The sequence below is a fragment of the Ewingella americana genome, assembly GCF_006438725.1.
Lineage (GTDB): Bacteria > Pseudomonadota > Gammaproteobacteria > Enterobacterales > Enterobacteriaceae > Ewingella > Ewingella americana_A.
Window position 1 is genome coordinate 57,672 of sequence record NZ_RCZD01000004.1, and the last position, 113,322, is coordinate 170,993.

Annotated in this window: 120 protein-coding genes, 3 tRNA genes, 3 other RNA genes, 3 pseudogenes and 1 other annotated feature (2 of these 130 running past the window's edge); of the genes and pseudogenes, 46 read left to right on the plus strand and 83 right to left on the minus strand. The window is 50.5% G+C overall.

Annotated elements, in window-relative coordinates; genetic code table 11:
- A protein-coding gene (topA, locus tag EAH77_RS08230; RefSeq protein ID WP_140471580.1) for a type I DNA topoisomerase crosses the window boundary here: on the minus strand, positions 1-866 show its start. It extends 1,732 nt beyond the left edge of the window; 866 of the gene's 2,598 nt are visible here — the first part of the coding sequence; it begins with the start codon at positions 864-866; its stop codon lies off the left edge, out of view.
- Between the two features lie 437 nt (positions 867-1,303).
- Between topA and EAH77_RS08235 the strand changes: the two genes are divergently transcribed.
- Entirely contained in the window at positions 1,304-1,555 is a 252-nt protein-coding gene (locus EAH77_RS08235; RefSeq protein WP_140471582.1) for a YciN family protein, read from the plus strand.
- Positions 1,556-1,816: 261 nt separating this feature from the next.
- Here EAH77_RS08235 and sohB read toward each other — a convergent pair whose 3' ends face one another.
- Entirely contained in the window at positions 1,817-2,860 is a 1,044-nt protein-coding gene (gene sohB / locus EAH77_RS08240; RefSeq protein WP_140471584.1) for a protease SohB, read from the minus strand.
- Between the two features lie 382 nt (positions 2,861-3,242).
- Between sohB and EAH77_RS08245 the strand changes: the two genes are divergently transcribed.
- Positions 3,243-4,004, plus strand: coding sequence for a YciK family oxidoreductase (locus EAH77_RS08245; RefSeq protein WP_140471586.1), 762 nt, complete (start codon positions 3,243-3,245; stop codon positions 4,002-4,004).
- A gap of 10 nt (positions 4,005-4,014) precedes the next feature.
- Positions 4,015-4,620: a cob(I)yrinic acid a,c-diamide adenosyltransferase gene (gene cobO / locus EAH77_RS08250; RefSeq protein ID WP_347237665.1), complete on the plus strand. Its 606-nt coding sequence runs from the start codon at positions 4,015-4,017 to the stop codon at positions 4,618-4,620.
- Between the two features lie 22 nt (positions 4,621-4,642).
- Here cobO and cobT read toward each other — a convergent pair whose 3' ends face one another.
- From cobT to rnm, 7 genes are all read right to left on the minus strand, one after another.
- The gene (gene cobT / locus EAH77_RS08255) at positions 4,643-5,686 is read right to left on the minus strand and encodes a nicotinate-nucleotide--dimethylbenzimidazole phosphoribosyltransferase (protein ID WP_140471588.1); all 1,044 of its coding nucleotides are present in this window, start codon (positions 5,684-5,686) and stop codon (positions 4,643-4,645) included.
- Positions 5,687-5,710: 24 nt separating this feature from the next.
- A complete protein-coding gene (locus tag EAH77_RS08260) occupies positions 5,711-6,310 on the minus strand; it encodes a histidine phosphatase family protein (RefSeq protein WP_140471590.1) in 600 nt (199 codons plus the stop codon).
- A 16-nt stretch (positions 6,311-6,326) separates the two neighbouring features.
- Positions 6,327-7,079: an adenosylcobinamide-GDP ribazoletransferase gene (gene cobS / locus EAH77_RS08265; protein WP_140471592.1), complete on the minus strand. Its 753-nt coding sequence runs from the start codon at positions 7,077-7,079 to the stop codon at positions 6,327-6,329.
- Between the two features lie 19 nt (positions 7,080-7,098).
- Positions 7,099-7,650 carry a bifunctional adenosylcobinamide kinase/adenosylcobinamide-phosphate guanylyltransferase gene (gene cobU / locus EAH77_RS08270; RefSeq protein WP_140471594.1) on the minus strand — a complete coding sequence of 184 codons (552 nt, stop codon included), beginning with the start codon at positions 7,648-7,650 and terminating at the stop codon, positions 7,099-7,101.
- A gap of 117 nt (positions 7,651-7,767) precedes the next feature.
- Positions 7,768-8,634 (minus strand): 23S rRNA pseudouridine(2605) synthase RluB, encoded by an 867-nt coding sequence (rluB, locus tag EAH77_RS25725; RefSeq protein ID WP_347237668.1) that lies wholly within the window; start codon positions 8,632-8,634, stop codon positions 7,768-7,770.
- Positions 8,635-9,427: 793 nt separating this feature from the next.
- Complete coding sequence (locus EAH77_RS08280; protein ID WP_140471598.1) at positions 9,428-10,048, minus strand: L-threonylcarbamoyladenylate synthase; 621 nt, start codon at positions 10,046-10,048, stop codon at positions 9,428-9,430.
- Between the two features lie 15 nt (positions 10,049-10,063).
- On the minus strand, positions 10,064-10,969 hold the full coding sequence (rnm, locus tag EAH77_RS08285) for an RNase RNM (RefSeq protein ID WP_140471600.1): 906 nt from the start codon (positions 10,967-10,969) through the stop codon (positions 10,064-10,066).
- Positions 10,970-11,249: 280 nt separating this feature from the next.
- Positions 11,250-11,350 (plus strand) — a sequence feature (Trp leader region).
- Positions 11,351-11,394: 44 nt separating this feature from the next.
- On the opposite strand from rnm, the gene EAH77_RS08290 reads away from it, so the two are divergent.
- The 6 genes and pseudogenes from EAH77_RS08290 to EAH77_RS08320 all read left to right on the plus strand — a co-directional run bounded on the left by EAH77_RS08290 (position 11,395) and on the right by EAH77_RS08320 (position 18,509).
- Complete coding sequence (locus EAH77_RS08290; protein WP_140471602.1) at positions 11,395-12,957, plus strand: anthranilate synthase component 1; 1,563 nt, start codon at positions 11,395-11,397, stop codon at positions 12,955-12,957.
- A 1-nt stretch (position 12,958) separates the two neighbouring features.
- A pseudogene (trpD, locus tag EAH77_RS25500) lies at positions 12,959-14,566 on the plus strand (bifunctional anthranilate synthase glutamate amidotransferase component TrpG/anthranilate phosphoribosyltransferase TrpD).
- A gap of 3 nt (positions 14,567-14,569) precedes the next feature.
- Positions 14,570-15,934: a bifunctional indole-3-glycerol-phosphate synthase TrpC/phosphoribosylanthranilate isomerase TrpF gene (gene trpCF / locus EAH77_RS08305; RefSeq protein ID WP_140471608.1), complete on the plus strand. Its 1,365-nt coding sequence runs from the start codon at positions 14,570-14,572 to the stop codon at positions 15,932-15,934.
- Between the two features lie 42 nt (positions 15,935-15,976).
- Positions 15,977-17,167 carry a tryptophan synthase subunit beta gene (gene trpB, locus EAH77_RS08310; RefSeq protein ID WP_140471610.1) on the plus strand — a complete coding sequence of 397 codons (1,191 nt, stop codon included), beginning with the start codon at positions 15,977-15,979 and terminating at the stop codon, positions 17,165-17,167.
- Positions 17,167-17,973, plus strand: a complete 807-nt coding sequence (gene trpA / locus EAH77_RS08315) for a tryptophan synthase subunit alpha (protein WP_140471612.1) — start codon at positions 17,167-17,169, stop codon at positions 17,971-17,973. Before trpB ends, trpA begins: the two co-directional genes overlap by 1 nt.
- A gap of 221 nt (positions 17,974-18,194) precedes the next feature.
- Positions 18,195-18,509: a BON domain-containing protein gene (locus EAH77_RS08320; protein WP_140471614.1), complete on the plus strand. Its 315-nt coding sequence runs from the start codon at positions 18,195-18,197 to the stop codon at positions 18,507-18,509.
- 80 nt (positions 18,510-18,589) lie between these two features.
- Here EAH77_RS08320 and ompW read toward each other — a convergent pair whose 3' ends face one another.
- Positions 18,590-19,222 carry an outer membrane protein OmpW gene (ompW, locus tag EAH77_RS08325; protein WP_140471616.1) on the minus strand — a complete coding sequence of 211 codons (633 nt, stop codon included), beginning with the start codon at positions 19,220-19,222 and terminating at the stop codon, positions 18,590-18,592.
- A gap of 283 nt (positions 19,223-19,505) precedes the next feature.
- Here ompW and EAH77_RS08330 point away from each other — a divergent pair, with 283 nt between their 5' ends.
- From EAH77_RS08330 to yciA, 4 genes are all read left to right on the plus strand, one after another.
- Positions 19,506-19,889, plus strand: a complete 384-nt coding sequence (locus EAH77_RS08330) for a YkgJ family cysteine cluster protein (protein WP_140471618.1) — start codon at positions 19,506-19,508, stop codon at positions 19,887-19,889.
- A 98-nt stretch (positions 19,890-19,987) separates the two neighbouring features.
- Positions 19,988-20,740: a YciC family protein gene (locus tag EAH77_RS08335; RefSeq protein WP_140471620.1), complete on the plus strand. Its 753-nt coding sequence runs from the start codon at positions 19,988-19,990 to the stop codon at positions 20,738-20,740.
- A 101-nt stretch (positions 20,741-20,841) separates the two neighbouring features.
- Entirely contained in the window at positions 20,842-21,381 is a 540-nt protein-coding gene (locus EAH77_RS08340; protein ID WP_140471622.1) for a septation protein A, read from the plus strand.
- A 75-nt stretch (positions 21,382-21,456) separates the two neighbouring features.
- A complete protein-coding gene (gene yciA, locus EAH77_RS08345; protein WP_140471624.1) occupies positions 21,457-21,897 on the plus strand; it encodes an acyl-CoA thioester hydrolase YciA in 441 nt (146 codons plus the stop codon).
- A 95-nt stretch (positions 21,898-21,992) separates the two neighbouring features.
- Here yciA and EAH77_RS08350 read toward each other — a convergent pair whose 3' ends face one another.
- On the minus strand, positions 21,993-22,721 hold the full coding sequence (locus EAH77_RS08350) for an energy transducer TonB (protein WP_140471626.1): 729 nt from the start codon (positions 22,719-22,721) through the stop codon (positions 21,993-21,995).
- A gap of 213 nt (positions 22,722-22,934) precedes the next feature.
- Here EAH77_RS08350 and EAH77_RS08355 point away from each other — a divergent pair, with 213 nt between their 5' ends.
- Together EAH77_RS08355 and EAH77_RS25505 are read left to right on the plus strand one after the other, a co-directional pair.
- On the plus strand, positions 22,935-23,231 hold the full coding sequence (locus EAH77_RS08355; RefSeq protein ID WP_140471628.1) for a YciI family protein: 297 nt from the start codon (positions 22,935-22,937) through the stop codon (positions 23,229-23,231).
- Positions 23,232-23,402: 171 nt separating this feature from the next.
- Complete coding sequence (locus EAH77_RS25505) at positions 23,403-23,561, plus strand: YnfU family zinc-binding protein (protein ID WP_241673427.1); 159 nt, start codon at positions 23,403-23,405, stop codon at positions 23,559-23,561.
- Here EAH77_RS25505 and EAH77_RS08360 read toward each other — a convergent pair whose 3' ends face one another.
- The gene (locus EAH77_RS08360; RefSeq protein ID WP_140471630.1) at positions 23,562-23,744 is read right to left on the minus strand and encodes a YciY family protein; all 183 of its coding nucleotides are present in this window, start codon (positions 23,742-23,744) and stop codon (positions 23,562-23,564) included.
- A gap of 273 nt (positions 23,745-24,017) precedes the next feature.
- Between EAH77_RS08360 and cls the strand changes: the two genes are divergently transcribed.
- Both cls and EAH77_RS08370 read left to right on the plus strand, forming a co-directional pair.
- Positions 24,018-25,478: a cardiolipin synthase gene (gene cls, locus EAH77_RS08365; RefSeq protein ID WP_140471632.1), complete on the plus strand. Its 1,461-nt coding sequence runs from the start codon at positions 24,018-24,020 to the stop codon at positions 25,476-25,478.
- A 62-nt stretch (positions 25,479-25,540) separates the two neighbouring features.
- Positions 25,541-25,864: an HI1450 family dsDNA-mimic protein gene (locus EAH77_RS08370; protein WP_140471634.1), complete on the plus strand. Its 324-nt coding sequence runs from the start codon at positions 25,541-25,543 to the stop codon at positions 25,862-25,864.
- 69 nt (positions 25,865-25,933) lie between these two features.
- On the opposite strand, the gene oppF is transcribed toward EAH77_RS08370, so the two are convergent.
- From oppF to EAH77_RS08400, 6 genes are all read right to left on the minus strand, one after another.
- On the minus strand, positions 25,934-26,938 hold the full coding sequence (gene oppF / locus EAH77_RS08375; RefSeq protein ID WP_161985788.1) for a murein tripeptide/oligopeptide ABC transporter ATP binding protein OppF: 1,005 nt from the start codon (positions 26,936-26,938) through the stop codon (positions 25,934-25,936).
- 29 nt (positions 26,939-26,967) lie between these two features.
- Positions 26,968-27,993, minus strand: coding sequence for an ABC transporter ATP-binding protein (locus tag EAH77_RS08380; protein WP_140471638.1), 1,026 nt, complete (start codon positions 27,991-27,993; stop codon positions 26,968-26,970).
- Between the two features lie 11 nt (positions 27,994-28,004).
- Positions 28,005-28,913 carry an oligopeptide ABC transporter permease OppC gene (oppC, locus tag EAH77_RS08385; protein ID WP_140471640.1) on the minus strand — a complete coding sequence of 303 codons (909 nt, stop codon included), beginning with the start codon at positions 28,911-28,913 and terminating at the stop codon, positions 28,005-28,007.
- 15 nt (positions 28,914-28,928) lie between these two features.
- Entirely contained in the window at positions 28,929-29,849 is a 921-nt protein-coding gene (oppB, locus tag EAH77_RS08390; RefSeq protein ID WP_140471642.1) for an oligopeptide ABC transporter permease OppB, read from the minus strand.
- A 184-nt stretch (positions 29,850-30,033) separates the two neighbouring features.
- Positions 30,034-31,674, minus strand: coding sequence for an oligopeptide ABC transporter substrate-binding protein OppA (oppA, locus tag EAH77_RS08395; RefSeq protein ID WP_140471644.1), 1,641 nt, complete (start codon positions 31,672-31,674; stop codon positions 30,034-30,036).
- 1,173 nt (positions 31,675-32,847) lie between these two features.
- On the minus strand, positions 32,848-33,492 hold the full coding sequence (locus EAH77_RS08400) for a YchE family NAAT transporter (protein ID WP_140471646.1): 645 nt from the start codon (positions 33,490-33,492) through the stop codon (positions 32,848-32,850).
- A 532-nt stretch (positions 33,493-34,024) separates the two neighbouring features.
- Here EAH77_RS08400 and adhE point away from each other — a divergent pair.
- Positions 34,025-36,697, plus strand: coding sequence for a bifunctional acetaldehyde-CoA/alcohol dehydrogenase (gene adhE, locus EAH77_RS08405; RefSeq protein ID WP_140471648.1), 2,673 nt, complete (start codon positions 34,025-34,027; stop codon positions 36,695-36,697).
- A gap of 94 nt (positions 36,698-36,791) precedes the next feature.
- Here adhE and EAH77_RS08410 read toward each other — a convergent pair whose 3' ends face one another.
- The gene (locus tag EAH77_RS08410; RefSeq protein ID WP_140471650.1) at positions 36,792-37,397 is read right to left on the minus strand and encodes a thymidine kinase; all 606 of its coding nucleotides are present in this window, start codon (positions 37,395-37,397) and stop codon (positions 36,792-36,794) included.
- A 659-nt stretch (positions 37,398-38,056) separates the two neighbouring features.
- On the opposite strand from EAH77_RS08410, the gene hns reads away from it, so the two are divergent.
- Positions 38,057-38,464, plus strand: coding sequence for a histone-like nucleoid-structuring protein H-NS (gene hns / locus EAH77_RS08415; protein ID WP_140471652.1), 408 nt, complete (start codon positions 38,057-38,059; stop codon positions 38,462-38,464).
- 239 nt (positions 38,465-38,703) lie between these two features.
- Here the strand turns inward: hns and EAH77_RS08420 are convergent, their stop codons facing one another.
- The 4 genes from EAH77_RS08420 to rssA form a co-directional block, all read right to left on the minus strand.
- Positions 38,704-39,711 (minus strand): NAD-dependent epimerase, encoded by a 1,008-nt coding sequence (locus tag EAH77_RS08420; RefSeq protein WP_140471654.1) that lies wholly within the window; start codon positions 39,709-39,711, stop codon positions 38,704-38,706.
- Positions 39,712-39,720: 9 nt separating this feature from the next.
- A complete protein-coding gene (locus EAH77_RS08425) occupies positions 39,721-41,064 on the minus strand; it encodes a UDP-glucose dehydrogenase family protein (protein WP_140471656.1) in 1,344 nt (447 codons plus the stop codon).
- 214 nt (positions 41,065-41,278) lie between these two features.
- The gene (rssB, locus tag EAH77_RS08430; RefSeq protein WP_140471658.1) at positions 41,279-42,304 is read right to left on the minus strand and encodes a two-component system response regulator RssB; all 1,026 of its coding nucleotides are present in this window, start codon (positions 42,302-42,304) and stop codon (positions 41,279-41,281) included.
- 96 nt (positions 42,305-42,400) lie between these two features.
- On the minus strand, positions 42,401-43,330 hold the full coding sequence (gene rssA / locus EAH77_RS08435) for a patatin-like phospholipase RssA (protein WP_140471660.1): 930 nt from the start codon (positions 43,328-43,330) through the stop codon (positions 42,401-42,403).
- 136 nt (positions 43,331-43,466) lie between these two features.
- On the opposite strand from rssA, the gene EAH77_RS08440 reads away from it, so the two are divergent.
- The 6 genes from EAH77_RS08440 (at position 43,467) to EAH77_RS08465 (ending at position 45,664) form a co-directional block, all read left to right on the plus strand.
- The gene (locus tag EAH77_RS08440; RefSeq protein WP_140471662.1) at positions 43,467-43,931 is read left to right on the plus strand and encodes a YchJ family protein; all 465 of its coding nucleotides are present in this window, start codon (positions 43,467-43,469) and stop codon (positions 43,929-43,931) included.
- Positions 43,932-44,006: 75 nt separating this feature from the next.
- Positions 44,007-44,855: a formyltetrahydrofolate deformylase gene (gene purU / locus EAH77_RS08445; protein ID WP_140471664.1), complete on the plus strand. Its 849-nt coding sequence runs from the start codon at positions 44,007-44,009 to the stop codon at positions 44,853-44,855.
- A 196-nt stretch (positions 44,856-45,051) separates the two neighbouring features.
- Positions 45,052-45,136: transfer RNA gene (locus EAH77_RS08450), tRNA-Tyr, on the plus strand.
- 46 nt (positions 45,137-45,182) lie between these two features.
- A non-coding RNA gene (locus EAH77_RS08455) (RtT sRNA) lies at positions 45,183-45,312 on the plus strand.
- Positions 45,313-45,358: 46 nt separating this feature from the next.
- Positions 45,359-45,488, plus strand: a non-coding RNA gene (locus tag EAH77_RS08460) — RtT sRNA.
- Positions 45,489-45,534: 46 nt separating this feature from the next.
- Positions 45,535-45,664: non-coding RNA, RtT sRNA (locus tag EAH77_RS08465), on the plus strand.
- A gap of 58 nt (positions 45,665-45,722) precedes the next feature.
- On the opposite strand, the gene EAH77_RS08470 is transcribed toward EAH77_RS08465, so the two are convergent.
- Positions 45,723-47,822, minus strand: coding sequence for a peptidase domain-containing ABC transporter (locus EAH77_RS08470; protein WP_140471666.1), 2,100 nt, complete (start codon positions 47,820-47,822; stop codon positions 45,723-45,725).
- Complete coding sequence (locus EAH77_RS08475) at positions 47,809-49,095, minus strand: HlyD family secretion protein (RefSeq protein WP_140471668.1); 1,287 nt, start codon at positions 49,093-49,095, stop codon at positions 47,809-47,811. The genes EAH77_RS08470 and EAH77_RS08475 overlap by 14 nt, the downstream gene beginning before the upstream one ends.
- Positions 49,096-49,388: 293 nt before the next feature.
- On the opposite strand from EAH77_RS08475, the gene EAH77_RS08480 reads away from it, so the two are divergent.
- The gene (locus tag EAH77_RS08480; RefSeq protein ID WP_140471671.1) at positions 49,389-49,580 is read left to right on the plus strand and encodes a chemotaxis protein; all 192 of its coding nucleotides are present in this window, start codon (positions 49,389-49,391) and stop codon (positions 49,578-49,580) included.
- Between the two features lie 113 nt (positions 49,581-49,693).
- Here the strand turns inward: EAH77_RS08480 and EAH77_RS08485 are convergent, their stop codons facing one another.
- The 6 genes from EAH77_RS08485 to pspA all read right to left on the minus strand — a co-directional run bounded on the left by EAH77_RS08485 (position 49,694) and on the right by pspA (position 53,851).
- A complete protein-coding gene (locus EAH77_RS08485) occupies positions 49,694-50,764 on the minus strand; it encodes a YcjF family protein (RefSeq protein WP_140471673.1) in 1,071 nt (356 codons plus the stop codon).
- Entirely contained in the window at positions 50,761-52,158 is a 1,398-nt protein-coding gene (locus EAH77_RS08490) for a YcjX family protein (RefSeq protein WP_140471675.1), read from the minus strand. The genes EAH77_RS08485 and EAH77_RS08490 overlap by 4 nt, the downstream gene beginning before the upstream one ends.
- The gene (locus EAH77_RS08495) at positions 52,133-52,381 is read right to left on the minus strand and encodes a phage shock protein PspD (RefSeq protein ID WP_431306757.1); all 249 of its coding nucleotides are present in this window, start codon (positions 52,379-52,381) and stop codon (positions 52,133-52,135) included. Before EAH77_RS08495 ends, EAH77_RS08490 begins: the two co-directional genes overlap by 26 nt.
- A gap of 88 nt (positions 52,382-52,469) precedes the next feature.
- On the minus strand, positions 52,470-52,829 hold the full coding sequence (pspC, locus tag EAH77_RS08500; RefSeq protein ID WP_140471679.1) for an envelope stress response membrane protein PspC: 360 nt from the start codon (positions 52,827-52,829) through the stop codon (positions 52,470-52,472).
- A complete protein-coding gene (gene pspB / locus EAH77_RS08505; protein WP_140471681.1) occupies positions 52,829-53,056 on the minus strand; it encodes an envelope stress response membrane protein PspB in 228 nt (75 codons plus the stop codon). The genes pspC and pspB overlap by 1 nt, the downstream gene beginning before the upstream one ends.
- Positions 53,057-53,179: 123 nt before the next feature.
- A complete protein-coding gene (gene pspA, locus EAH77_RS08510; protein WP_140471683.1) occupies positions 53,180-53,851 on the minus strand; it encodes a phage shock protein PspA in 672 nt (223 codons plus the stop codon).
- Positions 53,852-54,077: 226 nt separating this feature from the next.
- Between pspA and pspF the strand changes: the two genes are divergently transcribed.
- On the plus strand, positions 54,078-55,085 hold the full coding sequence (gene pspF / locus EAH77_RS08515) for a phage shock protein operon transcriptional activator (protein WP_140471685.1): 1,008 nt from the start codon (positions 54,078-54,080) through the stop codon (positions 55,083-55,085).
- On the opposite strand, the pseudogene EAH77_RS08520 reads toward pspF, so the two are convergent.
- Positions 55,075-55,146 (minus strand): annotated as a pseudogene (locus tag EAH77_RS08520) (GTP-binding protein); the annotation flags it as partial. The gene pspF and the pseudogene EAH77_RS08520 sit on opposite strands and share 11 nt — an antisense overlap.
- Positions 55,147-55,357: 211 nt before the next feature.
- Between EAH77_RS08520 and sapA the strand changes: the two are divergent.
- The 5 genes and pseudogenes from sapA to EAH77_RS08545 all read left to right on the plus strand — a co-directional run bounded on the left by sapA (position 55,358) and on the right by EAH77_RS08545 (position 60,580).
- The gene (gene sapA / locus EAH77_RS08525) at positions 55,358-57,034 is read left to right on the plus strand and encodes an ABC transporter substrate-binding protein SapA (RefSeq protein ID WP_140472211.1); all 1,677 of its coding nucleotides are present in this window, start codon (positions 55,358-55,360) and stop codon (positions 57,032-57,034) included.
- Entirely contained in the window at positions 57,031-57,996 is a 966-nt protein-coding gene (gene sapB / locus EAH77_RS08530; protein ID WP_140471687.1) for a putrescine export ABC transporter permease SapB, read from the plus strand. Before sapA ends, sapB begins: the two co-directional genes overlap by 4 nt.
- Before the next feature lie 224 nt (positions 57,997-58,220).
- Positions 58,221-58,571 carry an SH3 domain-containing protein gene (locus EAH77_RS08535; RefSeq protein ID WP_140471689.1) on the plus strand — a complete coding sequence of 117 codons (351 nt, stop codon included), beginning with the start codon at positions 58,221-58,223 and terminating at the stop codon, positions 58,569-58,571.
- A gap of 18 nt (positions 58,572-58,589) precedes the next feature.
- Positions 58,590-58,712: pseudogene (locus EAH77_RS08540) on the plus strand (ISL3 family transposase); the annotation flags it as partial.
- Between the two features lie 329 nt (positions 58,713-59,041).
- Positions 59,042-60,580, plus strand: coding sequence for a methyl-accepting chemotaxis protein (locus EAH77_RS08545; RefSeq protein WP_140471691.1), 1,539 nt, complete (start codon positions 59,042-59,044; stop codon positions 60,578-60,580).
- Positions 60,581-60,993: 413 nt separating this feature from the next.
- On the opposite strand, the gene umuC is transcribed toward EAH77_RS08545, so the two are convergent.
- From umuC to EAH77_RS08685, 27 genes are all read right to left on the minus strand, one after another.
- Complete coding sequence (umuC, locus tag EAH77_RS08550) at positions 60,994-62,259, minus strand: translesion error-prone DNA polymerase V subunit UmuC (RefSeq protein ID WP_140471693.1); 1,266 nt, start codon at positions 62,257-62,259, stop codon at positions 60,994-60,996.
- Positions 62,259-62,681, minus strand: coding sequence for a translesion error-prone DNA polymerase V autoproteolytic subunit (gene umuD / locus EAH77_RS08555; RefSeq protein WP_140471695.1), 423 nt, complete (start codon positions 62,679-62,681; stop codon positions 62,259-62,261). The genes umuC and umuD overlap by 1 nt, the downstream gene beginning before the upstream one ends.
- A gap of 112 nt (positions 62,682-62,793) precedes the next feature.
- The gene (locus EAH77_RS08560) at positions 62,794-62,997 is read right to left on the minus strand and encodes a hypothetical protein (RefSeq protein WP_140471698.1); all 204 of its coding nucleotides are present in this window, start codon (positions 62,995-62,997) and stop codon (positions 62,794-62,796) included.
- A gap of 13 nt (positions 62,998-63,010) precedes the next feature.
- The gene (locus EAH77_RS25730) at positions 63,011-63,985 is read right to left on the minus strand and encodes a hypothetical protein (RefSeq protein ID WP_206664881.1); all 975 of its coding nucleotides are present in this window, start codon (positions 63,983-63,985) and stop codon (positions 63,011-63,013) included.
- Positions 63,986-64,032: 47 nt separating this feature from the next.
- Positions 64,033-64,629, minus strand: coding sequence for a YmfQ family protein (locus tag EAH77_RS08570; RefSeq protein WP_140471700.1), 597 nt, complete (start codon positions 64,627-64,629; stop codon positions 64,033-64,035).
- Positions 64,626-65,771 (minus strand): baseplate J/gp47 family protein, encoded by a 1,146-nt coding sequence (locus tag EAH77_RS08575; protein ID WP_140471702.1) that lies wholly within the window; start codon positions 65,769-65,771, stop codon positions 64,626-64,628. The genes EAH77_RS08570 and EAH77_RS08575 overlap by 4 nt, the downstream gene beginning before the upstream one ends.
- 2 nt (positions 65,772-65,773) lie before the next feature.
- Positions 65,774-66,208 carry a phage GP46 family protein gene (locus EAH77_RS08580; protein ID WP_140471704.1) on the minus strand — a complete coding sequence of 145 codons (435 nt, stop codon included), beginning with the start codon at positions 66,206-66,208 and terminating at the stop codon, positions 65,774-65,776.
- Positions 66,208-66,789: a phage baseplate assembly protein domain-containing protein gene (locus tag EAH77_RS08585; RefSeq protein WP_140471706.1), complete on the minus strand. Its 582-nt coding sequence runs from the start codon at positions 66,787-66,789 to the stop codon at positions 66,208-66,210. Before EAH77_RS08585 ends, EAH77_RS08580 begins: the two co-directional genes overlap by 1 nt.
- On the minus strand, positions 66,786-67,847 hold the full coding sequence (locus tag EAH77_RS08590; RefSeq protein WP_140471708.1) for a phage baseplate assembly protein: 1,062 nt from the start codon (positions 67,845-67,847) through the stop codon (positions 66,786-66,788). The genes EAH77_RS08585 and EAH77_RS08590 overlap by 4 nt, the downstream gene beginning before the upstream one ends.
- Complete coding sequence (locus EAH77_RS08595; protein WP_140471710.1) at positions 67,844-69,250, minus strand: DNA circularization protein; 1,407 nt, start codon at positions 69,248-69,250, stop codon at positions 67,844-67,846. The genes EAH77_RS08590 and EAH77_RS08595 overlap by 4 nt, the downstream gene beginning before the upstream one ends.
- A 49-nt stretch (positions 69,251-69,299) precedes the next feature.
- Complete coding sequence (locus EAH77_RS08600; protein ID WP_140471712.1) at positions 69,300-71,105, minus strand: lytic transglycosylase domain-containing protein; 1,806 nt, start codon at positions 71,103-71,105, stop codon at positions 69,300-69,302.
- A gap of 118 nt (positions 71,106-71,223) precedes the next feature.
- On the minus strand, positions 71,224-71,817 hold the full coding sequence (locus tag EAH77_RS08610) for a phage tail assembly protein (protein ID WP_241673428.1): 594 nt from the start codon (positions 71,815-71,817) through the stop codon (positions 71,224-71,226).
- A 2-nt stretch (positions 71,818-71,819) separates the two neighbouring features.
- Positions 71,820-72,188, minus strand: coding sequence for a phage tail tube protein (locus tag EAH77_RS08615; protein WP_140471714.1), 369 nt, complete (start codon positions 72,186-72,188; stop codon positions 71,820-71,822).
- Positions 72,189-72,197: 9 nt separating this feature from the next.
- Entirely contained in the window at positions 72,198-73,682 is a 1,485-nt protein-coding gene (locus tag EAH77_RS08620; RefSeq protein WP_140471716.1) for a phage tail sheath subtilisin-like domain-containing protein, read from the minus strand.
- On the minus strand, positions 73,682-73,903 hold the full coding sequence (locus EAH77_RS08625; RefSeq protein ID WP_140471718.1) for a DUF2635 domain-containing protein: 222 nt from the start codon (positions 73,901-73,903) through the stop codon (positions 73,682-73,684). The genes EAH77_RS08620 and EAH77_RS08625 overlap by 1 nt, the downstream gene beginning before the upstream one ends.
- Before the next feature lie 16 nt (positions 73,904-73,919).
- A complete protein-coding gene (locus EAH77_RS08630; RefSeq protein ID WP_140471720.1) occupies positions 73,920-74,465 on the minus strand; it encodes an ATP-binding protein in 546 nt (181 codons plus the stop codon).
- A complete protein-coding gene (locus tag EAH77_RS08635) occupies positions 74,462-74,806 on the minus strand; it encodes a head-tail joining protein (protein ID WP_140471722.1) in 345 nt (114 codons plus the stop codon). The genes EAH77_RS08630 and EAH77_RS08635 overlap by 4 nt, the downstream gene beginning before the upstream one ends.
- Before the next feature lie 2 nt (positions 74,807-74,808).
- Entirely contained in the window at positions 74,809-75,111 is a 303-nt protein-coding gene (locus tag EAH77_RS08640) for a hypothetical protein (RefSeq protein WP_140471724.1), read from the minus strand.
- A 2-nt stretch (positions 75,112-75,113) separates the two neighbouring features.
- On the minus strand, positions 75,114-76,163 hold the full coding sequence (locus tag EAH77_RS08645) for a major capsid protein (protein WP_140471726.1): 1,050 nt from the start codon (positions 76,161-76,163) through the stop codon (positions 75,114-75,116).
- 108 nt (positions 76,164-76,271) lie between these two features.
- Positions 76,272-76,685 carry a head decoration protein gene (locus tag EAH77_RS08650; RefSeq protein WP_140471728.1) on the minus strand — a complete coding sequence of 138 codons (414 nt, stop codon included), beginning with the start codon at positions 76,683-76,685 and terminating at the stop codon, positions 76,272-76,274.
- Positions 76,685-77,314, minus strand: a complete 630-nt coding sequence (locus tag EAH77_RS25125) for a DNA primase (RefSeq protein ID WP_161985783.1) — start codon at positions 77,312-77,314, stop codon at positions 76,685-76,687. Before EAH77_RS25125 ends, EAH77_RS08650 begins: the two co-directional genes overlap by 1 nt.
- A 2-nt stretch (positions 77,315-77,316) precedes the next feature.
- A complete protein-coding gene (locus tag EAH77_RS08660; RefSeq protein ID WP_140471730.1) occupies positions 77,317-78,171 on the minus strand; it encodes a S49 family peptidase in 855 nt (284 codons plus the stop codon).
- Positions 78,168-79,805: a phage portal protein gene (locus EAH77_RS08665; RefSeq protein ID WP_206664882.1), complete on the minus strand. Its 1,638-nt coding sequence runs from the start codon at positions 79,803-79,805 to the stop codon at positions 78,168-78,170. The genes EAH77_RS08660 and EAH77_RS08665 overlap by 4 nt, the downstream gene beginning before the upstream one ends.
- Positions 79,805-80,068, minus strand: a complete 264-nt coding sequence (gene gpW, locus EAH77_RS08670; RefSeq protein WP_140471732.1) for a gpW family head-tail joining protein — start codon at positions 80,066-80,068, stop codon at positions 79,805-79,807. Before gpW ends, EAH77_RS08665 begins: the two co-directional genes overlap by 1 nt.
- 11 nt (positions 80,069-80,079) lie before the next feature.
- On the minus strand, positions 80,080-82,188 hold the full coding sequence (locus EAH77_RS08675) for a phage terminase large subunit family protein (protein ID WP_140471734.1): 2,109 nt from the start codon (positions 82,186-82,188) through the stop codon (positions 80,080-80,082).
- A complete protein-coding gene (locus tag EAH77_RS08680) occupies positions 82,130-82,699 on the minus strand; it encodes a hypothetical protein (RefSeq protein ID WP_140471736.1) in 570 nt (189 codons plus the stop codon). The genes EAH77_RS08675 and EAH77_RS08680 overlap by 59 nt, the downstream gene beginning before the upstream one ends.
- A gap of 233 nt (positions 82,700-82,932) precedes the next feature.
- The gene (locus tag EAH77_RS08685) at positions 82,933-83,250 is read right to left on the minus strand and encodes a hypothetical protein (protein ID WP_140471738.1); all 318 of its coding nucleotides are present in this window, start codon (positions 83,248-83,250) and stop codon (positions 82,933-82,935) included.
- Here EAH77_RS08685 and EAH77_RS08690 point away from each other — a divergent pair.
- Positions 83,249-83,527 carry a hypothetical protein gene (locus EAH77_RS08690; protein ID WP_140471740.1) on the plus strand — a complete coding sequence of 93 codons (279 nt, stop codon included), beginning with the start codon at positions 83,249-83,251 and terminating at the stop codon, positions 83,525-83,527. The two genes, EAH77_RS08685 and EAH77_RS08690, sit on opposite strands and share 2 nt — an antisense overlap.
- Before the next feature lie 42 nt (positions 83,528-83,569).
- On the opposite strand, the gene EAH77_RS08695 is transcribed toward EAH77_RS08690, so the two are convergent.
- Together EAH77_RS08695 and EAH77_RS08700 are read right to left on the minus strand one after the other, a co-directional pair.
- Complete coding sequence (locus EAH77_RS08695; protein ID WP_140471742.1) at positions 83,570-84,214, minus strand: hypothetical protein; 645 nt, start codon at positions 84,212-84,214, stop codon at positions 83,570-83,572.
- A gap of 305 nt (positions 84,215-84,519) precedes the next feature.
- On the minus strand, positions 84,520-84,825 hold the full coding sequence (locus tag EAH77_RS08700; RefSeq protein ID WP_140471744.1) for a hypothetical protein: 306 nt from the start codon (positions 84,823-84,825) through the stop codon (positions 84,520-84,522).
- A gap of 136 nt (positions 84,826-84,961) precedes the next feature.
- Between EAH77_RS08700 and EAH77_RS08705 the strand changes: the two genes are divergently transcribed.
- Positions 84,962-85,171, plus strand: a complete 210-nt coding sequence (locus EAH77_RS08705) for a hypothetical protein (protein ID WP_140471746.1) — start codon at positions 84,962-84,964, stop codon at positions 85,169-85,171.
- Between the two features lie 21 nt (positions 85,172-85,192).
- Here the strand turns inward: EAH77_RS08705 and EAH77_RS08710 are convergent, their stop codons facing one another.
- The 4 genes from EAH77_RS08710 to EAH77_RS08725 all read right to left on the minus strand — a co-directional run bounded on the left by EAH77_RS08710 (position 85,193) and on the right by EAH77_RS08725 (position 86,842).
- Entirely contained in the window at positions 85,193-85,693 is a 501-nt protein-coding gene (locus EAH77_RS08710) for a lysis protein (protein ID WP_140471748.1), read from the minus strand.
- Positions 85,683-86,216 carry a lysozyme gene (locus tag EAH77_RS08715; protein ID WP_140471750.1) on the minus strand — a complete coding sequence of 178 codons (534 nt, stop codon included), beginning with the start codon at positions 86,214-86,216 and terminating at the stop codon, positions 85,683-85,685. Before EAH77_RS08715 ends, EAH77_RS08710 begins: the two co-directional genes overlap by 11 nt.
- Positions 86,217-86,218: 2 nt before the next feature.
- The gene (locus tag EAH77_RS08720; protein WP_140471753.1) at positions 86,219-86,437 is read right to left on the minus strand and encodes a phage holin; all 219 of its coding nucleotides are present in this window, start codon (positions 86,435-86,437) and stop codon (positions 86,219-86,221) included.
- 153 nt (positions 86,438-86,590) lie between these two features.
- Positions 86,591-86,842: a hypothetical protein gene (locus EAH77_RS08725; protein ID WP_140471754.1), complete on the minus strand. Its 252-nt coding sequence runs from the start codon at positions 86,840-86,842 to the stop codon at positions 86,591-86,593.
- Between the two features lie 163 nt (positions 86,843-87,005).
- On the opposite strand from EAH77_RS08725, the gene EAH77_RS25780 reads away from it, so the two are divergent.
- Positions 87,006-87,170, plus strand: coding sequence for an ECs_2282 family putative zinc-binding protein (locus tag EAH77_RS25780; protein ID WP_431306759.1), 165 nt, complete (start codon positions 87,006-87,008; stop codon positions 87,168-87,170).
- Between the two features lie 1,048 nt (positions 87,171-88,218).
- On the opposite strand, the gene EAH77_RS08735 is transcribed toward EAH77_RS25780, so the two are convergent.
- The 6 genes from EAH77_RS08735 to EAH77_RS08760 all read right to left on the minus strand — a co-directional run bounded on the left by EAH77_RS08735 (position 88,219) and on the right by EAH77_RS08760 (position 91,656).
- The gene (locus tag EAH77_RS08735; RefSeq protein ID WP_140471756.1) at positions 88,219-89,262 is read right to left on the minus strand and encodes a DNA-methyltransferase; all 1,044 of its coding nucleotides are present in this window, start codon (positions 89,260-89,262) and stop codon (positions 88,219-88,221) included.
- Between the two features lie 221 nt (positions 89,263-89,483).
- A complete protein-coding gene (locus tag EAH77_RS08740; RefSeq protein WP_140471757.1) occupies positions 89,484-89,867 on the minus strand; it encodes a hypothetical protein in 384 nt (127 codons plus the stop codon).
- Between the two features lie 391 nt (positions 89,868-90,258).
- Positions 90,259-90,426, minus strand: a complete 168-nt coding sequence (locus EAH77_RS25130) for a hypothetical protein (protein ID WP_161985784.1) — start codon at positions 90,424-90,426, stop codon at positions 90,259-90,261.
- 545 nt (positions 90,427-90,971) lie between these two features.
- A complete protein-coding gene (locus tag EAH77_RS08750) occupies positions 90,972-91,190 on the minus strand; it encodes a hypothetical protein (RefSeq protein ID WP_140471759.1) in 219 nt (72 codons plus the stop codon).
- A 312-nt stretch (positions 91,191-91,502) separates the two neighbouring features.
- A tRNA-Gly gene (locus EAH77_RS08755) sits at positions 91,503-91,577 on the minus strand.
- Positions 91,578-91,579: 2 nt separating this feature from the next.
- A tRNA-OTHER gene (locus EAH77_RS08760) sits at positions 91,580-91,656 on the minus strand.
- 465 nt (positions 91,657-92,121) lie between these two features.
- Here EAH77_RS08760 and EAH77_RS08765 point away from each other — a divergent pair.
- From EAH77_RS08765 to EAH77_RS08775, 3 genes are all read left to right on the plus strand, one after another.
- Positions 92,122-92,514: a hypothetical protein gene (locus EAH77_RS08765; RefSeq protein ID WP_140471760.1), complete on the plus strand. Its 393-nt coding sequence runs from the start codon at positions 92,122-92,124 to the stop codon at positions 92,512-92,514.
- A 188-nt stretch (positions 92,515-92,702) separates the two neighbouring features.
- Positions 92,703-93,854, plus strand: a complete 1,152-nt coding sequence (locus EAH77_RS08770; RefSeq protein ID WP_140471761.1) for a nucleoid-associated protein — start codon at positions 92,703-92,705, stop codon at positions 93,852-93,854.
- On the plus strand, positions 93,847-95,061 hold the full coding sequence (locus EAH77_RS08775) for a hypothetical protein (protein WP_140471762.1): 1,215 nt from the start codon (positions 93,847-93,849) through the stop codon (positions 95,059-95,061). The genes EAH77_RS08770 and EAH77_RS08775 overlap by 8 nt, the downstream gene beginning before the upstream one ends.
- Here the strand turns inward: EAH77_RS08775 and EAH77_RS08780 are convergent.
- The 8 genes from EAH77_RS08780 to EAH77_RS08815 form a co-directional block, all read right to left on the minus strand.
- Positions 95,044-95,406 carry an antiterminator Q family protein gene (locus EAH77_RS08780; RefSeq protein ID WP_140471763.1) on the minus strand — a complete coding sequence of 121 codons (363 nt, stop codon included), beginning with the start codon at positions 95,404-95,406 and terminating at the stop codon, positions 95,044-95,046. The genes EAH77_RS08775 and EAH77_RS08780 overlap by 18 nt on opposite strands.
- Before the next feature lie 14 nt (positions 95,407-95,420).
- The gene (locus tag EAH77_RS08785; protein ID WP_140471764.1) at positions 95,421-96,443 is read right to left on the minus strand and encodes a DUF968 domain-containing protein; all 1,023 of its coding nucleotides are present in this window, start codon (positions 96,441-96,443) and stop codon (positions 95,421-95,423) included.
- Positions 96,440-96,622 (minus strand): hypothetical protein, encoded by a 183-nt coding sequence (locus EAH77_RS08790; protein WP_140471765.1) that lies wholly within the window; start codon positions 96,620-96,622, stop codon positions 96,440-96,442. Before EAH77_RS08790 ends, EAH77_RS08785 begins: the two co-directional genes overlap by 4 nt.
- A complete protein-coding gene (locus EAH77_RS08795) occupies positions 96,619-97,158 on the minus strand; it encodes a phage N-6-adenine-methyltransferase (protein ID WP_140471766.1) in 540 nt (179 codons plus the stop codon). Before EAH77_RS08795 ends, EAH77_RS08790 begins: the two co-directional genes overlap by 4 nt.
- Entirely contained in the window at positions 97,155-98,165 is a 1,011-nt protein-coding gene (locus EAH77_RS08800) for a conserved phage C-terminal domain-containing protein (RefSeq protein WP_140471767.1), read from the minus strand. Before EAH77_RS08800 ends, EAH77_RS08795 begins: the two co-directional genes overlap by 4 nt.
- A complete protein-coding gene (locus EAH77_RS08805) occupies positions 98,162-98,284 on the minus strand; it encodes a DUF4222 domain-containing protein (protein ID WP_347237666.1) in 123 nt (40 codons plus the stop codon). Before EAH77_RS08805 ends, EAH77_RS08800 begins: the two co-directional genes overlap by 4 nt.
- Positions 98,285-98,521: 237 nt before the next feature.
- Positions 98,522-99,043, minus strand: coding sequence for a YmfL family putative regulatory protein (locus tag EAH77_RS08810; protein WP_140471768.1), 522 nt, complete (start codon positions 99,041-99,043; stop codon positions 98,522-98,524).
- Positions 99,044-99,062: 19 nt separating this feature from the next.
- The gene (locus EAH77_RS08815) at positions 99,063-99,278 is read right to left on the minus strand and encodes a Cro/CI family transcriptional regulator (RefSeq protein ID WP_140471769.1); all 216 of its coding nucleotides are present in this window, start codon (positions 99,276-99,278) and stop codon (positions 99,063-99,065) included.
- Positions 99,279-99,376: 98 nt separating this feature from the next.
- Between EAH77_RS08815 and EAH77_RS08820 the strand changes: the two genes are divergently transcribed.
- The 3 genes from EAH77_RS08820 to EAH77_RS08830 all read left to right on the plus strand — a co-directional run bounded on the left by EAH77_RS08820 (position 99,377) and on the right by EAH77_RS08830 (position 102,027).
- Entirely contained in the window at positions 99,377-100,021 is a 645-nt protein-coding gene (locus EAH77_RS08820; RefSeq protein ID WP_140471770.1) for a LexA family protein, read from the plus strand.
- Positions 100,022-100,174: 153 nt separating this feature from the next.
- Positions 100,175-100,606 carry a hypothetical protein gene (locus EAH77_RS08825; RefSeq protein ID WP_140471771.1) on the plus strand — a complete coding sequence of 144 codons (432 nt, stop codon included), beginning with the start codon at positions 100,175-100,177 and terminating at the stop codon, positions 100,604-100,606.
- A gap of 893 nt (positions 100,607-101,499) precedes the next feature.
- Positions 101,500-102,027 (plus strand): hypothetical protein, encoded by a 528-nt coding sequence (locus EAH77_RS08830; protein WP_140471772.1) that lies wholly within the window; start codon positions 101,500-101,502, stop codon positions 102,025-102,027.
- 582 nt (positions 102,028-102,609) lie between these two features.
- Here EAH77_RS08830 and EAH77_RS08840 read toward each other — a convergent pair.
- Positions 102,610-103,800, minus strand: a complete 1,191-nt coding sequence (locus EAH77_RS08840; RefSeq protein WP_140471774.1) for a tyrosine-type recombinase/integrase — start codon at positions 103,798-103,800, stop codon at positions 102,610-102,612.
- 172 nt (positions 103,801-103,972) lie between these two features.
- Here EAH77_RS08840 and sapC point away from each other — a divergent pair, with 172 nt between their 5' ends.
- The 5 genes from sapC (at position 103,973) to dtpA (ending at position 110,207) form a co-directional block, all read left to right on the plus strand.
- Positions 103,973-104,863 (plus strand): putrescine export ABC transporter permease SapC, encoded by an 891-nt coding sequence (gene sapC, locus EAH77_RS08845; protein ID WP_140471775.1) that lies wholly within the window; start codon positions 103,973-103,975, stop codon positions 104,861-104,863.
- Positions 104,863-105,855, plus strand: a complete 993-nt coding sequence (gene sapD, locus EAH77_RS08850) for a putrescine export ABC transporter ATP-binding protein SapD (protein WP_140471776.1) — start codon at positions 104,863-104,865, stop codon at positions 105,853-105,855. The genes sapC and sapD overlap by 1 nt, the downstream gene beginning before the upstream one ends.
- Entirely contained in the window at positions 105,855-106,664 is an 810-nt protein-coding gene (gene sapF, locus EAH77_RS08855) for a putrescine export ABC transporter ATP-binding protein SapF (protein ID WP_140471778.1), read from the plus strand. Before sapD ends, sapF begins: the two co-directional genes overlap by 1 nt.
- A 238-nt stretch (positions 106,665-106,902) precedes the next feature.
- A complete protein-coding gene (locus tag EAH77_RS08860; RefSeq protein ID WP_140471780.1) occupies positions 106,903-108,120 on the plus strand; it encodes a CMD domain-containing protein in 1,218 nt (405 codons plus the stop codon).
- 572 nt (positions 108,121-108,692) lie between these two features.
- The gene (gene dtpA, locus EAH77_RS08865) at positions 108,693-110,207 is read left to right on the plus strand and encodes a dipeptide/tripeptide permease DtpA (RefSeq protein ID WP_140471782.1); all 1,515 of its coding nucleotides are present in this window, start codon (positions 108,693-108,695) and stop codon (positions 110,205-110,207) included.
- 118 nt (positions 110,208-110,325) lie between these two features.
- Here dtpA and EAH77_RS08870 read toward each other — a convergent pair whose 3' ends face one another.
- The 3 genes from EAH77_RS08870 to EAH77_RS08880 form a co-directional block, all read right to left on the minus strand.
- Complete coding sequence (locus EAH77_RS08870) at positions 110,326-111,339, minus strand: GGDEF domain-containing protein (RefSeq protein ID WP_140471784.1); 1,014 nt, start codon at positions 111,337-111,339, stop codon at positions 110,326-110,328.
- 152 nt (positions 111,340-111,491) lie between these two features.
- Positions 111,492-112,523 (minus strand): helix-turn-helix domain-containing protein, encoded by a 1,032-nt coding sequence (locus EAH77_RS08875; RefSeq protein WP_140471786.1) that lies wholly within the window; start codon positions 112,521-112,523, stop codon positions 111,492-111,494.
- 128 nt (positions 112,524-112,651) lie between these two features.
- A protein-coding gene (locus EAH77_RS08880; RefSeq protein WP_140471788.1) for an alpha/beta hydrolase crosses the window boundary here: on the minus strand, positions 112,652-113,322 show its 3' portion. The gene runs 316 nt beyond the window's last position; the window shows 671 of its 987 coding nt (coding positions 317-987); its start codon lies off the right edge, out of view; it ends in the stop codon at positions 112,652-112,654.

The window sequence follows — 113,322 nt, forward strand, 5'->3', positions numbered from 1 at the left end:
AACGTGGACGTAATAAATGGTGCACCCGGTTTGCTGCTGGTCGGTTTATCTTCGCGATCCACCACGGTGTAACGCGCTTTCTCAAGCAACGAAACGGCCGCATGGGTTTGTTCTTTATTAACCGGTTTGAACGGTTTTTCGAGATGATGGGTGACTTCCATTTGCAGCGAGATATCTTTGTTCGCCAGCAAATCTGCATGCAGCTCCCAGTACTCTTCTGGGACAAACGCTTTGATCTCTTTTTCGCGCTCAACCACCAGGCGCACTGCCACGGATTGAACGCGGCCAGCGGAAAGACCGCGTGCAATTTTCTTCCACAGCAGCGGGGAAACCATATAACCCACCACGCGGTCCATAAAGCGACGCGCCTGCTGAGCATTCACGCGATCGATATTCAGTTCGCCAGGCTGTTTAAACGCGTTCTGAATCGCGTTCTTGGTGATTTCGTTAAACACCACGCGGCTAAAGCGTTTTTCATCACCACCAATCACTTCCCGCAAATGCCAGGCTATCGCCTCTCCTTCGCGGTCAAGGTCGGTTGCGAGGTAGATGTGGTCGGCTTTTTCAGCTAACGCTTTTAACTCAGCAACAACTTTTTCTTTACCAGGGAGTATTTCGTATTGCGCTTCCCAACCGTGGTAAGGGTCAACGCCCATACGGTTAACCAGCGCAGTTTTCTCATCCTTTTTTACTTTTTTCTTTGGCTTTTCTTCGGTTGAGCTGGCGGTTTTTTTAGCGGCGGAACCACTGGTTGGTAAATCACGGATATGACCGACGCTGGACTTAACCACATAGTCATTTCCTAAATACTTATTAATCGTTTTGGCTTTTGCCGGGGACTCAACTATTACGAGAGCTTTGCCCATAATTACCTTTTACCTAATTTATTCTTCTGCTGAAGAAGATTTTAACTTGTTATGCCGCGGCACAATGTAACGTCTTTTTTTATATTGCGGCAGTGAGTCAGGAGGTCAACACTTTTTTTTAAAACGTCACTCAAACTGACTTCCAGAGGCACAATTTACTGATTTTACGGAAGTTTAGATGGACAACTGACACAGCATAATTCATTTCAGGATGATGAAAAGTGACCAAGCGTAAACAAAACATTCCACCCAAAGCCACAAAATCCCACACTCTACCTGATAAAAATTGCCACGCAACTTAATTAGCACGTTAATGTGCTTTTCGCCAATATGTACAAAATACACACAATTATGATTTTGCATAACCTTAGCGGATTTGCGGTTTTATCCACGACCGGACTACAATAACGCAGCAATTATAGTGGGGAGTAAATAACATGCACGGAAATACATCGGCAATTAGCCGGGAAGCTTTACTGGTCGAAGCGAATAAAGTCATTCGCGAGCATGGCGATTATCTTCACGGAATGGTCGCCACCGGTGTTGAACAGAAAGGAAATGTGTTGGTTTTTGGTGGGGACTTTTTTCTCGATGAGAATGGATTACCAACGCTGAAAACCACCGCTGTCTTTAATATGTTCAAACATTTGGCCCATCTGTTTTCAGAAAAATACCATCTGGAAAACTAAGGCTTCCTCGCCTGGCATTCTGCCATTTTTCAGGGCGAATGAAAGCCGAGATAACCACTCCAGTCAACTGCAATGACACAAAACGGAAGACGGTGAGTCAGGCGGGAAACCAAAAGAATCTGTGGCAAACTTGAGAAGCAGGCATAGAGAGGAGACCTTACTTTTTGGTGGAACACTAAGTAGATCACAACCTTCTATGCCTGTCTTTATTTATGGGGAGCCCTCAGGACAAACGTCCCTTTTTTCATTTATAGAGCAGGCTCAGAGTAGCGGTTTTTGACTCCGCTGCAGCCAGCGCAGGAACAGGCGATCCGCGCTTTCTGCTGCGCTGCCGGTAAACCGGTCCATCATGCGTTTACGGCGGCTATAACGCACCGCGATCACTTCGTGGTTTTTCATTTCGGCAATCAGTAAATCGTCGCTGGTGCCGATGGCATCAATCAGCCCTTTCTCACGCGCCTGCGTACCAAACCAGTGTTCGCCGGTGGCGACGCTGTCGATATCCAGCGAAGGACGATGCTGATGCACAAATTCTTTGAACAGCACGTGTGTTTCGTTTAAGTCTTCACGGAATTTTTCGCGACCTTCTTCGGTATTTTCCCCGAACAATGTCAAGGTGCGCTTAAACTCACCGGCGGTATGCAGCTCAACATCAATGTCATTCTTTTTCAGTAAACGGCTGAAGTTAGGGATCTGCGCCACAACGCCAATAGAACCGATGATGGCGAACGGTGCCGCCACGATCCTATCAGCCACGCAGGCCATCATGTAACCACCGCTGGCGGCGACTTTGTCTACCGCGACGGTCAGACGGACTCCGCCCTGACGCAGGCGCGCCAGTTGGGAAGATGCCAGGCCGTAACCGTGAACCACGCCACCAGGGCTTTCCAGACGCAGTAAAACCTCATCCTCTGGTGTCGCAACGGCCAGCACCGCAGAGATCTCTTCGCGCAGAGACGTGACTTCATGGGCATCCATACTGCCTTTGAAATCCAGCACATACAGGCAGGGCTTGCTTTTGGCTACGCCGATTTTAGCCTGCGATTTTTTCTGTTTCGCTTCGGCCTTTTCCTGCTTTTTAAAGGCTTTGTTACTCAGTTTTTGTTCGCTTGGGTTGAGCCGTGCGGTGCGCATTTCACGCTGCATTTCACGGTACTGCTCACCCAGGTCTACCAGATGAAGTTCACCTTTGCCCTGCGACTTACGCTGCCTCAGGCCAACCACCAGCACCACTAACGCCCCAATGGCGATAACCACGGTGACAACCTTGGCCAGAAACAGACCATAAAGAGATAATAAATCCACACATACCGCCTTTTACACTGTGGTAATAAGATGCTGCTTATTCTAGACAATCGCCGTCGGGTCGTCTTGTTCGAATGTGTTTCAGCAGCAGGATGGATGGCACGTTTCTCTGGGCCGGTCCTGACGGCAGGCAAAAAGGGGTGCAGTGTTGTTCCATTTTTGTTACAAAAGAATCTACAGAATACAGGTTAATCGTTGAAACAGATGTGCATTTCAGGCATATAACCCGAGTATTCATCCGCGTGATGACCTATTTTTAGACAAAGTGCCCTCCGGCGGTAGAGCCAGCTGTTTTCATTTCAATTGCTCCCGCCAGCGGCGCTTTGCCACGATGTAAGACACTATTGTGCGTCACATCCCGAATCAGGCAAGAGGACATCCTGTGCACTATCATCCAAAATCAGACCTTCTCAACCACCGTATTATTCTGGTCACTGGCGCTGGCGACGGCATTGGTCGTGAAGCCGCGCTGACTTACGCACGCTTCGGCGCACAGCTTATTTTACTGGGGCGCACGGAAAACAAACTGGCACAGGTTCAGCAAGAAATCGCCCAGCGTGGTTATCACCCTGCACAGATTTATACACTGGATTTGCTCACTGCCAGCCAGCAGGATTGCCAGCGTGTGGCAGAACAAATTGCACAATGGGTGCCGCATCTGGACGGTGTGTTGCATAACGCCGGCTTGTTGACTGAGATAACGCCCATGGCGGACATCAAACTCGAAGATTGGAACAATGTGATGCAGGTCAACGTCAACGCGACCTTTATGCTCACACAGGCATTGCTGCCATTGCTGCTGAAATCCCCCAGCTCTTCGCTGGTCTTTACTACCTCAAGTGTCGGTCGCGAAGGCCGCAGCGGCTGGGGGGCCTATGCGGTATCCAAATTCGCCACTGAAGGCATGATGCAGGTACTGGCCGACGAGTATAAACAGTCCCACTTACGGGTGAACTGCATCAATCCTGGGGGAACACGCACCAGTATGCGGGCATCTGCGTTTCCTGATGAAAACAGTAATAAGCTCAAAACCCCGGCAGATATCATGCCGCTGTATCTGTATTTAATGGGTGATGACAGCCGGCGTAAAACCGGCACCAGTTTTGATGCCCAACCAGGCCGCAAGGCCGGGCCTGCAGAATAAGAGACGTAAAATGAGCGATGAAAATATCCGTAATGATCGGCATAAACAGCGTCAGCAGCGGCTTAAAGAGCAGGTGGATGCCCGCATTGAAGCCGCGCAGGAACGCCGTGGCATCTTGATTGTTTTTACAGGTAACGGTAAAGGCAAAACCACGGCAGCATTCGGCACCGTGACCCGCGCCGTCGGCCACGGTCAGCGCGCAGGTGTTATTCAGTTCATCAAAGGCGAATGGCCGAATGGTGAAAAAAATCTGCTGGAACCGCATGGCGTGGAATTTCAGGTGATGGCCACCGGGTTTACCTGGGAAACCCAGAACAAAGAGACCGATACCGCGGCTTGTCAGGGCGTATGGCAGCATGGTAAACGCATGCTGGCCGATACCTCGCTGGATCTGGTGGTACTGGATGAGCTGACGTATATGGTCAGTTTTGGTTATCTCGACTTGCAGGAAGTGATCGACGCGCTGAAAGCACGCCCTGCCCATCAGACAGTGATCATTACCGGACGCGGCTGCCACCGCGATCTGCTGGAAATGGCTGACACAGTAAGCGAGCTGCGCCCGGTAAAACATGCGTTTGACGCAGGTATTATGGCGCAGCAGGGAATTGACTGGTAACAGCCGACTGCGCCACACACCATCAGAGTTCTATCTGACACTCCGCCAGCGTCGCCATTTGATTGTGGATGGCGCAGGCGGCATCAATTAACGGCAGGGCCAGCGCGGCCCCGCTGCCTTCGCCAAGCCGTAAATTCAGGTCAAAGTAAGGCACTAATCCGAGGGCACGCAGTGCGATTTGTGCACCCTGTTCAGCCGAAAGATGTGACGGGATCAGGTAGGGTTTTATCTCCGGGGCCAACTGGCACGCCGCCAGCGCCGACGCGTAGGATAGAAAGCCATCCAGCACCACCGGAATTCCCGCCGCCGCCGCGCCAATCATGGCCCCGGCCATCGCCACCAATTCAAATCCACCGACTTTAGCCATCACGTCCAGCGCATCGTTGGCGTCCGGCTGGTTGACGGCTATCGCCCGCGTCACCACCGCCACTTTATGCGCCAGGCGCTCAACCGGCAGATTTGCACCCAGCCCTACGATCTGCTCTGGCGACGAACCCGCCAGCACGGCGATCATCGCTGCCGCGGGCGTGGTATTTGCCATGCCTAATTCACCAACGGCCAGCAGTGACAGCCCGCTTTCTGCTTTAGCGATCACCCGCTCTGCACACCAGATCATTAACGACTCGGCCTGCTGGCGGCTCATTGCCGGGCCGGTGGCAATATTGCCGCTGCCCTGGCCCATTTTGTGGCTGATGGCACCGGGTATTTCACCGCCCATCACGCCGCAGTCAATCAGCGTGACCTGCGCACCGGCGCTGCGGGCCAGCACGGATACACCGGACTTGCCCTGAATAATGTTCACCGCCTGAATCGCGGTGATAATTTGTGGTGATGGCGTCACACCCTCCTGCCAGACGCCGTGGTCAGCGGCCATCACCATCACCTCTTTGCTGGGAAATGCCAGAGGGCGTTCACCCACGATGGCCGCTAGCTGGATAGCCAGTTGCTCCAGCCGCCCAAGGCTGCCGATGGGTTTGACCAGCCCGTCAATGCGCATAGCGGCGCGCGCAGCGGCCCTGGCATCGGGAACGGGAATTTGCCTGATAATCTGGGCGAGCGTTGCCATCATGTTTCCTTGTGAAAGGGTAACTCAGAGAATACCGCTGTCATTTAGCCGCTGAATAACACAGGAGCCGTTGGTCAGTTCAATTTCGCAGACGCAGCCCTGTTTGAAGGGAAAGCGCCACATATCGGCGGGGGCCAGTTTAAACATCATCGCCAACATCAGGCTTAATGACCCCTGGTGGGCAACGATCGCCAGCCGGCTTTCCGGTGGCATCAGGTAGAGCTGGCGCATCGCCAGACGGATACGCTGCGTAAAGGCGGTAAAAGATTCCCCTTGCGGCACCTGCGCCACCTGCCAGTCCTGACACCATAAATCATAGCCCTCGGCCTGGGAGGCCTGCAATTCGGTGTGATGGCGCAGCTCCCAGTCGCCAAAACCCATTTCCTGCAACAGCGGCTGTTGTTGCAGTTCCGTGTCACGCCCGTGCGCGATGATTTCTGCGGTGACGCGGCTACGCACCAGATTGGTATGAATAATGGCATCGAGCGCAACTGAAGCAAGCTGCCGGGCCACATGCTGGGCCTGGCTGACGCCGAGCGCCGTCAGCGCTACGTCGCTGCTGCCACAAAACACGCCATTCACATTCGCCTCTGTTTGACCGTGTCGGACCAAATATAACCTCATGTCGTTTCCATCAGCATCACTTCCATAAAAGCACTACGAAGAAGATAAGTTCAAAAAGTTCGCAACCTGCGCCGAGCGTATCGCCGGTCTGCCCGCCAATCCGTTTTGCAACCCAGCGTCGGAAACCGAAAGCAAACAGCAGTGTGATCAGCAAAGCCGGCATGGCGGCTGAACCGTCAAGCAGTAGCAATATGCCTGCGGTGATAGCAAGCGTGGCGTAAAAGCGCCCTTCAGTAATTTTACCGATGAAAATATTGCCCATACCGCTCTCACGGGCATAGCACTGGCGATGCATACAGACTGACATCAGGCCACGCCCCACGACAGGTACCATAATGAGGATGGCAACGGCAGGCAACGTAGTCAGGCTGAGCTGATACACCAGCGCACAGCGCAGCACAATCGCCACAATCAGTGCCAGCGCGCCGTTGGTGCCGATGCGGCTGTCGCGCATGATTTCAAGCATACGTTCACGGCTGCGTACCGAAAATAGCCCGTCGCAGCTGTCGGCCAGCCCGTCGAGGTGCAGTGCCCCGGTGAGCATAATGTGAGTGAGGACTACCGCCACCGCGGTTAACAGCGGCCCGAGATGGCTGAGGAGCAGGCTGTAGAGCAGCGCGCAGAGCCCACCAATAACCACGCCAGCCAGCGGGAAGAAGATAATGCCTCGCGGATAATCGCCCAACGTGACGTTGTCACACCAGCGTTGCGGCACCGGAATGCGCGTCAGGAACTGGAGTGTTGCAAGGAATAAACGCAGTGATTTCATCCCTGACTGTCGCCTCTTTTCATGTGGATTTAATTTGGATAGGGATACCGGAAACCACCAGAAAAACCTCGCTGGCTGCCGCCGCCAGTTGCTGATTTACCCGACCGGCAATATCACGAAACTGCCGGGCCAGCAGGTTATCCGGCACGATGCCCATGCCGAGTTCGTTGGTGACAATGACCACCTCTGCCTGACTGCACTGACTGGCCGCAATCAGTGCGCTGATGTGTCGATTGACGTGCTGCTCGGTAACACCGATGTCCATCACGGTGGCATCTAAACCAGGCATAACGTCGAACATCAGATTAGTGACCAGCGTGGTGATACATTCGATGATGATGGTGGTAAAGGTTTCACCTGCCCCGGCCACCACCTGTGCAAGATCCTGCCAGGCTTCTACCGTCACCCATTCCGCGGGGCGCTGCTGCTGGTGCAATGTGATGCGCTCACGCATTTCGTCGTCAATGGCCAGTGAGGTGGCGATATACATCACCGGGCCGCCATTACTGAGCGCCCGTTGCTCGGCCAGACAGCTTTTACCGCTACGGGCACCGCCGGTTATCAGGATCATTGACTTTACTCTCTTCGGCCGTGTTGAGTGACATGACCTGGTCAGGAACAGAATTCAGTGTAAAAAAAACCGCAGTCACAGACTGCGGTTGATCAGAACAGCACTTCACTGGTCAGGTTATCCGTTGCGCTTAGACGGCGTACCGCTACGGCGTACCGGCGCAACCTGAGTGTGACGCTTCACTGCGCGGCGGATCTGGTTGGCCTTCACGCGACGACGATCACGCTCAACCGGCAGTTTGCTGACGGTTTCTTCTGGCATTTCCACCAGTGTACGCAGGTAGTTGGTTTCCGGCAGATCCAGCTCTTTATAACCACCGCGAGGCAAGCCTTTAGGCAGGGTCAAATCACCGTAACGAACGCGGATCAGGCGGCTAACCTGCACACCTACCGCTTCCCACAACCGGCGCACTTCACGGTTACGGCCTTCGGTTAGCGTGACGTTATACCACTGGTTCAGACCTTCACCGCCCTGATACTTGATGCTGCGGAAAGCGGCAGGGCCGTCTTCCAGCTGCACACCACGGCTCAGTTGTTTGATTTTTTCGTCATCAATTTGACCGAATACGCGTACAGCATATTCGCGCTCAACTTCACGGCTTGGATGCATCAGACGGTTGGCCAGTTCACCGTCGGTGGTGAACAACAGCAGACCTGAAGTGTTGACGTCAAGACGACCTACAGCAACCCAACGCGAACCGCGCATTTTTGGCAGACGGTCGAATACGGTCGGACGGCCTTCCGGGTCACTGCGGGTACACAACTCGCCTTCCGGCTTGTAGTACGCCAGCACGCGGCAGACAGTGTCCTGCGATTCGATGATCGACAGGACGTGCCCGTCGAGACGAATTTTCGTCCCGGCAACCATTTCTATACGGTCACCGAGCGCAGCAATCTTACCGTCAACGCTGATACGGCCAGCCTGCAACATGGCTTCCACTTCACGACGGGAGCCATGACCGGCGCGGGCCAGAATTTTTTGCAGCTTTTCGCTCTGACCTTCGGTGCTGTCGAGGGCGTTCTTTGGTTTTTCGTATTTTGGCTCGTCGTCTTCCGGCGCATCGATATCATCGTTCAGCACCACAGACACGGCTTTCGGCTTGGCGCTGTGGGATTTATCGCCACGCGGTTTATCGCTGCGGGCGCTGTCAGGACGGGCTCTCTCGTTACGCTCAGGACGCGCACCTTCAGGACGGGCTTTGCCACTGCGTGGTTTTTCTATACGGGATTTTTCAATCCTGGAATCACCGCGTGCAGCGTCAGGACGAGCCTTATCAGTACGCGATTTGTCGGTACGTGATTTGTCGGTACGTGACTTATCCGTACGAGACTTATCGGTACGCGCTTTATCAGCCTGAGGTTTTTCGCCGCGTTTTTCAGCACGCGTTGGCTCAGGGCGGCCTTTAGCTGCGCCAGAGTTTCTACCGCTTTTAGGTTTGTCAGTGGCCGACCGGCCCGGTTTGGATCTGTCGCTTGTATGCTTCTGGGAATTATACTTCTCGCTCATTGAGCAGCCTCATTTGTCGCCTTCACAGGCGTCGGGGAGAGCCGACAGACGATGTGACCCATCATCTGCCCGCCAGAATTAGTATGGAATATCAATAAATAAGTCAGCGGCTGTTGCGGAAGTCCTATGCAATATAGGCGGTAAATCACGTCGCAAGAACAGCATTACTTATTAATACAATGACTTACAAAAAGTCAGCCCGCCATTATACACAACTTCGATATTTTTGTATCTATCTGCACATGCGCGAATTGATTAAAATTCACACGCTTTATAGGAACGGCGTTGGGTCACCCGCGCCTTCACGCACCACTTCTGGCGTGGATTCGGTCAAATCCACCACAGTGGTCGGTTGCTGGCCTATCGTGCCGCCGTGAATGATCAAATCCACCAGTTTGCCCAAATGATCTTTAATGTCATCGGGGTCAGATTCGGCAAAATCATTACCAGGCAGCATCAGCGTGGTGGACATCAGCGGTTCGCCGAGCACATCGAGCAGCGCCAGCGCAATCGGGTTGGAGGGCACACGCAGGCCGATGGTTTTACGTTTTTCACTCATCAGGCGACGCGGTACTTCTTTGGTCGCTTTCAGAATGAAGGTGTAATTGCCCGGCGTGTTGTTTTTGATCAGACGAAACGCCGTGTTATCGACGTAAGCATAAGTCGAAAGCTCAGACAGATCGCGACACACCAGCGTGAAGTTGTGATTGCCATCCAACTGACGAATGCGGCAAATGCGCTCCATGGCATTTTTATCTTCCAGACGGCAGCCCAGCGCGTAACCGGAATCCGTCGGGTACACAATCACAGCACCTTTACGCAAAATATCTACGGACTGATTGATCAGACGCGGCTGCGGGTTCTCGGGGTGAATATAGAAAAATTGACTCATAATTCCCTTCTTAACTCATTCTGTAATGGGGGCAATGCGTGTGGGTTCCGCCCACGCTTTCCACACCGGTTCTACCCCGGCGGGAAGCCACAGTTTGCGTCCCAGTTCTATCCAGGAGCAGGGTTGATGAAAATCAGATCCCTGCGATGCCAGTAAATTATAGTCTCTTGCGAAGGCGGCGAGTTGGCTGCGTTCATTCGGTGCCTGCTGACACTGGGCCACTTCCATGGCGTCTCCGCCCTGTTCGGCGAAATAAGCGAATAGACGCTTTAACCATTTCGTTGACAGGCCATAACGTCCCGGATGGGCAATAACCGCCTGTCCGCCGGACTGATGAATGGCCTCAACGGCCTGTTCTATTGTACACCAGTGAGGCGGCACGTAGCCGGTCTTGCCCTTGGCGAGGTACTTTTTGAACACCTGCGCGATACCGGCACATTTCCCGATCTCCACCAGATAACGCGCAAAGTGCGCACGGGTCACAGCACCGCCCTGCGCCAGACGTAAGGCGCCTTCCCAGGCTCCGGGTACCTGAGCCTTTTCCAGTCTGCGACCGATCTCCTGCGCGCGTTCCACGCGTAATGCTGCTTGCGAGGCCAGTAAGGCCTGCATCGCCGGGTGGGCAGGATCGATCCTTAACCCCACGATATGTATTTCGTGATTTTCCCACAGCGTCGAGATTTCAACGCCGCTGATCAGTTGCAGAGGGAGAGCCTGTTCGACAATAGCCTGCGCCGCACGAGCCAGTCCGTCAGTCGTGTCATGGTCAGTAATGGCCAACACCCCCACCCGCATTGCTACTGCACGGGCGACCAGCGCTTCAGGCGATAAATATCCGTCAGAGGCCGTCGTGTGGCTGTGCAAATCATAGAGGGTAAAGGCGGAACTGAGTTCTGGAATATCGGTGGCGATTGAAGTCATAAAGTAATCGTGATTAAACCTGTTGCTGAAAGCGGCGTTTATCATAACTCGTTAACCCCATGCAGGTTACCTCTATCTGACCTGACGGCAGATGTATGTCACTGGCTTAATGGAAAATCGCAGGTGCTTTAATCTGCCGTATCATTAAGAAAGATATAAAAGAGGGTTGACTATCGCCTCGCGAACTAGTTTACTAGTACGCAAATTCACGGAACAGCGTGATAACCATTAATGTAACGACAAAGGGTATCTGATGATGAACATTTCAATGATTTCTGTACTCAGCTGGTGGCGCCACTTCCCTTCGCGGGCGGTGTGATCACGCATAGCTGTTAACAGACATGCAGATACCCGAAGCCCGCTGATTGCGGGCTTTTTTGTGGCCGTCTTCTCATCCATTTGGTAGAAAAAATTCAGGAAGCACCATGACTACTCAAAGACCTCGTTTAGAATTGCTGACCGCACAGGGAAGTTACCGTGGTGACCCGACGGCCATCTTCCACCAGCTTTGCGGCGCACGCCCGGCAACGTTGTTGCTGGAGTCCGCGGAAATTACCAGCAAACAGAATCTGAAAAGCCTGTTGGTTATCGACAGTGCGCTGCGTATTACCGCGCTTGGCAATAAAGTTTCCGTTCAGGCGCTCACCACCAACGGCGCATCGCTGCTGCCGCTGATGGATGCCGCACTGCCAGGCGATGTACAAAACGACGTGCGCCCTAACGGCCGCGAGCTGACTTTCCCGGCCATCGACCAGATGCAGGAAGAGGATGCCCGCCTGCGGTCACGTTCCGTATTTGATGCGCTGCGCAGCATTCTGGATCTGGTGGAAACACCGGAGGAAGAGCGCGAAGCCATGCTGCTGGGCGGTCTGTTTGCCTACGATTTAGTCGCCGGGTTTGAAGATTTACCGCAACTGCGCGCCGACCAACGTTGCCCGGATTTCTGCTTCTACCTTTGCGAAACCCTTCTGGTTCTCGATCACCAGAACCGCAGCAGCCGTTTACAAGCCAGCCTGTTCACGCCAGACGGCGAGGAGAAACGACGTCTGCAGGCGCGCCTCGAACAGCTTCAGCATCAGTTGCAATTGCCACCGCACGCCATTCCGCATCAGGACGTGACCGACATGAAGCTCAGCGTCAACCAGAGTGACGAAGAGTTCGGTGCCGTGGTTGAACAGATGAAAGAAGGCATCCGCGCCGGTGAGATTTTCCAGGTGGTGCCTTCGCGCCGTTTCTCCCTGCCTTGCCCTGCTCCGCTGGCGGCTTACGAAACGCTGAAAAATAACAACCCAAGCCCGTACATGTTCTTCATGCAGGACAACGATTTCACCCTGTTCGGCGCATCGCCGGAAAGCGCGCTGAAATATGACGCCACCAACCGCCAGATTGAGATCTACCCGATCGCCGGTACCCGCCCACGTGGCCGCCGCGCTGACGGAACGCTTGACCGCGATCTCGACAGCCGCATCGAACTGGAAATGCGTACCGACCACAAAGAGCTGGCCGAGCATCTGATGCTGGTTGACCTGGCGCGTAACGATCTGGCGCGCATTTGTGAACCCGGCAGCCGCTATGTCGCTGACCTGACCAAAGTTGACCGTTACTCGTTCGTGATGCATCTGGTGTCCCGCGTGGTCGGAACGCTGCGTGCGGATCTGGACGTGCTGCACGCCTATCAGGCGGTGATGAATATGGGCACGCTGACCGGCGCACCGAAAGTGCGCGCCATGCAGCTGATTGCCGGTTCCGAGAAAAGCCGTCGCGGCAGCTACGGTGGTGCGGTGGGTTACTTCACCGCACAGGGTGATCTGGATACCTGCATCGTTATTCGTTCCGCCTATGTCGAAGACGGTATTGCGACCGTTCAGGCTGGCGGCGGCGTGGTACTGGACTCCGTTCCACAGGCCGAAGCTGACGAAACCCGCAATAAAGCCCGTGCCGTGCTGCGTGCCATCGCCACTGCCCACAATGCCAAAGAGGTGTTTTAAGATGGCCGATATTTTACTGATTGATAACGTGGATTCGTTCACCTACAACCTGGTCGACCAACTGCGCTCCAGCGGTCACAACGTGGTGATTTACCGTAACCAGATCCCGGCCGACGTGATCCTCGAAAAACTCAGCCAGCTGGAAAAACCGGTGCTGATGCTCTCCCCCGGTCCGGGCACGCCATCCGAAGCGGGCTGTATGCCGGAACTGCTGAAACGCCTGCGCGGCCAGTTACCTATCATCGGCATTTGTCTGGGCCATCAGGCGATTGTTGAAACCTACGGCGGGTATGTCGGACAGGCCGGTGAGATCCTGCATGGCAAGGCCTCCTCTATTACGCATGATAATGAAGGCATGTTCGCCGGGATGAATAACCCGCTGCCGGTGGCGCGTTACCACTCGCTGGTCGGTAGCCAGATCCCTGACGGGCTGACGGTTAACGCCCGCTATGGCGAGATGGTGATGGCCGTACGCCACGATAAAGATCGCGTTTGCGGTTTCCAGTTCCATCCAGAATCCATTTTAACGTCTCAGGGCGCACGTCTGTTAGAGCAGACGCTGGCCTGGGCTTTGGCATAAGGCGAGGAGCTGACTATGCAAATTCAAACGATTTCCGGCATCCTCGAAAACCTGTATCGCGCTCAGGCCATGACGCAGGAAGAGAGCCAGCAGTTATTTACCGCCATCGTGAATGGCGAACTTGAACCGGCCCAGTTGGCGGCGGCGCTGATCAGCATGAAGGTGCGCGGAGAGCAGCCGGCGGAGATCGCCGGTGCAGCACAGGCGCTGCTGGCCCACGCACAACCTTTCCCGCGCCCGGATTACGCTTTTGCCGATATCGTCGGCACCGGCGGTGACGGCACCAACAGCATCAATATTTCCACCGCCAGTGCCTTTGTCGCCGCGGCCTGCGGTGTGCACGTGGCCAAGCATGGCAACCGCAGCGTGTCGAGCCGGTCAGGTTCATCAGATTTACTGGCCGCGTTTGGCATCCGCCTGGATATGCCAGCGCAAGAGTCCCGCGCGGCGCTGGACGATTTAGGCGTCTGTTTTCTGTTCGCGCCGCAGTATCACACCGGTTTTCGCCACGCGATGCCGGTACGTAAAGCGCTGAAAACCCGCACCCTGTTCAACGTGCTCGGCCCACTGATTAACCCCGCACGCCCGCCGCTGGCACTGATTGGGGTTTACAGCCCGGATCTGGTCAAACCGATTGCCGAAACGCTGCGCACCCTGGGTTATGAACGCGCCGCCGTGGTTCACGGCGGTGGCATGGACGAAGTAGCGATCCACGCGCCGACCCAGATAGCGGAGCTGAAAAAGGGTGAAATTTCTACGTATGAATTGACGCCACAGGACTTCGGACTGGATAACTATCCTATCGAAGCGTTGCTCGGCGGAGAGCCGGAAGAAAACCGTGACATTCTGGCACGCTTATTACAAGGTAAAGGAGATCCGGCCCATGAAGCCGCAGTGGCCGCCAATGTGGCGATGTTATTGCGCCTTTTCGGTCAGGAAAATTTAAAACAAAATGCACAACAAGCTTTGGACGTAATACGCAGCGGCGCTGCTTACCAGCGTGTTACAGCATTGGCAGCAAGAGGATAAGTGATGCAGCAGGAAACCGTGCTCCACAAAATTGTCCGCGATAAAGCAGTTTGGGTCGCGGCACGTAAAGAACAGCAACCCCTGGCCAGTTTTCAAAACGATATCAAACCCAGCCAGCGCAACTTCTACGACGCCCTGAAAGGGACAAAAACTGTCTTCATTCTTGAATGCAAAAAAGCGTCACCGTCTAAAGGCACTATTCGCGATAACTTCGACCCGGTGGAAATCGCCAGCGTCTATAAAGATTACGCCTCTGCCATTTCCGTTTTAACCGACGAAAAATACTTCCAGGGCAGTTTTGATTTTCTGCCGCTGGTGAGCAATACCGTCACACAGCCGGTGCTGTGCAAAGATTTTATTATCGATCCGTACCAGATCCACCTGGCCCGTTTTTATCAGGCCGATGCCATTTTGCTGATGCTGTCGGTGCTTAATGATGAACAATATGTTCAGTTGGCCGCCGTCGCTCACAGCCTGAACATGGGTGTGCTGACCGAAGCCAGTAATGAACAGGAGTTGGAACGCGCCGTCGAGTTGAAAGCCAAAGTGGTCGGCATTAATAACCGCGATTTGCGCGATTTGTCTATCGACTTAGACCGCACCCGCCAACTCGCCCCGCGCGTGCCGCACGGCGTGACGGTGATCAGCGAGTCTGGCATCAATACGTACGGCCAGATCCGCGAACTGAGCCGTTTCGCCAACGGTTTTTTGATTGGCAGCGCACTGATGTCAGAAGAGAACCTGACCAGCGCGGTACGCCGCGTCACGCTTGGCGATAATAAAGTCTGCGGACTGACTCGTCCGCAGGATGCCTCTGTTGCCCAGCAGGCTGGGGCAATTTACGGCGGGCTGATTTTTGTCGGGTCTTCACCACGGTATATCAGCGTGGAAACCGCCCGCCAGGTTCAGGCCGGTGCGCCGCTGAAATACGTCGGCGTATTCCGCGATGAGACGCCCACCCGCGTCGCCGAAATCGCCCAAACTTTGCAGCTCTGCGCCGTTCAACTGCATGGCGACGAAGATCAGGCTTATATCGACACCCTGCGTCCGCTGCTGCCAGAACAGTGCCAGATCTGGAAAGCCCTGAGCGTTAAAGAGGTCATGCCCGCCCGCAACCTCAATCAGGTTGATCGCTACGTGCTCGATAACGGCAAAGGCGGAACCGGCCAGCGTTTCGACTGGAGCAAACTGGCCGGGCAGGATTTGAGCAATGTATTGCTTGCCGGTGGCCTGGGGGCTGATAACAGCGTCGATGCCGCACAGCTTGGTTGCGCAGGGCTGGATTTTAACTCCGGCGTTGAACGTGAACCGGGCATTAAAGATGCCGATAAAATTACGGCCGTATTCCAGACGTTGCGGGCTTATTGATCCCCGCAATGACGCAAAAATTGACAGACAGGATGGAATCACATGACTTTACTTAATCCCTACTTTGGTGAATTTGGCGGCCAGTACGTTCCGCAAATTCTGATGCCTGCACTGGTGCAACTGGAAGAAGCCTTTGTCAGCGCGCAGCGCGACCCTGAGTTCCAGGCTGAATTTATCGATTTACTGAAAAACTACGCGGGCCGTCCGACCGCGCTGACACTGTGCAGAAATCTGACCGCAGGTACCAAAACGAAGTTGTACCTCAAGCGTGAAGATCTGTTGCACGGCGGCGCGCACAAAACTAACCAGGTGTTAGGTCAGGCATTACTGGCGAAACGCATGGGTAAAACTGAAATCATTGCTGAAACTGGTGCCGGTCAGCACGGCGTGGCATCGGCTCTCGCCTGTGCCCTGCTCGGCCTGAAGTGCCGCATTTATATGGGTGCCAAAGACATTGAGCGCCAGTCGCCCAACGTGTTCCGTATGCGTTTGATGGGTGCAGAAGTGATCCCGGTACACAGCGGTTCTTCCACGCTGAAAGATGCCTGTAATGAAGCGCTGCGCGACTGGTCCGGCAGCTATGAAACCGCGCATTATATGCTCGGCACCGCCGCAGGTCCGCATCCGTACCCGACTATCGTGCGTGAATTCCAACGCATGATTGGCGAAGAGACCAAAGTACAAATGCAGGAGCGCGAAGGTTGCCTGCCTGATGCGGTGATCGCCTGCGTCGGCGGCGGCTCCAACGCCATCGGCATGTTCGCTGACTTTATCGACGACAGCAGCGTGAAACTGATCGGCGTTGAACCGGGTGGTTTGGGGATTGAAACCGGTCAGCACGGCGCACCGCTGAAACACGGCCACGTGGGCATTTATTTCGGCATGAAATCGCCGATGATGCAAACCTCGGAAGGCCAGATTGAAGAGTCTTACTCTATCTCTGCCGGTCTGGATTTCCCGTCCGTCGGCCCGCAGCACGCCTATCTCAACAGTATTGGCCGTGCGGAATATGTGTCGATAACCGATGACGAAGCACTGGAAGCTTTTAAAGAGTTGTCCCGTCATGAAGGGATTATTCCTGCGCTGGAATCCTCGCACGCACTGGCCTATGCGCTGAAACTGATCAAGGAGACGCCGGAGAAAGAGCAAATTCTGGTGGTCAACCTTTCCGGTCGCGGCGACAAAGACATTTTCACCGTACATGACATCCTGACTGCCCGGGGAGAAATTTAATGGAACGTTATCAGCAATTATTCACGCGTCTGGCGAGCAAAAAAGAAGGCGCATTCGTTCCTTTCGTCACATTGGGCGATCCGGGTGTTGAGCTGTCTCTGTCTATTATTGACACCCTGATTGAAGCCGGTGCCGATGCACTGGAGCTGGGTATTCCTTTCTCTGACCCGCTGGCCGATGGCCCGACCATTCAGAGCGCCAACCTGCGTGCGTTCGCGGCCGGTGTCTCGCCGACACAGTGCTTCAACATGCTGGCACGCATTCGTGAGAAGCACCCGGACATTCCAATTGGCCTGCTGATGTATGCCAATCTGGTGTTCCATAACGGTATTGACGCCTTCTATCAGCGTTGCGCCGAAGTGGGGGTAGATTCCGTGCTGGTGGCTGACGTGCCTTATGAAGAGTCCGCGCCGTTCCGCGCCGCGGCCATGCGTCACGGTATCGCGCCGATCTTCATTTGCCCGCCCAATGCCAGCGATGAGTTATTGCGGGAAATTTCCTCCCATGGCCGTGGTTATACCTATCTGTTGTCACGTGCCGGGGTGACCGGGACGGAAAAACGCGCACTGACGCCGCTGACGCATCTGGTTAATAAGTTGCGTGAATATAATGCGGCGCCACCGTTGCAAGGTTTCGGTATTTCGGAACCTTCGCAGGTGAAAGAGACGCTGGCAGCCGGTGCGGCAGGTGCCATTTCCGGTTCGGCGACCGTACAGATTATCGAGAATAATCTGCATCAGCCGTCAGAAATACTGGCACAGCTTTCACGCTTCGTCAGTGAGATGAAAGCCGCCACCCGCGCCTGATTCTGCAGCCCTTCATAACGCCTTACTTGCTGATGCAGATAAGGCGTTGTTTATTTGGGTGAGTTAATTTTTTTTTACCGTTTCCCATTTGTATATCCTTCCTCCATACACCACACTTATCCTACCCGCAGGATCCATTTTATGTTTATGGCTGCCGCGCGGGAAATGCGCGTTACTTATTATTAGATGGCGAGTTTCAAACCTGGCATGGAGAGTTATTTATGAAGCTATTCAAGACATTGTCGGCATTTTGCATGGCAGCTGTTGTCGTCATGGCGGTAGCGGCTTGTGCGCCAACCAAAAAATCAGAAGGCACGGGCGGTTATATTGATGACACCGTAGTGACCACCAAAGTGAAGTCTGCTTTGCTGGCTGATAAAACTATCGCGTCCCGTGAGATCAGTGTCGAAACCTTTAAAGGTCGCGTACAACTGAGCGGTTTTGTCACCTCAACGGCCGATGCAAACCGTGCAGTTGAAGTCACCCGTGGCGTGGCTGGCGTGAAATCCATCGAGAACGATATGCGTCTTAAATAAGACGTTGTTGTAACGTCGAAAAGTGGAGAGGCGCTAATAGCGCCTCTTTTTTTTGCCTGATTGATAGCCTTGAAACGCATTTAGAAGCGGTAGCCAACAGCAAACATAAATACCCACGGGTCGATACGCGTGCTGATGGTTTGCTCTTCGCCACCGGCTTTGAATTTCACATCCGTGTCGATGTCCATCCACCAGACCGACATGTTCAGCAGCCAGTTATCATTGAGGTTGTAATCAAGACCGGCCTGGGTTGCCACGCCCCAGGAGTCTTTGAGGCTCAAATCAGACAGCCCGGCATCGCGTCCGGTTTGGTTGAAATTAGCGTCAAAGAAGGTGGTGTAGTTAATCCCGAGACCGACATACGGACGCAGTTTATCCTGACGATCGCCGAAGTAGTATTGCGCCATCAGAGAAGGCGGCAACTGTTTTACTTCTGCAATGGTGCCGGTGCTGTTCAGCCCGACTTTATGTTTGAATGGCGTTGCGCCCAGTAATTCCATACCGATGTTGTCGGTAAACATATACCCCAGCGTCAACCCCATCTGTGTATTGTTATCAATATTAAATGATCCCAACCCCAAAACGTTATCCGACCCTGCCGTTGGCCGCACCGTCGCAGTCCCTACGCGAAAAATAATATCCCCTGCCTGATTAGCACTGGCGATGGTCGGCAATGCTGCCGCTGCAAGTAATGCCCAATACGCTGCTTTCATTATCCCTTTCCTTTATGTGGATTTATAACCTGCATGAATATACCTACTCTTGGGTAGGTCTTGATCCGTGCGGGATCACATCTTTAAATGATTTTTTAAGAAAATGCATCTTCAGCAAACTGCTCTAAAGTATTAAAAAGGAAGGAATTGATCTGCATCAAAAACAGCCGTTTCATCTCGGTTCGCAAAGTGCACAAATAGTGATTGCTTAATCACGTGCTGCGCGTAGCGTGCAGGATCAATGTTTGGTTTGGTGCAGTAAAGGAGAGGGTGACTTCCCAGGATGAGCGAAATTGTTAATCCCTGCATTTCCTGTGGCGCGTGCTGCGCCTATTTTCGGGTTTCATTTTATTGGGCTGAATCAGACGACGCGGGCGGGGTTGTTCCTCAGTCTTTAACCGAACAGGTCACGCCTTTCCTTAGTTGCATGCAGGGCACCAACAACAAAGCACCGCGGTGTATTGCACTGGAAGGCGAGATTGGCCAGTCCGTTTCCTGCTCCATTTACCTTAACCGCCCAACGCCTTGCCATGAGTTCGATCAGTCAGGGTTGAACGGCGTAAGCAATGAGGCCTGTGACCGCGCACGAGCGCAATATGGCCTGCTCCCCCTGGACCTGAAGATCCCGCTGTCAATATTCACGGCGGTTAATCAGGCCGAACGATAAGAAATCAGTCAGATATCATTGCCGGGGTGCCACCGTGCAACATTACAGGGTACAATCCCCGCCTGATTGTATTTTGATTATTTTGCCAAGGAGCGTTCATGCCTATCACGGCCAGCGCGTTATACCGTGACAGTTTCAACTTTATGCGTAACCAGCTGACCAGCATCTTGCTGCTGGCGTTGTTAACTGCATTTATTACCGTCATTTTGAATCAACTCTTCATTCCTGGTAGCGACCAACTGAGCCTGCTCAGCGCAACCGGTGATGACCTGTCTGGCACCACAGGCATGAGCTTGCAGGAACTTATTCAAAATATGTCACCTGAACAGCAAATGGTGCTGCTCAAAGTGTCAGGTGCAGCAACCTTCTCTGCGCTGGTCGGCAATGTTTTGCTGGTTGGTGGGATGCTGACGCTGATTCAAATGGTGTCTAACGGCATCAACACCAGTGCACTACGCTCGATTGGAGCCTCCGCACCGGTTCTGCCTCGTCTGCTTGGGCTGATGCTGATTTGTACTTTGATGGTGCAGTTGGGACTGACGCTGTTTATCGTTCCTGGTGTACTGATTGCCGTGGCAGTGTCACTGTCTCCGGTCATCAGTTGCACTGAAAAAATGGGCGTTTTTAAGTCGATTAAAGTCAGCAGTAAACTGGCCTTTGCCAATGCCCGCCTGGTTTTCCCGGCGATCATGTTCTGGCTGGCTGCCAAAATGTTAGTTCTGCTGGCGGTAAGCCACCTGTCCTTTTTACCTGCCATGGCCGCAACCGTGGTATTGAGTACGCTGAGCAATCTGATTTCAGCCCTGCTGCTGATTTACCTGTTCCGTCTCTACTCCAAACTGCGCGTCTGAATATCACGAACAGTCTTTGAAAGGGTGCTCTGGCGCCCTTTTCTTTTGTCTGTGAAATGATTCCGGTATAGTCAAACCATACAATAAACATGGAATGAAGTATGAAGCAGCTCCTCGATTTTCTGCCCCTTGTCGTATTTTTCGTTTTTTATAAGATGTACGACATTTTTGTCGCCTCCGGCGCGCTGATTGCCGCGACGGCACTTGCGCTGATTTTCACCTGGATTAAATACCGTAAAGTCGAAAAGATGACGCTGATCACTTTCGCCATGGTGGCCATTTTCGGCACCCTGACGCTGGTTTTCCATAATGATGAATTCATTAAATGGAAAGTGACCGTGATTTACGTGCTGTTCTCCGGGGCCCTGCTGGTGAGCCAGCTGGTTCTGAAGAAACCGCTGATCCAGCGTATGCTGGGTAAAGAGCTGACGCTGCCTGATCACGTATGGAATAACCTCAACCTGAGCTGGGCAATTTTCTTTCTGGTTTGTGGGCTGGCAAATATTTATGTCGCTTTCTGGCTACCGCAGGAAGTCTGGGTTAATTTCAAAGTGTTCGGCCTGACCGTCCTCACGCTGGTGTTTACCCTGCTGAGTGGTGTTTACATTTACCGGCATATGCCGGATGAAGAAAAAAAATAAGCATTCTCCTGCATGGGCCTTTCACTGAAAGGCCTTAATTTTTAAAGATCATTGAACTGTGTGAAGCAAACCGACATGAATGAAAAACAGAGCTTACCTAATGGTGAAATGGTATTGCGCACGCTGGCGATGCCTGCAGATACCAATGCCAATGGCGATATTTTTGGCGGATGGCTGATGTCCCAGATGGATATGGGCGGCGCGATTCAGGCTAAGGAAATTGCCAAAGGTCGCGTAGTCACGGTGCGGGTCGATGGAATGACGTTCCTCAAACCTGTCGCCGTTGGCGATGTGGTGTGCTGCTATGCACGCTGTATCCGTACCGGCAACAGCTCTATCACCATTAATGTGGAAGTCTGGGTGAAGAAAGTCTCTTCCGAGCCGATTGGGCAACGTTACAGAGCGACTGAAGCCGTATTTACCTATGTTGCGGTGGACGGGGAAGGCAAATCACGCACCCTGCCCGATGGCAGAAGCAACTTCAGCGTCGACTCTGACGGCATGTCACAAGACTGATTGCCAGCTTGCCGCTCAGTTGACCGGTACTCACTAAAAAGGTCGCCACTGTGGCGACCTTTTTAGTTTTTGCTCAACGAGACCGCATTTCGGCGCTATTCCACCGACGTACCGCCATTGATTTTGAACACCAGATTGACGACCAAATCGTTCGCCGCCTTCGGTTCATAGCGCCACTTCCGCATTGCCTGTTTAACTTCACGCTCAAACATATTGCGCGGCTCAGCAGACAAGATACGCACGTTATCGACGTGCCCTTCGCTGTCGACATCAAACTGCACCCGCACACGCCCTTCCAGACGCAGCGCAAAGGCTCTGGCCGGATATTGCGGCTTAGAACGATCAAGCGGCCTTGGTCCGCTACTCGCGCCCGCGGTGGCGGGTACAGAAGGTTTGGCCGCAGGTTTGATATCAGGCTTGTTGTTGTTAAACAGCGAAGCGTCATCTGTCAATTTGGGCTTTTCTGCTCTCTCAACCGGTTTCTCAACCGGCTTAGCCTTCGGCTTCGGTTTTTCAACCGGCTTTTTCGCAGTTTTCGGCTTCGGTTTAGGCTCAGGGAGCGGCACCGCTTCTGGCGGCGGCGGCGGTTCTGGCTTCACTTCCGGCTCGGGTTCCGGTTCTGGTGCAACCTGAGGCTTCGGCGGTGGTGCGAAATCCGCCGGATTCACCATCGTCACACTCATTACCCGCTGTTCCTGCTTTGGCAGTTTAATGGTTTCCGTCATCGTCACATACAGTAAAGCGCCAATGACCGCGACATGAATGCCGACGGCGATAATAAACGGCAAAGTAATACGAATAAATCCAAACTTTTTTAGCGGCATAATGATTCATTTTCCCCGTGAAGCCGCAAGTTTAAATGCAAATAGCAATCATATTCAACTCCGAGATGACAACTATTCTCAAATAAGACTCTCATTGATCTAGCGCAAAGCACTTTCTTCACGCCTCAGGTTTCGATATGGTGACTCATACGGTCCAACGACGGGCCGCTTAGCGCTATTCCCTGATAAACCTTATGATAATAAAGGTGATCCATGCTTTATGTAATTTACTCAGAAGATGTGGCTGACTCGCTGGAAAAACGCCGCGTTGCACGCCCGGCACACATCGAACGTTTGCAAGAGATGCATGAACAGGGCCGCGTTTTGATTGGTGGCCCAACGCCGGCTATCGACAGCGCCGACCCAGGCGATGCCGGTATGAGTGGTTCTGTGCTGATTATGGAGTTTGAGACGCTGGAAGAAGCAAAAATCTGGGCCGATGCTGACCCGTATGTGGAAGCTGGGGTCTATAAAAGCGTCAGCGTAAAACCGTTCAAACGCGTTTTCTAAGCACCAATACCGACACAAAAGCAGTGAAACGTTGCCTCAACGCAACAGGGCCGCCCAAGAGCGACCCTGTTGCGAGGTGCATTCAGAACAGGTTGCGACTGTTAAAGCAATCACAATCAACCCAGAGCTTCTATGGTAGAATGCGTCACCCTACCCCAGAGGTACGCTCTTATGTCATTCTTCGACGGATTGAAGTTTCTTTCCAGCCAAAAAACCAAAGTGACTTGCCCGGAATGCAAAGCAGTTACCGAACAGATTAGTTCAAAAGTTCGCAAAAACTCAACGCTGGTTTGCCCTAAATGTGGTGCACTTTTCCAACCTAAAGGTTGATCAAGAACTCCATTCGTACGCCACTGCGTAAAGCGAAAGACGCTGATGTTGCTGATGGTGGATCTGCCGGATACGGTAGATATGACGATAACGTCTGGACTGACCTTCCAGCCAGCGGCTTCTGCGGCGCTGAGACTGGCGTAACATGCGCCAGCGCCCGACTTCATTTCTGCTGCGTTTCATGCAAACTGTTCCCGTTAACGACGTTGCTGTGTTTCTTCTACACAGGCGGCGGGCACATTATAGGCCGATGATGTTGTGATCCAAGCCTTGTTTCACCCTAATCTGTCAGTTATCAGCTACCCTTGATGACAATCTGGTGAAGGTTTTTATGACCAGATCCGTTTTCAGAGGTAGCTGATTGATTGAAGGGTGTAAATTCTTTATAACATTCCCCTTTTCACTGACACTGCATACCTCCATCCTCATGGCTTGCGAACAGGACTCTTCGCCCTTATGACAACTTTTTATGCGGTAATTAGCTGGCTTTTGATTTTCGGCTACTGGTTACTGATCGCCGGTGTGACGCTGCGCATTTTAATGAAGCGACGCGCGGTACCTTCTGCCATGGCATGGTTGCTGATTATTTATATCATTCCGCTGGTGGGCATTATCGCCTATCTCTCTTTTGGTGAGTTGCACCTTGGTAAACGCCGGGCAGAACGCGCCAAGGCCATGTGGCCCTCAACGGCGCGCTGGCTGAATGACCTCAAAGGCTGTCACCGGATCTTTGCGACAGAAAACAGCGAAATCGCCAGCTCTCTTTTCCAGCTGTGTGAACGACGTCAGGGCATTGCGGGCGTCAAAGGCAATCAGCTTCAGCTGCTGACCACCAGCGATGACACGCTGCACGCCATCATGCGGGATATTGGCCTGGCGCGAAATAATATCGAGATGGTGTTTTACATCTGGCAATCCGGTGGCCTGGTCGATCAGGTGGCGGAATCGCTAATGGCGGCGTCACGTCGCGGAATTCACTGCCGCCTGATGCTTGACTCAGCCGGCAGCGTCGCCTTCTTCCGCAGCCCTTATCCTGCAATGATGCGTAATGCCGGTATTGAAGTGGTCGAAGCGCTGAAGGTGAATCTTTTCCGTGTTTTCCTGCGCCGGATGGATTTACGCCAGCACCGTAAAATTATTTTAATCGATAACTATGTGGCCTATACCGGCAGCATGAACATGGTCGATCCGCGTTTCTTTAAACAGGATGCGGGCGTGGGCCAGTGGATTGACTTGATGGCGCGAATGGAAGGACCGGTGGCAACGACCATGGGGATCGTCTATTCATGTGACTGGGAAATCGAAACTGGCAAACGTATTCTGCCACCTGAACCTGACGTCAACCAGATGCCGTTTGAGCAAGAAAGTGGCCACACCATTCAGGTGATCGCATCGGGTCCGGGTTTCCCGGAGGATATGATCCATCAGGCGCTGCTCACCGCCGCCTATTCCGCCCGAGAACAGCTGGTGATGACCACGCCTTACTTCGTACCGAGCGATGACCTGCTGCACGCTATCTGTACCGCAGCGCAACGCGGCGTGGATGTCAGTATCGTTATGCCAATGAAAAATGACTCTATGATGGTCGGCTGGGCCAGCCGCGCTTTCTTCAATGAGCTGTTAGAGGCGGGGGTTAAAATTTACCAGTTTGAAGATGGCCTGCTGCACACCAAGAGTATTTTAGTGGATGGGCAGCTAAGCCTGGTGGGTACGGTGAATCTGGACATGCGCAGTCTGTGGTTGAATTTTGAAATCACCCTGGTTATCGATGATGCAGGCTTTGGTAATGAGCTGGCTCAGGTACAAGAAGATTATATCGCCCGCTCCCACTTACTGGACGTTGAAGCCTGGCTGAAACGGCCATTCTGGCACCGGATCATCGAACGGTTGTTCTACTTTTTCAGCCCACTGCTGTAAAAGCAGCGGCGGGAATGTTTTAATAAGCCCAGCAATACACCACTTTTACTGATGAGAACGTTATGGATCTGAATAATCGCCTGACCGAAGACGAAACCCTTGAACAAGCCTACGACATCTTTCTGGAACTGGCGGGCGACAACCTCGATCCTGCTGATATCCTGATCTTCAACCTTCAGTTCGAAGAACGCGGCGGTGCGGAACTGTATGACCCGGCCGAAGATTGGGTAGAGCACGTAGATTATGACCTTAACCCGGACTTTTTCGCCGAAGTAGTGATTGGTCTGGCAGATGCCGAAGACCAGCCTATCAACGATATTTTCGCCCGTGTGCTGATGTGTCGTGAAAAAGATAACAAGCTGTGTCATATCCTCTGGAAAGAATAATTTCAGCCTTCTAAAGAAAAAACCTGCCATTGGCAGGTTTTTTTATACTTCCAAACTGATGTTAGTGAATCAGAGCGGATCCACTTTCAGGCAGGAAACCGCGTGGCGGAAGCTGCCTTCCAGCAATGGACGCGTGATCGCACATTCCGGCCCGGCAATCGGGCAGCGGGTACGGAACACGCAGCCTGAAGGCGGATTGATTGGCGAAGGCAAGTCCCCTTCCAGCAACTGAATCACCTTATTACGTTCTTTGTCCGGGTCCGGTACAGGCACCGCTGACATCAGCGCGCGGGTATAAGGATGTTGAGGATTGTGATAAACCTCGTCATAGGTGCCGAGCTCTACCGCATGGCCCAGATACATCACCAGCACGCGATCGGATATGTGTTTTACCACCGCCAGATCGTGGGCAATAAAGATCAATGACAGTCCCATTTCGCGCTGCAATTGCTGTAACAGGTTAACGACCTGTGCCTGAATCGATACGTCGAGCGCGGAAACAGGCTCGTCACAGATAATCAGTTTTGGCTCGAGGATCAGGGCACGCGCAATACCGATACGCTGGCACTGGCCACCGGAGAATTCATGCGGATAGCGGTTGATCAGGTTTGGCAACAGGCCCACCTTGAGCATCATCGCTTTCACTTTCTCCTTCACCTGCAACTTCGACATTTTCGGGTTATAAGTTTTCAGCGGTTCGGCAATGATCTCACCGATGGTCATTCGCGGATTAAGCGAGGCCAGTGGATCCTGGAAAATCATCTGAATATCGCTGCGGGTATGGCGCCATTCGGCATCAGACATGTTCAGCAAGTCTTTGCCCAGCCAGGCCACTTTCCCTTCGGTCGCTTTCACCAGCCCAATGATGGCACGAGCAAAGGTCGATTTACCGCAACCGGACTCCCCCACAACCCCCAGCGTTTCGCCTTCATAAAGACGCAGCGTCACGCCGTCGACGGCTTTGAGCGTTTTTGATGGCTGCCAGAACCACTGCTTGCCATCTTTGATGTCAAAGTGAACTTTCAAATCGGCGACTTCGAGCAGTACTTTTTTGTTCGGTGGCGCCTCATTCATGGACGGGCTATGCATAACTGTATGATCTGTCATACCAACTCCTCGACCGGCTTAAAGCAGGCACGTAAACGACCTTCACCGAAGCGCTCCAGCGGAGGCGCGGTATTACAGATTTCCATCGCGTACTGGCAGCGTGGCTGGAAAGGACAGCCTTTCGGTAAACGCAGCAAGTTTGGCGGGTTACCTGCAATGGTGGTCATCATGCCGCCTTCGGCATCCAGGCGGGGAACGGCATTGAGCAGGCCAATAGAATAGGGATGGCACGGGTCATAAAACACATCGCGGGCCTGACCGTATTCCATGGTACGTCCGGCATACATCACCAGTACTTTGTCACAAATTCCGGCTACAACCCCAAGGTCGTGCGTGATCATAATGATGGCGGTGTTAAATTCCGCTTTCAGCTCATTGAGCAACGTCATGATCTGCGCCTGCACGGTGACGTCCAGCGCGGTGGTCGGTTCATCAGCAATCAGTAATTTAGGGCGGCACAGCAATGCCATCGCAATCATCACACGCTGACGCATGCCGCCTGAGAATTCGTGCGGAAACATCTTCATACGTTTACGTGCTTCTGGCATTTTTACCGCGTCCAGCATCCGCACGGACTCGTCAAAAGCCTCTCTTTTACTCATGTGCTTATGCAGCATCAGTACTTCCATCAACTGCTCGCCCACACGCATGTAAGGGTTAAGCGAGGTCATTGGGTCCTGGAAAATCATCGAAATCTGCTCGGCACGCAGTTTGTTCAGCTGTTTTGGCGGCAGGTTAAGAATTTCACGTCCGTTGAATTTAGCTGAGCCCCCAATGCGGCCATTGCTGGCCAGCAGCCCCATCAGGGCAAAGGCGGTTTGCGATTTACCGGAGCCGGACTCACCGACGATACCCAGTGTTTCACCCGCGCGCAGGTCAAAGTTGAGATCATTAACGGCGGTAACATCACCGTCCGGCGTTTCAAAAGTCACGCGCAGATCTTTAACGTCAAGCAGGATTGGTGGTATCTGGCCGTCAACAGCCGCAGGGGCAGCAAAAGTGGAATGTTCAATGGTGCTCATGGTCGCACTCCTTAACGATCTTTCGGGTCGAGGGCATCACGCAAGCCATCGCCGATAAAGTTGAAACAAAACAGAGTCACAACCAGGAAGCCTGCTGGGAACAGCAGTAACCACGGTGAAACTTCCATTGAGTTGGCGCCGTCACTTAATAACGCGCCCCAACTGCTTAACGGCTCTTGCGTACCCAGCCCGAGGAAGCTGAGGAAGGATTCAAACAGGATCATGCTGGGTACCAACAGGGAAGCGTATACCACCACCACACCGAGCACGTTTGGCACAATATGACGCAACACGATATTACGTGTTGAGACCCCACTCACTAAGGCCGCTTCAATAAACTCTTTACGTTTCAGGCTAAGGGTCTGGCCGCGAACGATACGCGCCATGTCCAACCAGGACACCATGCCAATCGCCACAAAAATCAGCAAAATATTCTGCCCGAAGAAGGTGACCAGCAGGATAACAAAGAACATGAACGGGAAAGAATTGAGGATCTCGAGTAAACGCATCATCGCGGAATCGATCTTTCCGCCCAGATAACCGGACAGAGACCCGTACAAGGTACCGAGGATCACCGCCACAAACGCCGCAGCGACGCCGACCATCAGAGAGATACGACCACCAATAGCAACACGCACCAGCAGATCACGTCCAGAGGAGTCGGTACCGAAGTAGTGATGGGAGGCAAAATCAGGTGCGGCCGACATCATGTTCCAGTCGGTGTCCGCATAGGCAAATTGCGACAGTATTGGCGCGAAAGTCACGAACAGGGCGATGAACGCGAGGACGACTAAACTGGTAACAGCAGCGCGGTTACCCATAAAGCGGCGACGTGCATCCTGCCATAAACTGCGGCCTTCAACTTCCAGCTTTTCGCTGAAGTCTTCCAGAGCGTCGCTTTTTTTCTTACTTAGCATCATTGACAAGCTCCAGCATTAATAACGGATTTTCGGATCGATCACGGCGTAAAGCACATCGACGATCGCGTTGAACAGAATGGTCAGCGCGCCTACCAGAATCGTCAGGCTCAGTACCAGAGAGTAGTCACGGTTCAACGCCCCGTTAACAAACAGCTGGCCAATACCCGGCAATCCGAAGATGCTTTCGATAACCATTGAGCCGGTAATAATGCCGACAAATGCAGGTCCCATATAGGAGAGTACCGGCAGCAGAGCAGGTTTCAGCGCGTGGCGCAAAATGATGCGGTGCAGCGGTAAACCTTTCGCGCGCGCAGTGCGGATAAAGTTAGAGTGCAGGATCTCAATCATCGAACCGCGGGTGATACGCGCGATACTGGCAATATAAGCCAGTGACAGGGCCACCATCGGCAGGATCATATACTTCACCCCACCGCCGTTCCAACCGCCGCCCGGTAACCATTTCAGCGTAATGGAGAATATGAGCACCAGAAGCGGCGCCACCACGAAGCTCGGGATAACGACACCGGTCATGGCTACCCCCATTACCGTGTAGTCCCATTTGGTGTTCTGATTAAGCGCGGCGATAACACCGGCAGTCACACCAAAGACAATCGCCATAATGAATGCCGCCAGTCCGAGTTTCGCAGAAACCGGGAACGAGGCCGCAACCAGATTATTAACGGTGTAGTCCTTATATTTGAACGACGGGCCGAAATCGCCTGTTGCCAGTTGTCCTAAATAATTGAAGTACTGTTTATAGATGGGGTCATTGAGGTGATATTTGGCCTCAATGTTTGCCATAACTTCTGGCGGAAGATTACGCTCACCCGTAAATGGGCTTCCCGGCGCGAGACGCATCATAAAAAACGAGATGGTGATCAGGATGAATAGCGTCGGAATCGCTTCCAGACAGCGGCGTAAAATAAACTTTAACATTGCCCGTACCTGTTTCTAAGCCTGCACTACAGCTTGATAGTTTTGGCTTGATCGCCCCGGTAATCACAACGATATTACCGGGGCGGTGGCTCTTTGCTTTAGCACTGACTAAGTCAGTACCAAGAACGTTACCTTGATCAAACAACCAGCAGGACAGCTCGGGGATGCCCTGCTCTTTCGGCGATTAATGTTTGATAATGTACAGATCTTTAACGTAGACGTTGTCCTGTGGATCTTTACCGGTGTAGCCGCCGACGTAAGGTTTCACCAGACGGGCATTCACGTAGTAATAGACAGGCACGATGGCAGAATCTTTATCAAGCTGGGTTTCAGCTTTCTGATAAAGCGCTGCGCGCTCGTCATCAGTCTTCGCATTCAGCGTATCAGCAATCGCTTTGTCAAAGTCAGCGCTCTTATAGTGAGCGGTGTTGTTGCTGCTGTTAGAGAGCATGGTATTGAGGAATGAAGAAGGTTCGTTGTAGTCGGAACACCAGCCAGCACGTGCAACGTCGAAGTTGCCCTGATGACGGCTATCCAGGAAAGTTTTCCACTCCTGGTTTTCCAGTTTAACGTTCACGCCCAGATTTTTCTTCCAGATCGCTGCAGCAGCAATAGCCAGTTTCTTATGCAGATCTGACGTGTTGTAAAGCAGGCTGAAAGTTAACGGTTTAGCATCGGTATAACCGGCTTCAGCCAGCAATTTCTTCGCTTGTGCGTTACGTTGATCTTGAGTTTCTTTGAACCAGGCCGGTGGCGTCAGTTTAGCGCCATCAGTATAAGGTGGGGTGTAACCGTAAGCTGGCAGGTCACCCTGCGCTTTAACTTTATCAACGATAATATCGCGATCCAGACCCAGTTTCAGTGCGGTACGAACGCGCTCATCAGTGAACGGGGCTTTCTGGTTATTGATTTCGTAGTAATAAGTACACAGATACGGGTCAACATGAACTTCTGTTGGGATATCTTTCTTTAGTTTTTGGAACAGTTCGATCGGCATGTTGTTATAGGTCATGTCGATTTCACCGCTGCGGTAGCGGTTAACGTCTGTCACTTCTGAAGAGATTGGCAGGTAAGTGACCTGATTGATCACAGTTTTGGCGTTATCCCAGTACTCAGGGTTACGTTCCAGAACGATTTTTTCGTTGACGGTCCAGGCTTTCAGCTTGTAAGCGCCGTTGCTGACGTAGTTCTCTGGTTGGGTCCACTTGTCGCCAAATTTCTCAACGATTTTTTTGTTGACCGGCTTCATGGCTGTGTGGGACAGCATTTTAACGAAGTAAGGTACGGGTTCGCTCAGGGTGACTTCCAGAGTATGGTCATCGATGGCTTTCACACCTAACGTATCAGGACTTTTTTTACCAGAAATGATGTCATCGATATTCACGATGTGACCATATTGCAGGTAGCTTTCATAAGGAGAGGCAGTTTTAGGATCAGCCAGGCGCTGCCAGCTGTAAACGAAATCTTCGGCGGTAACGGGGTCACCATTTGACCATTTAGCGTCTTTACGCAGGTGGAAAGTCCAGACTTTAAAGTCTTTATTTTCCCAGGTTTCAGCAACGCCAGGGATCACGTGGCCATCGGCATTCGATGTATTTACCAGACCTTCAAGCAGGTCACGGATCACGTTGGATTCTGGAACACCTTCCACTTTATGTGGATCTAACGACTGGACTTCAGAGCCGTTATTACGTACCAGTTCTTGTTTATCAGCCAGTTTTACACCGGCGGGAACGTCAGCAGCGAATGCACTGCCTGCAGTAGCTACACCCATTGCAGCCATGATGCAGGCGGCGAGGATCGTTTTTTTTGTGATGTTGGTCATTGTCATTCAACTCCAGTTTTTATTATGAACTTGCGCACTATGGAGCAAGATAAACCCTTGCTGGGTTTTTGGTTGATCACGGGCAGGAACGAATTGCCCTGGAGAAAAACCAGATGATTTAGCCAAGCGAGGAAGCTGGCTATCCCCTACTACCTTCTGCTAACTGATGAAATTTGAGACTGTTAATCGCCTTTCAATTTCAGAGATCATTTTAAGGAAGACCTCCTCCCTTCACTTGCCGTGTCCAAAATGTTGCAACAGAGGACGTAATACCTTTTTAGAACACAGCAGGCTAATGCTTTATTTGTCTTAACTTTCCAGATTCAGATAGCACTGTGCTCGTCGCATAATTGAGTAGCTTGAGAAAATAGAGACAGTGAAAACTGATTCGCAGGATTGCTGGCCGCCGCAACGTTATGCATGAAAGGTGCCAAACACACCCGTTGGGAGATGCTGAAACATAAAGAATGTATGATTGTCTTTACATGCACAGGTTCGACCACGATACGCTCCAAAAACAAATGAAAGTGCTTATTCTCTTAGCGAGATCCGATCTCACTTCAGTATTAAACCGAAACAACTTTCCATTTGTGAAGACGTCCCGAAAATTATCAGAAGCCTGCTAACTGCGCCAATAAATTTTGCTAAAATGTTAAGCATTTCTCCTTTCTCTGTTATCAAACGATTTGAACCATTTTTGACAACATCAGAAAAAATCGAGTTAACATTATGTTTATTAAAGAAAAAATGCACAAAAAAGCTGTTATGCCTTGGACTCTACTGTCCAAAAAATCCGCTAACATAATAAGTCAACATTCAGTGCCTTTTAAGAATAAACAGCTATTTGTAGCGAGGTAAACACTAATAACATCTCGATACATCCTGCACAAGCCCTACAGAATGATGTGATTAATTTAACATCGAAACGGGCAGTAAAAGTGTCAATAAAGGGAATATTTGCTGCGGTAAACCGGGGGAAATAACAGTTTGAGTTATAAATAGGTTCAGGAAGTGAGTTTGCGCCACATTTAAGTGCAAGTGGTCACTAATAAAACATTAGTTGCACTATATTAATGCGTTCGATTATTAGTGGCGTTAATAATTCTCGCCACGTGGTATTCCCCCATTTCCTAAATGATAAGTGCGAGCCCGAGAAGAGGAGGAAGAAAGACGTTAAAGTAGACCGGGGAAAATAGCTTTAATACCGGTCACGATGAACTCAATACCCAGCGACATTAACAGAAGCCCCATAATACGAGTGATGACATTGATTCCGGTTTGACCCAGCAGACGCACCAGGAGTGGCGCAGCACGGAACAGTAGCCAGCAGCAGAAGGCAAAGAAGGCAATCGCGACCGTCAAACCCAGCAAATTTTGCCAGCCACTAAAACGCGAACTCCATACAATGGTCGAACTGATCGCACCCGGCCCGGCCATTAGAGGAAGAGCAAGTGGCACCACGCCGACATTTTCGCGAATTGCGGTTTCTGACTTCTCTTGCTTATTCTGTTTGTCCTCACCCAGTTTGCCGCTGATCATCGACATGGCAATGCTCACGACCAGAATACCGCCAGCGATACGGAACGAATCGATGGAGATGCCAAAAATATGCAAGATAGCATCACCCAGAAACAGGGCAGTCCACAATATAATGGCAACCGAAAGGTTGGCCGTCATGTTGGTTTTGTTTCTGCCTGCCGCCGCCTGATAGCTGGTCATGCTGATAAACACCGGCAAAATACCTACCGGGTTGACCAGGGCAAAAAGTCCCACGAAAAATTTGATATAGCCTGAAAAATCTAACAGTGATTGGCTCACGCAGAACTCCGCACAATATGCCAGTAAAGGATGGTCAAGATTGGGCGCTAATGTACTGGAATTGCCATTTTTACGCCACGCCGTTTCTCAGTATTTATCACCAGATATACAATAAAAAGCAGTGTTAAACACTAATGTTAAAAATTATCAACTTACATCGTACTAATTCCGTTATGATTGTGAAGCACATTAGTCACAATGAGAATTACTCTCACCAACCTAAAGCTGAAAGGAGTCAGCCACGGTCTTTTGTGATCCAGATCAAAAATCATCTAGCCATTAGTAGGTAAGCTTTGCGCATGGTCAGTGAGTAGGGCAAAGAGGACAAAACTATATTCACAGGATTTTTTAACAATTTATCTACTTACAGGATGTTCTTTTCCATTGAAAGCTGTTTCAGCAAATAAAGAGACAGAGACAACATACTGAGAACAATGGTAATAATTTGTTTCTCACAGTGTGTGGTAGCACAGCTATACTAGTTTCTGGCGGATTATTTACTAAAAGAGTTTAACTTTATCAGGAGAGCATTATGGCTGTAACAAATGTCGCTGAATTGAACGCACTCGTAGCACGAGTCAAAAAAGCCCAGCGCGAATATGCTAACTTCACCCAAGAACAAGTAGATAAAATCTTCAGCGCTGCCGCTCTGGCTGCCGCAGATGCTCGTATCCTGCTTGCGAAATTGGCCGTTGAAGAGTCCGGTATGGGTATCGTTGAAGATAAAGTGATTAAAAACCACTTCGCTTCCGAATACATCTATAACGCCTACAAAGACGAAAAAACCTGCGGTATCCTCTCTCAGGATGACACCTTCGGTACCATCACTATCGCTGAACCTATCGGCATCATTTGCGGCATCGTCCCGACGACTAACCCGACTTCTACCGCGATTTTCAAAGCGTTGATTAGCTTGAAAACCCGTAACGGTATTATCTTCTCTCCACACCCACGTGCTAAAAACGCCACCAACAAAGCGGCAGACATTGTTCTGCAAGCAGCGATTGCAGCAGGTGCGCCGAAAGATATTATCGGCTGGATCGACGAACCAAGTGTAGAACTGTCTAACCAACTGATGCACCACCCAGATGTGAACCTGATTCTGGCAACCGGTGGTCCAGGTATGGTTAAAGCAGCATACAGCTCTGGTAAACCCGCCATCGGTGTAGGTGCAGGTAACACTCCAGTCGTTGTGGATGAAACAGCCGACATCAAGCGCGTTGTTGCTTCTATCCTTATGTCCAAAACCTTCGATAACGGCGTGATCTGTGCTTCAGAACAGTCAATTATCGTTGTTGATTCTGTGTATGACGCTGTTCGTGAACGTTTCTCTTCACACGGCGGCTACATGCTGCAAGGCAAAGAGCTAAAAGCTGTTCAGGATATCATCCTGAAAAACGGTGGCCTGAATGCAGCTATCGTTGGCCAGCCAGCCGCTAAAATTGCTGAAATGGCAGGGATCAAGGTTCCATCACACACTAAAGTATTGATTGGTGAAGTGAAGAATGTTGATGAGTCTGAACCTTTCGCTCATGAAAAACTGTCCCCTACCCTCGCAATGTACCGTGCTAAGAACTTTGAAGACGCGGTAGAAAAAGCAGAGAAATTGGTAGAAATGGGTGGTATCGGCCACACCTCTTGCTTGTATACCGACCAGGACAACCAACCAGAACGTGTGAACTATTTTGGCGACAAAATGAAAACCGCACGTATTCTGATTAACACTCCAGCGTCTCAGGGTGGTATCGGCGACCTCTACAACTTCAAACTTGCTCCATCATTGACTTTAGGTTGCGGTTCATGGGGTGGTAACTCCATCTCTGAAAACGTCGGTCCTAAACATTTGATCAACAAGAAAACTGTAGCGAAGCGAGCAGAAAACATGTTGTGGCATAAACTTCCGAAATCAATCTACTTCCGTCGTGGCTCATTGCCTATCGCTCTGGAAGAAGTCGCGACTGACGGTGCTAAACGTGCCTTCATCGTAACTGACCGTTTCCTGTTCAATGCCGGTTATGCTGACCAGATCACCAGCGTGCTGAAAGGCCACGGGATCGAAACTGAAGTGTTCTTCGAAGTGGAAGCGGACCCAACACTGAGCATCGTGCGTAAAGGTGCTGAACAGATGAACTCCTTCAAACCAGACGTTATCATCGCGCTGGGTGGTGGTTCACCGATGGACGCCGCAAAAATCATGTGGGTTCTGTACGAACATCCAAACACACAGTTCGAAGATTTGGCGTTGCGCTTTATGGATATCCGTAAACGTATCTACAAATTCCCGAAAATGGGCGTAAAAGCGAAAATGATCGCGGTTACCACCACTTCCGGTACTGGTTCAGAAGTTACACCATTTGCGGTTGTGACTGATGATGCAACAGGTCAAAAATATCCACTGGCTGACTATGCGTTAACCCCGGATATGGCAATTGTCGATGCCAACCTGGTGATGAACATGCCTAAATCACTTTGTGCTTTTGGTGGTTTGGATGCCGTCACTCACGCACTTGAAGCTTATGTTTCAGTGTTAGCTAACGAATATTCAGATGGCCAGGCTCTGCAGGCGCTTAAACTGCTGAAAGAATTCCTGCCAGCAAGTTATAAAGATGGCGCGAAAAACCCGGTTGCTCGTGAACGTGTTCACAATGCGGCAACCATCGCGGGTATCGCTTTTGCCAACGCCTTCCTGGGTGTTTGTCACTCTATGGCCCATAAATTGGGTTCAGAGTTCCATATCCCACACGGCTTAGCTAACGCCATGTTGATTTCCAACGTTATTCGTTACAACGCGAATGACAACCCAACCAAACAGACTGCTTTCAGTCAGTATGACCGCCCACAAGCGCGTCGTCGTTATGCAGAAGTCGCTGACCACTTAGGTCTGAGCGCACCTGGTGACCGTACTGCACAGAAAATTGAAAAACTGTTGACCTGGTTGGATGAAATCAAAGCAGAACTGGGCATCCCGGCTTCAATTCGTGAAGCTGGTGTTCAGGAAGCTGACTTCCTGGCGAAAGTGGACAAACTGTCTGAAGATGCGTTCGATGACCAGTGTACCGGTGCTAACCCGCGTTACCCGCTGATTGCTGAATTGAAACAGATTCTGCTGGATACTTTCTACGGTCGTAAATTCAGTGAAGAAGAAACGGATGTGGTTGAGACTGCTCCCGCTGTAAAAGTGGAAAAAAAGTCTGCCAAGAAATAATTAGCTAACTGGCTAAAACAAAAAACCCGCTTCGGCGGGTTTTTTATTGGTCGTGGTTTGTGATTCAATTCTGCGGTCCACTCGCGTTGGTCTTTCACGCCGATTCAGGGGCATCGCTACCGGACGCTGACATCGCCTCTTTGAAATGCTTACGGCAGACAGAGACGTAGCTCTCATTGCCACCTATCACCACCTGCGCGCCATCATGCAACGGTTCACCCTGTTCATCCAGCCGTAACACCCGATTAGCTTTACGCCCACAATGACAGATAGTTTTAAGCTCAACCAATTTGTCAGCCCAGGCCAGTAAATATTCGCTGCCTTCAAATAACTCCCCTCGAAAGTCAGTACGTAACCCATAACACAGCACCGGGACATCCAATTCATCGACAACGTCCGTCAGTTGTGCCACCTGCGCCTTAGTGAGGAACTGGCTTTCATCTATGAGCACACAATGTACCGTCTGTTCACGGTGCTCCTGCGCAATCATAGTGAAGAGTTCGCTGTCCTTATTATACAGTTGTGCCTGCGAAGAAAGGCCAATTCGCGAACTGACTTTACCCACACCAAAACGATGGTCAAATTCAGCGGTTAATACCAAAGTGCGCATTCCTCGCTCTTGATAGTTATATGAAGACTGTAGCAAAGAAGTCGATTTTCCGGCGTTCATCGCTGAATAGTAGAAATAAAGTTGAGCCATAAAACGGCAACTCCAAAGGTATATTGAGGGGTTAAATGCTGTGTTATCAATTGTATCATAAGCTCACGGCACACTAACATTGGGTTGTGTGCGTGCTACAAAATCAGGCAAAAACAACCATTTCCTACCCAGGTAAACGTCACAGTTATTTACAATCGAATATTAGGAATAAGTTTAAAGTATATTAATTTTTCTACTCTGTTCGCTTACTAAGGCGGGTGAATCTGACACTAAATAAACAGAAAAAATGGAGGTCGCTTATTCACTGGCGCTTAATCGATATGCCGGCCAATCCACCGCAGTCGCCCAATACCCGACCCTAATGGCACTTATAGGTAAGCGGATACTAGCGATATCCTTACATTTTTGGCACCCCATTGATGACACTTGAAGCCTTATAATTTCGTTACACTACGCATCTGACTTATAAAATTCCCGGAGGAAGTTCACAAAAAAAAGAGAGTACACATATTGAAATTTAGGTTATAGACACCAGATAAATAGGGCTGTTTAAGGCGATTATATTTTTATCAGGCAATACAATTACGGTTATAAATGGTAAAATCCCGTCAACAAAACAAATTGGCTATTGCAGAACGCTAAAGAGCAATCTATTATTAGCTCAACGCCCCCCACCAATATAATTCGAGACTAGTATAATGAGCGAAGCATTAAAGATTCTGAACAACATCCGTACTCTGCGCGCACAAGCAAGAGAATGTACTCTGGAAACTCTGGAAGAGATGCTTGAGAAATTAGAAGTTGTAGTTAACGAACGCCGTGAAGAAGATTCTCAGGCTGCTGTTGAGATCGAAGAACGCACTCGTAAACTGCAACAATACCGTGAAATGCTGATTGCTGATGGCATTGATCCTAACGAATTGCTGCAAACTATGGCTGCAACTAAAGCAACCGGTAAAGCAAAACGTGCTGCACGTCCTGCTAAATACAAATACATTGATGAGAACGGCGAAAACAAAACCTGGACTGGCCAGGGTCGTACTCCAGCAGTGATCAAGAAAGCCATCGAAGAACAGGGTAAAAAGCTGGATGATTTCCTGCTGTAATAATTTATTACTGCTTCAGCTTAATACGTCTGACAAAGCCCACCCTTATCCGGTGGGTTTTTTTTCGTTCTAAAGCCGACCCTAAGGCACCCTTTACCGCATATTGATGAGTTTCTATTATCAGTTGTTGAATTATCCATCAGCTATCTGTCGGGCACGAAATGCCAATCTATTAGGATAAATAGTGCGAATAAAAAAGGGCTGCCGAAGCAACCCTGATTCTTGTAAACTCGCCCTATTTACTGCTGGTAGAAATCACGATACCAATTAACGAAGTTCTGTACTCCTTGCTCTACCGGCGTTTCAGGCCTGAAGCCTATAGCTTTAAAGAGCGGCTCCGTATCCGCGCTGGTATCGAGTACATCACCAGGCTGTATCGGTAGCATGTTTTTACGCGCTTCCACGCCCAACGCCTTTTCCAGCGCCTGAATATAGGTCATCAGACTAATGGGATCGCTATTGCCGATATTGTATACCACATAGGGTGCCGAGCTACTGGCGGGCGAGCCTTGCTCTACGGTCCAGTCTTTATTGGCAACCGGAACGACGTCCTGTAAACGCACCACGGCTTCGGCAATATCATCAATGTAGGTAAAATCACGGCGCATTTCACCGTGGTTATAAACATCAATGCTGTTACCGGCAAGAATAGCCTTGGTAAACTTAAACAACGCCATATCAGGGCGTCCCAGAGGCCCGTAGACAGTAAAGAAGCGCAATCCGGTAGTGGGTAGTCCATAAAGATGTGAATAGCTGTGGGCCATCAGCTCGTTGGCTTTTTTAGTGGCAGCATACAAAGAAATAGGATGGTCAACCGAGTCCTCTGCAGAGAAAGGCTGTTTTTTGTTCAGACCATAAACGGAACTCGAGGATGCATAAAGAAGATGCCCCACTTTATTATGGCGACAACCTTCCAGAATGTTCACAAATCCAATCAGGTTCGAATCCGCATAGGCTAAAGGGTTTTCGAGAGAATAACGAACCCCTGCCTGTGCCGCTAAATGAATTACCCGGTCAAACTGCTGCGAAGTAAAGAGTTCTGCCATACCGCTGCGATCGGCAAGATCCAATTTGATAAACGTAAATCCCGGTTTATTTTCCAGCAACGTCAAGCGTGTCAATTTAAGGTTGACGTCATAATAATCATTGAGATTATCAATGCCCGTCACCTGATGACCCGCATCAAGCAGCTGTTTCGCTACAAAGCATCCAATAAAGCCAGCGGCTCCTGTGACTAAAAACTTCATGAGCTCCCCTTACAGAACTGGATTAACAGATGCGCCACGGCCGATGGCATAGTAAGTAAAACCACGTTTAATCAAACGCTCTGGGTCAAACAAATTGCGTCCATCAAAAATAACCGGATTTTTCAGCGTTGCTTTGATCACGTCAAAGTCAGGTGCGCGGAAATTTTGCCATTCGGTACAAATAATCAACGCGTCGGCACCATGTAGCGCCGCTTCTTTTGTACCCATTAATTCCAAATCATCCCGATACCCGTAAATACGCTGGGCTTCATTCATCGCTTCAGGGTCATAGGCTTTAATTTTTGCACCCGCAGCCCACAACTGCTCCATTAACACGCGGCTCGATGCTTCACGCATGTCATCGGTATTCGGTTTAAATGAAAGCCCCCATAAAGCGAATGTCTTCCCTTGCAGATTTTGCCCGAAGTGGCGATGAATAAACTCCGGCAATTTATACTTCTGCTGATAATTAACCTGTTCAACAGCTTGTAACAGTTTCGGTTGGTAACCAATTTGCTCCGCCGTACGAATAAGCGCCTGAACATCTTTTGGGAAACAGGAACCGCCATAACCGCAGCCAGGGTAAATAAAGTGATAGCCAATACGGGAATCAGAACCTATGCCCTGACGCACTTTTTCAATATCCGCCCCCAGTAACTCAGCCAGATTGGCCATTTCATTCATAAAGCTGATTTTGGTCGCCAGCATGCAGTTAGCTGCATATTTAGTTAATTCAGCGCTGCGGATGTCCATCAGGATCATGCGATCGTGGTTACGGTTGAAAGGTTCGTATAATTCACGGACCGGATCGATAGCATTCGGGTTATCTGTACCAATAACAATGCGTTCTGGACGCATACAGTCTGCGACCGCAGCACCTTCTTTTAGAAACTCAGGGTTAGAGATGACATTAAAGCTAATATCGCAGCCACGCTGTTTGAGGGCTTCGGTCATAACTTCACGGACTTTATCCGCTGTCCCGACGGGGACAGTTGACTTATCAATGACAACTTTAGGTTCAGTCATATACTGCGCGATGGTACGCGCCACGGCAGTGACGTACTGGAGATCAGCTGAGCCGTCTTCGTCCGGGGGGGTTCCGACAGCGATAAACTGAATCTCAGCATGCGCCACCCCATCCTGGGCATTGGTGCTAAAACGCAAACGGCCAGATTCATAGTTTTCTTTGACTAACGGGGCCAGACCCGGTTCAAAAATAGGGATTTGACCATTTTTCAGGTTTTCGACTTTCTTAGCGTCGACATCAATACACAATACTTCGTGTCCCACTTCCGCTAATACCGCAGCCTGCACCAGCCCAACATAACCGATTCCAAAAACCGTTACTTTCATCAGAGAATTCCTAACATGTGATTTTTAAGAAGGGATATAAAACGCCCATTATAATTCCTGTGGCGCAGTATAACAGTTTCGCTCAGAGGCGCGCCTTCAATGACATAGTTTGTATCAAACGTAAAAGGTCAGAATGGATAAAAACAGAAAAGTTCAATCACGGAGTGTTAATTGAAATAAAAAGCAGCAATCAGCTAAATGGTTGAATATTGATTTAAAAAAGTGTGTTGTCGCTGGAAAGCATCAGACGTAACCGTCCTCCGGCACCCCATACCTGGCACTGAAAAGCCTCGCAACGCTGACTTATCTGGTTAGAGAAAGTGGAACCCGTTGTACCCAGCGGTACACCGTTGCTCAACTGAATTTGGTTAGTGCCGGTATTCACATTGGCATGCAAACCGGCACTAACCAAAATCAAATTTTTCTGTTCCGCGTTGTAATAACCCAGCAACAGCGGAAACTGTCCTTCCAGACGAGCCTGTTTGAACAGCTGATTGACTTGTTTAAGCAGCGTCGACATCTGTGGTAAACGCTGATGCTGGTCACTCAGGTGATCGCGCAGCAACGCGTTGAAAATCGCACGAAGTAATAACGCGGCCAATACGCCGCTCTCTTTAGCACGGGTCACATCCAGGCAGTAGAAACCGAGATCCTTGGAAGAGAGCGCGGCGATATCCAACACCAGCCCGGCATTTTCAGCCATCGTCAGTTGCCGATAATTTATCCGGCAATGGGCCAGCGTCTGCTGTACCGGCGGCTGCAACTCTTGTAGCAGTCTGGAGGCCTCGCGGGGGTTGCGACAGAGTGCTTCCCAATCCTGCATAAGGTCGCTTTTTTGCAATGCCTGAGAAGTGAACAATTTAGGGAACAAACTCGCCAGCAGCGCATCGCGCAGGCGCTGGAGATCAGTGATAGGTTTGAGCAGAACATCCTCAACGCCCAACCGCAGCATGGTTGCCACATCGGTCATTTTATCAGTCGCCGAGATAACCAATACGGGCGTTTTGATTCCCTGAAGGCGTAAGTTCTCAACGAACTCGATGCCGCCCATTTCAGGCATGGCCAGATCGCATAAAATCAGGTCTGGCGGATAATCTTCCACCAGCGCTAATGCTTCCAGACCATTAACGGCTTCGGTGAAGGTTGCACCCAATGAACTCACGTACCCAGCTAGCACCGACCGGAAAACGGCTTCGTCTTCGACGATCAGAATATGCTTGCTTGTAAGTGGCTTATCCATCGGGGTCTCCCAGTTATTCTTCTCTTAATAGTGGCTCATAAAGGCTGATTTTGCCTGACAGAATTGTCAGATTCCTTCAATGCCTTTTTAACTGACTCAGAAATGTTTGTTTTTTATCAAAGGGAGTAATTGCTCTCTTTGTTTCTCGACGGCCACTCTTCCAGCTTCAATGGCTTCTTCTGCGCGGTGAAAATCCAGCATGGAAATTTGCGGGCAAAAAGGTTGTATCACGACATCCGGCGGATCCCCGGCCATACGGTTTCGCTTCAGACGATTTTCCAGAACCTGGATCGATGTAGACATGATTTCCATGGCGGTCGGACTGACATCCGGGCGCCGCGCCGTTGGCCGCGAGAGGCGTTGACGAATTTTGTCCCGCCATCCCAACGCTTTTTCATTATGCAGGCTATCCAGCGTAACGGGGGCTGAAAGCAGGTCCTGATGCATCAGGTGAGCATCATGCTGCAGGTCCACGGCGATGACGATATCGGCACCAAGCGCGCGCGTCAGTGATACCGGCACCGGATTGACGACCGCGCCATCCACCAGCCAGTAACCGTTGTGCCACACGGGCGCCAGCAGGCCAGGCATACTGCATGAGGCGCGAATGGCCTGATGTAAATCCCCTTTCGTCAGCCATAATTCCCGCCCAGTACTGAGATTGGTCGCCACGGTACCAAACTTACAATGGCACTGCTCGAAGTCATTCACCCGAATCAACTGAGCAACGGCATTAAACACTCGCTCCCCGCGCAGTAATCCTCCGCGACGCCATGAAAAATCCATCAGGCGCAGCACATCCCAGTAACTGAACGATCGTACCCAGCCTTCCATCGCAGGCAGACGCCCGCTGACGTGTGCCGCCCCGACCAGTGCGCCAACTGAACAGCCAGCAACCACATCAATCTGAATGCCCATCTCTTTCAGTGCGTTGATCACACCAATGTGAGCCCAGCCTTTAGCAGCACCCGCGCCAAGCGCCAGCCCGATCTTAAATTGCCTGCCCGTGCCCGTATTTGCTTCCATTTTTGGTGACTCCCGACCGTTGGGTTTTGATTGACCGTGCAAGTGCGTTGTCACCCGGCAAGGTTGTTAGGTAACATAACGCCATCATGCATTCAATAGCGCACCCTGCGCAGTTCTTGCCCATCCAGGAGTTACTTTGTCACATCCTTGCCCCTGTGGTAGCGGTGCAGCGTTTGAAAAGTGTTGCCAACCTTTTCTGTTAAACGCACTTTCTGCACCAACTCCGTCAGCCCTGATGCGTTCGCGCTACAGTGCTTACGTGATGAAAAATGCCGATTACCTGATTGAAACCTGGCATCCCGATTGCCAGCCCGCACGCTGGCGTGAAAGTCTTGAAGAAGGCTTTGCCAACACGCACTGGCTGGGCCTGAACGTGATCACCCGGCAAGAAGTCCCAAACATTGACGAAGGTTTTGTCGAATTTGCCGCACGCTTTCAGGAGCAAGGTACCGACGCGGTGCATCTGGTTCATGAACGTTCGCGCTTTCTTCGTGTGAATGAACGCTGGTATTATATCGACGGAGTCAAACCGCAGCCCGGCAGAAACGACACCTGCCCGTGCGGTTCCGGCAAAAAATATAAGAAATGTTGCGGTCGCTAACGCTGCCCAGCCGATCTGCTGCATTATCATTACGACATCCAGAATCACGACGTCCAGGACAGGATCCTCACCGCCATGCCGCAACAAAATGTACAAACTAAGGTTTTACGCACCATCTGCCCGGATGCAAAAGGCCTGATCGCTAAGATCACCAATATTTGCTACAAGCACGAACTGAACATCGTGCAGAACAACGAATTCGTTGACCACCGCACCGGGCGTTTTTTTATGCGCACCGAACTTGAAGGCATTTTCAACGACAACACTCTCCTCGCCGATCTCGACAGTGCGTTACCAAAAGGCTCCGTGCGTGAACTGCACAGCACTGGCCGCCGCCGCATTGTCATTCTGGTGACGAAAGAAGCGCACTGCCTGGGTGATTTGCTGATGAAAGCCACCTACGGCGGTTTGGATGTGGAAATTGCGGCAGTCATCGGCAATCACGACACCTTGCAGACCCTGGTCGAACGCTTTGATATTCCGTTCCATCTGGTCAGCCATGAAGGCCTGACACGCGAACAGCATGACAGCGCCATGATTGAACAAATCGACCTGTATCAGCCCGACTATGTGGTGTTAGCGAAATACATGCGCGTACTGACCCCGGGTTTTGTGCAGCACTATCCTCATCAGGTGATCAACATTCATCACTCGTTCCTTCCGGCATTTATCGGCGCACGTCCTTATCATCAGGCCTACGAACGCGGTGTAAAAATAATCGGCGCAACGGCGCACTATGTGAATGACAGTCTGGATGAAGGCCCGATCATCATGCAGGACGTCATTAACGTCGATCACACCTATACCGCAGAAGACATGATGCGTGCAGGCCGTGATGTGGAGAAAAACGTTCTTAGCCGCGCGCTTTACCGCGTTCTGGCCCAGCGCGTCTTCGTTTACGGAAATCGCACCGTTATTTTGTGATCCGCTGCCCGGCGGTGTTTTTGTACAGAGAAGCACCGCCACGGGCAAAAAAACATCAAATGAACATTATTATCAGTTTCAGCACTTTACAGGCTCGTTTCATTTGGTATTATGCGCCCCGTTCACCGCAACAGCCGATGCCGTGAACGAAGTCAATGCAGTATGTAGTACACAATTCGAAATCCACGAATTTCGTGGTGGGGTTCCCGAGCGGCCAAAGGGAGCAGACTGTAAATCTGCCGTCATCGACTTCGAAGGTTCGAATCCTTCCCCCACCACCATCTCAAATACGTCAGCCTTACCTTCCAATAAAACACAAATCAAACATACAAATACACGCTGGGAAGGATAGAGAACCTTCGACTCGAAGGTTTGAGCCGAGCGAAGCGAGACAACGTTGCGCAGCAACGACCCGCAGGGCGAGGCCAAAGGCCGAGTCATCCTTCCCCCACCACCATCTCAAATACGTCAGCTTTACCTTCCAATAAAACACAAATCAAACATACAAATGCACGCTGGGAAGGATAGAGAACCTTCGACTCGAAGGTTTGAGCCGAGCGAAGCGAGACAACGTTGCGCAGCAACGACCCGCAGGGCGAGGCCAAAGGCCGAGTCATCCTTCCCCCACCACCATCTCAAATACGTCAGCCTTACCTTCCAATAAAACACAAATCAAACATACAAATGCACGCTGGGAAGGATAGAGAACCTTCGACTCGAAGGTTTGAGCCGAGCGAAGCGAGACAGCGTTGCGCAGCAACGACCCGCAGGGCGAGGCCAAAGGCCGAGTCATCCTTCCCCCACCACCATCTCAAATACGTCAGCCTTACCTTCCAAAAACAAAACCCTCAAAAATACTCATATCTACTAGCCTAATTTTATCACCCTGTCCGCTGACTCTATGGTCGATGGCCGGTGAGCGATAAATATTCGCGTAATATCCAGCTCGCTGATGGCCTGATTGATTCTGGCTTCATTATCAAGATCCAAATGGCTGGTCGCTTCGTCGAGGAACAAAATGGCCGGACGGCGATACAGCGCACGGGCGATGAGTAACCGCTGCTTCTGGCCGCCGGACAAGCTGCCGCCCAGTTCACTGATTAGCGTTTCATAACCCATCGGCATCTTCTCAATATCATCATGAATATTGCAGCGCGTCGCGCAATCGATAATGCGTGCCTCATCTTTCTGTTCGTCGAAACTGGCAATATTTTCCGCGATAGAACCAGCAAACAGCGTGTCATCCTGCAACACGCAGGCAATGCAACTGCGATAGTTATTCAACCCGGCGGTGGTGATATCCATGCTGTTGAACAAAATCCGTCCGCTGGTTGGCGAGAGCAAACCCGTCATGATTTTCATCAGCGTGGTTTTACCCTGCCCTGACGGCCCGACAATCGCCACGCTCTCACCGGCAGCCACGGACAAATTGAGGCCGTTAATCAGTGGCGCTGACACGCTGTCATACTGGAAAACCAGATCACGCACGTCCAGCGACGCGGCTTCACCGGGACGTAACAACGCCCGTTCCGGCAAGCTCTGTTCGGTGTCAGTCAGTGCAATATCAGCGATGCGGTCCCGATGTAGCGACAGCATGCGCAGTTGCAGCACCATATTGAGCAGGTTGGCTGCGCGCTCGGAAAACTGCCCGCGATAAGTATTGAACGCCACGAACATCCCCAACGTCATATGGCCATCAATCACCTGCGTCGCACCCAGCCACAACAACGCCACTTGATCGAGAGTCGCGATCAGCGTGTTGCCTCCGGTAAACATCATCTCGAACTTCGTCTTGCGTACCGTGGCATTGGCGTTATCAATATTCATATTCAGCCAGAAATTGGCCCGTGCTTTCGACAGCCCCAAGGCTTTAAGCGTGCTAATGCCATACAGCGTCTCCATAAAATGAGAACCCGCGCGCGCGCCCTTTACAATCTGCTCTTCGGATACCTGCCGGTAAGCGTTATAGGTGGAGAGGCGAAAAATAACACACACCGCCGTAAAACCCAGGATCACCCAAATCAGCCAGCCGCCGTACAGCACCATCATCACGATCAGGCCAATGGACATTATTCCGTCGATAATACTGTTGACCACGTTAGTGGTCAGCGTGGTGCGCAGGGTATCGAGGGAGGTAAAGCGCGACTGAATATCCCCCAGCTTACGCTTCTCGAAGTAGTCGAGAGGTAATTTGAGCAGATGATCAAACAACCGCGCTTTCCACTGCACGTCGATAAGCGTACTCATTACCAGCGACGTCCAGGCGCGCAGCATACTGACGCCGGTGCGAAAGAGAATGAAGAACAACAAACCGAGGCAGATGAGCGTCAGCAGATCGGGATCTTTGGCCGGGATAACATGGTCCATCACCAACTGCATACCGACCGGCAACAGCAAGTTGACCGACTCGATCATCAGCGACAGACAGAAAATTTTGGTCAGCGCAGGTATCAGGCCACTGACGTTGCCCATCAGGTTGCGCAGATTCAGCCGCACCCGTGGTTTTTCACAGGTAAAACCACTGTCCGGCCACAGTTCCAGCGCAACCCCGGTGAAATGCTCAGAAACTTCGCGAAGACCCAGTGAGCGACGGCCAAAGGCCGGATCATGAATGATCACTTTGCCCTGTTTAACGGCCACCAACACCACGAAATGGTTGAGGTCCCAGTGCAAAATACAGGGGGTTTTCAGCGCGTTTAGCTCATCAATGTCCAGCTTCAGCGCACGGGATTTAAGCTCGTTGGCATTACCGATATCCATCAGCGTGCGCAACGTCGCTCCACGGGATGAAATACCATAACGCTGGCGCAAACTCTGCAAATCCACATGCTTACCGTGATACCCGCAGATCATGGCCAGACAGGCTAAACCGCACTCAGCCGCTTCGGTCTGAATGATTTGTGGGACTTTATGGCGAAAGCCGAAATGCAGGCGGTCCGCCAGCTCGCGTACGTTATCGAGATTCATTAATTGGCCCCACCACGCTTTTCTTCATGCTGTAATACGGTGACAACATCCATTGATAGAGTGGACGTTTTTCCAGGAACAGGGTCGATTCCACCTTCATCCCACTGGATAACGTCAGTGCCTCGCCATGCCAGTTGAGTTGGTTTTTTTCCAACGACACCATCACTTTGTAATAAGGGCCGCTGACCTTTCCATTGGCATCACGCGGTGCGCTGGAATAGGAATTCAGCTCCTGCTCCGACACTGGCGCTGACGAAATTGAGTCTACTTTTCCGGGGAACTGCCCATACTTTTCAAAAGGGTAGGCCTCATAACGGATATTGATATGCTCACCCGGTTTGACATAAGGCAGGCTTTCGTTGGGAAGCCAGGCAACTAAGAAGAAGGGGGAGTTTTTGGCAGGCACCAACTGCGCCAGGCTGTCTCCTGCATTGACCATCTGGCCCGGCGTTACGCTCAGAGAAGAGATTTTGCCGTCGGTCGGCGCGGTGATCAGCAGTGAACCTTTGGCATCGGCCTGCGCCAACTGACGCTCCAGATCGTTTCGCTGATAGCCATATTGTGAAATCTGATTATCAAAATCAGCGGCTTTGGTCACCAGCTCGCTGCGCAGATTGGTTATCTGCAGGGACTCCTGAATCGACTGGGTGTTGAGGCCCTGGAAAGAGGTTTGCTGTTGATAGAAAAGATAGCGCTGATTGTTCAACTGGTCGGTATTAATCAGCCCTTTCTTCTGATAAGCGCCGTAATTTTGCATACTTTTTTTCATCGCATTCAGCCCTTCCTGCGCTGAATCCACCATGCTCTGTGACACCTGATGCGCTTTCTCGTACTGCTCCAACTGCTGCTGTAAATTCTCCAGCGTGGCGCGTTTATTGTTCTGCAACTGCGAAATGATGGTATCGATGTGCTCACGCTGCTTTTTGATCGCAGCCAGCGTAGTGGTGCTGACATTCCCGGCCTGCGTGACACGGCTGACGTCAATCTGATACAGCGGCTGGCCCTTTTTGACCAGCTTATCCGTAGCGACAAACAGCCCGGTGATCACCCCCTGTTCGGGGCTGAAGAGGTTGATACTGTGCGGTTGGGTGATGACTTCTCCGCTGACGTTAATGCGCCGCGTGTAATTGGCGGAAATCAGAAAAGTCAGCAAGGCCACCATAAAGAGTACGGTCAGTGAAATCAGGATCCACATTGGCCAGCCCGCCAACAGCAATGCCTTTCCCGCCCAGTGGCTTTGTTGATGCTCATTAACCTCTTTACGAAAGAGCATGGCGGTCAATCTCCATGAACATACGGGCAGCTCCTCAGAATAGTCATCATGAGAAGATAGTCAGCCCCAAGGACACTGACAATGGCGATTACTCTGAAACAGCTTAATAGCACCTGTAAAACAGCGGGTTATAAATTTATTTAACTTAAGGAGATTATTCCTAGTCACCTCGCCGTCAGTCTGATCTAGGCTTAAGTCTCTTGAGGGCATCACGCAAAACAGATTGACCCGATGCCTTCATAAGGTCCCAGGAGTACGGGATCGCTGTTCAACTGACAAGAGGATGACCCAAGATGAAACAATTAACAGAACGTGACATTGAAATGGTTAATGGTGCTGGTTGGTCTGAAGACGTGAATAAAGTCGCTGATCGCCTGTCTAGCTTCGGTCAGGATGCAGTGAGTGATACCGGTAATGCCGTGAATAAAGCCTATGACCAAATTTCCAAAGGTCTGGCTGATGCACAAAATTACCTCACCACCTAGTTTTAACCTGAAGTACCAAAAACCTTGTATCTCACCCTGAGTTTACAATTGGGTTCATGCTGGCGCTCACTTCGGTGAGCGCCTTCTTTTTTGTCTTATCGCCACAGAGTTGCTTAAACGCCGGCATTTCGCTTATCGGTCTTCACCAAACTGGCTTTCAGCTTGCCAATCAGTTCACGTCGAAAATCGCCCAGCTTTGGTTTATCCCCCTCCAGCCACGGCAACGGACGGCACAATTCCATGGTTTTTATTCCCAGCCGCGCCGTGAGTAAACCCGCGCCAATCCCCTGCGCTGCGCGTGCAGAAAGACGCGCGGCCAGATCCTGAGACATCCAGTCCATGCCCACTTCCCTCACCAGCTCAGAAGCGCCCGCAAAAGCAATATTGAGCAACACCAGACGGAACAGACGCAGACGGCTGAAGTAACCCAGTTCAATGCCATAAAGCACGGCAATGCGGTTCACCAGACGCAGATTTCGCCAGGCAATAAAGGCCATATCCACCAGTGCCAGCGGGCTAACTGCGATCATCAGCGCCGACTCAGCGGCCGAATGGCTGATTTCACGGCGCGCCTGTGCGTCCAGCACCGGCTGTACCAGTCGGGCGTAAAGCTCCACCACTTCACGATCGTTTTGTGTTTCATGCAGTGAAGCCTGCCAGCGCTGCAACGCCGGGTGGCTTTGGTCCAACCCGGCCTGTGCGGCCAGCTTCTCGCAAAAGACCCGTCCCTGTCCCAGACCGTGGCTGTGCAGCAGGTCACGCGCCGTATCACGCTCGTCGGCACGCTGGCGCAAACGATACAGGCGTCGCCATTCGGTCAGAACCGAACCGACTCCCGCCACGACAATCAGGCCACCGGCGATACAACCGCCAAGCGCTATCCAATCCTGCTGAACCCACGCGCTGTGTATCCACTGCACGCCTTGCGCCACCACACTGATGCCAAAGACGGCCAGCCCCAGCCGGACCATTTTGCCCCACAGGCTGCGACGCGGCTTCAGCGCGCGGTTAATGACGGCTTCGGCTTCACCATCTTGTTGTTCAATTTCCGCTTCGGTTGAATTCACCGGTAAAAAACGTTCGGCCAGTGCACCATCAAATGTCTGACCGGCACGCAGCACCGGCTGCTCAGGCTCTTTCAGTTCCTGTTCGAAATCGATACGCGGTTTGATTGGCTCGCTCATCGCATTTTATCTCCCAGTAAAAACTCCATCACCGCGTCCAGACGGATATGCGGTAACGGTGCATCCACGCTCATTTCACGCGGACGAAATTCGTCGAAATGAAAACCCTGTTGCTGCCAGAAAGCAGCCCCCGGCAGGCGTGCAGGCACTTCACCGGGAAACACCGTCAGCGGCGCGCCATCACTCAGACGGTGACCTTTCAGCGCTGGCAGCGGCTGGCCCTGATACTCCACGATCCCCGTTTCAGTGGCCTGTACCGATGCCAGCCCCGCGCAATCCATACTGATGCCTTCAAAGGCGGCGTTCTGCCAGGCTTCCTGCACCAATTGCTGCAGCAGCGACACCAGATTGGCATGTTGATCGCCGGTGATGTGGTCCGCCTTGGTGGCCGCAAACATCAGTTTGTCGATGCATGGATTAAACAGCCGGCGGAACAACGTGCGTTTACCGTAGTGGAAACTTTGCATCAGCTGCGTCAACGCCAGCCGCATATCATTGAACGCGTGCGGGCCGCTGTTGAGCGGTTGCAGGCAATCCACCAGGACAATTTGCCGGTCGAAACGGACAAAGTGCTCTTTATAGAAACCTTTCACGATTGACTGGCAGTAATAATCAAAACGCGTGCGCAGCATACCCAAATTGCTATGTTTATCGGCCTGCGCCAGTTGTGCATCGCTGTATTGCTGCCTCTCAGGCCATGGGAAGAACTGCAACGCAGGCGCACCGGCTAAATCACCCGGCAAGACAAAGCGGCCCGGCTGAATAAAGTGCAATCCTTCCTTTTTACAGCGGGTCAGATAGTCGGTATAGGCCTGTGCGATGGCGGCCAGCTGATTTTCGTCAGCCGGAGCCAATGGGTCACACTGCTCACACAGCGTCAGCCAGGGCTTTGCCCACTCCGCCCGCTCGCCCTGCAACAGGCCGGCCATTTGCCGCGACCATTCAAGGTAATTTTGCTCCAGCATCGGCAAGTCGAGCAGCCATTCACCGGGATAGTCGACAATTTCCAGATACAGCGTCGAGGTATCCCTGAAGTGGCGCAGCAAAGAATCATTGGAGCGGTAACGCAGCGCCAGGCGGATTTCACTCACGCCACGCGTCGGCGTTGGCCAGTTTGGCGGTGTGCCGTGCAGCTGTGCCATGCCTTCGTCATAGGTAAATCGCGAAACGCCGAGATCGCGTTGCGGAATGCGCTTCACGCCGAGCAAGCGCTCTTCGCGGGCGGCGGAGAAAAGGGGTAAACGTGCGCCGCTGTGCAGATGAAGCAGTTGATTGACGAAGGCAGTGATGAAAGCGGTTTTGCCGCTGCGGCTAAGACCGGTCACTGCCAGACGCAGGTGCCGGTCCATGCCGCGATTGACCAGTGAACTAAACTCGTTTTGTAGTCTTTTCATTGCTCTCCCTGGCGTAGCGCCCAAACAGCGCGGTCAAAATACGTTTGAATAATGGTTCTAATAATAGTGCCAAAACGTAACGCAGAGGACCTTTTCCTGCCACACCCAGCACACGGGCAGCCAGACCGGCAGGCCCGAAGGTCAACGCGACCGTGATAATAAAGCTGAAAATTTTCTTCAGCAGACTGCTTTTACCCGGCAGCGAGGCGATCAGGGTACGCATAATAAGTTGATTCCTTTAGCGGGAGGGGGAGGAAAAGCGTTGCCAGCGAAATGAATTAGCCGTCGTGGCAACGTTTTACATCGGTGACTTATAGCTGGCGAAAACGGCTACGCACCCCGAAGGTTTCGGAGGTGACATAGCGCTCAACCTGCCGCAAACGCTGCTCGCTGGCCTTTAGCTCGCGGTCCGCTTCATCCAGCAGATTACGTGGCGATGGCGCGTTTTCATCGTCAAATTCATGAGCAGGTACGGGATCCAGCACATAACTGAGGATCACATAAGCAATAAAGGTAAACATAAACAGGCCGAAGAAAATCGACAGCACCGCCATGATCCGCAGCAGCTTGACCGGAACGCCAAGGTAGTGAGCCAGCCCCGCCAGTACGCCTTTGATCATGCCCTCTTCGGGTACCCGGTACAGCTTTCGTTGAGATAATTCTGTCGCCATTATGACTGCCTCCAGGTTGGGTGCTCAGCGTCCAGAATCTCTTCGAGCGCCTGAATTCGTTCGCGCATACGGTGCGCATCTTGGGTTAACTGCGTAAGATTTTGCATCTCATGCTGGGTTAACTGATTGCCATTCTGTGAACGGTTGCTGTAGTGAAGCCAAAGCCATATCGGCGCAACAAATAACACAAAGATGGTCAGCGGAATGGCCAGAAACAGGAAGCTCATTACATCTCCTTGAACGATTTCTCGATGTTTGCCTGTTGTATATCAAGTTACAGGGGCGTTGGTTTCACGCCTCCCTGCAACTCGAATTATTTTGGGTAAATCCTGTCATGACAACAATGTTGCTTATACGTCCTGATTGCCCTGCATCTTGGCTTTCAATGCCGCGATCTGTGCACTGATTTCATCATCGGCTTTCAGCTCAGCAAACTGCTGATCCAGCGACTTCTTTTTGCCGATGCTGACGGTTTCTGCTTCAGCTTCCATGTGATCGATACGGCGTTCGAATTGCTCGAAACGCGCCATCGCTTCATCAATTTTACCGCTGTCGAGCTGACGACGCACATCACGGGATGACGACGCAGCCTGATGACGCAGAGTCAAAGCCTGCTGACGGGCGCGGGTTTCAGTCAGTTTGTTTTCCAGTTCAACGATTTCAGACTTCATCCGGTCCAGCGTTTCTTCAACCGTCACCACTTCGTTTTTCAGTGTGGCAACCAAATCAGCCAGCTTCTGTTTTTCTATAAGCGCCGCGCGGGCCAAATCATCTTTATCTTTGCGCAGTGCCAGCTCGGCTTTGTCCTGCCATTCAGCCTGCTGGGCTTCGCCCTGCTCAATGCGGCGGCTGAGTTGTTTCTTTTCGGCCAGCGCACGGGCTGAAGTCGAACGTACTTCGACCAGCGTGTCTTCCATTTCCTGAATCATCAGGCGCACCAGTTTCTGCGGATCTTCGGCTTTATCCAACAGCGTATTGATGTTGGCGTTCACGATGTCAGCGAAACGAGAAAAAATACCCATAATCGAAATTCCTCTTTGGTTCTGTTAGCCACCAGTCAATGTTACCGGTGAAAAAAGTCAGCCAGACGGCTAACTGTGCAGTAAATCTATATCAAATCCCGTGCCAACTTTTAAAGTTTATTATCCTTATGAAATATAATGAATTTTTATCTTTGGCCCTTAGGCATTAATTTGACGTATGATTAAATTCACTAAGAGTTGGTGTTTTTCATCATAAGGATTCGCCATGAACGACAAAACAGACAACCTCCTCGGCGAAGCCAACGCCTTTATAGAAGTGCTGGAGCAAGTCTCCCGCCTGGCAAAGCTGAATAAACCGGTACTGGTCACCGGTGAACGCGGCAGCGGCAAGGAGCTGATTGCACACCGTCTGCATTATCTTTCACCGCGATGGCAAGGGCCGTTTATCTCGCTCAACTGCGCCGCGTTAAATGAAAACCTGCTCGACTCAGAGTTGTTCGGCCACGAAGCAGGGGCTTTTACCGGCGCGCAGAAACGCCATCTGGGTCGCTTTGAGCGCGCGGATGGTGGCACGTTATTTCTGGATGAACTGGCCACCGCGCCGATGCTGGTACAGGAAAAACTATTGCGGGTCATTGAATACGGCCACCTGGAGCGCGTAGGTGGCAGCCAGCCATTGCAGGTTGATGTGCGACTGGTATGCGCCACCAATGACGACTTGCCCGCACTGGCCGCTGCGGGAAAATTCCGCGCCGACCTGCTCGACCGGCTGGCGTTTGATGTTGTCCAGTTACCGCCCCTGCGCGAACGCCAGCAAGACATCATGCTGCTGGCCGAACATTTCGCCATCCAGATGTGCCGCGAACTCTCGCTGCCACTGTTTCCCGGTTTCACTGCCCGCGCCCGCGACACGTTGCTGCACTACCGCTGGCCGGGAAATGTGCGCGAACTGAAAAATGTGGTTGAGCGCTCCATGTATCGTCACGGCACCAGCGAGTTTCAACTCGACGACATTATTCTTAACCCGTTTGCGAAATCCTCACCGATGCAGGAAACCTCGCTGAACGCGGAAAGTCCCGCGGCCTTGCCAGATTTACCACTGGATCTAAAATTGTGGATGAACGAACAGGAAAAACAACTAATTGACCAGGCGTTGCGGCAGGCGCGGTTTAACCAACGGAAAGCCGCAGATTTACTGGCACTGACCTACCATCAGTTACGGGGAATGTTGAAGAAGCATGGCATTCAGGTCAACGCACAGGAAGGTGACTGAGCACGGTAGTTTTACCGGCGCCGAGAAAACCGGACAGCACAGTCACGGGTAATAAAGGCATGTTGATCTCAGGCAGACGGATATACACAGAGTACATGCGGATTAATTGTTATAACATTACGATTACCTGTCAATTTCAAGCCCTTTATTGCATGTGCTTGCAGAAAAGTGCGTGAAGTCTCGACAGACAGGACGGAGTTTTGCGCAATGGATTGGGGAGGCTGGCAGAGTACGGTACACTTAAGCCATTGCTACTTAACATTGAAGCCTTTATGCGTCGTTTATCTTTGTGGATGCTGTTGCTGAGTGGTCTGGCTAATGCGGCCATTGCCGTACCCACACCAGTGCCAACCAAACCGCTGACCGCCAGTTCATCTGTCACCACGCCAAACAGTGACATCCGCCAAAGCGGGTTTGTCTATTGCGTCAACGGGATGATCAATACATTCAACCCGCAGAAAGCCAGCAGTGGACTGATTATCGACACCCTCGCCGCTCAACTGTATGACCGGCTGCTTGATGTTGACCCCTACACTTACCGGCTGATCCCCGAGCTGGCGCAAAGTTGGGAAGTACTGGACGATGGCGCAACCTACCGTTTTCATCTGCGCAAGGATGTGCCCTTCCAAAGCACCGCCTGGTTCAAACCGACCCGTATGATGAACGCTGACGACGTGGTATTCAGTACTCAGCGTATTATCGATCCGCAAAATCACTATCACAGCGTCAACGGCGACGATTACCCCTATTTCGATAGCCTGCAGTTTGCCAGCACAGTAAAGAGCGTGAAAAAGCTGGATGATTACACGGTGGAGTTTCGTCTCAGTAATCCCGACGCCTCTTTCTTATGGCATCTGGCGACCCACTACGCACCCGTTTTATCGGCAGAATATGCGGATAACCTGCAAAAAAGCGGCAACGAGGAGCAGATTGACCGCAAGCCGGTCGGCACCGGTCCTTTCCAGTTGAGCGAATACCGCACCGGCCAGTATGTACGTCTTGCGCGTAACGGGGATTACTGGAAAGGCGTCCCACGCATGTCGCAGGTGGTGATTGATATGGGCGTCGGCGGTACGGGTCGTATATCAAAACTGTTGACCGGTGAATGTGACGTTCTCGCCTATCCCGCAGCCAGCCAGCTTTCTATCTTGCGTGATGACCCGCGTTTACGCCTGACACTGCGCCCCGGTATGAACGTCGCTTATCTGGCTTTTAATACCAACAGAGCGCCGCTCAATGATCCGCGAATTCGCCAGGCAATTGCGCTGTCGATTAACAACCAACGGCTGATGCAATCGATCTACTACGGCACCGCCGAAACTGCTGCGTCTATTTTACCGCGCGCCTCCTGGGCCTATGACAGTAATGCCACAGTCACCGAATATGACCCGGATAAAGCCCGGCAAATCCTTAAAGATCTCGGGCAGGAAAAACTGACCTTGCATCTGTGGGTACCTACTGTGTCCCAGTCATATAACCCAAGCCCGCTGAAAACCGCTGAATTGTTGCAGGCAGATCTGGCACAGGTAGGGATTAAAGTGGTGATAGTTCCGGTTGAAGGTCGTTTCCAGGAAGCCCGCCTGATGGAGATGAACCATGACCTGACACTGGTTGGTTGGGCGACAGACAGTAATGATCCTGACAGCTTCTTCCGCCCAATGCTGAGCTGTGCGGCAATCCGCTCGCAGACCAACTATGCTCACTGGTGTAACCCAGAATTTGATCAGTTACTGCGCCAGGGGCTGCTCTCGCAGCAACTTTCCCAGCGCATTGAATATTATCAGCAGGCACAAAAAATTCTTGAACAGCAGTTGCCGGTTCTGCCGCTGGCGTCTTCCCTGCGCCTGCAAGCCTACCGTTATGACATCAAAGGATTGGTACTCAGCCCATTTGGCAACTCATCTTTCGCCGGGGTATTCCGCGACACTGAAACGAGGACAGCGCCATGATCATCTTCATTTTGCGGCGTCTGTTACTGTTGCTGATCACCCTATTCCTTCTCAGTATGGTGGCCTTCAGCCTGAGCTACTTTACGCCGAATGCCCCTTTACACGGCGCATCACTGTGGGACGCCTACCGTTTCTATTTTGATAGTCTGTGCCAATTTGATTTTGGCGTATCCAGCATCAACGGGGAAAACATCAGCATCCAGCTAAAAGCTGTTTTCCCTGCCACCATGGAACTTTGCGTTCTGGCATTTACTCTGGCGTTACTGGTGGGGATACCACTTGGGATCACCGCAGGCGTGATGCGAGGGAAATGGCCCGACGTGGCCATCAGTACGCTGGCGCTGATAGGCTTTTCGATTCCAGTGTTCTGGCTGGCACTGCTGCTCATGCTGTTCTTCTCGCTGCAACTCGGCTGGCTGCCGGTATCCGGGCGGCTAGACCTGCTCTATCAGCTAAAAACCGTTACCGGCCTGACGCTGATAGATGCCTGGTTATCAAACTCGCCCTATCGTCATGAAATGATCGCCAGTGCCATACGCCATATGATTTTACCGATTGCTGCCCTGGCGGTCGCGCCAACGACGGAAGTGATCCGCCTGATGCGCATCAGTACAGATGATGTTCTGGCGCAAAATTACGTAAAAGCGGCGGCGACGCGCGGATTATCCCGACTGGCCATTATTCGCCGTCACGTACTGCGTAACGCTCTCCCTCCTATTATTCCCAAACTGGGCCTGCAATTCTCCACCATGCTGACACTGGCGATGATCACCGAAATGGTCTTTAACTGGCCCGGCGTAGGCCGCTGGATGATTAACGCTATTCGCCAGCAGGATTATGCGGCAATTTCCGCGGGTGTGATGGTCGTCGGTACCTTGGTGATTGTGGTTAACGTAGTGTCAGATATTCTCGGCGCACTGATGAATCCGCTGAAACATAAGGAATGGTATGCCCTACGATAAACCATCTATAAATTTTATTTATTCATATAAATACAGCAAGTTAAAAAAATAAATTCTTCATAAATCCAAATGAAGCACACAAACATGTACACAATGTGTTTGTGTGTCTTTCAGAAATCTTTGACCAATTCCTTATGTAGATACACTGTATGTTTAAGGGTCTTCCCCTGTTGTGGTGGCTGTTGTAGGATTTTGGTTGTTCACCGAACAATGGGAGATGCCACTTGAATAATGTTGCTGTTGTCATCAGAAATTACAATTCTGCTTTTCCTGACCCCATTTCGATAACGAAGAATGATACTGCCGTTATCAGCCATTGTGACCTTGTATATCCGGGATGGATATGGGTAACACTCCCCTCAGGGAAAGCTGGATGGGCTCCCCAACAAATATTTTCTCCACTCAGCTCTAATGAAGTCATCTGTCTTGCAGACTATACGGCCCATGAATTATCAGTCAGCTTCAACGAGAAAATTACTGTTATCAAGTCTCTTAATGGCTGGTACTGGGCGCTCAAACACTCAGGAGAGTCTGGTTGGGTGCCAGAAGAATGTGTAAATCTTCTGAGTATCTAATCAACCTTGAGCAATTTCATGGACGAAAAATCCCTCTATGCCCATATCCTTAACCTGTCCGCACCGTGGCAGGTTCTTTCTCTTGATGAAAAATCCGGTCCAGTGACGGTCATTGTCGGCATTACTGGGCACACACAACTGTGACCTGCTCCCCGTTGATTAGTACACCCCGATGTTAGTAATGCCTTCATAATGACCCGCCTAGTAATCTGGCGGACAGCTACAGCTTCTTCCTTAAATTCAGGGGTAAAACGTGGTGTGCCCAGAGACTCCCCTATACTCAAAATATAGGTCAGATTTGTCACAGGCTCGGGGGCACTCCAGCAGGGACATTTATTTTCCTCTGATAAAACACTCTGCACTTCATGAGGAATGATTAGGAAAATTTATTTATTTATTTACACACATAAAGATAATGGTTAAAAGGCCGATACTATAAGTACATCCCATTCTGAGTTCGAAATCACCCCATGACTATCTTGAAAAAGCTGTCACTTATATTTGCATTCACACTTATTTCTCTTCTAACAGTAGGATTAATAAGTATAAATTCCATAGGGAAAGCTCAGGAGCGGTTTGATTATGTTGCAACTAACGCCCTGCCAAGTATAAGTAAAATAGCTGATATTTTACGTTATCGTGAGGAAGCAAGACGGCAAATATTTATGGCACTACTCATAACCAAAAAAGATGTTTATGAAAATCATATGATTAGCGCCAGGAATTATTTAAACCAAACTCAGGAAGCCCTGTTTTATTACAGAACACATTTGGTATCAGATGAAAAAGATTCTCAGTTAATAAAACAGACCATTGACAACTTTTATGATTATAAGAAAAATGTTGACAACATGGTGGAAGTTTATAAAAGCAGCGGGATTGATGCAGCCAGAGATATGGTATCAGACGGAGGTGCGACAGCTGCAGCCTCAGTGGCTCTGAGCGCAAGCATCAAGAATTTGTTAGCTTATAATAATCAAATTGTGACTACGTTTGAAGAGGTGAATCATAAGCAATACCGGAAGAGTATCTGGATCCTGGGTAGCATCATTGCTGTTGCAGTCCTGCTCACTGGATTTTTCTCTTATTCCATTCTTAATTACCTCAAAAAAGGGCTTCAACATTTACAGAACAGTATGAAGAATATCAGTGAGAGCCTGGATCTGACACTCCGTGTTAGTTTGGAAAAAAATGATGAACTTGGAGCAACAGCTACCAGTTTTAACAGTCTCTTAGAGAAATTTAAGGATGTGCTATCCGGTGTCAAGGGTGCCAGCAAAGAAGTAGATACAGCGTCTAATGAAATTTCCCGTAGTAACGATGATCTTTCATCACGCACTGAGTCACAGGCTTCTTCTCTGGAGCAGACGGCTGCAAGTATGAATGAGTTGTCCGCAACCGTAAAACACAATATGGAAAACGCAAGAGAAGCCAATAACTTTATAGGAAAGGTTCAGTCAATAGTCATTGAAAGTAACCACGAGCTTAGCGCTTTAAAGGATTCGATCAACGATATTGCTGTTTCATCTAATAAAATTTCCGAAATCACCTCAATCATTGACGGGATCGCTTTCCAGACTAATATTCTCGCACTCAATGCGGCAGTAGAAGCAGCTCGCGCAGGGGAACAGGGAAAAGGATTTGCGGTTGTAGCCGGAGAGGTACGCTCATTATCACAGCGTTCCTCCATTGCCGCCCGTGATATACGCAGCCTGATTGAGGGATCCATTAAGGATGTGGGTAAGGGTGTGGTATACGCAGCGAATGTTACAACGCGAATGGATGAAGCCCTGCTTGTGGTGAATGAAACTACACAGCTTATTAATCAGGTCAATAATTCATCTACTGAACAAAGTTATGGTATTGATCAAGTCAATATTGCGGTTAACCAGATGGAAACTAATTTACAGCAAAATGCGACGATGGTAGAGCAGATGGCAGCAGCGGCTAATTCTCTTAGTCAACAGGCTGGCAATCTTTTAACCGACGTTAGTTCTTTTAAACTGTAAACTAGAGTCTTTTAAAAATTGCTGGCCAGATTTGTCTACAGGCTCGGGGGCACTCCACGCTCCCCTGCGGGCATTTTTTTGCCCGGACTGTGGAAATTCCCACGACCTGAAACTATGCTCAAATCAGCTGACACAAGAACAGCATAGATAGCCATACCTACTGATAGCCCGCCGTTAACGCGGGTTTTTTTTTAAAAGAGCTACGTATCAGTAAATCGACAACCTGATGCGACGCCCGCTTGTATTCATCGTCGCTCACTTGTTACTGCTTCCTCTCGATGTGAGTAATGATAATTTCGACACTGACTATCTTCCCCTCCGCCATAACTACTCATACACCGGGACACACCCCTTTCTCTAGGCCGATGAAATTAAATCTTTTAATGGAGTTTTAGGATGCGCATCCACTTTTCTCAGAGTATAACTTTCATCAGATCTGCAAATCGCGTTGTATAAGCGGGTGAAAGCATCTGGCGTTTCATCTCCCAGCTCTTTTGTATTCCCTGGCCAGCAAACCATACCCGCCCTTTTCCGCTGTGGTTAATACCATCGAGGACGGCCATCAGTTGCTCACTGTTAGAGCGCGGTTTGTATTCGTCAAACAACCCGAGTTGTGCAACGCCCTGGCTATAAAAATCACCAAGCATTACGCCGCACTTTTGAAACCGGTGGCCATCCTGCCAGATCGCATCAAGGCACTCTGTCGCTACGGCAACAATATCGCGGCTGTCTTGTGTCGGAGTCTGAATTCTCGTTCCAGCGGTTTGGCCATAATAGATTTCATTTTCGGCAAACGGGCTGGTTTTAACGAATGCTGAAATGTGACGGCAGAATTGATGTTCACCGCGCAACTTCTCTGCGGCTCGTGCAGCATGGCTACAAATAGCTTCACGCATCAATTCATACTCACTCACCCTGTCACCGAATGAACGTGAGCAGATGATCTGCTGTTTCGTTGGTGCAAATTCCTCTAGTTCGAGACATGGTTCACCACACAATTCCCGAACGGTACGTTCCAGGACTACACTGAAATGCTTTCTAATGAGTGTTTTCGGGGCATCAGCAAGTTGTAGTGCAGTTTTAATGCCCATATCACTGAGTTTTTTTGATATGCGCCGGCCAACACCCCAGACATCGCTAACATTAACGAGGGTCATCAATTTTCTCTGTCTGGCTAATAGAGAAAGGTCAACGACCCCCTCTGTTTTTGTCCATTTTTTGGCGGCATGATTGGCTAGCTTAGCCAGCGTTTTCGTCGGTCCAATACCCACCCCGACTGTCAGCCCCGTCCACTGTAAAACTTTCGATCTCATCTCTCGACCAAATCCCTCCAAGCTTTTACAGTTCCTAACTCCTTGTAAATCAATGAATGCCTCGTCAATCGAATATATTTCGACACCAGGTGACATTTTTTCTAAAACAGTCATTACCCGGTTAGACATATCCGCATACAGGGCATAGTTGCTGCTGAAGGTAACTATATTTTGCCGTTCAAACTGAGCCCGCATTTTGAAATATGGAGCACCCATCGGAACGCCCAGTAATTTTGCTTCGGCATTCCTGGCTATTACACAGCCATCATTGTTGCTTAAAACTACTACTGGTCGCCCTTTCAAATCCGGCCTGAACACAGTCTCACAACTGGCATAGAAGCTGTTCACATCTGCCAAGGCAAACATCACTGAAACCCGTTAATACTGAATGTCACGACGCCAAAAACTTCTAAGTCCTCGCCGCCGTCATGCAAGATAATTGGAGGGAAATCAGGATTCATTGGTTCGAGTTGGAAAACCGGGTGCGTGCACAGGCGCTTGACGGTGTATTCACCTGCCAGTGCTGCGATAATGATATCTCCGTGTTTTGCCTGCAGGCTCCGGTCAACCACCAACATTGAACCTTCATAAATTCCCGCATCGACCATAGACATACCGGTTGCCATTACAAAATAAGTGGCTGCTGGGTGATGGACGCAAAGCTCATTTAAATCAATGCCTTTTTCGATATAATCCTGAGCGGGAGAAGGAAATCCAGCTTGAACTTTATCCTGAAAAAACGGAATGAGTAGCATTGTTGGTTCGGGGATAGGATAAAAGACATTCATAATGCATCTCATGATAACTGGTTATGCATACAGTATAATCATGGGACTGTTTTTGGCGCAAAGGATAAATACGTGAGGAGGAGTCAGGCTGCTGATCAGCAAGGAAAGAAAGTTATGCAGCAACCTCTGGGTCTGTTGGAGGTGGTAAAAGCCTCTGAAGTATTATTGGTTGCTCGTTGAAATATACAGACCAGCGCGGATCCGATTGCTCAACAGTGCCTTGATTGGGCCATACTTCTGGGTCATTTGGGCTTCCAAAATAAGAGATAATCATCTCTTCTGTATCATCAGTAAATTGAACGTACAGTAATGTCATGTGAGCCTCTTATTTAGAATGTATAGAAAGAAACAACCACGTTATAAGTGGTTGTCCCAGCAGAAGCGAAGAGTGTTTGATATAGAGTTTGCGGTGTGATTATTGGAATAATCATCGTCACCGACGAGGCAATATTTCCACCGGATGCTCCTGAAACAGTGACGGTCCCGCTACCAGCCCCGCCACTATCAGCAGCAATATTTACACTGCTGTATACTGCCGCTGATGAAGTATTGGTGCCTATAGTTGCTGTTAGGTTGACGTCTTTCGCGTTCCGAGGCGCAGCTGCAGAGATAGTAAATGGGGTAAATGGGTTAGCTGAACCTGAACCGGTTGTGCTGAGAACACTAGTAGCAGGGAAAAATACACGTCGTCCGTACTGGGAACCAATCTTAAACTGGCTACTTGCATTCGTCTGCCACACAGAGACTAATGCTGACGCCGTATATCCTGCTGGCATATTCGCGCCGCCATATACTTCTGGTACGACAGCAGCCGTGGCATTAACAGCGAGTAAAGCGCTCGTATTTGTTGATGGGTTATAGATTGCATACAGCGCGACGAAGCCTGATACCGGTGCGCTACCGGTGTCCATGCCGCCTGCACCGGTTGTCGCAAGGTTAATCGTCTTGCTGAAGCTACCAATGCGGTACTGCAATCCACCCAGAGCAGTGCCAACAATCAGCTCATCTGCTGTAAATGTCGCCGTGGCCGATGCCGCTGTTACAGACATTTTCGCGTTACGCGCCTCACCCACTACGCCGGTCACACCCCCTTTGATAAGCAATTTCAACGCTGCCAAAACTTGAACATCATTGCTTGAATCTAAGGATAAACCACCAGCAGTAACGACATTGGCTAATTCACGCTGGACCGTATTAAACCAGGCGGCATCTAATATTGTCGGCGGCGTTCCCGCAGCCACATTGCCATTTGTCCATTCGCCGTTGGCATCCGCTGTGGACGTAATACTTCCAATTTTTTGCATAAAGAATCCTCGCCAGTGAAGGCGCTTAAAGTTGAATAAAAAATTAATTAAGAGGAATAGCCAAACTTCACGATGGTGTGGGACGGCGCCAGAGCAGTGAGCCTGCATTCCAGGCGTTTATTACCCCAAGACCGTAGAGGGTCTCCGCAATAAGACATCCCGGCCTGAGCATAAGTGATCGTCGTTTTCGGTGCAGTGACCAGCCAGGTAAAGGGCCAGTTCTCTCCGTTTAACGCATCACCGCAAACAGACATCCCGGCGCGAGCCTCTCTAAAAACAGAGATCGTGATGTCATACCCCAATGCTTTGGCCACACCGATAAAGTATGCCGATGACTGCCCCCCAGTGCTAAATAGCCGGGCAATCACTGCCTTTTGCCTGAGAGCAATGCTGTCATTCTCCCCGATCGCACAGTCATCTGGCAGCCCCAGGGTTTTCTCCCAGTCAGTGAGCATAATTGTGGCAGTAGCTGGAAAAGCACCCACAAGAAGCGCCGCCGCCGCGTCATCACTTTGCTGATAGGACTGCGCCAGTGCGCGGAATACCGCAGCCTGCACACTGTCAGCTTTGCGGGGCCAGACCAAACCTGTCGGCATCAGGTTCTGCAGTGCAGCCGTATAATCCTCAGTGCTGAACCGGCTCATGTGTAAGTCACCGTACCCCTTACCGGAAGTTCGCCCGTCGCAGTGGTTATGTTCACTGAAGGTGACGTCAGGATAAAACCGCTTGTGCCGCTGACGTTACTGATGGCGATCAGCAAATCAGAAAGCAATATCGTGGCACCCTGAGGGTTCCCCGACTCAAATAGCACGCCGTCAATTGCAGCTGCAATCGCCGCGGTGACAGAGCTGCCTACGGATGAAATACCGTTGATGGTAAAATTAATGACTCTCTGTATCGGAGAGCACACGCACACCAGAGACGTCACGGGCTGCTGCGGATAAATAGCATCAGCCACCCTTCCCTGATCTCCGGTGGCCTTCGCGGCTGACCAGTTATCAAGCCTAGATATTCCATCGGCTCCCACTGGAAATCCGTGATTTGATGTGTCATTACCATCGATCATGATGTACACACCCACTGAACCCGCCCCCATGAGGCGACGGACTGTCCAGGCCCTCGTCACGCCGGAAACGGCAAGCGCCCAGGACTCATAGTCCTCATCATTTCCGCCCTGCGGCGTATTCTGGTAAGCCAAAAGCATCCGCGTCCGAAATGCGTCTTCACTTTCAATATCCGCACCATTCGTGATCGAGGTTCCGATGATAACAGTGGAGTCGATACCAGAAATACTGGTATCCAGCGTCAGTTGTGTTCCCGCTGGCGTATTCCCCGCCGCTCCGCCGCCGGTAGGGTCGTCATTTGGGTCAGGTAATACGGCCGTGATAGATCCGGTACCGCTGCCTGCTGAAGTGATCGCAACGTCGGTGCTGACCGTATACTGATAACCATCTCCACGGTTCAAAACGGTGCCAGCCGGAACAGTTTTTCCTGAAATTCCCGTGAAAATAGTCCCGTTGTTGGTTCCTGCGTTTGCGGCTTTTTGCGTTACGCTTTTCAGCGCCGCCCAACCTGCCAAATTCTCGTCTGTAGCACTCCAGGGCACAGACTGTTTTGCTATCCAGTCAAGATAACCGTAATGCAGATAGGCCAAACCGGCATCGGCACTTCCAAGAATATTGAGGTTTGAAAATCGTAGCGGAGTCCCCACCCCTTTTAGTTCTGACTCAATGGCGGCGATATTCCGCGCGCGCAGTTCGCTTAGCGTCGGTCGGTTGTATGGCATCGTTAGGACTCCCAGACCCAGAAATAACGCTTTGATACCGCGTCCTGTCCCGGTTTTTGGTAGGTGATAAAAAGGTTGAGGCGGTTCGGATATACTATCTGGGTGACCGGGGTAATACCCGCCACTATGCCGTCATCAATGAGCCACTTCAGGGCCTCCGAGGCATAACTTTCTGCCTTATTAGCCGTGGCCACCGTGAGCTTTTGGCGGCGAAGAAGCCAAAGCCTGGAACCAATCGGGTATTCCTGTTCAATATCACCCCACCACCCGCGCCGGTCCTCTCCGTCATATTCATCGTCTGCCCGCGCCAGCCGATCGGTAAAGAGGCTGATCAGGATGGCGGTGTCGAGATCGTTGCCCTCCTGTAGATCACCTGACGCCTCAACCCAATCTCCGACGGATTGTTCCGCGTTCCAGAGCGTTGTTATGTCCGTCATTAAACCTGCTCCCCCGGTTTCTCACTGGTCGGTGATGAACTGCCGCTCTGCACATTTTTCACAACATGATTGTGCCCGTTGTAGGTATCGCGCAAATTTTTCAGGGTAGTGGTGTTACTGCCTGCGTTATCAATAATATCGCCCGTGCATTTCAGCAGCGGCGTGTCAGCATAGATTTCTTCTGAGGCGACGATGGTCACCTTCGTAGAGTTGATCACCGTGACCGGCTGCCCACTGGCATCTACCTCAATCCCTGTTTCCATCAGCTTAAAATGCATCCCCCACAGGTTGTACAGAATAGTTTCACCCGGATTAAGGCCGGTCTTTCGGCTGCTTTTATGCCCGGAGGCGATCACCACGGCATTTGAGCGGTCACCCGACAGGTAGGCGATGAGTACGTCCGCCCCTTCGGGAAGCGAGGATGAAAAGCCAAATTCCATCAGCCGCGGGGTATTGTTTTTGACCTCGAGTGGAGTCTCATACTGGATTTGTTGAATACCACCACCGTCGTTGGTGAGCGTCGCCCGGCCAATCCCTAACATCATCATGGCCCTGCGGTAGAGCGTGCTGATTGCTGTCATCGATTCAACTCCTGGATCACGTTGTAGAAGCGATAAGGCTGCACGGAGAAAGCCGCCGGCGGCATCAGGACCATCTGCGCGACGGTACCGCGCTCATCCTTAATGAAAGTAACTTCAGCCAGAAGCCACAGCACATCGCTAATCCCCATCTTCGGAATGTTTACGGGGATCAGGGTATTGGGTTCCCACAATTTCCCGGCACTGTCGCGCCAGTTGTCCACCGTGACCTGCAGGGCTTTAGAGCGTCCGTAACGACGGTTCATTTCCCAGTCAATCGCCTGTTGTGCCAGTTCAGTGGTGTTCATCGTGCTTTCGACGATGATAATGCGATTTCGGTACCGCATTTTTGCGACGTCAGGGTCATTCGCGGTGGCTTTCGTTACCGCACCGTACCCGCTGTCGTCCATCAGCGGGTTGACCGTCATTGATACACCGGTGTACTCGGAAAACCGTTCATCCATCGATGCCTCGTAGGCTGCCGCTTCAATATTGACGCCCTGCGCTGCGCCACTGGCCGCTTTTTTTGTACCGACACGGGTCAGAAAAAGACTGCCGTCGGGCAAGTCGTAGTAAAGCAATGCGGCCCAGCGTGTGATTCTGTCGATAATTTCCTGTGAACTTTCCCCCCAGTTGAGCGTGAACTGCGGCACATTCCCCATACCGCTCACGTCACTTGAAACAGTAATGCCGTAGGGTGAGGCGAGGCGCTGAGCAATTTGCAGCGGCGTCGCCCCGGTGATCACGTTGTTATTCCATTTCGCTGAGCAATCAACCAGGTCCTGGCACTTGCTACGACCTTTTGCCCTGACCTCGTGCCTTGTTGCGGAGATCATCGGCGCCCAGCGGTCAATATAGCCAGTGATAACGGTATCCCCCCCTAACTTGACCACGCAGGGATCCCCTTCTTTCACTAATTGCTTATCATCGCTTCCGGGAAATTCATCCATCAGTGACAGATCAAAATCGCTCGGTAGACGTTCAATGCTGCGCGTAACCCGAACGGAGTCCCACCCTGACAGTATTTTCCCGCCGATGGTTAACGTCATTTCATCATTCATGAGGTGAGCGCCCTAAAAGTGAGGGGCATAAAGGCCGGATGGATAGGGTCAGCCATCTTTGCCAATGCTTCTGCCCGGCTACCGTCCTGATACAGGCGATTCGCCAGGTTCAGAGCAGGCAAGGGCTGGCTAAATGAAACGGTTTCAACGATAGCCAGGAGCGCACCCTTTGCCTGTAATGTCGTTTTCACATTTGTTTTGAGATCAGATAACTCACTGAACACGTCGTCATAGCCTTGATCGGCCGCCGCCAGAGAAACGGCATCAATCACCGCCACCACCCTCTGAAGTAAATCAGCGGCATCGTCATAACTCACTGGCTCATAGAGCGATGCGGCATAGGCCATTGCACCCGCAGAAAGCGTGGTCAGGTAAATCTGAACGGATAAGGTGATGCCGCTGTCGCTGGAGTTGGGCCGATATGTTGCATCAGAAAACCCCGAAAGCGTTTCAAGCATGCGGATCAGCTCCAGACCTTTAGCTTCACTGGCCAGCAGCGTGTTAATCACATCCTGCGCACCACTGGCATAGGATGCGACGCTGGTTGATGCCAGCAGGCTGGCCGTTGAGGACTGCGTTTGCGCCCTGTCTTCAACGGAGGAAGCCATTTTTTGTGAAACCAAAAGTTGATAGTTTGCGGTATCTGCATCTGATGAGGTGGCAGTGGTTGCGCCCGACGCGCTGCCGCCCACGGTGCCGGTGTTGTAACGTCCATACCGGGTGCTGCCGAACGTTGATTTCAGCGTATTGCTGAGGTTGGTCGCTTCATTTGCGACCCGGGTTACCATGCCTGTCCAGAATGACACTGTGCTTTTGAGCGTTTTTATCGCCTGGGTGACCGTTCTAATATCAGAATTAACCTCGGCAATAAACGTGGCCGCCGATTTAGCCGCCAGCGCCAGCCAAGAAGTTTTCACTGTGGATACAGCGGATACTGAGCTGGTCACGGCGAAAACCCGCAGGCCGGACTCGATAACGGTCAGCGTAAACTCAAAAACACGCTCGGCGTCTTTGCTTTCGTGCAGCTTGAGTCCATCTTCCGGGATGCTGACCGTCAGCTCTCCCAGCGTGGGGTGGACCAGCGTACCGGCACCCAGCGTTTCACATGCAGCGATCAGATTATCGCGCTGGGTCATTACGTCCGGCGCACTGTAGACCAGGCTGCTTTGAATGATAAAACCGGACAGCGTCAGGCGGCGGGTAGAGCGTCCCATATCCTCCACCCACACCGTATCGCGGTATGGGTATTCATGAACGGCCTGCCGGCGGCCAAAGCTACCATCACCGTCAACGACCGCAAAGGGAACGCCCCTAAATGAGGCCGGGTGAATATGATCCTGCCATTTCCATGTGTCACCGGAAAAACCCAGCAGTGATGACAGCGCATCTTGTATCAGTGGCATCCTATCCCCCATAAATGAAAAACCCGCCGAAGCGGGTCAGGTTGATATTTCAAGGCATAGACATTGCTGTGGTGACTTTGCCGCCAGCGCCGGAGACTTTTTTCCGCTCCCCGGTTCGCTCATTAATCAACGTCAATTCAATCTCACTTTTATTGTCTTTTAAGACCTTAGACAAAACATCTGCAACTTGTTTTACATCTATTCCCCCCCCGGACGTTCCTCCGGCGGTGTGTGTCGTCGCATTAATATTCGTATCGGTGTGGGTATTTAAATCATTCCCCGGAAGTGCGTCTTCCTCTCCTGGGGAATTACTCCCGGTCGAAGTGTCGTAAAAATCAGGAAGCCCAGGCATAACCCGGTCCAAATAGTCGCGGGTTTCTTTTGGCGCATACTCAAGCCCCATGTTACTGACTCGACTGGGTCCCCAGTTATACGCCGCTACTGCCTTTTTCATATCCCCGCCGAACTGGGCTAAAAGGTCAGATAAATAGTGTGCAGCGGCTTCAGCTGACTTGCCCGTATCCATCCGATCAGCGCGATTATTAAGTCCATATTGCTGCCCGGTCGTCGGCATAAATTGAAAGGGTCCCTCAGCGCCAGCCGGTGAAAACAGATGCTTCCCGCCAGAAGACTCCGCTTGATAAACGTTGTTGAGGGTTCCACGTGGCAACTTATATTTTGATTCTAATTGTGAGAATAACGGACCCTTCGCACCAGTTTGTTCAGCGCTGACTGGCGGATTTACAGAAATATCTTTCAAATCTTGTTGGAGTCGCTGCCCCTCCCACTGCGCGCCATACCGGGCATTCAATTTCTGTTTAAAATCTTTGTCAGGATAGCCAGTGGCTAAATACAGACCTTCAGTAAAAGAGAGTGAATCCTTGAAGGATTTATCTCGCCTTGCATGAGCAAGGATATCGTTATCCTTATCACCGTGATAAAACGAATCGGGGGTATCGTTTGCATGTTTTTTGCTGTAATCCAGATTATTTTTTACCATATCTCCGTACTCGCCGCGCTGACCAAGCCATGCCTGAGATTTCATCTGCAGACCATCCATAGCAGCTGAAACTTGATTAATGGAGTTGCGAAATTCGAGGGCATTTTGTATATCCTGGTCGGAAAATATCAACCCGTCGCGCTGCGCCTGGTCTTTAAGGCGCTGGATCTGGTCAGTGCTTTGTCGCAAGAAATTCAGCAGTTCAGGAGAAAACTGACCGACTTGTGCGATCACGGCCTGCCGGGCGGGGGACTGTTTCAGCATGGCCTTGTTCAAGTCATCCATCAGTTTCACAACATCAGCCATCCCTTCCTTGGTTTTGCTAATTTTGATGCCCATTTGCGCCAGCAAAGCATTGAAAGGGTCATCCCGACCGTTGAGCGCATCATTGGCGCGCTGATAAAGCCCGGTCACAGCACTATCAGCAGAATCCCGAGTCGCACCGTTTTCAATCATGGCGCCCGTCAGCTCTTGGTAGGCTCGCGTTGTGGTGCTGATGTTTTTTGCAGTGGAATCAATCTTGTATCCTGAATCTGCATATTCCTTTATGGACGATTTAACCCCATTAATCACAGTTGCTAAACCGCCCAGACCGAGAGTCAGCCCCCCCACCATTTTCAACGGCGGTACCAGATCACCAACGAACTGGACGCCATCTCGGGCATTTTTGGCCAACTTGTTCAAGCGGCCACTGATTTCATCAAGCCCTTCTGCTGATCGGCGTCCACCAAGTTGTACTACTTTTTGCGCATCATTAAGCTGAGGTATAAGTTTTTGAACGGCGTCATCAATGTTTTGAATTGACTGCGATACCTGATCGTCTGCCTTCAACTGGAAATCAAATGCATTAGCCATTAATTATGTTCCTTTAACTTATTTAGGCGAGTTGCCTGTACAAGCCACCAGTTAAGTTCAGACCAGGTCATTGCCCATCCATCCCTCGGCCCCCAGCCGTAGTAATAAGTCACATCAGCTATGCGCTCCCGCCACCTTCCATCGCGGGGGAGTAGTTTAAAAAACCCAGCAGATAGCCCTCACAGCGCTTGTAATCAGTGAAGGGAAGGCGATTAATCACTTCTGGCGCAATACCGGAAAGTTCGGAGACCAGCGCAGACATCGCGGTCAGCCCCCCCTTCGCCGTCTGCGCTTTATAAAACTGATCAACCTGTTCCAGCGTGGGTTCAAACAGGTCAATACCACTCCAACTTTGCTGACTCTTACTGTCTTCGAGCAATTTGGATAGCACAATGACTGTACTGTTTTCAGGTGTTGTATCTGGTTCGAGTGTTTCGGGGGTGTAATTTAAAAAGGTAAGAAGGAAAACCTCACATTGCCTGAACGTCGTGAACGGTAAACGCTTTATCACCAGCGGGGGAATGCCCGTCAGCAACGAAATAAGATGCCCCATTGCTGTGAGCGCCCCGCCGGATTTTTGCGAAGCAAGGAACTGATTCACCTCGATTAACGCCGGTTCATGAAGCGCAATATTTTCCCAGACCAGTTTACCGCTGGCATCAGCCAGCGGTTTTCCCAATGGAATGATGATGTTTTTTTCCTGTTCTTCCACGATCAGCTCTCCGTCACGTCAAAACCTTCCCAGCGCACGTCAAAGACTGCATCTTCGCTGTCGACTTCCTGCGACTCAACCGTCCACATGGCACTACCTATGATGGTCTTTCCGTTAGCCAGCTCAGCCACAATCGTCACATTTGTCATATTTGTGAAGTCCGCAACGGTAGTACCGCCGCTGTCGCGCACCTGACAGGAGATAAACGGCGCAGAGGGTTTCTCTTTATAGCCGTGCACATAGTCCATGCCGGTCAGCGTTTCACGCTTGAGCTTGGAGGGACTATATTTGAACTGGCCGGCGACCATGATCGAGACGCCGTTAGTCGTAACAAACGCCGTTCCTGCCAGGCGGTTAGATGTATCTGCCATGATGATCCCTTACGCCGCAGCTTGCAGACGGAACTGGTTGAGGAGAGCGAATACGCGCAGCTGGTTGATCAGGACACCGTCCCACAACACGTCAACTCGGTTCGGATTTGAGGTATTTTTGGTTACCACCAGACCGGCAGCGAAAGCTTTGGAATCCTGCACATAGCCGTTGTATTCCAACTGGGTGTACTGGGCGATAAGCTCGGCGCGGATAATGTTCGGCGTCACGATAGCCGAGCCCGGCGCAAAACGTGTGCCGTCGGCCGCCAGCTTCATGCGGGCAAATTTCGACGTGACCTGCGTTCTGATAAATCGCGTCACGAACATCAGCAGGAACAGCGTTTCGACCTGCAGATAGCTGTCGTCTGCGTCACCGTATTTGTTGGTCTGATACGTGGTGATCAGGTTTTCAACCTGCACCGTATTGTCATCGGCAACGGTAAACGTCGAAATCCCGCTGTAAAGCAGGTTGTTACGTTCTGTCAGTTCGAAGCGTGACGCCAAAGGCGGTGCCAGCACGCCGCTGATAGTCAGCGTTTGCAGAGGTCTGCCCGGATCGTTACGCAAGCTGCCCGCTACCGCACCGGTCACCGCAGCAGACCAGACATACGCCGGGGTCGGCGAATCATAGACGCCCAGCAGCGTAGCATGCTGATCATTACGGGCTTCCCCGACGGTGGTCAGTTGACCGTACGTGCCTGATGTCGCGCCGAAGCCGTGGCCATATAGCTGCTGCGCGTAGCTCCAGCGGCCGGTGCTGTCTGAAAGCAGGTCTTTTAGCGCGTCGAGAGACGTCGTATCCGTATAAGGCGTCACGATGAAATCAAAGGTACGATCGCCCAGATTTGCCAGCGCAGTGGTCATATCCGGTGCGCCCGCGCCGCCGGCCATGGCGGTGAGCGTAATGCCCAGCCCGGCAGGCGTACTTTCTCCACCCGCGCTACCCTGATAATTCAGGCGCAGATCAAGCCCGTTGCCGTGAGCCCCCTTGTTTTTGGCAGTCAGCGTCACAACGCCGAGTGCAGTCGTTGCCGTCACCGGTAATGCGGTTTTCGCCGCAATAGCCGCCGCCAACGCCGCCGCCATCGAAGTCACTGAATCCGTACTCAACACCGTGGCCTGCACCCGCTGACCGGCGATGTACAATGAAATCACGCCGGTTTCTGTTGGCGCGGCTGTTAAGGTCACGGTTCCTGCCGCTGCCGTCTGGGCGACACCGTCAGCCAGCGGAAGCAAATAGATTTCCCCTGCGCCGTCGTTCGCAAGATACGCAACCATCTGGTTGTGGAGCATTGAACCCGCACCATAAATCCCTGCTGTATTTGACGCGGAGGATTCAATAACCGGGATGTTAAGCACCGCGCCAGCCATTGTCAGCGCCTGACCGATGATCAGTGTGCGCTGTGTCGCGGTCGCTGTATTGGCCAGGGAGTTGTCAAACTCGGCAAAGAAAAGCGGCGTGCGGACATTGGAAGGGATATGTTGGAAATCCATTAGCGGGTACTCCCCGTATCGGTTGCAGAGATAGTTTTATCGCTGCCAGTGGATAAATCTGTCACTTTTTCAGTGGACGCAGGTTTTGCCTTTACGACATCACCGTCGCGCAAACGACGATTCCAGAACGTACTTTCCGGCACTTCTGCCCCTTCTTCGGGCAATAGGGTGCCTTTAACCGGGTCACGCACAGTGCGCCCGGTTGTGGGTTTTACAAACATGGGATACTCCAGAATGTTATTGAGGCAGGTCTATGGTGACGCCAACTTCTGGCGTGCCGTCAGGCTCTATAATGGTGATGTCTACCCCCTCAAGCGGGGTTGTTTCGATGGGGTAAAACTCTTCGGGCCCCTGGTAATACTCGATATCCAATTCCATCAGAAGCTGGGCAGTATGGCCTTCACCGGCAGCGCTGATATCCACCGTAGAGCGGATCTGTAAAAACTGCTGGATCTGGCGGGTAAGGTCATAGCTGTTGATGAGCGCCCTCTCGATCTGCTCCCTCAGTTGCTCCAGTGAGTCCTGGGCTTTTACAGCTCCATTGTCCTGATCTGCCTCATCGAGTTCCTGAAGGCGCCCAGTGACCCGGACAGTCGTGACGGTAGTGAATTGCGGAACATTTCGACCCAGTGAATTTTTTAAGTCGAAAGGCGTTTGTACGAGAATGGCCGGATACATATCCTCGGAGGTAGGCCAGTCACGCGGAGAGTAGACACCTTCTCCGGCATCCGTTTTCCCAGTCAGCGCAGTGATGACGAGTTGTCGCAATGCTGCTGCATTCATACCTTCACCTTGTTGAGAATGAGCTTTGAGCCACCGTGGCTGTCTGGCTGAATATCGGCGATGGTAAACAAAGTGTTCACCGGCTCGCCGCCAACAGTACCGATGAATACCCGATCCCCTTTCTTCGGTGGAACTCTGAACTGACTGTCCAGTACACCAAGGACGGGGGACGTTGTGTTTACCGTGCTACCGTCATCAAGAGGCTCAACTTCCTGCGTATAGGCGCGGTCGAAGATCCCGCTGATGGTATAGGCCGCACCACCCGCGGGCCGGAAATCAACCGGGTCACCAAATACGCTGTGCAAAGGCTTGAGCAGATGCTGATCCCAGTTGACCCCCATTATCAGGCTTCCCCGCTCTCAGTTTTAACGACATTGGGTTCGTCGGATGTGATAGTCGATTGACCATCAGATTTTATGATGGAGACTTCCTGACCGCTCGTTTCTTCCATCTCCTGTTTCACCGCGTCCAGCGTTTTCACAAAGCCGAGAGCAATAAGTCGTTTAACGTCACTCGCAGATAATTCCACACGCGTATTCTGCGCATAGTTATCCCCGTCATGACGAAGGCTTTTCCCTTTTAGCACCACAACGGTGACCATTTCAGCGGCCTCTGTGGCCGCGTCTGCTGTTTTATCTTTTGCCATGATCACACCACCATCGCACAGAGAGCCGCGTTAACCCGGCTTGGGATAACGATCGGGGAAGACTGCATCATCAGGAAGCGCTGGGCGGGGTCCTGTTGGAGCCAACTTTTTGGCGCATAGGCCATCGGGCCATAGTTAAAGGCAGGATCTATGATGGCGCCAAACGCGCGGGTCCCCATCAGATCAGAGCCTGACATGATCACTGAACCGTCGGCAAACATTGGCGTTTCGATGCCGGTATCCGGATCGATGAACCAGTCGTTGTAAAGCCAGAGTGTGTACTGCCCCCAATAGCCCTTACAGACGGCGCCCTTCGCGATCTGTGCACCAGGATTGATGATGTTACCGGATGGGTTCTGCGCCGGCAGGATAATGACGCCTTTTAGTGACGTATCCAGCTTGAACGCACGCCATGCCTTGCTGGTGAAGATGATATCCATCGCCTGCGCGCCAGATTTTTGCAAGATCCGCGTCTGCCATTCTTCAATGTCATCCGATGGCTGGGTGTTGGTTGCACCAGCCGCAACGCTGGTCGGCCACTTATCTGAACCACTCAGTGCAATAGTCAACGATGGGTCACGGCCAAAATCGACTACGGTCGTCGGGTAGCCTTCACCTTTGATGGTGACGGTGCCTGTTGCAATCGCACTGCACCCCATCCACTCCATGCGGCGGTTGTGGATGTCGATTTGGTCGCTCATCTCGAACTGGATGTTCAACATTTCACGCTCTGCGGCGGTGTATTCGCCCCCGATGCGCTCGCCAATCTGGCGGCGGATCGGTTTACGCAGGTCAGGAGCACGCTTGTCTTTGATGTAGGCAGGTTTGAACTTGTCGGTCTGGTAGCGACGACTTTCCACCAGCTTACCTTCGACCAGCGGTGAGCAGAACGGGGCCATGCGGCGAAGACCGACGTCTACGTCAATCGCCACATACTCATCGTCACTGGTCACGATGTTCGGGAAAAATCGGTCGAGGATAAAATTTTGGGACGTCATCAGATTGGGCACCAACCCAACCAGCGACACGGTATCGTAAATAGATTGAGACATGGCTTGTTCTCTCTGTGTCCCGACCTGCTGGCCGGGATAAATAAAAGACGCACAACGCCCTGCCCGGTGAAGGGCATGCGAAGAAGGCGATTAAATTAAAACGGGTGTTTAGCTGGCAGGTGCCTGAACGCTGTCGCGCAGGAAAATACCGAATGGCCGAAGCGCGGGTTTGAGCGTGACCAGCGTCCAGCTCGGATCGAAGGTAATGCGGTTCTGATTGATTTCTGCCATGAGATATACGCCCGCTAACGTGTCCGCCACGGTGGCATTCACATCATCGGCCAGAATGGCTTGCGGAACCTGGCTGCCGTCGGTTGCTGTCGCCACGCTCAGGGTGTATTTCCCAGAGGCAGTGATCACACCCAACACGGTGCCGCGCTTATAGGTTGCCGCAGAGCCGGTCAGGATGGTCACCGTATCGGATACCACCTGCAGAGGGCCGGACAACAACTGATCCGGAATGAAGGTGTCATGCTGCACGCCCGGAACCCAGGCATTTTGCCCCACTGAATTTACAGTCATTATTTTTTACCCTTAGCCTGGTTGTAGAGAGCGGCCGCACGGGAGACCACTGAGTTTGCATTCCCCGACGGGCCCGTATCGTCATTGCCCAACTGATGGTTTTCCACTTTGGACATGCGTTCGTCCAGAGATAAACGACGAGACTGCTGCGGCGCCTGCATCGGGCCAGAGCTTGCCAGCACGCGGATAGCGGCGGCCGAGCTCATGCCCGTGGTGATAGCCAGAGAAACGGCCAGTGGCCCTTTGCCCGCGGCATATTTGCTGCCAAGGATGCGCGAAACGCGGTTACGCTCAGCGCGGCGGCCCTTTTTGACATCACGATCTTCGTCTTCATCATCGCCGTCATCGTCGTCGCCTTCGTCAGCATCCGCGTCGTCGTCATCGTCTTCATCATCATTGCCGTCAGAATTATCTCCCCCCTTGGCGCGCTTGGACTTTTTGGACTTATTCTTATCGTCGTCTTCCTCAGAATCGTCCTTTTTGTCCTCTTTATCTTTTTCCTCTTCTTCAGCCCGACGCGCTTTTGCCTTTTTGGATTTTTCTTTCTCGTCTTCATCCTCTTCTGACGCGTTAGCGGCAAAACCAAACAGGTGCGCAAAACCTCGAATTTTCTTTGTTTTCACTGACATTGTTATTCTCCAACCAATTGTAATAAATCGCGGAATGCCGCATCCGGTGAGGACACCTGATCGGCCAGTCCCAGTTGCACACCGTCGGCGCCCAGGAAACAGGCGGCTTCGGTATCACGGACGGTTCTTTCTGCTATCCCGCGATTGCGGGAGACGGTACTCACGAACAGGCGACCCATCTCATCAATGTCTGACTGAATGGCTTTGCGCGCCGTGTCGCTTAATGGCTCATACGGATTGGACTCAGCTTTGCGGTCGCCGTAGGTGATGATGGTGACCTGCAGACCATCACTTTTAATCTTCTGTGACCAGTCAACGTGCATCACGATGACCCCCACTGAGCCGACGCCGCCGGTGCGCGGAACAATAATTTTGTCTGCAGCACTGGCCAGCGCGTAGGCCGCTGAGTAAGCGCTTTCCGACAAGATTGCCCAGATGGGTTTACTGCCGCGTGAAGCATAAATGACGTCGACCAGATCAAAACACCCGGCCACTTCGCCGCCTGGTGAATCGATATCAAGGCAAATGGCTTTGACTTCACTGTCGTTCAGCGCCTGAAGGAAACAGGCGCGTATGCCGTCATACCCGGTCATGCCGCTGTAGGGTCGCAGCGTGCCCAACTTCTGCACCAGCGTGCCCTGAATCGGGATCACCGCGACACCCTCTACCACGTCATAGCCCGTATCACGGGCCTTTCGGGTAAATGCGCTGTCATCGTCATCCTCCCAGTCAGACATTGACTGAATGCGCGTCAGGCCGAAACGGTCAGTCAGCGCGGCCATGACGACTTCAGCTTTACGGGGATGCAGCGCCAGCGGGGTGTTAAACAGACGCTGCGCTAGATGGGGTAAATTCACTGTGCCTCCGGGTCTTTAATTGTTTGAGGGGCAAAGGTGTCAGCCTGCGCCCATGAAGGCACCGGCAAACCGCGCTCTTTAAACGCTTCGACTTCACGCGCCCGCTGATCGAGAAGCTCTTCCCAGTCTTCGCCGACGTTCTCTGACACCTCCATTTCCAGCGTAGACATGCCGGAGTCCATGCCGAGGATTGCGCCTTTTTTCTCAGCAACGGGATCAACCCAGCCGCGACCGGGTCCCATCCACTGCGCACGGCAATAGGCCGCTTTCGCTGCCAAAAATTCTGGCGCGCCAGCAGGGAGAGGTACCTCACCGAGATCGTGGAGTTCTTCGATAAAGCTGCTGAAGATAGGCTGGGCAAAACCACTGGCAAAATCGTCACGACGGCGTGTTAGCGTTTTCCAGGCTTCCAGCATCGCGGAGCGGGCTGAGCTGTAGTTCACATCAGACCAGTCCTGCGTCAGCTGTTGGGTGGAAATACCCAGTGCAGCGGCCACGTTGCGTAATGCTGCGCTTTCGAACGCTGCAAAATTGCTGGTTGGCCGAGCGGCATTAACGGTGGCAACCTCTTCACCAGGAGCCAAAATAGGCATACGTGCACCGCTTTGCAGCGAAATACGGTTGTCTTTATGAAAATCGGTACGCATATCCTGATATTCGAGAACGTCATCCGTTTTGAGTCCGTCTTCGAACAGTCTTGGGTCGTATGGCGAAGTGATGTATGCCCCAAATATGGCATTCAGGATGGATGCCTGAAGTTCTACCTCGTCATATTTGATCAGCATTTTCAGACGCTGAACGATAGGCGTGAAAACGCTGGTGCCGCGGTGCTGACCTGCTCTTTCACTGTCAAAATCATGAACAACTATTGGTCGCCCCCATGCTGTTTCGCGCTTAATACGTTCCCATGTCATGGTTTTTTCAGCGCTCCACCAGTCTCCCATGTGGGCTTTTCGTATGTGATACGCCACCGGCACACCGTCCTCATCAATTTCCACCCCACCGCGAATGTTCAGCATGTCAAAAACCTGCTGGGGGTTGCTCAGGCGATCTGGATCAACAATTTGCACCGTTGTGGCATATCGCGCGCGACCATGCCCTAGCCGGTCGGTTCGGTATTGCAGGACTGCCAACGCATCCCCATCCACTAACTTGTGGCGAAACGCCAGACGCAGCATCTGGGACACCGTTTTTTTTCTTTCAACGTCGCAATAACAGTTAGGGTCTTTTGCCCAAGTGCGCCAGGCGGCCTCAACCGCTCGCCCATATTCATCCGCCCATTTGGCATCAAAGGCTTTAATGCCGGTTTGCATGGCCAGCGCGCGATAATCGACTTTGGCAATCGGGCGGAAGTTTGCGCCGACGGCGTTATCAAGAATTCGCGTGACGCTGCCGGAGGCCCATCCGTCATTACGTGCCATGTCGCGAACGCGAGAAACAATGCGGTCACGGTAGATGTTAACTTCGTTATCCGGCGACCAGAGTGCAGGTTGCCAGTTAGCCATAGAATCGCTGAAGGAATCCGCGGCATCATAAGGCACGCTGCCTGAGCCATTCAGCATCGATGCGCGGCGGTTTGAAGGAGGTAATGGTCGGCCATTAGGCCCAAGGATCCTGACTTCTCCAGTTTTCATCACCACCTGAACCTTAACGTCCTGCGCGGACGCGGCACGATGCCCAGTTGGGCCTGCAGAAGTTGAATAAGCGCGGTGAGCTGGCTGATATTGGTTTGCTGATAGCTCACCGACCGGGTACCGTCGCCCTGCGCGTACGAGAAAGAAACCCCTTTGGCGCCGGACGACAGCTCTAGATAGGCCTGCTGGGCCGCTGTTAATGCCGCCGTCAACTGGTCACGGGTCAGCGCACCAGCCAATAAACTGGAGTTGGGATCGAACATAGGATTCCTTTTTAATTAGCCAGGCGTTTGTACAGTGGTTTGCGCTGAGGTTTTTCAGGTTCGGTAATAATGACGCCGGGTAAACGAAGGTCCTGTTTTTCTTCAGGCTCCGGCGCCGGAGGCAATAACGTGTCAGGGTTATTTTCCAAAGCTATCGCTTTGGCATTTAATTTAAGGCCTGCATGGAACAAGCCGCATAGGGCGGCGTACGCGTAAACTCGGCAGTCCAAGGCTTCGTTGGCTTTGCCCGGCGGCAACTCCCACACGCTGTAGCGCTGTCCGGCGGCTTCTTTCATGACTAACCGTTCCGCTGTGAGCTGCGTGAAATACCCCATATCCCGATCGGTAGAAAAGTGCATGTAACCGGGACCGGGCTGCTCTATGTGTAATCGGGAGCGAATGGAATCTTTTGCAGAGTTGACGCCAAGAATGATCGGACGGAATTTTGCGCGGGTTTTCGACGTCGGACGCTTATTCGGCCAGATGGGTGAACGCTTACCCCCCGTGGCAGATTCGCCTTTGATCGCCCAAATCCTTCGCCCCAGTCTTTCCTGAGAAAACTCATACACTTTTTGCGTATGGTTACCGCCGGAGTCATGGCAGGCGGCCATGATGGTAAAACCCCGACCGTCAGCGCGGCGCCATACCTGTTTAAGGTAGGCGTCCAGCCTCAGCCAGGGTTCAGCCGTTTCAAGGTCACCCTCGATCACGTCGAAAGCGACAGACCAGCTTTCCTCGTCTTTGCCCCACCCCACCACCTCGACCTCGAGCCTGTCATTCTGGGTATCGATACCCGCTGTCAGAACGGCCACGCCATCTGGCACCTCAGCGCTGAATACTTCGCGCCGCGCAAGCAGCACATCAACGGGAAGGCGTTTGCCATAATTAGGTCGGTGAGGTAGACCCATCTGGGTATTCCACCAGGCCAGCTCTTTATCGGGATCTCCTTTGGCTTTGAGATACTTTTCTGCGATATCTGACGGCTTGTCTTTTTGCCACGGACTGAATAATTTCGACGCCTGAAATCCCGCGTGAATGTTATCGACGCCTAACTTTCCGCACTCAGGACATACAACCCGGTGAACGGCATGACGCACAGAGGATGACCACTGCCAAACTTTACTAACGGCGGTAACATCATCGGCATGCCATGCCTGATCGTAGAGATTGAGCGGAACGTGTCGGGCGCCACAGCACTCGAAAGGTTTTGTCTGATGCCACTGAATTGTTTTTAATGACCGCAGCCTGTCACCCTCAGACCATCCTGTACCACAGCTTTCGCAGTGGATCATAGCCTGTTTGGTATGGTGTTTATCACCTTCTGATGGCCAATGAATGTGCTTAAAAAAATCTTGAAACTGGCGGTGACCACAGTGAGGACAAGCCACCGATGCGCGGCGCTGGTCGGAATCTTCATAGCTTGCCGCGATCCGGCTTTCGTCTTCCACCGTCGGTGAGCAAGCGCGAACAGATAGCCAGTTCAGCCCGAAGGTCGCGGTGCGTTCTTCGGCTAGCGTTATCGGATCGCCTTCGCGGGTAATGGGGTATTTATCCACCTCATCGGCCAACAGCACGCGGATCGGGCGACGCGCAAGGTTATCAGGACTACCCGCGCCAGCCAGCGCCAGAAAGCCGCCGGTAAAGGATTTATAGAGCAGCGTTTCTTTCGAATTCTTCTGTTTATTGCCGCCGATCAGGTCACGCAGCACTGGGGTTACACGCACCAGCGGCGTTATACGCTCTTTTGAAAACTGCTCCGCCGCGTCTTCTTTTGGCTGCAGGAGCAACATCGGGCACGGATCGAGATGCGCAAAATAACCGAACAGGTTTTCAAGCAATGCCGTCTTCATCAGCTGAGTGCAGCACATCACCGTAATGATATGAACGCCTGACTCTGTTGCGGCCAGCATCGGGCCGCGGGCTATTTCTACGGTTTCGGTTTCCCAGTTACCGGAGGTGCTGCCCGCTTCTTTCGCGAGCTTACGATAACGATCTGCCCAATCCGGCACGCTGATACGCGGCGGTGGCATCCAGCCCTTCCTGATACTGTTTAAAAGTCTGTCACGTTTCGTCTGTGTTAAATTCAGGTTCGCCGAGTCCGGAGATGTGTTTATGGACATGTTCGATTAACACCTCGGTCATTCTGTCGGCTGGGACATCCAGGTCAGCCGCCATCAGGGGAGCCACCCTTGACGGCCAGTTCATCCAGGCGTCGCGCTGCTGGCGGAACGCCGCGAATAACACAGCTTCAGCAACAGAGAGCTCGACCAGTTGACCATCCTCTTTCTCGAACTCGAGCTTTGTTAAAAGTGCCAGATAGTTTTCTTTTACCCTGCTGGCCTCTTCCCGCGACATCTCTGCACCGGTCGCCAGCATGATTTCTTTTACCGCCTGTGCAGTGGTTGAGTCGTCTTTTGCTTCAGTGCCAGGCTTGGTAATTTTCTTTTTCGCCGCGTTCTGAGTGCGCGGATCCTTTCCATCACGCAGAGTTGCCAGGGCTTTGTCACTGGCTTCAACATCAATGAGATTCCCCTCGAGCACGACATACTTACCAGCTTTAACCCACCGGCCTATCGTCTTGCGATCGACACCGGCGTGCTTCGCATATTCAATTTGCGTCATCGTTGTCATGGGACATTTACCTCGATGGGACAGTGGGACATTATTTTTGTGTCCCACCCAATGTCCCATGCAAATGTCCCACGTAAAAATATCAACAAAGCCACGTGGCGTAAGGGCTGGCAAAAGTTAGTGCATAAATATGCACGTGGGACATGGGACACAAAATGAAAAATTTATAGCTGGTGAAACTGTGCGGCGCGCAATGCCCGTGCAATAGAAAGGACCGGGGAAGGACCCATTTTTTATTGAGAGTCATTATCAATTGGTAGCCCCTCTTCTTCCCTGCCTGAGCGTTGAAGCCAGGTTTTGTTCAGCGCTTCGACTTCACGCGCGCGCTGATCGAGAAGCTCTTCCCAATCGATAGGAGTAGAAAGCAGTTCCACCAACTTCTTTCGCACATCATCATTAACATCGAATTGCACAAGGTTGCTGCCCATATGCAGCAGGCATAATGTTTTATTCCCCCTTTCATCAGTCAATATGTCCAGGGAATAAATATCCGGCTTACATAAAGTAATTCCGGTTGATGTAACCAGTGTTTTATTAATGAGGTCAGTCATGGGAATACTCTCCGAGTTAAATACTCTTCTTGAGAAAATACCGTTGTGGGGAAAGCTGCAGTCAGTTCCCAATGAAGTTGAAGCGTTGAAACTTAGAGTCGCAGCACTTGAGGCTGCAATAAACACCACTGCAGGAGGCAAATGCCCGAAGTGTGGAAAAATGACTTTTGCATTAGAACGAACCGAAGCTGATCCAGCGTTTGGCAACCTCGGCGTGCAAAGAGATGTTTATATATGCTCAAGCTGTAACTATTCCAAGTTTGAACAAATAAACTAAAACTTCACCTGGCTCCGATAGAAAAATCGGAGCCTCATTTGATTATTTTGCTGTCTTCAATGCCTCATTGATGGCCTTGCTCAGCGCTCCCGGCATAAGCGCTGCTGCCATCTTCTCGGCTCTATCCATATATCCGAGCGTGGGTTTAACTGGCAGTGCATCACCGAACCGAATCAGCAGTTTTGGCATAGGGGCCTTCTCTCGGACGCGGTGTGTACCATTAGCTGACCGTTTCTGGCGTTTCTTCCCTTTCTTGCCCTTCTTTTTCTTTACTCGCTGCCACACGCCATTAATGCCATCAATGTCGCCAATGAACACATCAGGCTTTGCTTTGAGTTGAGATAGCTTATTGCGAGTCAGGTTGCCGTACTTGTTGAGCTTGATATCTTTCGGATTAAGCAGAGCCTGGCCGTTGAGTTTGTGCACACCGCCAAACTCGAACGGTTCCAGATATCCGGCTGCAATGTCACGAACATAAACTTTCGCTGTCAGGTTGTCCCGTCGCGATCCAACAAAGCCAACAGAGTTAACCGTGAAGGGTGTCGGATTCTCAAGCTTGCGCTGGAAAGCTGTTTTCTCTGCCGCTGCTATCTGCCTGGCCACACTGGTCAACGCCTGTGCAGTGGCAAAAGGAATTTGTTTCTTTAACGACTGGAGTTCTGCAGAGAGAGCTTTGATGTCTGCCACGGGTCACCACTTGAAATTTCTTCAATGTGCTTGTTTTCACCAATCTCAGGCATAGGATTGATCTCGATATTACACACAGCAATTAGGGAAAAAATGAAAAAGATAATCTTTGCTTTACTCGCTTTAGCGCTGTCACTTCCAATGTCTTCAATGACATTTGCAAAAGGTGGTCATTACTACCCGAGCCATGGTTCATCACATAAAGGAGGCAAGTACCACAATCCAAGTACCGGCAACCATTACATCAAGAAGCATTAATCACTGATATTTTGAGCCACCTTATTATTGGTGGCTCTGGTAATAGCTTAGAGATATTTCTTAGCCAGCTCTTTCAGTTCGTCTTTTGCTGCTTCGCCCAACTGAGCAACGCCGCTTTCAACAAAGGTCAATGCAGCTTCGAAATCAGCCACACCTGCTTTAATTTCCTCAATAGGTGTCGGTGCTGACTGTGTCACTGCTACTGCGGGTTGGGCTACTGTGCCATCTATTAACGGTTCTGACATGATATTAACCTCTGGGGTGGTTAGGGGTTTAGCCGCTTGGTCTGTTACTGGGAGTGGTGTGTAAAAAATGCTTATCAACCATGCGAAGATGGTTTTTAAAGTCGTCATATTTTAGCCTTCTGACACTTGAAACGTTTCCTACCGTTGAACACTTGGTTTCTGTCTATAAACAATCTCTTGATCTCAGAATTTAAACCGCGCTAAATTTAGTTGCTTTTTACCTTCATACGATGAGGAATTCCCCATGAGTAAAGTAAAAGCAGCAAGCTTTAAAGAAGCCCAGGAAGCTCTTTCGACTGGAGAGAAAATCCAAGTAGAACTGGCTTTTGATATCACTACTGACGAATTTTTTACTCTGGCAACGCAGTGGTGTGACAAAGGAGCAAAAATCAAAAAAGGTGATGAGCATTTCACTATTTACAGAAAAAACTTCTTCATACCACCAAATGACTAAAACCTTTAATTAATAACCTGATCACCTCTGTCTGGCCTCTAAGTTTTTCGCCTGTTTCTGCAGAGCCAGAATGTATGCCTGCAATCCTGCTATTTGCTTTGTTGCAGTTTCGATTCGCTCTCTGAGGGTGAAATAATTTGATTGAGCGGCGTCAGTAAGTCTGGCGGTGGCTGCATCATCCACGATGGCGGTGGTGCCGGTTTTGGACACTCGCTTGGGGTTACACGTGGCGTTGACGTGCAGCTGCTTAGTACCGGAATCAACAGCGACACGCAAATCGCCAATGTTTTTTTGCGCATCAGATAACTCCTGAATGTATTTTGCATCAATATCTGCGACGGCCTGTTGCTGTTCCGCCATCGAGTTGATTGTCATTAGGCGCGTATCGGCAAGGGCAGTAGCGACTGAAATTTCTTTTTGCTGGCTTATCGTCTTGCCGTAGTAGTGAAACGCAGCCCACATCAGGGCGCCGATTAGCGCCGATATCAGCACAGTGAGCACGGCAGCGGTTTTATTGACCATCAAGCCCCCAGCATGTCAGCTCACTTTCCTGATCCCGTCGCTCCACCTGGCCGTAACAATTATTTGACCTGATATTGCAGTCTTTACCGCCGTCATGTACCCAACGCTTTATTTCCGCACACGCACCCAATAAGTCGCCAGCGTTCAGCTTCCGGTAGAACGTGGATGTAAAACATTTCGCCGGGCCGATATTCCATGGGCAGAATGACGCGATCCCGACCTTTTGCGGCTCAGTCAGTGGAACGTGAACATTTTTATTCACCCACGCCAGCGCCTTGGCCTGCTCAGCTTTATCGATGCCAGCACATTGTGTTTGAGTGAGACGCATACCTTTAAAAACGGGTTTTCCGTTCACGCTGGTGACGCCGCCGCAGATTGTCCATTTGCCACCCTGATCCTGATAAGCAATCAGGCTGGTTCCCTCTTTCTCTTTCTGAAACTGAGCCATCATCACCGGAGCTGAAGCACCGGTTGCAATTAGAGCCAGCATTGCAGCACTGAGTTTCGTCTTCAGATTTGCCATGGTTAGTCCTCATCGCGGCGGATCATGTTGTTCTTCCGATCCCATATCTTGAAACCGACATTTATAATGCAAGTTAAAAATGCGAAGAACAGACCGCCCAACACACCAATGGCCGTCCATTGTTCAGGGTTAAATGAATTCAGCAGGCTATAAAGCCAGAAGCCGGCGTTGCCACCCGCTGCACCGTAAGCAATGCCGGTGGTTAATTTGTCCATTCGCATAGTCTCCCCCTCCGGTCGTCCGGTTGGGTGCGTAGTCGTGAGAAATTTAGCGGCGAAGTCAGTTTGCGGAAAGGTGAATGGTTAGCTGATTGACTGGCCGCCAAAACGAAAAAGGCCACCCGAAGGCAGCCTTATAATGATTGTGATGGACTACTAATTGATCATGCCCATCGCTTTTGCCCACTCCTCTACTTGGGAGCGAGAAATAAATTTTACTGCCTCAGGCTCATATGGACTTGGCCCCTTCACGATTAATGCAATGCAGGGGAACTGCTCAGGCATCTGATGTAATAGCTCTCTTTCCAGCTCATCTGGTTCAAAGACAGATAAAGAATCATCGGCAATACCAAAAAATTCTCTCTCCATCCAAGTTCTGTATTCATATTCATTACGTAGCAACGTCATAGCCCCTCCTTTTATCCAAAAGGATAGCAGGGAATCAGCTATTAGAGTCAGCGTCTGTCCGCTTATTCCTGTATCTGATATCGTTAAATCGCCAAAAGTAACCACAGCAGATATGAGGAATTATTGATGAGCAATGTCAACTTTAAATGCCCTGGCTGCGATCATGACTTGGTCGTACGCAGCAGTGTCGAAATCAAAGGTACAGGATATTGAAGGGACTACTTGCAATCACTGCAATAGGACTATTCATAAGAACGATCTTGTTAAGCAAGCCAGTGGCCATGCCGAAAAGCTCGTCAGAGATATGATCGGGAAACACTTCAAGTAAGCGCTCTAGCTTCTCTTCTATCAAGCTGGTATCTGCTGAGATGGATGCCAGCCTATTTTTTAATTCCATACCGACTCCAGAAGCATCAAACCCACACATTGGTAGGTTCGTTTAATATTCGTTTTTTTTCAAAAAAGAAGTGTATTTGCGCTGTGTCAATTGCTACCAGCATGGAATGAACTTAATTTCACTTAAAAAATATTTTAATTTTTAAACTTTTCGAGCTAGCTTAGCTCGTGATGTTGGCCTACTGTTGGCAGCCTCACTTACAGTCTGGATCGTAAGTGAGGCTTTTTTCATACATCAGATGGCTTTGTTGAATAATTCGGGTTTAGATAAACCCCGCCCCTATCAGTCATTTTCTCAGGCAATCCGTTTGCGAAAAAATGAATGGTTAGCTGATTGACTGGCCGCCAAAACGAGAAAAGGCCGCCAATTTGGCAGCCTTACAGAAGTCATTTATATTGACGTTAATAATCAATATATGGATATCAAATGAAGAAAATTATCTTTGTGGCACTAATATTAGCCAGCTTCTCAAGCGCGGCTGCCTATGAAAATTGCAGAGTGGCTAACGGATCTGTAATGAGCTGTGCCGGCTGGGCTCAGTCAGGCTCTGAACCCGTGCTACAAGCTGATGGCTCTTATCACGAATGCACTATAAGTAATGGGCAAGTAACCAGCTGTAGAGGATGGTATCAGGGATCAGCCGCCATTATGCGAGATGGTAGTTACCACAGTTGTTCAATATCAAACGGACAAGTAATGAGTTGCGGTCCCTGGTACCAGGGTGATGCAATCATCGGACGTTGAAACGAAGAAACCTTATCGCTGTTGCTGCCTTCCACGAATTGAGGGCATAAAAAAAGGCCGCCCACAGGCAGCCCTTAATTTAACTTAAAAAATGCTTAAATATTACCCACAAAAGATGTATGGTTTTATTTTCCCTGGTGTTGGCCGAAGATTGGCTGCCTCATCTACTGTTCGATGCAGAGGTGAGGTTTTTTTGGCCACATATTAGCAAAAAAAAGATAGAACTCAATAGCTCTCAATTTTTCGAGAATATTTCTTCCAACGTCTGATTATAACGTTCCTCTTCGAGTTCCACGCCCAGCGCGAAACGGCCCAGCTTGATTGCTTCTTTTATCGTGGAACCAGATCCCATGAAAAAATCAGCAACTACATCGCCCGGTCGGCTGCTGGCGTTGATGATATCTCTCATCATCCCCGCTGGCTTTTCGCACGGATGTTTACCGGCATAATACGGGACCGACTTATAAGTCCATACGTCAGTAAACGGTACTGCTGATGACACGGTGAATGGCCGGCGCAATCGCTTATGTTCATCCACCAGCTCCGCATACTGCCGAGATAGCGAATGATATTCCTCAACCAACTGGTGGTGAGGAAGGTCCAGCTCTTGCCGGGCATGTTTTTCCCGCGCTACCCGATTAAATAATCCCTGAAGCGCTAAATAGTCTCCCCCACTGGGCAATTGCCACTGGCTTTCACTGAACCAGTGCGACGCCATCTTCTTTCCGGTTGCCTGGTGAATGTCTTTCGACGTGATCCCCAACGCTTTACGTGCATTGCTGAAATATTCCACCAGCGGCTTGAGGGTATTCTTGCGCTGTTCCTGGCGCTTCGAGGAATAACTTGATGTTTTACCTCTATACGGTCCGCTGTAGTGCTCAGCGAAGAGGATCCGTTCAGTGGCCGGGAAATATGCCCTCAAGTCCTCTTTGTGCTGTCTGTTCCAAGGCCCGGAAGGTTTGGCCCAGATGATGTGATTGAGAATTTTGAAGCGCTCACGCATAAGCAGCTCGGTATCAGCTGCCAACCGTGACCCGCAAAATACATACAGGCTGCCAGAGGGTTTCAGTACTCGCCAGAACTCCGCAAACATCTCATCGAGCCAGGCAAGGTACACTGATTCGTCTGGCCACTGATTATCCCACTTACATGACTTAACCCTGAAATACGGGGGATCCGTTGCTATCAGGTCAATGCAGTCATCAGGTAAGGTTTTGATGTATTGGAGTGAGTCAGCACAAATTAAATTTATACTGTTTAAATTCACAGTGTTTTTCATAGATCAGAGACGCCCTTTTTGATAGGCTCCATTTGCTGTGTGCACATCAGCAATGGGCCTCGGTTCGCTCGTGACCAACTAACGGGCGAATGGCGTGCAAGATGTTAACAGCATCATGTTCGCCGCCCATTCCACAAACAATTAAGCCCTGGCAGATGCCGGGGCTTTTCTTTGGGATTAAAAAGGCCGCCTAATGGCAGCCTTAAATGATTTTTTATATATTACATACCTTTATCTTTTTGGAGCCTTGCCATCACGTTCTTAAGGCAGACTGACATCATTCTTTCCTTAAACATGTCTTTGCCATCAGCATATGTATAGGTTTTCATCCCTTTAATCATTTTCCTGAAACCGTCTGCACCTTGGATGGATACTTTCTCATAGTCATTCTCATCGATTCCAAAATCAGAGTATGAATAACCCATCGACTTAAAATTCTTCATGGCATTTTTGACAATTCTCGATATGTCATCTTCCGTCGAGCCTGCCTTATCACTTATTTGCCATTCAGTATTGCACATATCTTGACTGGCTTTATCTGGGCTAGTGATTTGTCCGAATGCGGGAGATGCAGCCAATATCAGTAAGGGGATTAGATACTTCATACTTCCTCCATGATAACGAGTAAGCATGATATTCCATGACGCATAAAACACAAAGACGCATAGTATGCGAACTAAGCAATGAGAAGCAGTTCCGCTTATCAACCCCCCCACCCAAAAGACAGGTAGCCATCAGCGAGAGACGCACGGTGATCACCGATACCTCCTTGGACATTGATAAGCCCTTATCGCTGTTGCTGTCCTCACAACCGAATTGAGGGCATAAAAAGGCCGCCTAAGCGACCTTCTGGTTCTTTTTCCTTCCGAGACTCTATCTCGCGAAGCACTGCCAGTTCTATTTCTCTGCCAAATCTGACTCTCTCATCTTCCGTGATATTGGCCCTACACTCCAAAGCCAATATTTGTCCTGTCGTAAAAACTCTCAATAACAACCTCACATATTGTCGTTGAGCTTTGTTATGCAATCCTGAATGACTTCAGCAAGCGGCGAGTATTCACCATCCTCTTCTATTCGTATTGCTTCAAGAGCTGCATTCATCTCGCCGATAGCGCGCTGAAGCGCCTGATATTGTAGTGTCTGTATTATTGTTACGTCGCCCATTGCAACCTCGTCTTAGTCACTCGTCAAAGTATCAGTGGCAGGTGGTGACGATGCCGCTTTTCGGGAGCTACCCTAGCCACTGATGACCTTATCACAGGCACTCAGTGAATGATGCCTACTCAGCCCGCAGGCTGAATTTCAAAGTAGTATTCCTTGCCCTGCTCGAACTGGTTGAATGCTTCAGGGTTTGAAATATGCATCTGAATCTGTCCGCCTCGTGTGAACTTGGACCAGGCTTCATTTTCATGGCTGTACCCGTGGCCGGATCAGACATAAGCCCTCCTGTTTTTGTTGTGTACTCCATTGAGGGCAAATTGTTTTATCTCTTTAGTCAATGCGTCATTATTATGGTGGTGTGCGCCGATCTCACACTTCACGGCCCAGGCTTTACCCAAACCGATCATGGCAGGATTTTTAATCCTCTCTGTTCTCTCACCGCAAAAACATAAAGCCCCGCGATGTGCGAGGCTTTATGTTTTTTGTGGGTAATTCCTAGTTTTTTCAATATGGTCATGCACTACCCAGGACTTTATACAGGCTAATTATCACTTTCTTTTGCCACAAGTCTGATAATCAATTACCTGTCCAGAATCAGACCCCCAATCAGGCTTATTGCCAGTAACAATAGCTCTCTGTTCTTCTTTGCTTTCACATTGATTTAAACTAGGAAAAGCGCGAGTGGGGGCAACACTCATCCCCACATTAGAAATGTTGGAACATCCTGAAATGATTAACATAAAGGAAATTGAAATTAATTTTTTCAACGTAGTCCCCACTGAAACGCAATTTACTAAACTTGGTCACAGTCAATAAATTAGCAGATTTTTAGATGAAAGAACCAGTCAGAGTTATCGCAGAGTTGACAGAACGTTGTGCCGTTTTACTGTCACATGATGTGCACCATCTGAAAACGCAAAAAACCGCACTAGGCGGGTTTTGTTTAACATTCGACTGAGAGCTGAGAATGTGAAGGTTGGGATCGATAAAAAATATCTTTGTTTTACCCAGCCCTCAGACGAATGTACCCTTCAGTTACTCCTTGGTTATCCCATTTTCGAAAACTGAAAAGCATTATTTGGAGCGGTCAGCGGGGATCGAACCCGTATCATCAGCTTGGAAGGCTGAGGTAATAGCCATTATACGATGACCGCATTGGCCCGCCACCGAGGCCTCGAACCTCGCTCCTACAACATAAAGGTTATTGGCTCTAACCAACTGAGCTAGCGGCGGTATATAAAATCTCGCTGTGCTTGCATCATCTGGCTCATCTGGCGGTGCGCAGAGCGAAGAAGAGAAATGCTACTCTTCTAAATTGACTCTCACAACCCTGATGTCTGAACTTTACATTACTATATTAATCTTGCACTTATAGAAAATACGCAAACCTAATTGCCACACTCTCACAGTGGCCGCGCTCATGCCCTTGAGTTGCTGTCGCATCATGCCGCTGATAACCGGTGCGCGTCTGGCTGTCGCACTGCTCTACCGGAGCTAATTCCCTTATTAACCCTCACAACGGATAGCTAATCCTGCTCGCCATTACACGACTCGGGGCAGCATCATTACTGCTGCATTGGCTGACGCCTGCGGTCTACCCGTTTACTGGTGCATTTTCCAATCCTCCAGAAACGACAAAGCCCCGGCGAGTGCCGAGGCTAATAAAATCATGAGTAATGCACTACAGAAAGATAAATTTTGCTTAAAGTATTTCGCAACTTATCCGATAATTCATTCACCACTGTAAAGCAAGGGTTATCAAAAGTGACTAATCAAGTAAAGCACGAGGGAAAATGTCCTGAATGTCGTAAAACAATAATGCCCATCATTGAAGAAAAAAATAACTTGAGAAGAGACAAATGCTCATGCCCTAAGTGCCATGCCGTTCTTTATGTATGCCGCAGCCCAGGGTGTGATGACTATGCCTTAGGTAGTGATCTGTATGACAATGAATTCTGTCCGGCTTGTACCAAGGCAATGGCAACTAAGACAGGTGAAGTTCTAAGCGAGGTAAAAGACCACGCGCTGCCGATTGTGCTTACTGTTATTGGCGGGGTTCTTGCAGCAAAATTTAGCGGCGAAAAAGAGTAATGTTCGCAGGCTGCTTTTGCTATGCATAACCAGAAGCGAAAAAAACCCGCCGGAGCGAGGTTCTGAGATTGTCTAAGCTTTGTGACTACGTGACCACTCTTAACAGATTACAACAACTTTTGCGTACGCGTTAATATTTTATTACTCTTTTAGATACACAGCTTTTTATAACATGGATCGAACATAATATGAGCAATATTTCCATAGAGCACGTTATCGTTCATGAGTTAATCAAGGAAGCACAAAAAGATTTCAATCACTCAAAACGCTATAATCTTCGAGATTCTGAACTAGACAAATTAAATCCAATCGTTCAACAATTAGTCGATGGCGTAGTCGAATTGTATGGTTCCCGTGGTAACTTAGCCCATCATGGAGCGTTTAAGACCGACCCTACCAAAAGGGGGCCTGTCCCAGACCTTTTCACTGCGTATCATTCAGCACCAAACTCCAATACAGTTGCCTTCATTGAACTTACAAAAGAGGTCATGAAACAAATGTACGAGGAGGCAAGGAACCAGATATGGTCTTCCGGCGGATATGTGGTGTTTACTGACTATAAGCATCAAGGCTTTCGCTACCTTTTAGTCACTATGATTAAGAAGAAAAATGGTGTCACTATAAGTGAAAATTTGAATCCAGAAGAAATGATGCATTTAGAGTTAAACTATATAAATCAAGCAGCTCGTATTAATTTTTATCGGTACCATGAATATCTTGAAGCTGACGAAGCTAAACGCGAAGAATTAAATTACTTAAGCTTTATAAGCAAAACAAATGGGCAGTCTGCATCAGCATACTTTATCGCGGCCCTTGGGTGTAATAAAGGAATGGCTTCAGCAGGGGCAACTCGTAAATTGCCAAATGAAATTAGAAAATTTTTTAGAAAAAACCCAGAACTGCTCCCTCAGGCTGATGAATTTAGAAATAAGATAATAAAATACCTTGAAAGGCAACATGATGCTAATGTACCTGCAAGTCTGACGGATGTAGAAGCAATTGCTTTTGAACAAATGTCTCTACTCGATGAAGATAAAAGGGATGAACTATTAAAAGGGATGATGAGTCATCTTAATAGTGAAGCAGTAGGTATACCTACAGACTTCGTTGTAAACAAGGGTTCGCTTGATAAACTCAGGAAGGTTGCCTATAAAACACCTTTATTTAGTTTCAATTTCGATAAAGAATTGCTTGGAGATAATGCTGATGCAAGAATATACTATAATGATGAAACAGGAAACCTTAGCTTTAACAAGCTACCTGAAGAGGCAAAAACAAAAATAAGGTTGGCTCTTAAAGAAAAAAATAAAATAGTTGACACTGAGGAAGATAGTGAATAGCTTAAAAACTGTTGTTGACTTGTATAGATTATCAGCTTTCCCTGACTATGATGGGGAAAGCTTTTCTGCATCTATAGATTATACGCTCCAGTCTCAAGAGTTAATTAAAGTTATTTTATCAGGGAATTTCTCTTACGGTAAATTTACCGAGCTGGAAGTTGATGATAATGAAATAGAAACCATTGATGAACTCCCAGAAGAAGGCCAATTATTAGAGTTTACCTTTTTGGTAAGTCAATCCAGTGCTAAACGCTTTTATCTATCCGCCAAGGAATTCATTAAAGTCAATACGTTAATGCGCGGTAAAGTTCCAGATCAATATTACTTAATCGACTTGGATTACTTCCCCGATGAACAAACTAAACCTGAGCCTGTTAATAAAATTGAAGCCATATGCGGACTCATCAAGTCCCTATCAAAATTGTCACATTTCCACGACATGAAAAATAATGGGAATTCAGACTCATATCGATTGGTTTTCATTCTCCACTCCGAGTCAAAATCGTCCTCTGCAGTCATTGAAACAATATTTTCGGAAGAATTATTAAATTATGACAGGATAGATATTTCTTTAATTAATTCTTTAGTAGCGATAAAACCTAGCAGTGACCTTCATTATGATGAAAAAATAAACACCTTCCGGAATACACTGATTGAATACATTAATTCCTCAGAAATTAAATTTTGTGACGTGGTCAAAAACTGGGGTTTAATTTGCCAATTATATAGCAATAACTTAGCTGTATACATGTCTGCATTTTCGTTTCAAAAAGCAAGAAAGGAAATTGCAGAAACCGAGATTGAATATGCTGATAAGATATCCAAAATAACAACTGAGATAGCCAATAAAGCCCTGGCAATTCCTATATCCCTTATTGGTTCCATAGCAATTTATCAGCTAAATGGCAAAGTAGAAATTTACATTACTCTTTTCGGGTTAATTTTCACGAGCATTATAATTTCACTTATCATTTTCTCACAGAAGAAACAACTAAATAGAGTTGATCACGCTAAGGATATAGTATTTTCTTCCATTGAACATGGAATGCACGATGACACATCAGACCTTAAAAATAAACTGAAAGAAGCGAAATATGGATTAAAAAGAAACGTGAAGTTTTGTCGCAGAGTTCTGGATTTCTTAATTTATTTAGCTTGGGTGCCAGTATATGTAGGCACCCTGATTTTACTAAATAAATTCCTGTAATTTATTTACCATTGAAAGAACCCCTTCAATAAATCCTGTCGCGGTTTGCATCTCTTTTCTTATTGTGCCATCTGAGCATTTTCTTCTTTTCGCTATCGCCCTTAGCGACATATTAAATACATAGTGCAGAATAACTAATTCATACTCTTCAATCCTATATTTTTTTAGACGTGCCACGCAGCCATCAATCATGATTCCTTCATCATCACAGCACTGTTGCCGAGATCTAGATGTTTGAGGAAGTAGCCCCTTGAATCCGGCAGCTATCGGCGAGAAGTCTATCCCGCTATTATCACTGGCAGCCCAAGCACCCCAAAGTTCTAAAGTCTCATGAATATCACGCATTATTCTCTCCACACTTATTTTGCTCTGCCTGTAGCGATAACACCCATCGCCAGCGCGCTATCTATTGCCTTCAGTGCCAGAACTGCCTGGCTGCCATTCTCTTCTTCCCAAGCTGACGTATTCGCGTGTAATGCGTCGTGGCACCGCCTGCACAGCGGGATCACGAACATGTCATGCGACTTTGTGGCCATACCACCCAGCCCGTAGCCGGTGATGTGGTGCGGGTCGTCTGCCTGGTTCCCGCAGCCGCAGCATGGCTGGCGCTTAACCCACTGCGTATAATTTGGATTTACCCAGCGGCGGCGTTTAGGGCGAAGCATAAAGGACTCAGGCGTCTCCGGATCAACGGCTATATACAGCACAGCCTTAACTGTTTCAGCGCGTTCTGTCAGCACTTTCACCGGCGGCTCCTCGGGTACTATGTCCGATTCACGGCCAACGGACTTAATTGCCTCTGCGGGGCGCCAGCGCAACGCATGGCGGGCTGCAGCGTCAGGCATTAAATCGAGAACGCCGTAAAGAAACGCCCACCAGCACAGTTCATAAAAACTCAGCTGGTGGCCTTTCGGTAGACGAAATACACGCATGGCCACGCTAACTATCCACTCAGCGCGGTTTTGGTTCGCCAGGCGGTCAAGCTCATCAAGAATATGCTCTCTGAACTTACTTTCATGATGCCAACACAGGCGCACCGCGCTTGTACCGTAATCCAGAGTATCGAGGTTCTTGTCATGGAAACTGTCGTCGCCAAGTTCCCACTGGCAGGTTTTAATGCGCTGAAGCCACTCCTTCAGAGCCGACATTCCACCAGCGGCATTGATCACCCTTTCGTTCGAGAAAAAAGGCTGCAGCCGCTGATCATCAACTAACGACTGAGAGACGGCAGCAACCTTACCGTTTGGTAGGTCTGCCAGCTCATCAGGCACTGTACTGATCAACAGCCGCTTGTGGCCAAACAGCCCCATGAGGTCAGCACCAGGCGTAAAGATGGCAACACCGGCCGCGTTCTGTGGGTATGGTGTCAATAATGCTCTCACGCAGCGTTTTCCTTTTTCTGACACAAAAGATCATCGTTTAAATCGATGAGGCTTTTAAGGAGGCTATCAGCGAATTCCTTCGCTTCCGTGTAGTCACTGGGAGATAGTTCACCCAGTGGAGAAGCGGCTTGCAGGTAACCGCGGTAGGAGGAAAGCCAGAGGTTTTGTTGTTCGTTCACGCTGCCACCTCCTGCAAATAGCCGGCGCCGGTGCTGATCAGGTCATCACGCGAAACTGTGGTGAACTGGCCGCGCGGTTTAATGAATGGCCGCCAGATGACCAGCATGCTGCCCTTGCTGTTGCCGTTCTTACCCGGCTTTCCGGTACCGGCATTGATGAAGGACAGGCGGCCATCAGTGATAAAGCGAATTTCGTCTGCGGTCGTCAGCGCCAGCGAGAACCAGCCAGTTGAGGTGTCGGCCGGAAGCAGCATCACAACCGGCTGATTTTGGATGCGACACTGCGCCGCTGCCTGCTCAACCCATGGGGTGATCGCACTGTATGGCGGGTTACACCAGATAGCACCGTAGCTCTCCCACTCAGCGGTAAGAGCATCATCGGCTTCGGTGAGGTACCGGGCACAAAGCGCGTTCTGGTGGTCGGCAGCGGCATCCAGATAAAAACCAAACTCCAGATCTAGGGCGGTGAAAACATCAACCGGCGTCTGCCAGCGGTCTTTGTGCTCGACTAGGGTGTTACTGGCGAATTCATTCATGCTGTTGTCCCCTGCTGCTGGCGCTGCGCGCAGTCTTTCCAAACCCGGTTCCACGTGGTGATGGCGAAGTCACTGCGCATGCCACGAACGTTGGCCTTGCTGGCTTCTGTACAAACCTGCTTTTCCAGTTCGCTCGGCGCTTTGGTTCCCGCAATACCGCTGATGAACCGACGGTAAGCCATGTCGCGCTCTGCGGTATCTACGGGCACATCACCGCCGCGATCCCACTTCCCATTTTTGCGGGCTGGACGGCCAGCACGACTCCAAGCGTTAGCACCTTCCAGATAGCCAGGGAATTTCGAAGGCTGGAACAGCGTAGACGGACGAAGGTATTCAGCCATTTCCAGATCGCCGCCCCACTTGGCATGCATGTAATCAACGGTCAGTTGCTGCTCTTCAACCGTGAAACCGTCGCGCAGTCTGGCGCGGATGTTGTCTAGCGAGGATTTGCTGACCTGATAGCGTGAGCCAGTGATTTGGTTCAGGTAGTTCAGAACCTGTTTAGCCTGATCAGTAATTTCAACCTCGCCGTCGGTCTGCGCAGCAGGCTGACAAAGGGTTTTATTATCTGATGGATCTTGTTTTGAATTTACTAACGGATCCCCCCCAGATTCTGGCGGGTGAAAACCAGTATTTTTTGCAGATTTTGATGCGTCGGATTTTGACCGGTCAGAATTTGATGCGTCAGATTTTGATGTGTCAGAATCTGACGGGTGAGCAGCAGCACGAAGCTTCGCAATATTCAGCTGATACATGTTCGATGTATTGCGGTTCCCCTTCCGCCGTTGGGTGCTGGTGATCCAGCCGTCAGCCTCAAGTTTACCCAGCGTAGTGCGCACAGTACTTTCGCCGGCACCCAGCTGGCGGGCAATGGTTGTTATTGATGGCCAGCAAAAACCTTCGTCGGAACTGAAATCAGCAAGGCGCGCCATTATGGCCACCGCCGATATTTTCAAACCGGCAGCAGCGCAACCATCCCAGACGTATGCGGATAACTTAACGCTCATAACAGCCTCGTGAACTTATCTTTGAATCGCTTAACGGGGTACGCGCATTCGTGTTCATACCTTTCGCGCATATAGATAACGCGGTCTCCGGGTCTGTCATATCCCACGACGTGGACCACAATGCCCCGCCAATCTTTGTAACGCCTGTCCAGCGGTTCGATTTATTCAGACATGCACTTACCTTCCGACTATGCTCGAGCAAATAACCTACCCACCACGCGGCGAACTGGTAGTTGCAGGCCGACCAGCAGCCACCTATCATCACTTCATACGACAAAGAGCCTGTGGTACCGCCAGTTGCTAAACAGCGTATTTGCGGAACGCCAGCCTTTATGAGTAAACTGTTCATGCGTTGATTACTCCACACGTTTAGTTAATGCACCCGACGCCCGGACCTGCACAGTCTGGGCGTCAACCTTTCCGGCTTTTGACTTCTTACCAAACAAAGCAATTACTGCCCGAACCTCTGCATCACGCGCTGCTAAATGGCGTTGATGAAACTTCATGATCTCTTCTGCCTCTGCCGTATCAATCACACCATCTTCCAGCGACGCCTGAATAATCATGTCAACATGGCCACGATGCGCCGCTGTGCGCATGCTCTTACTGAACAGTTCTACCTGGTCGAGTTCTTCGAGTTGCGGGATATCAACAAACAGGCCACCGCGACGTTGGGCGAAATATTCAGCCATGTACGTTGTACCGCTCAGGTCCTCCATTGCTTCCAACTCAGAAACTTCAAAAAAACGACAGCCATTCTTTTCATACAGGTTGTTGTTGAATTGCGTTTCGGTCATTCCCAATCCACCAGCCATCGCTGAACGCCCGCCGGGGAATGCCTTACACATCGCTTTTACTACTGATTTCACGTCTACCATTTCTCTTATCCTTGGGTAGTTATGGGTGTGCGCCAGAGGTGATAGTCTTTTCGTATAGTGCGGGGTCATATTTCAATTTACCGTTGGTTCTATATGCAGCTTCAGCGGCTCGTCCTTTAGGGATCAATTGGCCTGGGCGCTTTCGCCACAAGTAGAACGCCTCTGGGGAAATCCCAAAAAACTCAGCAACCTTGCTCGGTTCGCCAAAGTAGTTTTCAAGGTCATTCGTCGTCATAACACCTCCCGATATCTAAGTTAATTTAGATAATATTATTTAATTTTATTTATATCAATAAAAACTAAAATAACTTAGGTTCATTTAGAGGATGAGAAATGCTTACCCAAGGGCAGCGGATAAAAAATCTGCGAAAAGATAGAAAATTGACGCAGGTCCAGGTTGCGAAAGCACTTGGTGTCAGTGATGTAACCATTGGCTATTGGGAGAGAGACCTAAACGAGCCTGGTGGGAAATCGCTTAGCAATTTAGCAGCATTCTTTGGTGTGTCTGAATCCTTCATTCTTTACGGGAAAGAAGAAGAATCGAACATAATTCCCGCCTCATTTGGCACACGCCAGATTCCCATCATCAGCTATGTACAAGCGGGTATATGGACATCGGAGTCGGATGCACATGACCTTGAAGGGAATGTTGACTATATCCTTACTGACATCGGATTATCACCACGCTCCTTTGCACTCAAAATTAAGGGTAAATCAATGGAGCCCGACTTTACTGAAGGTGATTTAATCATTGTCGATCCTGAAATTGGCCCACTTCCCGGCGATTATGTTGTTGCGAAAAACGGTGAGCATGAAGCCACTTTTAAAAAATATCGTGCACGGGGAGTTGATCCGCAAGGCCATGAAATTTTTGCACTTGTTCCGCTTAATGATGACTTTCCGACAAAATACTCAGATCAAGAAACAATTTCCATCATTGGAGTAATGGTCGAACACCGAAAATTTAGACGCCGCTAATTCGTTCCCTCTAATTTCCTCGAAAGTCCCTGTCTCCAACTAAAAACTAAATATATTTAGTTTTTAGTGTTGATTTATAATCTAAGTTAATTTAGATTTATTCCATCGTTTGCAAACAACGGCAAGAACACTGTAGCTCAATGAGGTATCAGAATGGATAAGCAAGAACCGAAAATTATTGCAGGCGATCTGAGTAATGAAGAGTTGCTCGGCTGGATGCGCGGAAAAATATCTGCGGTGCGTGAATTGCAGGTTCAGAACGAAGCCAAACGTGAACTTCTTGAGCGTTTGAAATTCACTGAAGATCGGATTGCTGAGCTGTCACCTCTGGCCACGATTGAGGTTTTACAGCAGGAAGAATTGGCGCATGACGAATTCAACGCGCCAACCGAAGGGATGATCACCATTGATAAAGCTCTATTTAAACAGCTTCTTCAACTGGTCCTCAATCTTCCTGATCTGGGCAGTCATCTTGCTACTGTCCACGTTGATTCGGGACCCACAGCGGCAGGTGAAGTGTTTATTAGTCTTGAGCCAAGCGATTTTCTTCTTCGTCTTAGCGCCGCACTCGGGGCATGCAGGTAGTTCAATTTCGTGGTTATCGAGTTTAGACATTCGAAAGACCTTCTTGGTTGTGTGAAAACACCAAGATACCACCGCCGCCTGAGGTGGAAAAGTTAGCCAGGCACACAACGGCAAGAACACTGGGGTGATGGCCACCTAACCGGGTTAACCTCTGAAAGCACAGTTGGACCAGTGTTCTTCCCGGTGTGATGTGTACGAGCGTACTGCACCGCAGGCGGGAGGAAGACTGGAAATCGGCTGGGCGTCCACCATAACGCCAATACCAAAACCAAGCGGCCAGAAGTAAGCAGGGGTAGCGCCCTGGAGTCACAACCCAGCACGAACCGTTGTGAGCAATCGCAACCGGAGTGGAAACAGCCATAGACGGCTGACAGCCGGAACAAACGGATAGACCAAATGAAACCGGATGAGGTCGATAAACTAAATCACGACGTGGTGCCAGCCTCCCTAGCGTAGAGCTGTGGCAGCCGGGAAAGACCGGCAAAGTCCAGACGATATTTGAGTGACTTAAAAAAATAGATGGGAGCCAGTGGAAGCCTGGCACACAACAAGTAAGAGCATTGCACCGGATATGTGGCCAACACTCAAGTTACTCCAGTACCGGTAGTTATGAGGCCGAAGAACCGACGTAACGGGCAACGTGGCGCAAGGTGGTCAAAGGCAGTGCTCTTTCTGCTGCGGCAAGCATTCGGTGATGGTCGGGTCAGTGCAGCCTTAAATGCCCTGACTCGCCGGGGCATTTAGTGAAACGTTATTACTGAAATTTAATTGCCACAACTGGCAAGGGATTCACTCACGCCGAAATCTGGAAAGGGCTATTTCATGAAACTTGATATCGCATATTTCTTTGTTATCGGCGTGGTTATGGCAATCACTTATTTAGGAATACAGCCATGAAATCGACACTGAGAACTAACAGCTATTCAGCAGCAATGTTTATGTCGTGGGTGCTGAGCCAGGGGATATTAACTTGCCCGTTCCCTAATGTTCACCCCACCAATGCGCGTGAATTCTCCAACTGCTACAGCATGCTGAAAGACTTTCCTCTGTTGGCTACTGAGCTGAAGAGAATGTCCATATATTCCCGAGAATGGCGGGCCGTCGTTCAGCACTGGGAGAAGTGGAGGGAATTCATACTCGACGGGCGACATGCCGAATTATCAGAGCTCATGGCTGTGGCTTTTATCCAATTAAGTGCTCCGGCTGCACATCGCGCTGCTGATATTTATAAACGGACAACCGGCCCTAAGCGTCGAAATAATCGCGGCGGGCATGGCCAGTGCCAACTTTCAGAAGACGATAAGGCATTCATCAAGCAATCACTGGGGCGCCTGTCGCTTAAGCGCATTGCCGCAGTATTGGATCGGCCTTACTCCACCATAATGAGAAACGCGAAATTACTGCAGGGAGAGCATCCATGAGAAATATCGAACTTGTCGGCTACCTCAATACGATGTCCGGTCTCACGTATAGATGCTCGAGCACTTTCTGTAGATGAAATAGATGAATGTATCGATGAAGAAATCTCTTGTTGGAATGACTAATCATGACTAAGGCGCAGCGTTCTGCTTTAGTCGGTAGGGCTTACGTGAAAAGAATGGTGCACCTGTGGTTTGTGCCAGTTGAGTTTGCTTCCTCAATGCCACCAGCAGCAAAAATTCCCTGGTGGCGGGCTGGAAATTATTACGGCCGGGCCAGAAAACTGAATAATTAGTGATTCTGTGTGCAGCAGAAAATTAACCAAAGTGGAGTAATCGTATGGGCCAGAAACCAATAGGAGCTGTGTGAGATGAATAACGTAAACGCCAGTAATGCAGCCACTGATGAAATCATGCTGACCAGTGATGTTTTAGCTCGTTATAAAATTTCACGCAGCACTCTTTACTTCTGGAGCACACCCGCAAGAATGCCAGCCAGTTTTAAGCGCCCCTTTCCGCCGCCAAAAATTGCTGGCAGTCCGAAGCGCTGGAGAAAAACCGACTTGCTGCAGTGGGAGGAAGAAGTTAACGCGGTGTCAGTGGCCGGCCAACAACCTTCTCAAGATGTTCAAGCCACACAGTCAGCCACTGGTGCTGATCTGCCAGATAGTCGTGAAGGTTATAGCGAGCCATAACGCCCCCCATCTGGTGGCCGAGTAGCTTCTCGATAACGTGGGGCGGTGCGCCGAGTTCTGAAAGGCGTGTCGCAACCGTTCTCCTCAAGTCATGAAGAGACCAATTCTTCATCCCCGTTTTACTGATCACTTGCGCCGAGTAGGCAGCTACACGCGGCTGTGAAGGCGGTTTGTCTTCACGATTTTTAAAATGAGGGGGAGTCAGAACATGGTTTGTCATTGACCATTTCTGATGCTCTTCTAGCAAAAAAATAACACTGTCGGGAAGTGCCCGACGAACCGTTCTACCAGTCTTATATTCACTGGCTGGAACCGTCCAAGTTTTCTCTTTGTAATCGAACCACTCCCATTTAGCAGTGCGTATTTCTGTACTCCGACAGCCGGTCAATAACAGAAAACGGATTACAAGCTGCTGGGATGGGGGCATCCCATCTAAAGCATTCCAAAGGACCCGGATCTCATCATCTGAAAGCTTTCGGTCTTTCATCGCAGCAGTCAAACCAACGTCTGATCTTTTCAACGATTCAATCGGATTAAAATCTATAACATCGCGATTTGAGCAGAATCTGAATGCTCGCTGCATTAAACCGAGAACGTTTCCTGTCACTACACGCCTTCCCATCTGATCGAACAAACTGAGCCAGTGCAATTTTGTTGTCTGATTGACTATCATGTTTCCAAGAACAGGTTTGACATGGTTGTCAAAATTTTGGCGATTTACCTTTATTTTGACTATCCCTTCAGGTTTGCAGTAATACGTTTCCCAATAGGTAAAGGCTTCCTCCACTGTAAGAGCTTCCGTTTTTTGTTGTTTCTCCAACTTAACCTGGCGGCGGGGATCGTAACCCTCTGTGAGCCATGCGCGAAATTGCTGCCTACGTTCCCTTGCTTGCGACAGTGTTATAGAAGGATAATCACCTATGCTTAACTGCACTGGTTTATCTTCCCAACGGTAGCGATAGAAAAATGTTATACCACCGGACACTGAAAGCCTGACGTTCAGTCCCTGTGCATCAGAGATTACCTCTACTTTGTCTCGGCGCTTTCCAAGTGACTTTCTGAGTTTGGTATCTGTAAGCAATGTGTACACTCCTTCCATATACACATGAGTGTACACAAAAATCACAAATTGAAGGTACACAAGCTAAATAACAATAAATCATCTTGAAGCAAGCTATGTACCTAAGGCAATGATATGATTATACAAATTAAATCAGAACATACCAACAAACAAAGAATTCAAGTGAAAACAGATGCCCTACGATAACGTATACCGCGAAAAACAGATGCCAAGCCCGTTCCGCCAGATGTGGGACATTTTCTATCGCGACACGTTGTCGATGATTGGCTTCTATGGCCTCCTCGGGCTACTGTTTTTATGCATCTTTGGACACCTGCTGGCACCCTATGCGTTGGACCAACAGTTCCTCGGTTCCCAGTTGCTGCCACCTTCGTGGTCGCGCAATGGTAACGTGGCATTTTTCCTCGGTACCGACGATCTCGGCAGGGATTTACTCAGCCGTATTCTCACCGGTGCGGCACCAACCATTGGCGGAGCCATTGTTATCACACTGGCGGCGGCATTATTCGGCGTGATTATTGGTGTACTGGCAGGAATAACCCGTGGCCTAAAGTCTGCCATTCTCAACCATATTCTCGATACGCTGCTTTCCATTCCCTCGCTGCTGCTGGCGATTATTGTCGTCGCCTTCCTTGGGCCAAAGCTGGAACACGCCATGCTTGCCGTCTGGCTGGCACTTTTACCGCGGATTGCACGCACCATTTACAGCGCGGTGCATGATGAATTGGAAAAAGAGTATGTTATCGCCGTCCGTCTGGACGGAGCCTCGACCTGGCAGATCCTGCGCTATGCGGTATTACCGAATATTGTGGCCGTCCTGGTGACTGAATTCACCCGCGCCCTGTCGATGGCTGTCTTGGACATCGCCGCGTTAGGCTTTCTCGATTTAGGTGCACAGTTGCCGTCACCGGAATGGGGTGCCATGCTTGGCGACTCGCTGGAGCTGGTTTATGTCGCGCCCTGGTCAGTGATGCTGCCTGGTGCGGCCATTCTGGTCAGCGTCTTACTGATTAACCTGCTGGGTGACGGGATGCGTCGGGCAATCAATGCGGGGGTGGAATAATGCCGTTACTCGATATCCGCAATCTGACCATTGAATTTATGACGGCCGACGGCCCGGTAAAAGCCGTGGATCGCGTCAGCATGACGTTGAACGCAGGCGAAATACGCGGTCTGGTGGGGGAGTCTGGTTCAGGAAAGAGTCTGATTGCCAAGGCCATTTGCGGTGTGACCAAAGACAACTGGCGCGTCACCGCCGACCGGATGCGGTTCGACGACATCGACCTGTTGCATCTCACGCCACGCGAACGCCGAAAGCTGATTGGCCAGAATATTTCGATGATCTTCCAGGAGCCGCAATCTTGTCTGGATCCCTCAGAAAATATCGGTAAACAGCTGATGCAGGCTATCCCCGGCTGGACCTATAAAGGCCGTTGGTATCAGCGTTTTCACTGGCGCAGACGCCGGGCGATCGAATTGTTGCACCGTGTCGGAATTAAAGATCATAAAGACATTATGGCCAGTTTTCCTTATGAGCTGACCGAAGGCGAATGTCAGAAAGTCATGATTGCCATCGCCCTGGCCAACCAGCCGCGTCTATTAATTGCGGATGAGCCAACCAACGCCATGGAACCGACTACGCAGGCTCAAATTTTTCGCCTGTTGTCGCGCCTCAATCAGAACAATAACACCACCATTTTACTGATTAGCCATGACCTGCAAATGATGAGCAAGTGGGCCAATCGCGTTAATGTGTTGTATTGCGGTCAAACCGTAGAAAGCGCGACATGCGAAGACCTCCTGGCTACACCTCATCACCCTTATACTCAAGCACTGATCCGCGCTATGCCGGACTTTGGCCGCTCTTTGCCGCATAAAAGCCGGCTCAATACCCTGCCGGGAGCCATCCCTTCTTTGGAGCATCTGCCGATCGGCTGCCGGCTCGGGCCTCGCTGCCCTTACGCGCAGAAAAAATGTATTGAAACGCCGCGTCTGCGTCTGGTCAAAACCCATGCCTTCGCCTGTCATTTCCCACTGAACATGGAGGAGCAATAATGGCTGAAACCCTGCTCGAAGTGCGCAATCTCAGCAAAACTTTCCGCTATCGCACCGGCCTGTTTCGCAAGATGGATCTTGATGCTGTCAAACCGGTCAGCTTCACTCTGCGTGAACGCCAGACACTGGCGATTATCGGCGAAAATGGGTCGGGGAAATCCACGCTCGCCAAGATGCTATCAGGAATGATTGAACCGACAGACGGCGAGATCTTGATTGATGACCATCCGCTGACCTACGGCGATTATCGCTTTCGCAGTCAACAAATCCGTATGATTTTTCAGGACCCCAGTACCTCGCTTAACCCGCGTCAGCGTATCGGGCAACTGCTGGAAGCGCCTCTGCGCCTCAATAGTGAACTGGACGGACCCCAGCGCGAACAGCGCATTAACCAGACGTTGCGGTTGGTCGGTATGCTGCCTGATCACGCCTATTACTACCCGCATATGCTGGCTTCCGGGCAGAAACAACGCGTCGCGCTGGCCCGGGCCTTGATCCTGCAACCGAAAGTGATCATCGCCGATGAAGCACTGGCCTCGCTGGATATGTCTATGCGATCGCAAATCATCAACATGATGTTGGAGTTGCAGGAAAAACAGGGTATTTCATACATCTATGTGACTCAGCATCTTGGCATGATGAAGCATATTAGCGATCAGGTGATCGTCATGCATGCAGGGGAAGTGGTGGAACGTGGCAGCACGACAGAAGTGCTGGCAGCCCCGCTGCATGATTTAACCAAGCGTTTGATATCGAGTCATTTCGGTGAAGCCCTCACTGCTGACGCCTGGCGTCGCGACGGTAAATAACCCCCCTCAAACGCAGGCCCTCGGTCATTTTCCACCAACATCTTCATGGCGGTAGCGCTTTCTGGCTGCCGTTTTATTGCCAGCGATGCAGTTCCGGGCCAGTGCTATCGTTTTCTGCCGCGATTTTTAGGTTTTCTATTCTATTTAGCTATTATTTATCGCTTAACATTATTTTATCTGGCAGCGCGTATCGGCAAGGATAGGGTCTGAAATTTTGCCTGATGCAAAGGACCCAATCATGGAACAACAGCGCCGCGCCGTTCATAACGGCTGGTATCACGAAACACAATCCAGCCAGCAGGGTCACCTGCCGCCCGCCCCGCACGCGGCACAGGTTGATGATCGTTTTTTGCTTGGGCTTGATACTCAACTGGACCCGACATTACGCCAGCTGTTTGGGGAACATAGTGGCCTTCTGCATGCATCTCGTGCCTGTTATGACGCCCTTTTCCCTGAAAAGGTGGCATTATCCCGTACGGCAACGTTATCGATTTATGACCGTCTGAGCAGCGCCCTGACGGTAGCGCAGGTTACCGGTGTACAACCGCTTTGTAGCCATTACGCTGCCCGCCTCGCCCCGCTTTCCAGCCCTGACGCCTCCCGTGAAAGCAACATTCGACAGACCCACATCACTCAGTTTTCCCGCCTGCTGGCCACGCACCCCACCCTTATTACCCCACAGATGTTAAAACAGTTGGCTGACATTGGTCTAAGTACGCAGGATATTGTGACGTTTACTCAACTGATTGGTTTTGTCAGCTATCAGGCGCGTGTTCTGGCGGTACTGGGTGCGTTACGTGGGCGCATCGCGGCGGTATTACCCGGTTTCCCGGCCCCTGAGTCCTGCGTTCAGCACGGTTTTTCCCTCACATCGCGCCAGTGGCAGGCACGTTTACCTGAGGTGGATCTCACTTGCGCCAGCAAACAGCAGCTCGATGTGCTGGACCTCATCGCGCCGGAGGCCCGTTCATCATCGTTCTACCGCTTACTGGTACAGGATGCTCCCTGTCTTAGCGAGTTCTCCGCCGTCTTTAACCACGTGATGCAGGCCAGAGCGCAAAAGAAAGCCACCTGGCGTGAGCTGGCAGCGGTAGCCACTTCGCGACTTAACGGATGCGTGTACTGCGCGGCTATCCACGGACGCTTCTATCTGGAAGCGGGTGGTGATGAGGGGAAAATTGAGTGGCTGTTCAGCGAGAGCAATGCCGTGGAACGTCGCACGGCCCACCGCTCCACTGACGCTTATAACGAGGACAAGGTCACTCCAGAATACGTTTTATTGCAGGTGACGACAGCGCTGACGCAAACACCGGAACGTTTCAACGCCGATGAACTTCATGCCCTCTCTGATGCCGGTTACAGCGCAGCCCAATCGTTGGACATTCTGCTAACCAGTGCGCTTTTTGCTTGGTCAAACCGCCTGATTCAAACGTTAGGCGACGCCACGGCGCGTTAATCATCATCCTATCCCCCTGCTCGCTATCAGTACGGTTTGCCCTGCTGATAGCTGACTTACCTGACGGCTGAAGACGGTTAATCATCAGAAGTCGTACTAATCTTATTTTCTAACTGAAATTTAGTGTTAAAAAGTGAAGTTGATCACATTAGGATCACCACTCTGCCTGTTAGGCCTTTTCGAACACATTCTGTCATGCGGGAAATTCTGCAACAGAATAATCACGCAACGTTTATGCTCCGTTTATTCATTCAATATCAAACATATTCACTACTCTCAAACTAAAAATCCTGATAATCCACGACAACGCCACCAGTTTATTATTCATACGATAGATTCATTTGCTGAATAGCGAAAACATAATTTTTAATTCTGCATAACATTTCGAACATAGTTTCATCAGGCTGGAACGGATATATGTAACGGAATATGTCAAACTCCTTGCCTCGCTTACGAAGATAGGGAACATTACCCGCCGTCATCCCATCTTATAACAATGCAAAGGGTGCTTAATTCGCGCCACTTTTGCGTCTCCTGTCGTTCAGGACAGGGAGTGATAAACAGAGGTACTAGTGTCAACAGCAAACAAAAACACATCAAAGGATGAAAGCGTCAGCCTGAATGCTTTCAAACAACCTAAAGCGTTCTACCTGATCTTCTCCATCGAGTTATGGGAACGTTTTGGTTACTACGGCCTGCAGGGGATCATGGCGGTTTACCTGGTCAAGATGCTTGGCCTGAGTGAAGCGGATTCCATTACCCTGTTCTCGTCGTTCAGCGCACTGGTTTATGGTTTCGTTGCCATCGGCGGCTGGTTGGGCGATAAAGTCCTCGGCTCAAAACGCGTGATCGTACTGGGTGCCATTGTTCTGGCTCTGGGCTACTCATTCGTTGCCTACTCCGGCCACGACATTTTCTGGGTCTACCTCGGTATGGCGACCATCGCTGTCGGTAGTGGTCTGTTTAAAGCAAATCCATCCTCATTGCTTTCAACCTGCTACGAAAAAGATGACCCGCGTCTTGATGGCGCATTCACCATGTATTACATGTCAGTGAACATTGGTTCCTTCTTCTCTATGCTGGCAACCCCTTGGTTGGCTGCCACCTATGGCTGGAGCGTCGCGTTCTCTCTTAGCGTGGTCGGCATGCTGATCACCTTGCTGAACTTCATGTTCTGCCGCAAATGGGTGAAACGTCAGGGCTCGAAACCAGACTTCAAACCGCTGCAATTCAAGAAATTGCTGATGGTACTGGTGGGAGTTGTTGCGCTGGTGTGCATTTCAAGCTGGTTACTGCACAACCAGACTATTGCTCGTCTGGTACTGGCCGTGGTGTCTATTGGTATCATTATTGTTTTTGCGAAAGAAACCTTTGCGATGCAGGGTATTGCCCGCCGTAAGATGATTGTCGCCTTCCTGCTGATGCTGGAAGCGGTAGTGTTCTTCGTGCTGTACAGCCAGATGCCGACATCACTGAACTTCTTTGCTATCCATAACGTGAACCACGATCTGCTGGGCATCAGATTCCAGCCAGAGCAGTTCCAGGCGCTTAACCCGTTCTGGATCATGGTAGCCAGCCCGATTCTGGCAGCGATTTACACTAAAGTGGGTAACGGGTTACCGATGCCGCATAAATTCGCGATTGGTATGGTGCTCTGTTCAGGTGCGTTCCTGGTGTTGCCATGGGGCGCAAGCTTAGCCAATGAGCAGGGTATTGTTTCCGTAAACTGGCTGGTGCTGAGCTATGCACTGCAAAGTATCGGTGAGTTGATGATCTCTGGTCTGGGTCTGGCGATGGTGGCACAGTTGGTTCCACAGCGTCTGATGGGCTTTATCATGGGCGCATGGTTCCTGACCACGGCTGCGGCGGCAATCATTGCCGGTTATGTTGCCAACCTGACCGCCGTCCCTGCTGATATCCAGGACAGCCACGCTTCTCTGGCGATTTACAGCCATGTGTTCATGCAGATTGGTATTGCGACAGGTGTTATCGCGCTGCTGATGCTGCTGACTGCCTCTAAACTGCATCGTATGACGCTCGATCGTGCTGATGACGACAAAGCGCACGAACTGGCCGCGGCTAAATAAATACAGAACAGAACAGAACAGAACAGAACAGAACAGATTTCACGATGGTTGACGAACGCCTCCGCAAGGGGGCGTTTTTTTTTGCTCTGGCTTGCTGTTTTATTGCGAAAATACTTGGCTAACCAAGGACATAGCGCCCTTTCCCGGCTTGTTTGGCGCGGTACATAGCGGCATCGGCACGAGCCATTAGCGTATCGGGAATCAAGTGCTGCCTGGCACGTCCGAAGCAAACACCAATACTGGCCGACAGCGCGACCGGTATACCCGCCACTTTCTCGATACTTCCCAACGCTGCCAGCAAGCCATTGCAAATACGGCTGACGTCACTTTCACTGTGCTCGAGCTGATGCAGCAGGATAGTGAACTCATCCCCGGCCAGGCGCGCAACAATATCCTGCGTACGGACATTATCCCGCAGCACATGACCAAAAAATTTGAGCACCAGATCACCAAATTCATGGCCATAAGTGTCGTTGTAGGCTTTGAAATTATCGATATCCAGAAACAGTAGCGCCATATCCCGGTCAGCACTTTCTTGCTGACCGACCAGATAATCGAGTGACTGCTGGAAAGCACGGCGATTGGGTAATCCGGTCAATGCATCATGATTGGCTTCATATTCCAACTGGGCTTTATACTGCAAATTTTCCAGGCTGAAGATAAAACTTTGGACCAGCGCCGTCAGATCGCACAGCGTTTGCCGGTCTTCATCGCTCCAGTGCCGGATTTTATCGTCCACCAGACAAAAAGTGCCCAGCGCGACGCCATCTTGTGAAAGTAGCGGGCAGCCCGCATAGAACACGATGTGGGGTGCCCCGGTGACCAGCGGGTTGTCGTGAAATCGCAGATCCAGCCGGGCATCCATCACAATCGTAGGTTCTGGCTGTAAAATCGTATGGCCACAAAAAGAGGTGTCGCGCGGAGCCTGGTTAAAGTCGATACCGACAAATGAAAGAAACCACTGTTTGTCCGCATCAATCAGCGAAACCAGCACCCCCTTGACTTGAAAATAACGGGCAGCCAGGCGGGTGATGCGATCGATCTCCTCAACTCTGGGCATGTCAATAATGCCCAGAGTTGCCAGTAATCTCAGACGTGCCGATTCATCAATAGACAGTTGCGGAACTACCATAGTGCGTTCTCAATTGAAATCGGGGGCGTTTTGGCAAGTCTACTGCTTTTAGAGATAAAGCCTCTGGAAATAGCGTGCTCAGGAACAAAAATCAGAATACTGACAGATCAAATTTCGCGTAAAGAATCAACATTCAGATTACATTTTCACTTTCATAATGAGCTTACCCAGTTAACATGAGTAGCATCAGCCTGCCCCTCCAGCTTCTCTGCCTGACGAAATCTTTCCCGCATTTCTTTCGGCGTTGCACCATAGACTTCGTTGAAATAGCGCCGTAATGCGCTGAGTTCCAACCCGCACTGGCGTGCGATGGCGGCCAGACTGTGATCCGACATAGACGACGAACGCAGTAAACGCTTTGCCAACAATAACCGACGGTTGCGGACAAACTGTGCAATACCGCCCAGCGGTTCAAACAACCGATAGAGTCCCGAGCGGGAAATGGCAAACGACTTGCACATGGCATCGACGCTAATCGGCGAGGCAATGTGCTTTTCGATATGCAGACAGATACGCTCCAGACGCGCGCTTTGCTCGAAGGGATGCTCCACTTTTTTCCCCGCCACCAGATGCAGCGTTTGCAAAAATACCGAAGCAGCACCTTCGCCGGTACTCAGCACTTCCTGCTCGGTCATCTGGTCAAACACTTGCACCATGGTGGCAAAGTGATTGCGCAAAATGATATTCACTGGCGAAGAGGCAAGAATGTGCTTACCGTGTAACGAGGCAATATCGACATTAAAATGCAGGCTGTGCTTGGGCATAATAATGTACTGATAGGTGCAAAGGCGGGGTTTTAAATCCCCCGGATAGACCCGAATTTGAATAGGCTGAGACATATCCTGTATCAGAATATCGCCCTGCGTCATCTGGAAGCGGCGGCCGAAACATTGCACATCCATACCGCCGATAATGACGATAAAGATAACGATATGATCGGGCATGGAAAATAAGTTGCCGTACTGTCGGTTAATGTCATGTTCGCTGACGGTGAGCACACCCCCGATCACGCGACCAAAATTATAGCCCGTCACGCCCCAGTCAAATCCATCGCGATTATTGTCTGGAAGTTCCAGCTTAAAGCCTGCGCTGGACATGCCATCTTCCCATTCATAAAAACGAGTTTCAAAATCCTGGTAGATATTGGCTGAATCAACAATTTTCCGTGAAGAGGAATCGCTCATTTCCGCACCATGCAGTAAGAATATTCCTAAAAGATAATCTACCCTGTTGTGACAAATCAATAGAATAAAAAAACGTCAACCTTGGCCGACGTTCAATTTTACTGCGGTATCAGATTTACCCCTATTATTCAGGGCAGATAGAAATCTGCCACCGCACGGAAAACCTGCAAACGATTCTTCTCCATCAGCATCATGTGCGTGGCCTCCCCTATTTCCACCCAGCGCCGTTCGGGAGAAGCAGTAAACGAGGTGAAATATGCCGTCATCAGACGCAACGGGACATCAGCATCCCATTCACCATGCACCAGCAACACCGGCCGGGTTATCTCTTGTGGCCGATAAAACGGGCGGTTTACGCTCCAGAAATCGCGCACATCCTGAACCGTGCCGTTCACAGCCCTCATGGCCGCAGGCTGGTAGCGATCGCTTTGCGGATCTTCTGCCAGCGAAGCCGCCGCCCAGGCTTCAAACCACCCTGCCGGAATGAGTTCTTCCTGCTTGTCCGCTGGTGCGGCGCTCACCCAGCGCATTTTGCTCTCGCCCACAGCGACCCGACGGTAGGCCCCGAGTTTACCGCCTTCATCTAGCCGTGCACCCTGGTCATTCAGCCATTGAGGTGCCAGTACCACCAACCGGTTTACCTTGTCATTGTTGCGGCTGGTATAAGCACCTGCCACGCTGCCGCCCCATGACATACCGAATATCTGGACACGCGGTAAATCAAGCGAATCGCGAACCCACTCCACGGCCTGGGCCAAATCACGCACGCCGGTTTCGGTGCCATACAACGGTGGATTAT

Excerpts from the sequence above, each read along its gene's own strand:
- cls (WP_140471632.1), top strand. The coding sequence starts at position 24,018 with ATGACAACTTTTTATGCGGTAATTAGCTGGCTTTTGATTTTCGGCTAC.
- EAH77_RS08485 (WP_140471673.1), bottom strand. The coding sequence starts at position 50,764 with ATGAGCGAGCCAATCAAACCGCGTATCGATTTCGAACAGGAACTGAAA.
- rssB (WP_140471658.1), bottom strand. The coding sequence starts at position 42,304 with ATGGATAAGCCACTTACAAGCAAGCATATTCTGATCGTCGAAGACGAA.
- EAH77_RS08635 (WP_140471722.1), bottom strand. The coding sequence starts at position 74,806 with ATGGGGGTCAACTGGGATCAGCATCTGCTCAAGCCTTTGCACAGCGTA.
- EAH77_RS08410 (WP_140471650.1), bottom strand. The coding sequence starts at position 37,397 with ATGGCTCAACTTTATTTCTACTATTCAGCGATGAACGCCGGAAAATCG.
- EAH77_RS08615 (WP_140471714.1), bottom strand. The coding sequence starts at position 72,188 with ATGGCAGATACATCTAACCGCCTGGCAGGAACGGCGTTTGTTACGACT.
- EAH77_RS08770 (WP_140471761.1), top strand. The coding sequence starts at position 92,703 with ATGAGCAATATTTCCATAGAGCACGTTATCGTTCATGAGTTAATCAAG.
- EAH77_RS08585 (WP_140471706.1), bottom strand. The coding sequence starts at position 66,789 with ATGACAGCAATCAGCACGCTCTACCGCAGGGCCATGATGATGTTAGGG.
- sapF (WP_140471778.1), top strand. The coding sequence starts at position 105,855 with ATGGCTGAAACCCTGCTCGAAGTGCGCAATCTCAGCAAAACTTTCCGC.
- EAH77_RS08685 (WP_140471738.1), bottom strand. The coding sequence starts at position 83,250 with ATGACTGACCTCATTAATAAAACACTGGTTACATCAACCGGAATTACT.
- EAH77_RS08360 (WP_140471630.1), bottom strand. The coding sequence starts at position 23,744 with ATGAAACGCAGCAGAAATGAAGTCGGGCGCTGGCGCATGTTACGCCAG.
- EAH77_RS08700 (WP_140471744.1), bottom strand. The coding sequence starts at position 84,825 with ATGACGACTTTAAAAACCATCTTCGCATGGTTGATAAGCATTTTTTAC.
- EAH77_RS08355 (WP_140471628.1), top strand. The coding sequence starts at position 22,935 with ATGCTTTATGTAATTTACTCAGAAGATGTGGCTGACTCGCTGGAAAAA.
- EAH77_RS25780 (WP_431306759.1), top strand. The coding sequence starts at position 87,006 with ATGACTTGGTCGTACGCAGCAGTGTCGAAATCAAAGGTACAGGATATT.
- EAH77_RS08575 (WP_140471702.1), bottom strand. The coding sequence starts at position 65,771 with ATGCCATACAACCGACCGACGCTAAGCGAACTGCGCGCGCGGAATATC.
- yciA (WP_140471624.1), top strand. The coding sequence starts at position 21,457 with ATGAATGAAAAACAGAGCTTACCTAATGGTGAAATGGTATTGCGCACG.
- cobO (WP_347237665.1), top strand. The coding sequence starts at position 4,015 with ATGAGCGATGAAAATATCCGTAATGATCGGCATAAACAGCGTCAGCAG.
- EAH77_RS08335 (WP_140471620.1), top strand. The coding sequence starts at position 19,988 with ATGCCTATCACGGCCAGCGCGTTATACCGTGACAGTTTCAACTTTATG.
- EAH77_RS08320 (WP_140471614.1), top strand. The coding sequence starts at position 18,195 with ATGAAGCTATTCAAGACATTGTCGGCATTTTGCATGGCAGCTGTTGTC.
- rssA (WP_140471660.1), bottom strand. The coding sequence starts at position 43,330 with ATGGAAGCAAATACGGGCACGGGCAGGCAATTTAAGATCGGGCTGGCG.
- oppF (WP_161985788.1), bottom strand. The coding sequence starts at position 26,938 with ATGAATGAGGCGCCACCGAACAAAAAAGTACTGCTCGAAGTCGCCGAT.
- EAH77_RS08860 (WP_140471780.1), top strand. The coding sequence starts at position 106,903 with ATGGAACAACAGCGCCGCGCCGTTCATAACGGCTGGTATCACGAAACA.
- EAH77_RS08800 (WP_140471767.1), bottom strand. The coding sequence starts at position 98,165 with ATGAGCGTTAAGTTATCCGCATACGTCTGGGATGGTTGCGCTGCTGCC.
- pspF (WP_140471685.1), top strand. The coding sequence starts at position 54,078 with ATGAACGACAAAACAGACAACCTCCTCGGCGAAGCCAACGCCTTTATA.
- EAH77_RS08740 (WP_140471757.1), bottom strand. The coding sequence starts at position 89,867 with ATGAAGTATCTAATCCCCTTACTGATATTGGCTGCATCTCCCGCATTC.
- EAH77_RS08625 (WP_140471718.1), bottom strand. The coding sequence starts at position 73,903 with ATGTTTGTAAAACCCACAACCGGGCGCACTGTGCGTGACCCGGTTAAA.
- ompW (WP_140471616.1), bottom strand. The coding sequence starts at position 19,222 with ATGAAAGCAGCGTATTGGGCATTACTTGCAGCGGCAGCATTGCCGACC.
- EAH77_RS08580 (WP_140471704.1), bottom strand. The coding sequence starts at position 66,208 with ATGACGGACATAACAACGCTCTGGAACGCGGAACAATCCGTCGGAGAT.
- EAH77_RS08340 (WP_140471622.1), top strand. The coding sequence starts at position 20,842 with ATGAAGCAGCTCCTCGATTTTCTGCCCCTTGTCGTATTTTTCGTTTTT.
- EAH77_RS08380 (WP_140471638.1), bottom strand. The coding sequence starts at position 27,993 with ATGAGCACCATTGAACATTCCACTTTTGCTGCCCCTGCGGCTGTTGAC.
- EAH77_RS08875 (WP_140471786.1), bottom strand. The coding sequence starts at position 112,523 with ATGAGCGATTCCTCTTCACGGAAAATTGTTGATTCAGCCAATATCTAC.
- EAH77_RS08290 (WP_140471602.1), top strand. The coding sequence starts at position 11,395 with ATGACTACTCAAAGACCTCGTTTAGAATTGCTGACCGCACAGGGAAGT.
- cobT (WP_140471588.1), bottom strand. The coding sequence starts at position 5,686 with ATGGCAACGCTCGCCCAGATTATCAGGCAAATTCCCGTTCCCGATGCC.
- EAH77_RS08235 (WP_140471582.1), top strand. The coding sequence starts at position 1,304 with ATGCACGGAAATACATCGGCAATTAGCCGGGAAGCTTTACTGGTCGAA.
- EAH77_RS08280 (WP_140471598.1), bottom strand. The coding sequence starts at position 10,048 with ATGAGTCAATTTTTCTATATTCACCCCGAGAACCCGCAGCCGCGTCTG.
- sapA (WP_140472211.1), top strand. The coding sequence starts at position 55,358 with ATGCGTCGTTTATCTTTGTGGATGCTGTTGCTGAGTGGTCTGGCTAAT.
- trpB (WP_140471610.1), top strand. The coding sequence starts at position 15,977 with ATGACTTTACTTAATCCCTACTTTGGTGAATTTGGCGGCCAGTACGTT.
- EAH77_RS08475 (WP_140471668.1), bottom strand. The coding sequence starts at position 49,095 with ATGCTCTTTCGTAAAGAGGTTAATGAGCATCAACAAAGCCACTGGGCG.
- EAH77_RS08795 (WP_140471766.1), bottom strand. The coding sequence starts at position 97,158 with ATGAATGAATTCGCCAGTAACACCCTAGTCGAGCACAAAGACCGCTGG.
- pspA (WP_140471683.1), bottom strand. The coding sequence starts at position 53,851 with ATGGGTATTTTTTCTCGTTTCGCTGACATCGTGAACGCCAACATCAAT.
- EAH77_RS25730 (WP_206664881.1), bottom strand. The coding sequence starts at position 63,985 with ATGCAAAAAATTGGAAGTATTACGTCCACAGCGGATGCCAACGGCGAA.
- EAH77_RS08710 (WP_140471748.1), bottom strand. The coding sequence starts at position 85,693 with ATGGTCAATAAAACCGCTGCCGTGCTCACTGTGCTGATATCGGCGCTA.
- EAH77_RS08330 (WP_140471618.1), top strand. The coding sequence starts at position 19,506 with ATGAGCGAAATTGTTAATCCCTGCATTTCCTGTGGCGCGTGCTGCGCC.
- EAH77_RS08620 (WP_140471716.1), bottom strand. The coding sequence starts at position 73,682 with ATGGATTTCCAACATATCCCTTCCAATGTCCGCACGCCGCTTTTCTTT.
- EAH77_RS08645 (WP_140471726.1), bottom strand. The coding sequence starts at position 76,163 with ATGTCTCAATCTATTTACGATACCGTGTCGCTGGTTGGGTTGGTGCCC.
- rnm (WP_140471600.1), bottom strand. The coding sequence starts at position 10,969 with ATGACTTCAATCGCCACCGATATTCCAGAACTCAGTTCCGCCTTTACC.
- trpA (WP_140471612.1), top strand. The coding sequence starts at position 17,167 with ATGGAACGTTATCAGCAATTATTCACGCGTCTGGCGAGCAAAAAAGAA.
- EAH77_RS08545 (WP_140471691.1), top strand. The coding sequence starts at position 59,042 with ATGACTATCTTGAAAAAGCTGTCACTTATATTTGCATTCACACTTATT.
- EAH77_RS25125 (WP_161985783.1), bottom strand. The coding sequence starts at position 77,314 with ATGTCAGTGAAAACAAAGAAAATTCGAGGTTTTGCGCACCTGTTTGGT.
- EAH77_RS08630 (WP_140471720.1), bottom strand. The coding sequence starts at position 74,465 with ATGAATGCAGCAGCATTGCGACAACTCGTCATCACTGCGCTGACTGGG.
- EAH77_RS08595 (WP_140471710.1), bottom strand. The coding sequence starts at position 69,250 with ATGCCACTGATACAAGATGCGCTGTCATCACTGCTGGGTTTTTCCGGT.
- EAH77_RS08640 (WP_140471724.1), bottom strand. The coding sequence starts at position 75,111 with ATGGCAAAAGATAAAACAGCAGACGCGGCCACAGAGGCCGCTGAAATG.
- cobS (WP_140471592.1), bottom strand. The coding sequence starts at position 7,079 with ATGAAATCACTGCGTTTATTCCTTGCAACACTCCAGTTCCTGACGCGC.
- EAH77_RS08495 (WP_431306757.1), bottom strand. The coding sequence starts at position 52,381 with ATGCGTACCCTGATCGCCTCGCTGCCGGGTAAAAGCAGTCTGCTGAAG.
- EAH77_RS08780 (WP_140471763.1), bottom strand. The coding sequence starts at position 95,406 with ATGCGTGATATTCATGAGACTTTAGAACTTTGGGGTGCTTGGGCTGCC.
- EAH77_RS08590 (WP_140471708.1), bottom strand. The coding sequence starts at position 67,847 with ATGAATGATGAAATGACGTTAACCATCGGCGGGAAAATACTGTCAGGG.
- pspB (WP_140471681.1), bottom strand. The coding sequence starts at position 53,056 with ATGAGCTTCCTGTTTCTGGCCATTCCGCTGACCATCTTTGTGTTATTT.
- EAH77_RS08490 (WP_140471675.1), bottom strand. The coding sequence starts at position 52,158 with ATGAAAAGACTACAAAACGAGTTTAGTTCACTGGTCAATCGCGGCATG.
- EAH77_RS08560 (WP_140471698.1), bottom strand. The coding sequence starts at position 62,997 with ATGACATTACTGTACGTTCAATTTACTGATGATACAGAAGAGATGATT.
- trpCF (WP_140471608.1), top strand. The coding sequence starts at position 14,570 with ATGCAGCAGGAAACCGTGCTCCACAAAATTGTCCGCGATAAAGCAGTT.
- EAH77_RS08260 (WP_140471590.1), bottom strand. The coding sequence starts at position 6,310 with ATGAGGTTATATTTGGTCCGACACGGTCAAACAGAGGCGAATGTGAAT.
- sapD (WP_140471776.1), top strand. The coding sequence starts at position 104,863 with ATGCCGTTACTCGATATCCGCAATCTGACCATTGAATTTATGACGGCC.
- sapB (WP_140471687.1), top strand. The coding sequence starts at position 57,031 with ATGATCATCTTCATTTTGCGGCGTCTGTTACTGTTGCTGATCACCCTA.
- oppB (WP_140471642.1), bottom strand. The coding sequence starts at position 29,849 with ATGTTAAAGTTTATTTTACGCCGCTGTCTGGAAGCGATTCCGACGCTA.
- EAH77_RS08470 (WP_140471666.1), bottom strand. The coding sequence starts at position 47,822 with ATGAATCTCGATAACGTACGCGAGCTGGCGGACCGCCTGCATTTCGGC.
- EAH77_RS08570 (WP_140471700.1), bottom strand. The coding sequence starts at position 64,629 with ATGAGCCGGTTCAGCACTGAGGATTATACGGCTGCACTGCAGAACCTG.
- umuD (WP_140471695.1), bottom strand. The coding sequence starts at position 62,681 with ATGAATGTCTTTTATCCTATCCCCGAACCAACAATGCTACTCATTCCG.
- cobU (WP_140471594.1), bottom strand. The coding sequence starts at position 7,650 with ATGATCCTGATAACCGGCGGTGCCCGTAGCGGTAAAAGCTGTCTGGCC.
- EAH77_RS08600 (WP_140471712.1), bottom strand. The coding sequence starts at position 71,105 with ATGGCTAATGCATTTGATTTCCAGTTGAAGGCAGACGATCAGGTATCG.
- oppC (WP_140471640.1), bottom strand. The coding sequence starts at position 28,913 with ATGATGCTAAGTAAGAAAAAAAGCGACGCTCTGGAAGACTTCAGCGAA.
- hns (WP_140471652.1), top strand. The coding sequence starts at position 38,057 with ATGAGCGAAGCATTAAAGATTCTGAACAACATCCGTACTCTGCGCGCA.
- EAH77_RS08735 (WP_140471756.1), bottom strand. The coding sequence starts at position 89,262 with ATGAAAAACACTGTGAATTTAAACAGTATAAATTTAATTTGTGCTGAC.
- EAH77_RS08650 (WP_140471728.1), bottom strand. The coding sequence starts at position 76,685 with ATGACTGTAAATTCAGTGGGGCAAAATGCCTGGGTTCCGGGCGTGCAG.
- EAH77_RS08810 (WP_140471768.1), bottom strand. The coding sequence starts at position 99,043 with ATGGTAGACGTGAAATCAGTAGTAAAAGCGATGTGTAAGGCATTCCCC.
- sapC (WP_140471775.1), top strand. The coding sequence starts at position 103,973 with ATGCCCTACGATAACGTATACCGCGAAAAACAGATGCCAAGCCCGTTC.
- pspC (WP_140471679.1), bottom strand. The coding sequence starts at position 52,829 with ATGGCGACAGAATTATCTCAACGAAAGCTGTACCGGGTACCCGAAGAG.
- gpW (WP_140471732.1), bottom strand. The coding sequence starts at position 80,068 with ATGTTCGATCCCAACTCCAGTTTATTGGCTGGTGCGCTGACCCGTGAC.
- EAH77_RS08705 (WP_140471746.1), top strand. The coding sequence starts at position 84,962 with ATGAGTAAAGTAAAAGCAGCAAGCTTTAAAGAAGCCCAGGAAGCTCTT.
- oppA (WP_140471644.1), bottom strand. The coding sequence starts at position 31,674 with ATGACCAACATCACAAAAAAAACGATCCTCGCCGCCTGCATCATGGCT.
- EAH77_RS08680 (WP_140471736.1), bottom strand. The coding sequence starts at position 82,699 with ATGACAACGATGACGCAAATTGAATATGCGAAGCACGCCGGTGTCGAT.
- EAH77_RS08690 (WP_140471740.1), top strand. The coding sequence starts at position 83,249 with ATGGGAATACTCTCCGAGTTAAATACTCTTCTTGAGAAAATACCGTTG.
- EAH77_RS25505 (WP_241673427.1), top strand. The coding sequence starts at position 23,403 with ATGTCATTCTTCGACGGATTGAAGTTTCTTTCCAGCCAAAAAACCAAA.
- EAH77_RS25130 (WP_161985784.1), bottom strand. The coding sequence starts at position 90,426 with ATGGGCGACGTAACAATAATACAGACACTACAATATCAGGCGCTTCAG.
- purU (WP_140471664.1), top strand. The coding sequence starts at position 44,007 with ATGCCGCAACAAAATGTACAAACTAAGGTTTTACGCACCATCTGCCCG.
- EAH77_RS08720 (WP_140471753.1), bottom strand. The coding sequence starts at position 86,437 with ATGCGAATGGACAAATTAACCACCGGCATTGCTTACGGTGCAGCGGGT.
- adhE (WP_140471648.1), top strand. The coding sequence starts at position 34,025 with ATGGCTGTAACAAATGTCGCTGAATTGAACGCACTCGTAGCACGAGTC.
- umuC (WP_140471693.1), bottom strand. The coding sequence starts at position 62,259 with ATGTTTGCCTTGGCAGATGTGAACAGCTTCTATGCCAGTTGTGAGACT.
- EAH77_RS08370 (WP_140471634.1), top strand. The coding sequence starts at position 25,541 with ATGGATCTGAATAATCGCCTGACCGAAGACGAAACCCTTGAACAAGCC.
- EAH77_RS08870 (WP_140471784.1), bottom strand. The coding sequence starts at position 111,339 with ATGGTAGTTCCGCAACTGTCTATTGATGAATCGGCACGTCTGAGATTA.
- EAH77_RS08480 (WP_140471671.1), top strand. The coding sequence starts at position 49,389 with ATGAAACAATTAACAGAACGTGACATTGAAATGGTTAATGGTGCTGGT.
- EAH77_RS08420 (WP_140471654.1), bottom strand. The coding sequence starts at position 39,711 with ATGAAGTTTTTAGTCACAGGAGCCGCTGGCTTTATTGGATGCTTTGTA.
- EAH77_RS08830 (WP_140471772.1), top strand. The coding sequence starts at position 101,500 with ATGAAATCGACACTGAGAACTAACAGCTATTCAGCAGCAATGTTTATG.
- EAH77_RS08675 (WP_140471734.1), bottom strand. The coding sequence starts at position 82,188 with ATGTCCATAAACACATCTCCGGACTCGGCGAACCTGAATTTAACACAG.
- EAH77_RS08665 (WP_206664882.1), bottom strand. The coding sequence starts at position 79,805 with ATGAAAACTGGAGAAGTCAGGATCCTTGGGCCTAATGGCCGACCATTA.
- EAH77_RS08350 (WP_140471626.1), bottom strand. The coding sequence starts at position 22,721 with ATGCCGCTAAAAAAGTTTGGATTTATTCGTATTACTTTGCCGTTTATT.
- EAH77_RS08820 (WP_140471770.1), top strand. The coding sequence starts at position 99,377 with ATGCTTACCCAAGGGCAGCGGATAAAAAATCTGCGAAAAGATAGAAAA.
- EAH77_RS08715 (WP_140471750.1), bottom strand. The coding sequence starts at position 86,216 with ATGGCAAATCTGAAGACGAAACTCAGTGCTGCAATGCTGGCTCTAATT.
- EAH77_RS08725 (WP_140471754.1), bottom strand. The coding sequence starts at position 86,842 with ATGACGTTGCTACGTAATGAATATGAATACAGAACTTGGATGGAGAGA.
- EAH77_RS08815 (WP_140471769.1), bottom strand. The coding sequence starts at position 99,278 with ATGACGACGAATGACCTTGAAAACTACTTTGGCGAACCGAGCAAGGTT.
- EAH77_RS08825 (WP_140471771.1), top strand. The coding sequence starts at position 100,175 with ATGGATAAGCAAGAACCGAAAATTATTGCAGGCGATCTGAGTAATGAA.
- EAH77_RS08425 (WP_140471656.1), bottom strand. The coding sequence starts at position 41,064 with ATGAAAGTAACGGTTTTTGGAATCGGTTATGTTGGGCTGGTGCAGGCT.